General features: G+C 60.6%; 92 protein-coding genes and 1 pseudogene (1 of these 93 running past the window's edge). 52 read left to right on the forward strand and 41 right to left on the reverse strand.

Translation table 11 applies throughout. From position 1 onward, the window contains the following. Window positions 1–992: 992 nt before the first annotated feature. Genes NKH93_RS06785 through NKH93_RS06800 form a run of 4 tightly spaced genes read left to right on the forward strand, consistent with a single transcriptional unit; the run spans window position 993 to window position 7683 of the window. On the forward strand, window positions 993–2213 hold the full coding sequence (locus NKH93_RS06785) for a glycosyltransferase (protein ID WP_352472459.1): 1221 nt from the start codon (window positions 993–995) through the stop codon (window positions 2211–2213). Further along, the gene (locus NKH93_RS06790; RefSeq protein WP_352472460.1) at window positions 2210–3466 is read left to right on the forward strand and encodes an O-antigen ligase family protein; all 1257 of its coding nucleotides are present in this window, start codon (window positions 2210–2212) and stop codon (window positions 3464–3466) included. The genes NKH93_RS06785 and NKH93_RS06790 overlap by 4 nt, the downstream gene beginning before the upstream one ends. Before the next feature lie 4 nt (window positions 3467–3470). Next, window positions 3471–5465: an asparagine synthase (glutamine-hydrolyzing) gene (gene asnB, locus NKH93_RS06795; RefSeq protein ID WP_352472461.1), complete on the forward strand. Its 1995-nt coding sequence runs from the start codon at window positions 3471–3473 to the stop codon at window positions 5463–5465. Between the two features lies 1 nt (window position 5466). Beyond that, window positions 5467–7683 carry a GumC family protein gene (locus tag NKH93_RS06800; RefSeq protein WP_352472462.1) on the forward strand — a complete coding sequence of 739 codons (2217 nt, stop codon included), beginning with the start codon at window positions 5467–5469 and terminating at the stop codon, window positions 7681–7683. 295 nt (window positions 7684–7978) lie between these two features. On the opposite strand, the gene NKH93_RS06805 is transcribed toward NKH93_RS06800, so the two are convergent. The 5 genes from NKH93_RS06805 to NKH93_RS06825 all read right to left on the reverse strand — a co-directional run bounded on the left by NKH93_RS06805 (window position 7979) and on the right by NKH93_RS06825 (window position 13978). Further along, window positions 7979–9028 carry a class I SAM-dependent methyltransferase gene (locus NKH93_RS06805; protein ID WP_352472463.1) on the reverse strand — a complete coding sequence of 350 codons (1050 nt, stop codon included), beginning with the start codon at window positions 9026–9028 and terminating at the stop codon, window positions 7979–7981. Window positions 9029–9127: 99 nt separating this feature from the next. Beyond that, a complete protein-coding gene (locus tag NKH93_RS06810; protein ID WP_352472464.1) occupies window positions 9128–10177 on the reverse strand; it encodes a glycosyltransferase family 2 protein in 1050 nt (349 codons plus the stop codon). Beyond that, window positions 10174–11424: an oligosaccharide flippase family protein gene (locus NKH93_RS06815; RefSeq protein ID WP_352472465.1), complete on the reverse strand. Its 1251-nt coding sequence runs from the start codon at window positions 11422–11424 to the stop codon at window positions 10174–10176. Before NKH93_RS06815 ends, NKH93_RS06810 begins: the two co-directional genes overlap by 4 nt. Before the next feature lie 460 nt (window positions 11425–11884). Continuing rightward, window positions 11885–12988 carry an NAD-dependent epimerase gene (locus NKH93_RS06820; RefSeq protein ID WP_352683283.1) on the reverse strand — a complete coding sequence of 368 codons (1104 nt, stop codon included), beginning with the start codon at window positions 12986–12988 and terminating at the stop codon, window positions 11885–11887. 279 nt (window positions 12989–13267) lie between these two features. Further along, window positions 13268–13978 (reverse strand): helix-turn-helix transcriptional regulator, encoded by a 711-nt coding sequence (locus NKH93_RS06825; RefSeq protein ID WP_352472466.1) that lies wholly within the window; start codon window positions 13976–13978, stop codon window positions 13268–13270. Between the two features lie 286 nt (window positions 13979–14264). Between NKH93_RS06825 and NKH93_RS06830 the strand changes: the two genes are divergently transcribed. Beyond that, entirely contained in the window at window positions 14265–16004 is a 1740-nt protein-coding gene (locus NKH93_RS06830; RefSeq protein ID WP_352472467.1) for a PAS domain S-box protein, read from the forward strand. A 183-nt stretch (window positions 16005–16187) separates the two neighbouring features. Here NKH93_RS06830 and NKH93_RS06835 read toward each other — a convergent pair whose 3' ends face one another. Further along, window positions 16188–16865: a LuxR C-terminal-related transcriptional regulator gene (locus tag NKH93_RS06835; RefSeq protein ID WP_023675618.1), complete on the reverse strand. Its 678-nt coding sequence runs from the start codon at window positions 16863–16865 to the stop codon at window positions 16188–16190. Window positions 16866–17376: 511 nt separating this feature from the next. Between NKH93_RS06835 and NKH93_RS06840 the strand changes: the two genes are divergently transcribed. The 6 genes from NKH93_RS06840 (at window position 17377) to NKH93_RS06865 (ending at window position 23556) form a co-directional block, all read left to right on the forward strand. Beyond that, window positions 17377–18099: a nucleotidyltransferase family protein gene (locus NKH93_RS06840; protein WP_023675619.1), complete on the forward strand. Its 723-nt coding sequence runs from the start codon at window positions 17377–17379 to the stop codon at window positions 18097–18099. A 53-nt stretch (window positions 18100–18152) separates the two neighbouring features. After that, window positions 18153–19289: a DegT/DnrJ/EryC1/StrS family aminotransferase gene (locus tag NKH93_RS06845; protein ID WP_352472522.1), complete on the forward strand. Its 1137-nt coding sequence runs from the start codon at window positions 18153–18155 to the stop codon at window positions 19287–19289. Next, window positions 19286–19960 (forward strand): sugar transferase, encoded by a 675-nt coding sequence (locus tag NKH93_RS06850; RefSeq protein ID WP_352817195.1) that lies wholly within the window; start codon window positions 19286–19288, stop codon window positions 19958–19960. Before NKH93_RS06845 ends, NKH93_RS06850 begins: the two co-directional genes overlap by 4 nt. Before the next feature lie 74 nt (window positions 19961–20034). After that, window positions 20035–21039: an SDR family NAD(P)-dependent oxidoreductase gene (locus NKH93_RS06855; protein ID WP_352472469.1), complete on the forward strand. Its 1005-nt coding sequence runs from the start codon at window positions 20035–20037 to the stop codon at window positions 21037–21039. Further along, window positions 21036–22307 carry a hypothetical protein gene (locus NKH93_RS06860; RefSeq protein WP_352472470.1) on the forward strand — a complete coding sequence of 424 codons (1272 nt, stop codon included), beginning with the start codon at window positions 21036–21038 and terminating at the stop codon, window positions 22305–22307. Before NKH93_RS06855 ends, NKH93_RS06860 begins: the two co-directional genes overlap by 4 nt. Continuing rightward, a complete protein-coding gene (locus tag NKH93_RS06865; RefSeq protein WP_352541721.1) occupies window positions 22294–23556 on the forward strand; it encodes a polysaccharide biosynthesis/export family protein in 1263 nt (420 codons plus the stop codon). Before NKH93_RS06860 ends, NKH93_RS06865 begins: the two co-directional genes overlap by 14 nt. 58 nt (window positions 23557–23614) lie before the next feature. Here the strand turns inward: NKH93_RS06865 and NKH93_RS06870 are convergent, their stop codons facing one another. Further along, on the reverse strand, window positions 23615–24913 hold the full coding sequence (locus NKH93_RS06870) for an HlyD family type I secretion periplasmic adaptor subunit (protein WP_352472472.1): 1299 nt from the start codon (window positions 24911–24913) through the stop codon (window positions 23615–23617). A gap of 239 nt (window positions 24914–25152) precedes the next feature. Beyond that, entirely contained in the window at window positions 25153–26904 is a 1752-nt protein-coding gene (locus NKH93_RS06875) for a type I secretion system permease/ATPase (protein ID WP_352969830.1), read from the reverse strand. A gap of 399 nt (window positions 26905–27303) precedes the next feature. On the opposite strand from NKH93_RS06875, the gene NKH93_RS06880 reads away from it, so the two are divergent. After that, a complete protein-coding gene (locus NKH93_RS06880) occupies window positions 27304–27996 on the forward strand; it encodes a N5-glutamine methyltransferase family protein (RefSeq protein WP_352472474.1) in 693 nt (230 codons plus the stop codon). A gap of 99 nt (window positions 27997–28095) precedes the next feature. Here NKH93_RS06880 and NKH93_RS06885 read toward each other — a convergent pair whose 3' ends face one another. The 8 genes from NKH93_RS06885 to NKH93_RS06920 all read right to left on the reverse strand — a co-directional run bounded on the left by NKH93_RS06885 (window position 28096) and on the right by NKH93_RS06920 (window position 38502). Continuing rightward, window positions 28096–28362, reverse strand: a complete 267-nt coding sequence (locus NKH93_RS06885) for an acyl carrier protein (protein WP_023675628.1) — start codon at window positions 28360–28362, stop codon at window positions 28096–28098. 56 nt (window positions 28363–28418) lie between these two features. Beyond that, window positions 28419–29975: a class I adenylate-forming enzyme family protein gene (locus NKH93_RS06890; RefSeq protein ID WP_352835880.1), complete on the reverse strand. Its 1557-nt coding sequence runs from the start codon at window positions 29973–29975 to the stop codon at window positions 28419–28421. Then, on the reverse strand, window positions 29972–31993 hold the full coding sequence (asnB, locus tag NKH93_RS06895; protein WP_352835877.1) for an asparagine synthase (glutamine-hydrolyzing): 2022 nt from the start codon (window positions 31991–31993) through the stop codon (window positions 29972–29974). The genes NKH93_RS06890 and asnB (NKH93_RS06895) overlap by 4 nt, the downstream gene beginning before the upstream one ends. A gap of 3 nt (window positions 31994–31996) precedes the next feature. After that, the gene (gene nadE, locus NKH93_RS06900; RefSeq protein ID WP_352472523.1) at window positions 31997–32980 is read right to left on the reverse strand and encodes an NAD(+) synthase; all 984 of its coding nucleotides are present in this window, start codon (window positions 32978–32980) and stop codon (window positions 31997–31999) included. Further along, on the reverse strand, window positions 32977–35715 hold the full coding sequence (locus NKH93_RS06905; RefSeq protein ID WP_502896435.1) for an AMP-binding protein: 2739 nt from the start codon (window positions 35713–35715) through the stop codon (window positions 32977–32979). Before NKH93_RS06905 ends, nadE begins: the two co-directional genes overlap by 4 nt. Window positions 35716–35968: 253 nt before the next feature. Further along, on the reverse strand, window positions 35969–36217 hold the full coding sequence (locus tag NKH93_RS06910; protein ID WP_352472478.1) for a hypothetical protein: 249 nt from the start codon (window positions 36215–36217) through the stop codon (window positions 35969–35971). A gap of 486 nt (window positions 36218–36703) precedes the next feature. Beyond that, on the reverse strand, window positions 36704–37603 hold the full coding sequence (locus NKH93_RS06915) for a proline iminopeptidase-family hydrolase (protein WP_352472479.1): 900 nt from the start codon (window positions 37601–37603) through the stop codon (window positions 36704–36706). A 173-nt stretch (window positions 37604–37776) separates the two neighbouring features. Continuing rightward, complete coding sequence (locus tag NKH93_RS06920) at window positions 37777–38502, reverse strand: LuxR family transcriptional regulator (protein ID WP_245274646.1); 726 nt, start codon at window positions 38500–38502, stop codon at window positions 37777–37779. A 299-nt stretch (window positions 38503–38801) separates the two neighbouring features. On the opposite strand from NKH93_RS06920, the gene NKH93_RS06925 reads away from it, so the two are divergent. From NKH93_RS06925 to NKH93_RS06970, 10 genes are all read left to right on the forward strand, one after another. Beyond that, the gene (locus NKH93_RS06925) at window positions 38802–40475 is read left to right on the forward strand and encodes an ABC transporter substrate-binding protein (RefSeq protein WP_352921056.1); all 1674 of its coding nucleotides are present in this window, start codon (window positions 38802–38804) and stop codon (window positions 40473–40475) included. A 107-nt stretch (window positions 40476–40582) separates the two neighbouring features. Continuing rightward, window positions 40583–41611 carry an ABC transporter permease gene (locus NKH93_RS06930; protein WP_352921058.1) on the forward strand — a complete coding sequence of 343 codons (1029 nt, stop codon included), beginning with the start codon at window positions 40583–40585 and terminating at the stop codon, window positions 41609–41611. Beyond that, window positions 41611–42585 carry an ABC transporter permease gene (locus tag NKH93_RS06935; protein ID WP_352541714.1) on the forward strand — a complete coding sequence of 325 codons (975 nt, stop codon included), beginning with the start codon at window positions 41611–41613 and terminating at the stop codon, window positions 42583–42585. The genes NKH93_RS06930 and NKH93_RS06935 overlap by 1 nt, the downstream gene beginning before the upstream one ends. Then, a complete protein-coding gene (locus tag NKH93_RS06940; protein ID WP_352472482.1) occupies window positions 42575–43600 on the forward strand; it encodes an ABC transporter ATP-binding protein in 1026 nt (341 codons plus the stop codon). Before NKH93_RS06935 ends, NKH93_RS06940 begins: the two co-directional genes overlap by 11 nt. Then, complete coding sequence (locus NKH93_RS06945) at window positions 43597–44589, forward strand: ABC transporter ATP-binding protein (protein ID WP_352472483.1); 993 nt, start codon at window positions 43597–43599, stop codon at window positions 44587–44589. The genes NKH93_RS06940 and NKH93_RS06945 overlap by 4 nt, the downstream gene beginning before the upstream one ends. A 311-nt stretch (window positions 44590–44900) precedes the next feature. Next, window positions 44901–46109 carry an ABC transporter substrate-binding protein gene (locus NKH93_RS06950; protein ID WP_352921060.1) on the forward strand — a complete coding sequence of 403 codons (1209 nt, stop codon included), beginning with the start codon at window positions 44901–44903 and terminating at the stop codon, window positions 46107–46109. A gap of 11 nt (window positions 46110–46120) precedes the next feature. After that, the gene (locus tag NKH93_RS06955; RefSeq protein ID WP_352472485.1) at window positions 46121–46894 is read left to right on the forward strand and encodes an ABC transporter ATP-binding protein; all 774 of its coding nucleotides are present in this window, start codon (window positions 46121–46123) and stop codon (window positions 46892–46894) included. Continuing rightward, complete coding sequence (locus tag NKH93_RS06960; RefSeq protein WP_352472486.1) at window positions 46887–47597, forward strand: ABC transporter ATP-binding protein; 711 nt, start codon at window positions 46887–46889, stop codon at window positions 47595–47597. Before NKH93_RS06955 ends, NKH93_RS06960 begins: the two co-directional genes overlap by 8 nt. Window positions 47598–47604: 7 nt before the next feature. Further along, the gene (locus NKH93_RS06965) at window positions 47605–48492 is read left to right on the forward strand and encodes a branched-chain amino acid ABC transporter permease (RefSeq protein ID WP_352921062.1); all 888 of its coding nucleotides are present in this window, start codon (window positions 47605–47607) and stop codon (window positions 48490–48492) included. 1 nt (window position 48493) lies between these two features. Beyond that, window positions 48494–49471, forward strand: coding sequence for a branched-chain amino acid ABC transporter permease (locus tag NKH93_RS06970; RefSeq protein ID WP_352683173.1), 978 nt, complete (start codon window positions 48494–48496; stop codon window positions 49469–49471). Window positions 49472–49490: 19 nt separating this feature from the next. On the opposite strand, the gene NKH93_RS06975 is transcribed toward NKH93_RS06970, so the two are convergent. The 4 genes from NKH93_RS06975 to NKH93_RS06990 are packed head-to-tail and all read right to left on the reverse strand — an operon-like array spanning window position 49491 to window position 53520. Next, the gene (locus NKH93_RS06975; protein ID WP_352683176.1) at window positions 49491–50666 is read right to left on the reverse strand and encodes an ABC transporter ATP-binding protein; all 1176 of its coding nucleotides are present in this window, start codon (window positions 50664–50666) and stop codon (window positions 49491–49493) included. After that, window positions 50659–51801, reverse strand: coding sequence for an extracellular solute-binding protein (locus NKH93_RS06980; protein WP_352683178.1), 1143 nt, complete (start codon window positions 51799–51801; stop codon window positions 50659–50661). Before NKH93_RS06980 ends, NKH93_RS06975 begins: the two co-directional genes overlap by 8 nt. Before the next feature lie 22 nt (window positions 51802–51823). After that, a complete protein-coding gene (locus tag NKH93_RS06985) occupies window positions 51824–52645 on the reverse strand; it encodes an ABC transporter permease (protein WP_352821405.1) in 822 nt (273 codons plus the stop codon). After that, complete coding sequence (locus NKH93_RS06990) at window positions 52642–53520, reverse strand: ABC transporter permease (RefSeq protein WP_352851013.1); 879 nt, start codon at window positions 53518–53520, stop codon at window positions 52642–52644. Before NKH93_RS06990 ends, NKH93_RS06985 begins: the two co-directional genes overlap by 4 nt. 248 nt (window positions 53521–53768) lie before the next feature. Between NKH93_RS06990 and NKH93_RS06995 the strand changes: the two genes are divergently transcribed. The 7 genes from NKH93_RS06995 to NKH93_RS07025 all read left to right on the forward strand — a co-directional run bounded on the left by NKH93_RS06995 (window position 53769) and on the right by NKH93_RS07025 (window position 60729). Next, window positions 53769–54695: an ArsR/SmtB family transcription factor gene (locus NKH93_RS06995; RefSeq protein ID WP_352683182.1), complete on the forward strand. Its 927-nt coding sequence runs from the start codon at window positions 53769–53771 to the stop codon at window positions 54693–54695. A 4-nt stretch (window positions 54696–54699) separates the two neighbouring features. Further along, window positions 54700–54861: a hypothetical protein gene (locus NKH93_RS07000; protein WP_352541706.1), complete on the forward strand. Its 162-nt coding sequence runs from the start codon at window positions 54700–54702 to the stop codon at window positions 54859–54861. 18 nt (window positions 54862–54879) lie between these two features. After that, the gene (gene arfA / locus NKH93_RS07005; protein ID WP_352921066.1) at window positions 54880–56391 is read left to right on the forward strand and encodes an arabinosylfuranosidase ArfA; all 1512 of its coding nucleotides are present in this window, start codon (window positions 54880–54882) and stop codon (window positions 56389–56391) included. Window positions 56392–56440: 49 nt separating this feature from the next. Further along, window positions 56441–57532 carry an ABC transporter ATP-binding protein gene (locus tag NKH93_RS07010; RefSeq protein ID WP_352921068.1) on the forward strand — a complete coding sequence of 364 codons (1092 nt, stop codon included), beginning with the start codon at window positions 56441–56443 and terminating at the stop codon, window positions 57530–57532. A 19-nt stretch (window positions 57533–57551) separates the two neighbouring features. Further along, window positions 57552–58469, forward strand: a complete 918-nt coding sequence (locus tag NKH93_RS07015; protein ID WP_502896440.1) for a carbohydrate ABC transporter permease — start codon at window positions 57552–57554, stop codon at window positions 58467–58469. Next, window positions 58466–59314, forward strand: coding sequence for a carbohydrate ABC transporter permease (locus tag NKH93_RS07020; protein WP_352921072.1), 849 nt, complete (start codon window positions 58466–58468; stop codon window positions 59312–59314). The genes NKH93_RS07015 and NKH93_RS07020 overlap by 4 nt, the downstream gene beginning before the upstream one ends. A gap of 95 nt (window positions 59315–59409) precedes the next feature. Next, on the forward strand, window positions 59410–60729 hold the full coding sequence (locus NKH93_RS07025; RefSeq protein WP_352921074.1) for an ABC transporter substrate-binding protein: 1320 nt from the start codon (window positions 59410–59412) through the stop codon (window positions 60727–60729). Window positions 60730–61013: 284 nt separating this feature from the next. Here the strand turns inward: NKH93_RS07025 and minE are convergent, their stop codons facing one another. Genes minE through minC form a run of 3 tightly spaced genes read right to left on the reverse strand, consistent with a single transcriptional unit; the run spans window position 61014 to window position 62837 of the window. Further along, the gene (minE, locus tag NKH93_RS07030; protein ID WP_352683186.1) at window positions 61014–61286 is read right to left on the reverse strand and encodes a cell division topological specificity factor MinE; all 273 of its coding nucleotides are present in this window, start codon (window positions 61284–61286) and stop codon (window positions 61014–61016) included. Then, the gene (gene minD / locus NKH93_RS07035) at window positions 61283–62098 is read right to left on the reverse strand and encodes a septum site-determining protein MinD (RefSeq protein ID WP_023677152.1); all 816 of its coding nucleotides are present in this window, start codon (window positions 62096–62098) and stop codon (window positions 61283–61285) included. Before minD ends, minE begins: the two co-directional genes overlap by 4 nt. Window positions 62099–62117: 19 nt before the next feature. Then, complete coding sequence (minC, locus tag NKH93_RS07040) at window positions 62118–62837, reverse strand: septum site-determining protein MinC (RefSeq protein WP_352817232.1); 720 nt, start codon at window positions 62835–62837, stop codon at window positions 62118–62120. Between the two features lie 238 nt (window positions 62838–63075). Between minC and NKH93_RS07045 the strand changes: the two genes are divergently transcribed. After that, window positions 63076–63936 (forward strand): alpha/beta hydrolase, encoded by an 861-nt coding sequence (locus NKH93_RS07045; RefSeq protein ID WP_352851241.1) that lies wholly within the window; start codon window positions 63076–63078, stop codon window positions 63934–63936. 94 nt (window positions 63937–64030) lie between these two features. Here the strand turns inward: NKH93_RS07045 and NKH93_RS07050 are convergent, their stop codons facing one another. Together NKH93_RS07050 and NKH93_RS07055 are read right to left on the reverse strand one after the other, a co-directional pair. Continuing rightward, on the reverse strand, window positions 64031–65137 hold the full coding sequence (locus NKH93_RS07050) for a glycosyltransferase (protein WP_352921077.1): 1107 nt from the start codon (window positions 65135–65137) through the stop codon (window positions 64031–64033). Between the two features lie 8 nt (window positions 65138–65145). Beyond that, window positions 65146–66696, reverse strand: coding sequence for a GumC family protein (locus NKH93_RS07055; protein ID WP_352472503.1), 1551 nt, complete (start codon window positions 66694–66696; stop codon window positions 65146–65148). 167 nt (window positions 66697–66863) lie between these two features. Here NKH93_RS07055 and NKH93_RS07060 point away from each other — a divergent pair, with 167 nt between their 5' ends. Next, window positions 66864–68177 (forward strand): VpsF family polysaccharide biosynthesis protein, encoded by a 1314-nt coding sequence (locus NKH93_RS07060; RefSeq protein WP_352472504.1) that lies wholly within the window; start codon window positions 66864–66866, stop codon window positions 68175–68177. A gap of 18 nt (window positions 68178–68195) precedes the next feature. Here NKH93_RS07060 and NKH93_RS07065 read toward each other — a convergent pair whose 3' ends face one another. Continuing rightward, the gene (locus NKH93_RS07065; RefSeq protein ID WP_352821397.1) at window positions 68196–69638 is read right to left on the reverse strand and encodes a glucosamine inositolphosphorylceramide transferase family protein; all 1443 of its coding nucleotides are present in this window, start codon (window positions 69636–69638) and stop codon (window positions 68196–68198) included. 201 nt (window positions 69639–69839) lie between these two features. Between NKH93_RS07065 and wecB the strand changes: the two genes are divergently transcribed. From wecB to NKH93_RS07080, 3 genes are read left to right on the forward strand one after another with little or no spacing between them, the layout of a single operon-like run. Then, window positions 69840–70994, forward strand: coding sequence for a non-hydrolyzing UDP-N-acetylglucosamine 2-epimerase (gene wecB / locus NKH93_RS07070; protein ID WP_352472506.1), 1155 nt, complete (start codon window positions 69840–69842; stop codon window positions 70992–70994). After that, entirely contained in the window at window positions 70987–72318 is a 1332-nt protein-coding gene (gene wecC, locus NKH93_RS07075; protein WP_352921080.1) for a UDP-N-acetyl-D-mannosamine dehydrogenase, read from the forward strand. Before wecB ends, wecC begins: the two co-directional genes overlap by 8 nt. Then, window positions 72315–73118 carry a WecB/TagA/CpsF family glycosyltransferase gene (locus NKH93_RS07080; RefSeq protein ID WP_031211886.1) on the forward strand — a complete coding sequence of 268 codons (804 nt, stop codon included), beginning with the start codon at window positions 72315–72317 and terminating at the stop codon, window positions 73116–73118. The genes wecC and NKH93_RS07080 overlap by 4 nt, the downstream gene beginning before the upstream one ends. A 31-nt stretch (window positions 73119–73149) precedes the next feature. Here the strand turns inward: NKH93_RS07080 and NKH93_RS07085 are convergent, their stop codons facing one another. Next, window positions 73150–73998, reverse strand: a complete 849-nt coding sequence (locus NKH93_RS07085; protein WP_352541697.1) for an isocitrate lyase/PEP mutase family protein — start codon at window positions 73996–73998, stop codon at window positions 73150–73152. A 267-nt stretch (window positions 73999–74265) separates the two neighbouring features. Beyond that, window positions 74266–75705 carry a lipopolysaccharide biosynthesis protein gene (locus tag NKH93_RS07090; RefSeq protein WP_352541696.1) on the reverse strand — a complete coding sequence of 480 codons (1440 nt, stop codon included), beginning with the start codon at window positions 75703–75705 and terminating at the stop codon, window positions 74266–74268. A gap of 169 nt (window positions 75706–75874) precedes the next feature. On the opposite strand from NKH93_RS07090, the gene NKH93_RS07095 reads away from it, so the two are divergent. Continuing rightward, on the forward strand, window positions 75875–76993 hold the full coding sequence (locus tag NKH93_RS07095; protein ID WP_352969752.1) for a glycosyltransferase family 4 protein: 1119 nt from the start codon (window positions 75875–75877) through the stop codon (window positions 76991–76993). On the opposite strand, the gene asnB (NKH93_RS07100) is transcribed toward NKH93_RS07095, so the two are convergent. Beyond that, window positions 76967–78892, reverse strand: coding sequence for an asparagine synthase (glutamine-hydrolyzing) (gene asnB, locus NKH93_RS07100; RefSeq protein ID WP_352683199.1), 1926 nt, complete (start codon window positions 78890–78892; stop codon window positions 76967–76969). The genes NKH93_RS07095 and asnB (NKH93_RS07100) overlap by 27 nt on opposite strands. Before the next feature lie 167 nt (window positions 78893–79059). Continuing rightward, the gene (locus tag NKH93_RS07105; protein WP_352683201.1) at window positions 79060–80301 is read right to left on the reverse strand and encodes a glycoside hydrolase family 5 protein; all 1242 of its coding nucleotides are present in this window, start codon (window positions 80299–80301) and stop codon (window positions 79060–79062) included. A 116-nt stretch (window positions 80302–80417) separates the two neighbouring features. Between NKH93_RS07105 and NKH93_RS07110 the strand changes: the two genes are divergently transcribed. The 3 genes from NKH93_RS07110 to NKH93_RS07120 all read left to right on the forward strand — a co-directional run bounded on the left by NKH93_RS07110 (window position 80418) and on the right by NKH93_RS07120 (window position 84747). Next, the gene (locus tag NKH93_RS07110; RefSeq protein ID WP_352821392.1) at window positions 80418–82346 is read left to right on the forward strand and encodes a heparinase II/III family protein; all 1929 of its coding nucleotides are present in this window, start codon (window positions 80418–80420) and stop codon (window positions 82344–82346) included. Between the two features lie 239 nt (window positions 82347–82585). Continuing rightward, window positions 82586–83581 carry a sterol desaturase family protein gene (locus NKH93_RS07115; RefSeq protein ID WP_352821389.1) on the forward strand — a complete coding sequence of 332 codons (996 nt, stop codon included), beginning with the start codon at window positions 82586–82588 and terminating at the stop codon, window positions 83579–83581. Continuing rightward, a complete protein-coding gene (locus tag NKH93_RS07120; RefSeq protein ID WP_352472515.1) occupies window positions 83578–84747 on the forward strand; it encodes a GNAT family N-acetyltransferase in 1170 nt (389 codons plus the stop codon). Before NKH93_RS07115 ends, NKH93_RS07120 begins: the two co-directional genes overlap by 4 nt. A 145-nt stretch (window positions 84748–84892) precedes the next feature. On the opposite strand, the gene NKH93_RS07125 is transcribed toward NKH93_RS07120, so the two are convergent. The 6 genes from NKH93_RS07125 to NKH93_RS07150 all read right to left on the reverse strand — a co-directional run bounded on the left by NKH93_RS07125 (window position 84893) and on the right by NKH93_RS07150 (window position 90111). Next, the gene (locus NKH93_RS07125; RefSeq protein ID WP_352821385.1) at window positions 84893–85204 is read right to left on the reverse strand and encodes a UBP-type zinc finger domain-containing protein; all 312 of its coding nucleotides are present in this window, start codon (window positions 85202–85204) and stop codon (window positions 84893–84895) included. Continuing rightward, window positions 85201–86892: an FAD-dependent oxidoreductase gene (locus NKH93_RS07130; protein ID WP_352921086.1), complete on the reverse strand. Its 1692-nt coding sequence runs from the start codon at window positions 86890–86892 to the stop codon at window positions 85201–85203. The genes NKH93_RS07125 and NKH93_RS07130 overlap by 4 nt, the downstream gene beginning before the upstream one ends. Window positions 86893–87251: 359 nt before the next feature. Further along, window positions 87252–88178: an NADP-dependent oxidoreductase gene (locus tag NKH93_RS07135; RefSeq protein WP_352449638.1), complete on the reverse strand. Its 927-nt coding sequence runs from the start codon at window positions 88176–88178 to the stop codon at window positions 87252–87254. Window positions 88179–88291: 113 nt separating this feature from the next. Further along, window positions 88292–88729: a CBS domain-containing protein gene (locus tag NKH93_RS07140; RefSeq protein WP_352472517.1), complete on the reverse strand. Its 438-nt coding sequence runs from the start codon at window positions 88727–88729 to the stop codon at window positions 88292–88294. Beyond that, window positions 88726–88860 (reverse strand): hypothetical protein, encoded by a 135-nt coding sequence (locus NKH93_RS07145; RefSeq protein WP_352501351.1) that lies wholly within the window; start codon window positions 88858–88860, stop codon window positions 88726–88728. Before NKH93_RS07145 ends, NKH93_RS07140 begins: the two co-directional genes overlap by 4 nt. A gap of 375 nt (window positions 88861–89235) precedes the next feature. Further along, window positions 89236–90111: an AraC family ligand binding domain-containing protein gene (locus NKH93_RS07150; RefSeq protein WP_502896436.1), complete on the reverse strand. Its 876-nt coding sequence runs from the start codon at window positions 90109–90111 to the stop codon at window positions 89236–89238. A gap of 198 nt (window positions 90112–90309) precedes the next feature. On the opposite strand from NKH93_RS07150, the gene NKH93_RS07155 reads away from it, so the two are divergent. From NKH93_RS07155 to NKH93_RS07180, 6 genes are all read left to right on the forward strand, one after another. Next, window positions 90310–91776: an alpha-glucosidase/alpha-galactosidase gene (locus tag NKH93_RS07155; protein WP_352921088.1), complete on the forward strand. Its 1467-nt coding sequence runs from the start codon at window positions 90310–90312 to the stop codon at window positions 91774–91776. A gap of 120 nt (window positions 91777–91896) precedes the next feature. After that, on the forward strand, window positions 91897–93981 hold the full coding sequence (locus NKH93_RS07160; protein ID WP_352541688.1) for an ABC transporter substrate-binding protein: 2085 nt from the start codon (window positions 91897–91899) through the stop codon (window positions 93979–93981). Between the two features lie 112 nt (window positions 93982–94093). Then, on the forward strand, window positions 94094–95101 hold the full coding sequence (locus NKH93_RS07165) for an ABC transporter permease (protein ID WP_352452370.1): 1008 nt from the start codon (window positions 94094–94096) through the stop codon (window positions 95099–95101). A gap of 1 nt (window position 95102) precedes the next feature. Continuing rightward, window positions 95103–96236, forward strand: coding sequence for an ABC transporter permease (locus NKH93_RS07170; RefSeq protein WP_352467677.1), 1134 nt, complete (start codon window positions 95103–95105; stop codon window positions 96234–96236). 10 nt (window positions 96237–96246) lie between these two features. After that, entirely contained in the window at window positions 96247–97914 is a 1668-nt protein-coding gene (locus NKH93_RS07175) for an ABC transporter ATP-binding protein (protein ID WP_352541732.1), read from the forward strand. Between the two features lie 21 nt (window positions 97915–97935). Next, the gene (locus tag NKH93_RS07180; RefSeq protein WP_352921090.1) at window positions 97936–99306 is read left to right on the forward strand and encodes an alpha-glucosidase/alpha-galactosidase; all 1371 of its coding nucleotides are present in this window, start codon (window positions 97936–97938) and stop codon (window positions 99304–99306) included. 26 nt (window positions 99307–99332) lie between these two features. On the opposite strand, the gene NKH93_RS07185 is transcribed toward NKH93_RS07180, so the two are convergent. Then, on the reverse strand, window positions 99333–100535 hold the full coding sequence (locus NKH93_RS07185; protein ID WP_352921092.1) for an ROK family transcriptional regulator: 1203 nt from the start codon (window positions 100533–100535) through the stop codon (window positions 99333–99335). Between the two features lie 243 nt (window positions 100536–100778). On the opposite strand from NKH93_RS07185, the gene NKH93_RS07190 reads away from it, so the two are divergent. The 7 genes from NKH93_RS07190 (at window position 100779) to NKH93_RS07220 (ending at window position 109707) form a co-directional block, all read left to right on the forward strand. Next, complete coding sequence (locus tag NKH93_RS07190) at window positions 100779–102050, forward strand: ABC transporter substrate-binding protein (protein ID WP_352969756.1); 1272 nt, start codon at window positions 100779–100781, stop codon at window positions 102048–102050. A 71-nt stretch (window positions 102051–102121) separates the two neighbouring features. Further along, window positions 102122–103006: a carbohydrate ABC transporter permease gene (locus NKH93_RS07195; protein ID WP_023677182.1), complete on the forward strand. Its 885-nt coding sequence runs from the start codon at window positions 102122–102124 to the stop codon at window positions 103004–103006. Beyond that, window positions 103006–103857: a carbohydrate ABC transporter permease gene (locus NKH93_RS07200; RefSeq protein WP_352921098.1), complete on the forward strand. Its 852-nt coding sequence runs from the start codon at window positions 103006–103008 to the stop codon at window positions 103855–103857. The genes NKH93_RS07195 and NKH93_RS07200 overlap by 1 nt, the downstream gene beginning before the upstream one ends. A gap of 61 nt (window positions 103858–103918) precedes the next feature. After that, window positions 103919–105058: an ABC transporter ATP-binding protein gene (locus NKH93_RS07205; protein ID WP_352921100.1), complete on the forward strand. Its 1140-nt coding sequence runs from the start codon at window positions 103919–103921 to the stop codon at window positions 105056–105058. 18 nt (window positions 105059–105076) lie between these two features. Continuing rightward, window positions 105077–107218 (forward strand): beta-galactosidase, encoded by a 2142-nt coding sequence (locus NKH93_RS07210; RefSeq protein WP_352921102.1) that lies wholly within the window; start codon window positions 105077–105079, stop codon window positions 107216–107218. A gap of 223 nt (window positions 107219–107441) precedes the next feature. Next, the gene (locus tag NKH93_RS07215) at window positions 107442–108683 is read left to right on the forward strand and encodes an acyl-CoA dehydrogenase family protein (protein WP_352541731.1); all 1242 of its coding nucleotides are present in this window, start codon (window positions 107442–107444) and stop codon (window positions 108681–108683) included. 7 nt (window positions 108684–108690) lie between these two features. Continuing rightward, window positions 108691–109707: a phosphotransferase family protein gene (locus tag NKH93_RS07220; protein WP_352769551.1), complete on the forward strand. Its 1017-nt coding sequence runs from the start codon at window positions 108691–108693 to the stop codon at window positions 109705–109707. Window positions 109708–109750: 43 nt separating this feature from the next. On the opposite strand, the gene ftsZ is transcribed toward NKH93_RS07220, so the two are convergent. Together ftsZ and NKH93_RS07230 are read right to left on the reverse strand one after the other, a co-directional pair. After that, window positions 109751–110758 (reverse strand): cell division protein FtsZ, encoded by a 1008-nt coding sequence (gene ftsZ / locus NKH93_RS07225; RefSeq protein WP_023677189.1) that lies wholly within the window; start codon window positions 110756–110758, stop codon window positions 109751–109753. A 222-nt stretch (window positions 110759–110980) separates the two neighbouring features. After that, window positions 110981–112099, reverse strand: a complete 1119-nt coding sequence (locus NKH93_RS07230) for an NAD(P)/FAD-dependent oxidoreductase (protein WP_352817273.1) — start codon at window positions 112097–112099, stop codon at window positions 110981–110983. Window positions 112100–112265: 166 nt separating this feature from the next. Between NKH93_RS07230 and NKH93_RS07235 the strand changes: the two genes are divergently transcribed. Further along, window positions 112266–113642 carry an aspartate aminotransferase family protein gene (locus NKH93_RS07235; RefSeq protein WP_352823277.1) on the forward strand — a complete coding sequence of 459 codons (1377 nt, stop codon included), beginning with the start codon at window positions 112266–112268 and terminating at the stop codon, window positions 113640–113642. Between the two features lie 390 nt (window positions 113643–114032). Here the strand turns inward: NKH93_RS07235 and NKH93_RS07240 are convergent. Continuing rightward, window positions 114033–114302: pseudogene (locus NKH93_RS07240) on the reverse strand (transposase); the annotation flags it as partial. A 126-nt stretch (window positions 114303–114428) separates the two neighbouring features. Continuing rightward, window positions 114429–115343 carry the 3' portion of an IS110 family RNA-guided transposase gene (locus tag NKH93_RS07245; protein WP_352473779.1) on the reverse strand. Its footprint extends 123 nt past the window's final position, so 915 of the gene's 1038 nt are visible here — the last part of the coding sequence; its start codon lies beyond the right edge, outside the window — the gene reads right to left on this strand; it ends in the stop codon at window positions 114429–114431.

The following is a 115343-nucleotide window of genomic DNA, read 5'->3' on the forward strand; positions in this document are numbered from 1 at the left end:
GTTGCGATTTCGGTGGCAGAACCACCCGATGCATAGTGCAGAGTTGCCATCCATAATCCCTCATTTTGATTCGATAGCGCCCCGCGGATGTCTGCCTACTAGAGGGTGTATATTAGCGCCAAATCACATACCTGCAGGCTCTGATAGAATGGTTGATCGCCAATAGGAATGCTGCACGGAAGGAGTAACTTCCATGGACATAATAAATAAGTAACAAGAATATGATCCCATCAAAAGGGCCGTGTTTTATCCAGCCCATCTGGTTAGATTGAAAGACAGATAGTTAAATATCTAGAGCGTATCTTGCAGATCGCTGAAATAAACTTGTAAATTATGTTTCTATCTAACTGTTCACCCGCGCATTGAGAGATCAGACAGACGTTCACCTAAGAGCCAGACCCCTCCACAGTCTCAATCCCGCAACCAATTAGTTGTGGATAATTCGTAGGTGTCCGCGCGTTCGTCGCGTGAAATCGGTCGGCAGATCAGGTCGCCGGCGTCGGAACGGTCCGAATCGGCTTATCCGCTGGTCGCAAGGAGGCAGGTTGCGCCAGGAGTTGTGGCTGAGGGGTCGACTATCATGCCTGGTAGCACAAGCGGGACAAGCTGAGGCGCGAACCCGGACCGGGAGCTTAGGAATCCGACGCGCCCAGCGTAGAGCAGCCGTACAACGCACGACTGTCGGAAGCGCTTTCTTCGGTTGCCTTATCAGTTGCAAGTCCGGCTTGGCCGAACCCCTAGAGTTCGAGGCGCAATTCATCACCGTACCCGTTCCTATGCACCACCAGATGCCGTCGAGGCGGTTCGCGATACCCGTAAGGCCGTGATCCCCATGCAGTTTGCCTCATTCAAACAGACGAGGACAGTATGCAAGCCTCCTCCTACCGTATCCTTTCACGCGCACAGAAGTAACGAAGCAAAACCATGAAAGCAGATGCGAAAGGCAGTTACTTCACGCGACCGGAACACGGCGCACGGACGGGAGCTTCGGGATGAATCCGCATCTCGTTTGTGTGGGAGGCGAAGATCACGCCCTGAGAATTCCGTTCCTAATGTCGCTGCGCGAAAGCGGCTTCCGGGTCACGGCAGTTTCAACCGGCGATGAGGCTGCGTTTTTGCGGCATGGCATTCCGCATCGCCGCTACGGTTTCGACCGATTTGCCAGCGGCACTGGCGAGTGGACCGCTGTAAGAGCGATTCGGAAATTGCTTGCGGAACTTCGGCCTGACATCGTCCAAAGCTTCGATACCAAGCCTAACCTGCTGACACCCATTTCGGTGCGCGGAACGGTCCCGGTCGTGCGCACGATCAACGGCCTGGGCTGGACATTCTCATCGTTGGAACCGCGTGCTCTGGCCTTACGTCCAATTTTTTGCGGACTACAATGGCTTGCCTCCTTCTGGACGGCAGCGACGGTATTTCAGAATCGGGACGATGAGGCTTTCTTCAAGCGCTTTCGATTGATTGAACCTGGCAGCGGAAGAGTGATCCGCAGTTCTGGCATCGATGTCGATGCGTTCGCTATGGCGAGGCATCTTGCTCCGCCGGCGGCGAAAATGCGCCAGGAACTCGGGCTCCAGTCAGCAGAGATCGTAATTTTTGTGGGCCGGCTAACCCGCCAGAAGGGCATCCCGACGCTGCTCCAAGCAGTCCCCCGCGTCCTTTCTAAAAGGCCTAATGCGCGTTTCGTGCTTGTCGGCCCTTGGGAGTCCGAAGGTCCATTTGCATTCGACAAGTCGGAAATCGATAGACACGCTCCTCATATCATCGCGCTAGGCCCACGACGCGATGTTCCAGCCCTTCTTGGCATGGCCGACGTGTTCGCCTTCCCCACACAATATCGAGAAGGAATCCCGCGCGTCCTGCTCGAGGCAGGGCTGGCGGGATTGCCCATGGTCGCCTCAAAGATGCCCGGCTGCAATGAGGTGGTCGAGGATGGATGGAACGGCTACCTAGTCCAACCCTACGACGCCGATGGCCTTGCATCTCGAATAGTCGACATCCTGTCCGACCGCAGTCACGGAAAAATCATGGGCGGTCGTTCTGTCGAACTCGTCCGTGAGCAGTTCGCGCTGCCGCGGGTGGTCGCTCAGTATTGCGATCTGTACGAAAATATCCTTGGCGCCAAATCCCACGGTGGCCTCGCCCGACCGGCGTATCCGGTCTTAATTAGAGACGATGCTGTCAGCGGTAGATTGGATGTGCGCCGATGATCCGGGACGCGATCCTGGCCTGCGGGCTCGCAACGACCTATGCGGAGCAACTCGACATTCCCGGGTCGCCCTTGGGGATTGGCGAACTGTTCCTCGTGCTTTGGATCATGCTGTCGATCGCGCGCGTCCTTGCCGGCGGTCGCCTGGAGACCAGGCCGGCGCTGACACTCCTTGCAAGTTACTGGACGATCATGGCGCTGGCTCTGGGGGTCGGCACCGTTGTCGGCTATCTGACCACAGTTCTATACCTGACGGGCCTGATGCACGATACGATGGCCTACCTGCTGTTGGTCAGCGTCACCTGCCTTGCCGCTGCAGAACCCGACGCCGACCGCCATCTCCGTCGTACTGGCTGGTGGGTCGTGGGTATCGCGAATATGGCCCTTGCCATTCAGCTGGGACAGGGCTGGGGCTGGATCCCCCGAGCTGGCGTCGATCCCTGGTACTGGGACCGCTTTCGCGGCTGGTCGCACAATCCAAATCAGCTCGCGCTCTACTGCGCAATCTTTGGCCCGCTAGCCTTGCATCTTGCGACCACCACCAGCAATCGATGGGGCAGGTTTCTTGGGATCGCCAGCTTGTTCCTAACCTTCTATGTCGGGAGGCTGACAAAGAGCGATACCTATTTGTATACCAGTATCCTGACCTGCCTGACGTTCCTCGGGCTGCGGATCAGGACATGGCTCAAGACCGGTGGCAACAGGGGCAGCTTTTCACGGCAAGCCGTCCTCCTGTTGCTCGTCGGTATCCTTCCGTTGGCGATCGCGATAACCCCCTACGCCGTGACGGAGGCGAGCGTCCTCGAAAACTTCGCCAAGGGCCTGACCAAGGACAAGGGCGGCGAGGCCACTGCCGAAACCGCCGCACTCCGCGTGCATCTCTGGGACGAAGCAATAGAGAAGGGCGCGGAATCCGGGTCGTTGGGCCTTGGTCCAGGTCCGCATCTCGAGCGCCCATCAGTGTTCGAATCGCAATTTCTGGAACGACCCTTCGAGGCTCACAACACGATCCTCGACCTGTACACTCAAGGTGGACTTATTGCGGTTCTGGCGCTGGTCTGGATCGTCAGCGCCGCCATCGTGTCGGTATGGCGTGCGAAGCTCGACGCGCTGTTAGCGCTCGTGGTGTCAATCGCTATTTTCGGAATGCCGCACCTGATCATCCGTCACCCGATCGTGTGGTTTGCGCTGACCATCTGCCTTGTCGCCGGTGCTCCGAAAGCAGTTTCTGCAATCTCCAACAATCCGGGTTAATGGCATGTGTGGTATTGCCGGAATTCTTCTTGCCCCCGATTCAGCCGACACGAAGCCGCTCAAGGCAATAGAGCAAATGACGGCCGCGCTTCGTCACCGCGGACCGGATGGCGAGGCATTCTGGATACACAGCGAAGCCGGGCTTGCCTTCGGTCACAGGCGTTTGGCCATTGTTGATCTGTCGGAGGCGGGCTGCCAGCCAATGCATTCCGAAAGCGGCAGATACGTCATTACGTTTAACGGCGAAATATACAATTTCCGCGATCTGCGCTGCGAGCTGGAAAGTACAGGTAGTCATTTCAGGGGCACCAGCGATACCGAGGTCATGCTTGCCGCCATTGAGAATTGGGGCCTCGAAAAAGCACTCACACGCTTCGCCGGAATGTTCGCGCTAGGACTATGGGATCTGAAGACGAGGACGCTCCATCTCGCCCGCGACCGAATGGGCAAAAAGCCGCTTTATGTCGCCTCAACACGTGATGCGCTTGTTTTTGCCTCTGAGTTGAAGGCGATCACCCGTTTTCCAGGTTTTTGTCAGGAGCTCGATATCAATGCGGCCGCGGCGATGCTTTCGAACGGATGGGTACCGGATGACAGCTGCATCTGGCGAGGCGTGTTCAAATTACCGCCGGGTTCGGTCCTGTCGGTGACGGCCGCTGACTTCGCCGCGTCGCGAAGTGCCGCCTCGCTAGCGCATCGTATTCGATACTGGTGGTCGCTAGCCGAAACCGCCGCCAAAGGGCGGGCGGAGCAGGTCGTCGGCAGTGACGAAGAACTTACCACTGAACTGGATGGCCTGCTTCGACTTGCCGTTCGGGAGCGCATGATCGCTGACGTTCCGCTCGGGGCCTTCCTGTCGGGCGGAATAGACAGCTCGACGGTTGTAGCCCTGATGCAGGCTCAATCGGACAAGCCGGTGCGCACGTTCACGATCGCTTTCGGAGAGGGCGGGTTCGATGAGGCTCCCCACGCGGCGGAAGTCGCGCGGCATCTGGGCACCGACCATACCGAACTCCACCTTTCGGCTGCCGTAGCGCGCGAAGTCATTCCAGAATTGCCGCAGATCTGGGACGAGCCTTTCGCTGACGAATCGCAGATACCAACTCTGCTGGTGGCGCGGCTCGCCCGCCGGCACGTTACGGTGGCTCTGTCGGGTGACGGTGGCGACGAATGCTTCGCCGGCTACGCCCGCCACTTCATGGCTGCCCGCCTGCGACGACAGCATACTCTGCCGTCGGCACTGCGTCGGGCGCTCGCGGCAGGCACTGGGTTACTGGCCCGTGCAGCCCGTCACGATCTCGTCGGGAAGCTGCCGCTTTCGGAGGGTGCACGGCATGCGCTGCGGGGCGACCGGCTGGATCGCCTCGCTCAGCTACTCGCTGCAGCCGATGAGGACGAGTTGTTTCGGCGACTGACGAGATCGTCGACCGAGAACCTCAGCCTGCACCAGCCCCCCTCATCAATCCACGTCGAGCACCGGCTTGATGGGCTGCTGTCCCGTCTTTTGTATGACGATATGGACGGCTACCTGCCCGGCGATATATTGGTGAAGCTGGACCGCGCCAGCATGGCCAACAGCCTCGAGGGGCGGTGCCCGCTACTCGATCATCGGGTTGTCGAATTCGCCTGGCGCCTGCCGACGAATACCAAGGTTCGTAATGGCAAAGGTAAGTGGATCCTTCGTCAGCTGTTGCGCCGGTACGTTCCGCAGCGACTGATCGAGCGGCCAAAGCAAGGTTTCGATGTTCCTATAGCAGTCTGGCTGAGGGGCCCGCTGCTCAGTTGGGCAAACGATCTTGTCGCCGATATGCGCATCTCCGGAGACGGAATTTTCGACCTTGCGAAGGTGGATGCGTGCTGGCGCGGTCACGTCGATGGCAGGCACGACCATTCTCGCGAATTGTGGCCGGCTTTGATGTTCCAGGCCTGGCACAACGAGGCAAGGCGGCCATCGCCGCCAGCAACGGGTTCTCGCGTGCCCGAACTTACAGGAGATTAAGATGGAAGGGTCCATAGTTAGCCGCATCCACCTTCCGCACGTTACCGAAATGCACTTGCCTGCGCGCGAAATCACTCCGCGCATGAAACGGCCGTTACGTGAGCAGATGGACACGCAAACCCCGCTCCATCAGCTCCTCGTTACCCTCTCAAGAAAAAAGTGGTTCCTCCTGGCCATGGTCGTCGCAGGCGGTGTCTTGGCCGCGCTTGGAGGGCTTGCACGGCCTGCCCTATACGAGGCCACCACGCAGGTAATCGTCGACGCACCTAGTAGAGCAGCCCCTGCCGGCGGCTTGATCTCTGCTCAGGATCAGCTGGATTCCAGCATTGACGACCATATCACCATGCTCTCATCGCAAAGCCACCTGCGAAGCGTAGTGGCAGCGCTGCGCAAAACGGATGCTGCCAATGGTGCTAAACAGGCTGGTGCTCGAACCGGAAACCATCCTCCGAAGCCTGTTGGCGTCGAGCCGCTGAATTTGCGCTCGGTTCCAGCCGATTTGCTGGCCAAAATTTGGCCGCGAAGCACGCCGGCGGCGCCAGATGCGGCTGAACTCAAGGTGCTGCGTGAAGGTATGAGGATCGGCCAGGAGCTGCGATCGAGAGTTATCAGTGTCGGCTTCACCGATCACGATCCGGCGCGAGCCGCTCTGATCGCCAACACGTTCGTCGAAGTGTATATTGGCGATCTGGCAAGGAAAAGCCAAGCGTCGGACAGGCTGGAACTCGACTCGATAGTCTCCGGGCTGCCGACTATACAAAGCAGTCTGGCAGAAGCGACCGATCGTCTGGAGAGATATCGGTTGAGCCATGGCGCGGTCGATCAAGGTGCGGCGGACAATGCTGCCAAGGAGACAGCCGAACTCACTCAGCAAATTTCCTTGTCGAAAGCGGACCTCTCCGCAACGGAATCCCGACTCCAACACATTCAGGACTTGCGAAAGGGGGGCGCGCCCGTTGCCTCGGTAGCCGAAGCCATCGGATCACCCTTGCTGGCCGATCTCTTGGCAGGCCAGGCCAACGGCACGGCAGATGAGAATGTCACAAATGCGATCGATCGTGAGATCGAACAAGAAATCGCCCGCGTCGCTGCTGAGGCAAACATCTATCGCTCCCAGATTGCGGCGCTGCAAAAGCGTAAGGATGTCCTAGATGCGGTTGTGGCCGATACAGCCGGCCGGCTTTCCGGACTGCGTGCTCTCGAGCCGCAGGTCAGCATCCTGACGCAGCGCTACAACGACCTTTTGACCCGGCAACAGGACTTGATGCGGCGTATTGCAAGTCCATCCCCCGGAGTCAGGCTTCTCTCAGCGGCGTGGCCCCCTACCAATCCAACGACTCTTTCGCCAATTTTTCTTATTCCGCCTGGCATGGTCGTGTTTGGCCTGATTGGAGGGATTTTCATACTTGTCCGCCAACGCTTCGATCGCACTTTGCGCGGAGAGGCCGAAGCTGAAGCAGCGCTCAAGGTTCCGTGCCTCGGGCTAATACCCCAGGCTCCCACAACGCACGCGAAGCGACTGCAGCAGCTGGTTTCAGGCCAGCAGGGGTGCAGATACAGCCGCGCCGTGACGTCCCTGCTTGTCGCCGCGGCGCCCCAACAGGCAAGGGATTACTCGAACATAATCTTGATAACATCCTGCGGTGAGGATGATGGCAAGACCGAGCTCGCATGGAGCATGGCCTTGGCGGCCACCAGACTTGGAGGGCGAGTACTCTTCATTGATCTGGACCGCACGGACCACCGCCTTACGGGCGAGTTTGTGAAGGAATTCAGCGCACGTAAGCCGCACAATTTTTTCGGAGACTATGTGAGTGACCGTTGTGCACTGCACGATGCGATAGCAGGAATGTCGGCGATCGGGATCGACTTCATGGCGCTCGCACCGTCGGAGGATCTGCTGCCCTTGCTGTCCAGTGTCGACGGCTCCCCTTTCAAAGATGAACTGCACTCGATCTATCGGGTCGTCATCATAAATGGACCGCTGGGGCTTGAGGGACCAGAGGCCAGGCTCCTGACAGGCTGGGGTGACGTGGTTCTTTTCGCCGTTCGCTGGGCGAAAACGCGACGCAGCATCGCGCGAGGCGTTCTGGACCTGCTTGCGGGCGATGCACCAGCTTCGGTCCCCGTCGCAAGCGTTCTCACGAAGGTTAATCTCAGGAAGCACGCTGGTTACCGGTTCGGGGACAGCGCTGACCTCTTGCTGGAGAGGACATGACGAGCGCGGCTCTTGTTGTTGCGCACTTCCCGCTTGGTTGAAAATCACCGCGCTAGGCGCTGCGCCGATCGGCTGCTGGGCGCGGGCCATCCGGCAGTAGCTGGGGTTGTCGCGGAGAGATCCATCCGGAGCGTGGGTCCGAAGTGTCACAACGGAACCTACGGCCAGGAGCCGCCGGACGGGCATTCATGAATTCCGGACCCCATCTGAGGCAACGCGCCTGACGCCGTCCTTCGTCTGCTTGGCGTTCACCGCGCGCCTAGTGGTGTCGAAATCACCCTTCACGCGGACCCGCTCATCGCTGCTTGGCTTGGCGATGAATCCGTAGCGCAGGTGACGAGACTTTGTCGATCTTTGCCCAGAGTGCGCTCCCCCCCATCGTCGATGCATTCCTGACCGCGTATGCCCATGCCGGCAACCGCGATGGTGAAATCGCAAGGGCAGTCAAACCTTGCGCAATCCGTTGCGCTTTGCTTCGCGGCAGGGCGCGCACGAACTCACTCACGCTACCTGGTTTCTCTCCCTTTCGGAAAAAGCTGTGGACGATGTCTTGTTTCAGGAATTTGGCGAGATTGAACGGCTCCCGCTCGCACTTGCTCAATTGCAAGCCGTGCCGCTGACATATGGCATCGAAGGCTTCTTTCGTCCATCGGCCGATGTGGTTTGGTGGCATGTCTATGAGCGAGCCATGGGACTCCATGTAGTAAGTTCTGTTTTCATTTGGCACGGCGATAAAGGCAGATCCTTGCGCCTTCAGAAGATATTTCAATCGAGCAAAAACGTCGTCCACTTGGTCCATATGCTCGAAGACTTGAAACATGAAAATAAAGTCGAAGGACTCTTTCATAGAATCGAAGCTGTCCATCCGAAAATCGCCTGAATAGGTCTTAAAGCCTTTCGACGCCAGTACAGACCTCGCCGTTTCGTTGTAGTCGACCGCAGAGATGTCGGAAACATGGAAGAATTTATTCTTGATGCGATCGAGAAAATATCCGAACCCAGACCCCACTTCGAGGGCAGTTTTTCCGCCAGTCTTCAGGCCCGCGAGCTCTTCGATAGTCCTTGAATATTCCCATTTCATGGTCGGATAGGAAGGGTACGCCCAGGCTAAGTTATAAAATTCAACGCCGCCAGCGACGAAGGGATCTGCAAAACCGAATCCGCAATCTGCGCATTTGCGGATATCGCATGTGTTGCTGCCCCAGAGATCCGACAGGTGGCTTGTTAATTTTCGAGAGCGGTCGGGGTCCTGACGCGGATTGATGAAATGTCGAGAGGCCTCATCTGCTGTCACTTCGAACAATTTCGCGGTTGATACACTGGCACACGCCGGACAAATGGTCATCTCGCTTACCCCTAAAGGCCAGACCGAAGGAAAGCCGCCTTCGACGGTATATGATGCGCCCCAGCCCGCCCGCCGTCGCGCTCGACGATGCCGCCATGCTCAGAAGCTAAATCGTCTCAGGCTACGCAATCGACCCAGTCTCGGGCGGATCGCGAACACGTAAGTAAGAATGTGCTGGCTCGCTATTTTCATAACTGACGGGCGAAGAATTTGCATCGCATCTCGGATCGTCGCCCGCCAGGGTTGCTGGTGGAATCTGCTGGGAAGACGAGCAACCCGCAGCGCCCGTAACAGAGTCTCAGGGCAGGGAAGATGTTTACGATCCTCGATGAGGTTCCAGTTAAGCTCTTTGACGGCAAGCGTTACCTGATCGACCTCATCGAAACTCTTGGTTGTAGTGATGCTCGGGTGGTTCGTCGCGTCGTAGAAGATCAAGCCATCGTTTATCGCGACCATGTCTCCGTGGCAGGCCAGATCGACAAAGAACAGCTGGTCGACTCCAGCTGGGATTGAATTATGGGCGCGCATCAGGCAACCCGCGTGAATGACGTCGCGGTTGATCAAAAGCGTCGATGGGATGATCCCAAGGCTCCGCGTCGTGCGGACCAGATAGAGGTCCGTCAGGCATTGCTGGCTTGAGTAGACGGAAATTCGTTGCCGCCCCTGCGGTGGCAATCGGAATTTCATCCGATCGTCCTCAATTATATTGGCTGCACAGGTCATGAATGCAGCTGAGGGATGCTTGGTGGAAACCTCGGCAAAGGTCTTGAGTGCGCCCGGGGCGAGCCAGTCATCGTCATGGAGCAGCTTGATCCATTTTCCGGCGCAAGCGAGCATGGCATTGTTGGTATTCTCTACCTGACCGCGGCCCCGGCAGTTTTCGACAATTCGGATGCGAGGCTCGGTCCGCGCATACTCGGCCACGATTGCCCAGGTCGGTCCGTCCCGGCCCTCGTCGTCGCTGACGACCAACTCCCAACTGGAAAAATTCTGACTCAGAATGCTATCCATTGCCCGGCGGATCGTGTCCGGTCGGCGAAAGGTTGGGATTGCAACTGAAATGAAAGGGCGCAGTCGCGAAGCATCAGCGCGATGATGTTGGTCAACCACAGCGGTCGTTTGGAGCTGATCAAGCTGCGATTGTTTCATGGTGCTTTTCCCTCGAGATGATGACCTTGTTTTGGTATGGCAGCTCCCGCTGGTTTAATGGCATGGCTCAAAATATACAGAGAGGCCGCCGTTTTCAGTGCAAACCCGACGCCGCCGCCGGCCGCCATCAGATAAATGACCTTGAGTGGTTCCCAACCTGCCTCAGCACCGGCAAGAAGCGGACCAAACACCAGCGCCGTCCGCGCGCCGTCGACGAGAAGCCGTAGCTCCTGCCGGCGCAGGAGAGCTGGGACATCTTGAAGCGGCGTCGCCAACGCCTGCGCAGCCCCCATGAACGCCAGCGCGGTCATAATGTCTGCGGCGGGAACCCAGGGCGGGCCCAGCAGGGGGACGACAATATATGGCGCAGCCAGGCCAAGCGCCAATATTGGCAATGCAGTGAGGCAGGCTGAAAGCATCAAGAGGCCGCGTGCGGTGCCGAGCAGATGTCTGCGATCACTGTTTTTGTTCGCCTCGGAGACAAAAACATTGCTGAGCGGGGTGGCGATCAGCGTGACCGGCGCAGTCACCAGCCGCGCTGCCACTCCCAGGTAACCCGCAAAAGCGGCGCCAAACAGCGAACCAACAAGTATTGCGGGAAGATTGATAATGGCGAAACTCGCGAGAGCTGAGGGAATGTCAAATAACGGAAACTTGTATTCTCGCCTGGCGACGGCAAAGACGGTACGCCACGGCGCTCGGGCGACGCCGTGTAAGTCCTTCCAGCTCAGAATCCGAGAGCCGAGGAGTCCGATAAAAATGAATTGGCTCAGGATATGGGCATGTACCATCGACTCACCTCCGAAATGGGCGAGCCCAAAAATCAATTGCAGCAGGGCCATGGTCGCCGGCAAGATCAGCCGGCCGAGGGCGAAGTCTCGTAGCAGGCCTGCGCGCAGGCTCCAGCAGTTCATGGCTTCGACGAGACCTGCGCCCGCCATCCCAAGTGGAACGAGCCAGGCGAGGTGGCCGACCCGCGCTGGAGCGATGCTCGCCCACAGCAGTCCTGCCGCAAAGGCGAGGACACTCGTCACCGACACAGCCAGGAGAATGAGCTTAACAGTCACATACGCCCGCGCATTGTCCTTGACACCATAGAGAGAGGCCTCGAAACGCAGTGCTGCGATCGCGCCGAGGATGTTTACGATCGAAAGATAAATCGTGAAGATCCCGAAATCTGCCGGGGAATAGAGCCGGGCCAAAACGGGAATAGCGGCGACGAGAGTCAACTGACCGGCAATCGCCATGGCCGAAACGCCTCCTGCCGCGCGCAGAATACTGCCGATCGGGCTTGGAGGAACACGGGTGATTATTTTCTCGACCGTAGGAACCGTCCTGGATCTCAGAAAGTAGCTTTGGGACATGAGCTCGCGATTCCGAGGAGGCAAAATGCGGTTGACCGGAGCTTACGATGGGGCCTGAACGTCACCATCATCCATCTGAATGACATCGTTCGGCGGAGCGGCGATGTAGCGAATTCTTTGTGCTCCGGGCGGGGCACAACTGCAGCTCTGAAATTGAGACCGCTCGTTGGACTTGCCCGCGATGAACTGATTTCTGCGGGGATCGCGCGGGCATCGATGCTCGGGAATGTCGTCGTCACGTTATGCGGTACCAACTGGATCTTTTGACCAGACCAGCAGCCGCGACAAGGATGGCCGACGCGTGGATTCGTCGCTCCGACAAGGCGCGGATTACACGGTGGGCTTACACATGCATTAACGTTTGTTGCTGTGTGCTGGCTGCGATGTTCGTTCCATGAAAGTCCCGGTACCATTCGACAAAGCGTTGCACTCCGTCCTCGAGCGTTGTCGCCGGGGCGAAGCCGACAGCGTTACGAAGATCACTCACGTCGGCGCGAGTCTCCAGAACGTCGCCCGGTGGTAGAGGCACTTCCACGCGAATCGCCCGGCAGCCAAGGGCGGTCTCGATGAGCGAAATCAGCCGGTTAATCTCCTCCGGCCGGTCGTTGCCAATATTATAGACGCGGTACGGTGCAGAACTTGTGGCGGGATCTGCGGTAAGAAAATCCCAACCCGGGTCGGGTCGCGGCGGTGCAGCGAGTGCTCGAACCACCCCCTCAGCGACGTCGTCGATATAGGTGAAGTCTCGCCACACGCGGCCGGCATTGGCTACTTCGATTGGTTTCCCCTCGATAATCAAACGCGTGAACATGTAGACTGCCATGTCGGGCCTGCCCCAGGGGCCATAAACGGTGAAGAAGCGCAGTCCGGTCACGGGCAAGCAGAATAAATGACTGTATGAATGCGCCATGAATTCGTTTGAACGCTTGGTTGCGGCGTACAGACTGACAGGATGGTCTGCGCCGTGATGCTCAGAAAACGGTGTGGTTCGATTTGAGCCGTAGACGGAGCTCGACGAAGCGTAGACGAGATGACTAACGCCGAAATGCCGGCAGCCCTCAAGGACGTTGAGAAACGCCACTATGTTCGATTGCACATAGCAATGCGGGTCAGCAAGTGAATGACGCACGCCGGCCTGAGCCGCGAGATGGACAAAGTGTGAGGGGCGAAATTCTGAAAACAGCAACTGAACGCGGGCGGCATCCGCCAGATCAATTCGCATCGAAGTGAAGCCCGGCTCGGCACAGAGACGTGCAAACCGCGCTTCCTTGAGTCGTGGATCGTAGTAGGGGGTGAAATTGTCGACGCCGATGACTTCGACACCCAGACGCAAAAGCCGCAAGGCGACGTGAAAACCAATGAAGCCTGCAGCACCGGTGACGACGATCGGTCCTATCGGGGCGAGTTCCTTCACGGCGCGGTCTGACCGGGATCGGGCGGTTTCCATATTTTCCGCAGAAAGAACGGAACCACCGTTTAAATCATGATCCAATTTTTTGCCCCTTCGACGTCACTCGACAGTGTCGAATTGCCTATTCCGAGATCCCGGCCAATTGTGCCGGGATGTTATGTGCCGGGGCGTCGGCGTTCGGCACAGGTGAGCAGGCGCCGGCCATGCGCTGCGCAACGTGACCTGCCAAGCTGGTTGGAACGGCCTCCAGCACCGGTCGACCAAGCCCCGTCGCATGTGGATGCCGCCAACTAGACCCCAACAACTGCGCGGCCCTTACGGCAGGACCGAAATACGCCCAAGAAGGGCCACCAGTTCCGCCTGGCGTTTTGTTTCGGTCTTGGCGAACAGCGAGGCAAGCTGGGAACGGATCGTGGTGCGGCTGAGACGCCAGCTGCGAGCGATCTCCAAAGGTGCGTCGCCCTGGGCCAAGCGCAAGGCGAGGTGCGTTTCTGCGCTCGTCAAGCCAAACATTCTTTGCAGCGTCCGAGGATTTGGCCCCGACCTGTTGTCGCGATCCAGCAGCGCCACAATGCTCGTTCCGTCGGGAGCTATAACGCCGTTCTCGTTCAGTATCACCGGTCGGTCGCCCCTGCTGCGGATCACCACCCAAGACAATGAGCCCGGCAGGAATTGGCCCGGAACATTCGCGATCAGCCGCCTTAGGGCGGCCGTAAGTCCGCTCGCCGTGTCGGCCGCTTCGCCCTGGCGCTCAAGCGTGGTTTGGGCGGCTGCGTTCCACTCGACTACTTTTCTTTCGCGATTCAACACGAGATAGCCACAGCCAATGCGATCAAGCACGCCGGTTATGGATTCCAGACTGCGGCCTTTTGGTTCGCCGAACCTTGCGCCCAATGGATCCGATGCGCGATCGGGAAGGTGACCAGAAGAGGGCCGCGTATTCCGCGCTTCAAAATCATACTTGGTCCTCGTAACAATATACCGATTGTTCGAAGAAGCATCGACCTGTCTATCGATCAGATTCATTTTCTACCCCTAACCCAAAGTTTCACACGCCCGAAATAAGTATTCGGGATTCATGTAGTCTTCTATGTGTAGCTGGATTATAGTCTTCTATGCGCTGACGGATAATACGTTCATCATCACCTTGAAAACTTAATATGATCCGACAGTTCTAAGGCAGCTCTTAGGCCCCGCTGCGTCCGATAAAATGCGCGCTATGATAGCGGTATGGCAATCCGGCAGTGGTACTAAGCTGTACGTTTTTTGCTCTAGTCTCGACGGGCTAGTCAGAAGGTTGTAGTCTGTGTCCATGAGCTCGCAGTCGCGCAGGTCGAATTCGAACCCGTCGGGCAGATTGCTAACTCATATTGCGTCTGCATCGGTGTTAGCTGCCACACTGATATTTGAAATAAAATCGTCAGCCTATATTGGGCAAGGCGCAAGTTTTCTGGAATTTATTCCGGCTATTATTATTATCGCTTATCTCGAAGACCGCGTACCTGCGCTCGCTGCGACCATTCTGATGGTTGCTGTCGGGCTGTGGGCACGAGGACACGATCAGATTTCAAGTGGAGACTGGGCACGCGCAATCCTGCTTCTGGTTTCGGGTGGCGTGATTGCCATGACCTTCCATCGTCTGCGGCAGGACTTGCGTGAGTTGCTGGAAGTCGCGGAGGCCAGGCTCGCTGCCGTCGAGGCGACCGAAAGCCGCTATCGTTGGGCCTTCGAACGTGCTGCCATGGGATTCGCGAACACCAACAAGAAAGGTGAGTTGCTGCAGTCCAACAGACGCCTTTGTGAGATGACCGGGTACAGGGAGGAGGAGCTTGCCCAATTACAGCTTGATACGCTCGCCCATCCGAACGACCGGGATACCTTGGCGCAATTGCTGGCGAGGCTGGGCAATGACATTTCTTCGTTCGTTTCGGAGGTGCGTCTGTCACGAAAGGACGGTACGGCATTCTGGGCCAGGCTAACGCTTTCTTCGTCCGTGCCCGAGGGTGGCCTCTCGGAGAGCATCTTCGTGGTGGTCGACGATATTTCGGAACGACGCGCTGTTCACGAAGCGCTTCGGGCCCAGAAGGAATGGCTGGACCTCGCTCTGTCTGCTGGACGCTTGGCCACGTGGCGCATAGACCTTAAAGACGGGATAGTCACGGGCTCGGACACGTTCTGGGACATTCTCGGCCTGGCCCAGGCCAATAGCCGCAGTTTGGAGGAGCTGTCAGCTGTCGTTCATCCGGCGGACTGGCCGAAGCTGGCGGCATCGAGAAAGGCCGCACCATCGGTCACGAATTACGATGTCGAGATACGCGTCCGCCGACCGGACGGACATATCCGCTGGGTTGCGCTGCGCGGAAGGGAGGAAAGACATGATGATGGTGGACAGCGGCTTGGAGTGGCCGCCGACCTGAGCGAGAGACGACAAACCACGCTGCTGCGCGCCGCGGCAAAGAAGCGGGAGCGCATTATGCTCGAACAACGCCACAGGTTCGGCAACGTTTTCGCGGTGATCACTGCGCTCGTGAAAATGGTCGATGCTCCTGGAAACAATGTTGCCAAATACAAGGAAATGCTGATCGACCGGATACGCGCGCTTGAGGCAACCCATCTGCTTCTTTCACGCAACGGCAGCGTATCGGGGACGCTAAACGATCTCGTTGCTCAAGAATTGCAACCATATATGGGAACACGCGCCATATCGGTCGGCGGTCCTTCCGTGACGATGTCGGGAGGCGCCGCCGAGAGTTTTGCGATGATCGTTCACGAGCTTGCCACCAATTCCATGAAGTATGGAGCGCTTGGCGATCCAAAAGGCCGGATCGACGTAAGCTGGACGTTCGCACCTGAAGACACAGGCAGCGAGATCGGGTTCGAGTGGGTGGAATCGGGGCGGCGGCGGACCTCGAGCGTAGTCCGTCATGGCTTCGGTTCCATGATAATCGGAGTGGATGGAGCGCCGCTTGTCGGTCACTCTCCCAGGCTGGAAATATCGGACCAAGGGTTACGGTATTCGCTGCGGCTGTCACGCAAGGAAATCGGATTGTAGTGCAGTGCTCCAATCGGAAAGCAGATATCTAAAGGCGGGTCGCGCTGAGCGGCCTTTGAGATGCGCAGGGTTCCTTCCAAGAATGTCGTCGGCCCAAAGCTGCGCCGCGGCTTTGGGATATGCAGTAAAATGCATGAGGAGTCTTGCGACGCCGTTTGCACGTCCAAAAGGACGCGCGGCGCTCTAGCTGGCATGTCTCGAAAGCCAAGTCTTCAGCATAACGGCAGCCTCGGTCCGATTGCGTACCCCCAATTCACGCAGAACCGCAGCAGCGTGGATTTTCGTGGTCGCCTCCGCGATTTCCAGATCGCGCGCAATTTCCTTGTTTGAATAGCCTTCCGCCATCAGCTTGAGGACTTCCTTTTGCCTCGAAGTCAGCCTGCCAAGGTTGACGCCAGCGGTACGCCTCTGTGGGCCTTTGTCGTCGGAATGGGTATGCGCGTGGGTTGTTTGCGTCGCTCCCGGGCGTGACAGAAGTGCAGGAACATAGATGCGGCCGGAGAGGATTTCATTGACGGCCAAAACAACCTCTTCGTCCGTCTGCGATTTTACGATGTAGCCGTGAAGCCCGATCGACAGAGCTGTGAGTATTTCCGAGCGTGAATCGTTTCCGGAAACGATCGCAAATCGCGTGTCCGGATAGGCAGACAGGATCCCGCCGAGCACTTCTTGATTGAACAGGCCCGGCATATTCAGATCCAGGATCGCAAGATCCACGAACGACTGCTCCGCCAGCAAACTGAGCACCGCGTCGAAACAGGACGCTTCAAAGATCTCCACACCTGGAATGCCTGCGGTCAGTGCCAATCGCAAGCCGCGACGATACAAGCCGTGATCGTCGGCGATGACGATTCGATACATTGAACTACCCCAACGCCTATCTGAATGGATTGAACGGTAATGGCCTGAAAATCGTGGCCATCCACTCGTCGATTCATCCAGCCGACGCTGCGGCACCCCCAACACCGCAAACGCCAGATTTCTAATATAATCTTAAATGACGGGAAACGCTCCTCTTTTTTTGCCCCTTGTGAGCGAAACCCGCCGAACGTCGTCGAACATACGTTCTGACCTTTTGGACAGCTGACAGACCGGCCGGTCGTTCAGCAGTGCTATAGGCCTAAAGATATAGAACAGCAAAACGGCTGAATTGTTACCATTCGAATGCACGACGACATCCACCCTGACGGCCACATACCATCCAGATGCAATGTCCGGATCAGGGGACAGTGGAGTAATCTCACCGGTCTTCTACGGGAAATCTCACCGGTTCTTCTGAGGGGACAAGAACGCGTTTCCCGGGTGCTGACCAGGGCAGGATAGCCGGCCCGTGACGATGGCGTTCAGGCCGAATGAACAAGGGAGGACCAGGATGAAAGCGGTTATTCAATGTGGAGGAATGGGAACACGCCTCCGCCCCTTCACTTCGGTCTTGCCGAAGCCGCTCATGCCGATCGGCGCACGGCCGGTTCTCGAGATGCTTCTGAAATGGTTGCGACGCAACGGCATTCAGGAAGTTTATATTACAACCGGGTATCTCGGCCACTTGATCCGCACCGTGTGTGGAGATGGCTCGCAGTGGAACCTGAAAATTCGATATACGCAGGAGATGGAGCCGCTTGGCACCATCGGGCCACTGTCTTTGATCAGGGATGAACTGACGGAGCCATTCATCGTTCTCAATGGCGATGTCCTCACGGATCTAAGCCTCAGTCGATTTGTAGCAGCGCACCGTAAGCACACCGATCCAGTGACAATCGCAACAGCCTGTCGCCTGATCAAGATGGATTTCGGCGTCATCGACGAAGTCGACAATACCGTGCAGGTCTTTCGCGAGAAGCCGACGCTTTCGCATCTGGTCAGCATGGGAATTTACTGCATGAACCCGGATGTTCTGCAGTTTATCCCATCCGGCATACCCTTTGGGTTCGACGACCTGATGCTGCAGATGATGCAGAACGGCACAACCGTGCACGTGTACAAGCATGAGGGTCTCTGGCTCGATATCGGGCGCGTCGACGATTTTCAGAACGCACAGACCATTTCCTGGGAAGACCAGTCGGCCTCGATCGAGGTCACTGCGACGGCTGCATGATGATGATGAAGTCACGAGCCCGGTTCCCACAGTTATCAGTCTAGGAGGTTGTGATGCTCTTGGTCAGTGCCCCGATCTTGGGTGTGCCGGAGAAGACTGCTTTGACCAGGGTCATCGACAGCGGCTGGCTGACCATGGGGGAGCAGGTACGAGCCTTCGAACAAGCTTTTGCCGACGTTCATGATGCGGAGGATTGCGTCGCGGTCAGTTCTTGCACCGCAGCGCTTCATCTCATTTTGCACGCACTTGGCATCGGACCGGGCGACGAGGTGCTGGTGCCATCCTTGACGTTCGTGGCGACCGCAAATGCGGTCCTCTATGTCGGTGCGACGCCGGTTTTCGTCGACATCGAGTCAGCCGACGTGCCGCTGATGTCGATCGTGGAAGCCGAAGCGAAATGCACGGCCCGCACCAAGGCAATCATTCTCGTTCATTTCGCCGGCTACCTCGCCGATCGGGAACAATGGCAGAGGTTCGCCCGTGCCCGGGGGCTACACATCGTCGAGGACGCCGCGCATGCGCCGGGCTTGAAGGAGGTGGGGACATTTGGTGCCGCGGCCGCCTTCAGCTTCTACGGCAACAAGAACATGACCACGGCGGAAGGCGGGGCTGTGATCGCCAGGGATGCCGGTCTGCTCGAGACAATCCGCCAGGCGCGTGGACATGGGATGACCACCGGGACACGTCAAAGGCTGAACAGCCGCACCCCTCAGTATGATGTCACCATGCTCGGATTCAACTATCGCATGGATGAATTGCGGGCTGCGATCGGACTGGTCCAGCTGCAAAATCTGCAAGAGTGGAATGAGATCAGGCGTATCCTGGTCATGCTGTATCGTCGTCTCATAGCGAAGCATTGCCCAGCCGTGACCATCCCGTTCCACGAGCCGCGGACGTCGGCCTACCACATCATGCCTATCCTTTTGCCACGTTACGCCGACAGGCAAGACGTCATCGACGCACTGCGCGGGCAAGGGATACAAACCACTATCCACTACCCGCCGGTGCACCAGATGACGCTCTATCGTGAGCTCATTCCCGGTACTCACTTACCGCGCACTGAAGATTTCGCCCAGCGCGAACTGACTGTACCGCTGCATCCGCAGATCACCGCACCTTTGGTCGAAACGGTGGTGGTCGCTCTTGCCGCGGCGGTCAATAACTGCGCTCAGACAGGAACGGCCGCATGAATGCCCTGGACCTAGCCATTCACAGGCCTAACGGCTCGAGCGCCGCCCATGGGTCTGCGAGACGAGCAATCGATCTCGTCATTGCTGCAGCCGCGGCGATCGTCTTTGGCCCGCTGATGCTGCTGATTGCCGTGGCGCTGCTGCTGGAAGGCGGTCGGCCCATCTTCTTCACACAGACCCGCGTCGGGGCCGGTGCTCGCCCATTCCGCATGTACAAGTTTCGCAAGTTCAGCGTGCAATGTGATCCCGGTGGCTTGGCTCTGACCATGGCCGATGACAGCCGCATGACGCCGATAGGACGGTTCCTCGCGGTCACCAAGTTCGACGAACTGCCACAGCTTTGGAACGTCTTCAGAGGCGAGATGGCAATCATCGGGCCACGCCCGGAGAGCCTTGCCTTCGCCGATTGTTTTCGCGGGGGCTTCGAAGACATTTTACAATACAAGCCAGGCTTGCTGGGTCCAGCCCAGGTTCTCTTCCGGCATGAAGCCCGTTTCTATCCGCGATCGATGGACCCGCTACTGTTCTATCGCCAGGTTCTGTTTCCTGCCAAAGCCAGGCTCGACCTTTCCTATTATCCGCAGCGCACGATCGGCTCCGATGTTGTGTGGATGGTGCGCGGCTTGCTGGCGGTGCTTGGCGTGGTTTCGCCGTCGCCGATCGGAACTTGAGAGCAGGTGGAAAACCCGCGCTCTCGTGGATTTGCAAAGTCAGTGCCTCACGTCATAGGGGGAACGCTTGGGTCATGGCATACAAGGGCAGGAAAGTTCTGGTTACCGGTGCCGACGGATTCATCGGGTCGCATCTCACCGAAGCACTCGTCCGTAGCGGCGCGGACGTCACTGCGCTGGCTCTCTACAATTCCTTCGACAGCCACGGCTGGCTGGACGATTTGCCGGACACCATTCGAAGCCAGTTGAACCTCATCCGCGGCGATGTTCGTGACAGCGCCTTCCTTAACCGGATCGTGCGTGGCCAGGCGGTCGTGTTTCATCTCGCCGCACTGATAGCTATCCCATATTCGTACGCCGCGGCCCAGTCCTATGTAGAGACGAACATCCTGGGCACGGTCAACGTCCTCGAAGCGGCGCGCCAATGGGATACGGAGCGTGTGGTGCACACCTCGACAAGCGAGGTTTATGGCACCGCGCTGACAATGCCTATCAGCGAATCGCACCCGTTGCAGGGACAGTCACCATATTCGGCATCCAAGATCGGCGCGGACATGATGGCGGAGTCCTACGCCAGATCGTTCGACATCCCTGTGGTTATCATGCGGCCCTTCAATACGTACGGCCCGCGCCAGAGTGAGCGGGCCATAGTACCGACCATTATACGCCAGGCTCTCGACAAGAAATGCCCGGCGATCATGGTGGGAGACACAAGCCCGATCCGCGATCTTACTTTCGTGGAAGACACCGCGGCGGCGTTTTTGACCGCAGGTTCCGCCGAGCTCGAATTTGGCCATGCCTACAATGCCGGAAGCCAGCGCGCCGTGACGATCTCGGACATATTGGATCTGGTGATCGAGTTGAGTGGCTGCAAGAAACCAATCCACCGGGACGAGCGCCGCCTGCGGCCGCAGAATTCCGAGGTGCGTGCCTTGCTGGCCGATTCTTCGCTCCTCGAAAGCAAGACTGGATGGCGTGCCCAGACCAGCCTGCGCGAAGGCCTGGAGCGGACCATCGGATGGTGGCAAGGGCGCCTCAGCGAAGGCCGGGTGCGACACGAGATGGGCTACATGACATGAGCTTTCGCCCGGGAGGATTGGCTCTGTTGATTGCGGCTGCCTTGTCGTTGGATTTGACCGTGGCAGGCAGTCGGCAAAGCAGCGCGTCGAGACAATTTGTTGCGCCAGTGACGATGGACTTGCCCGATTATCTCCAACCCGCGACCGACCCAGCCTTCGGGACAATTTTCATGCGCATTACCAAGCCTGGGGCCCTTGGGAATGGAGTCGTATGCGAGAAAAAATTCTGCAGCCACCGTTATTCCAGCGCCCAGGCCTGGAATTCGGACCAGACTCTCCTCGTCATCACCAACGGCTGCAATGGCATGTGCTTTTTCGACGGGCAGACCTATGTCCCGCTCTTCCGTCGTGCTCGATCGGCTGAATGCGAATGGCATCCGCAAAATGCCGATCTGATGATCTGCGTTCAGGACCGGAAAATTTCGACCTGGGCGCCGCGGACCAATCGCGAAGACGTCCTGTTCGTTTCACCGAATTATCGTGATCTTCAGTTCGGGCCGTCCAAAGGCAATCCCAGCCGTGACGGCGATCGCATAGCAGTGCGCGCAATCCGTGGGGATGGCGCGATGGTTGTATTTGCCTATGATCTCAAGCAGCGCCGGAAATTTCCGGACATCGATCTTGCTCAGCTTGCCGGAACCGTCAGCGCCTGCTCGATCTCCCCGCTCGGTGCGAACATCCTGTGCTTTCAGAATGTGAACGAGGACACAGAGCAGCGGGCTATTTTCTCCGTCGACGGGACGTTGCGGCAGAGGTGGACTGACCATCATCGCCCCGGCCATGGCGATATGACGGTGGATAAAGATGGCAGCGAAGTTTTCGTGGGCATCAGCAAGTCCGACCCTGACAAATATCACGTCATCAAAAGGAGGCTGGCCGACGGAAAGGTCACCTCACTTATGAAGTTTGGCGAAGCCGAGCATGCATCCCTGCGGGCATTGGACAGGCGCGGTTGGGTGTTCGTAAGCTATGGCGGCAAGCCGGAAGAGATATCTGCCAATCCCGACTGGGCGCCATATGCGCGAGAGGTGATCGCGCTTCGCCTCGACGGCAGCGGGGAGGTTCGACGCGTCACGCAAACTCACAACGTCCCGTCCGATTACTGGAGCGAGACCCATGCCTCGCCATCCCCCGACGGCTCACAGGTAATCTGGTCGAGCAACTGGGGCGTGCCTGGCGGGCCGGTCTACGAATTCGTCACCCGTCTCGATTGGCCGGAAGAGCCGCGGTCGAACCAGAAGGAGATTGCCGCCAATGGTCCTCGTTGATCGAATGCTTCTTGTCGTGTTCGGTATGCTGGCTGCCATGAATACGGCTGCTGCAGCGGAACCGCGGGTCGCCTATCGACTTTCTGCCGGCGACACCGTCGAGATTGGAATTGCCTCCATCCCGGAGCGAACGCAACGTGCGGTGGTCCAGATGGACGGCACGATCGCGCTTCCCGAAGTCGGGATGGTTTCGGTGGGGGGCTTAACTCCGGCTGAACTGCAAACGCGCATGCAGACGATCTTGCCGACCAAGATATTCCACCAGCGTCTGCCTGATGGGCGGGAGCAAATGATCGTCATCAAGCCGACAGACGTGACCGCCGTGGTTGCGGAGTACAGGCCGATCTATGTGACCGGCGACGTGCTCACTCCCGGACAGCAGGCCTACCGCCCGCTGATGACCGTGCGGCAGGCGATTGCCGTGTCAGGCGGTTTCAGCCTTTTGCGGTCCCGGGCAAACCAGGTTGGCCCGGATCCGGTGGATCTGCGGCGCGATTACGAGTCGCTTTGGGGGGAATATACGAGAGATTATTTTCATAGCGCCCGCATCCGCGCCGAACTTCAGGACAAACCGACTTTCGACATGCAGCCACCACAAGGATCTCCCTTGCCGGCAAGTTTTGCGTCGGCGATCGCGCAGGCTGAAGCGGAAGGGCTGAAGCTCTCGTTGGACAACTTCCGGCAAGAGCAGGGCTTTCTCGAAAAAAGTGGCAAGGATGCTGCTGCACAAACCGAGACCCTGCTCAAGCGCGAGCAGGCCGAAGCGGATGGAGTGAAGGCGGACGAAGACGAGCTGGCGCGCGTAAGGAAAGCGTTTGAGTCCGGAAATCTAACCAATACCCGGCTTGCCGATGTCCGGCGCGCTTTGGTTCTTTCTTCCAGCCGGGCACTCGAAACGTCGGTTGAGCTTATGAGAGCACGACGTCAGCAGGACGATTTTACCAGACAGCACGAACGCAATGTCAACCAAAGAAGAATGGGTCTGCTGACTGAGTTGAAGGATACCAACGTGCGTCTTGCCGACGTTGGCGCAAGACTTCGCGCCGCCAGCCAGAAGTTGCAGCCCACGGGAGCGGCCGCTCTGCCGTTGCCGGTTGCCGGCGAAACGATCCAGGCCGAGGTCACGATCATTCGCAAGGTCGGCGAAGAATGGCGAAAACAGCTTGCCCAAGAAGACACCGAGGTCATGCCGGGAGACACGATCGAGGTCAGATTCAGCAGCGCTCTCGAAAATGCGGCGACCCGATAGATCGGCTGCGCCCCGATCCAATCGGCCGCCGCACTGTCGGTTGAGTGTGGCAACCGCTTTACTGCCTGAAAGCTCTGGAAAACTGGTCGGTGAGGGGCTTCATCAAGTAGGACCAGACACTGCGCTCGTCGGTTCTTATGTGGACTTCGGCGGGCATGCCCGGTTTGAGGATTTTCTCTCCTGTCAGGCACGTCGCTTCATTCTCGACGTCGATACGCGCCGAAAAAAAGGAAAGCTGGCGTTGCTGATCCTTGATCAGATCCGCTGAGACGCGCTTGACCGAGCCTTCGCAAGCAGGTGTGGTGCCGGCGTCGAACGCTGGAAAGCGGATCGACACCTGCTGTCCGGGATGAATCTCGTCGATACGCGACGGAGGAATGGAAGCGTCGACGACAAGGTTGTCGGAATCGGGCACAATCATCATGAGCACCTCTCCCGCGCCAATCACGCCTCCTACGGTATGGACCGAGGATTCTTGTACTGTGCCCGATTGCGGGGCACGAATGTCTGTCCTGCTGAGTTCGTCTTCGGCCACCACCTTGCGCTCACTGAGCTCGGTCTGCTTGGCTTCCGTTTCGCGAAGTTCGTTGGTCACGTCGCTCCGCATTTGTTCGTCGAGCTGAAGCACCTGCAGGTCCGTTTCACTGATGTGAGCTTGGACCTCTGCTATCGCTGCGACAAGGCGTCCCGATTCGCCGCGAGCCCGGGTCTTGTCCAGGCTGACATTGCTCAACCTCTCCTTGGACACCAACTTCTTTGCGTAGAGAGATTCGACATCCGCAAGGTTCTTGGTCAGCAGATCCAGAGACTCGTCCGTTGCAGACTGCTGCGATTTGAGGCCATCGATCTGACGTTCCAGCTGCTTCGCGCGGCTTTGTAATTGTGCCTTCTGGCCAGCCAGCGCCGCAGCACGGCTTTCAAACAAGGCACGCTCGCCACTGACAAGTGCCGCCACTTGCGGGTCGCCCATTTGAGCGCGAAGGTCGGGCGGGGTCTGCATTTCCGGCAGACCCTGGCGCTCGGCCTCCAGTCGGGCCAGACGAATGGTGGCGCGATTGAGGTCCTCGGTGACTATCTGCAGGTTTGCTCGGGTCAATGTGTTGTCCAGCCTGACCAACACATCGCCGGCCTTCACATGATCGCCGTCCTGAGCGAAGATTCCGCCGATGGTGCCGCCGGTTTGATGCTGGACTTTTTTAATGTTGCTTTCGACCACCACGGTTGCGGGCGCAATCACCGCGCCGGCAATCTTGGTCAATCCCAACCAGAGCCCTCCGCCAAAGATCAACAGCAAGCTGGTTGCCAGGCCCAAGAGCAGATTGGCCCGGATGCCATCCGGCTCTGGCTTCGTCTCCAACGAACGGCCTTCGCCACCGGCTGCGACGTATGACACGGCAACAGCAGAGCGATACCTCGCATATGCCCGGCTGCACCCTTGTGCGGCGGAACGACAATGTGCTGCTAGGCTCCGGACCAGAGTACCCCAGGGTAGATTGGCTCGAATCCCATCCGGTTGCGGCTTCTGCCCGGTCGGCGGGCCTTCGCCGCCAACCGCAGCATATGACGACATGGTCACGTTAGACACTAAGCAATACCTCACGCATGCCCGCTTGCACCGTGCTGCAGCGGAACGACAATGTTTGGCTTGTCCGGGCGCGGGAAGGGCCGGACCACATTTGCCAGAACGTCTTCGCGCGAGCCGAACGAATGGAGCATCCCGTTCGACAGGACGAGTACCTGATCGATGTTGACGAGAGCGGAGGGGCGATGCGCAACGACGATCACGATACCGCCGCGCCGACGCACTGCCAGGATTGCGCCGGCCAAAGCAGCATCACCGTCTGCATCCAGATTGGAATTTGGTTCGTCAAGAACGACGAGGAATGGATCGCCGTAAAGTGCCCTGGCAAGCCCGACGAGCTGCCTCTGCCCAGCCGAAAGGGTCGCGCCGCCTTCTCCGATGCGTGTTTGAAAACCCTGCGGAAGACGCATGATCATCTTGTCCACGCCCGCAGCCTTGGCAGCTGCCAGCACGCCTTTTGCGTCGCTTTTACCGCCGAACCTCGAAATGTTGTCGGCGATCGTCCCGTCGAACAGCTCAACGTCCTGCGGCAGGTAGCCAATATGAATGCCGAGCAGTTCTGAGTTCCACTGATCGAGCGAGGCGCCGTCCAATCTTACCGTGCCACGAAGCGGCTTCCATGCGCCGACCAAAGCGCGCACGAGCGTGGTCTTGCCGGAGCCGCTCGGGCCGACGACCGCCAACCCTGCGCCTCTCGCCAAGCGGAAGCTTACATTGAAGATGGTGGGCTTCTGCAGGCTTGGTGGCGCGACGGTCAATTCCTCGACCGCAAGCTCAGCCTTCGGGCCGGGCAGTTCCATTGGCTCTTGCTGGCTATCAAAAGCATCCAGGGCTGCCGCCAGCTCGGAATAGCTTTTGCGGGTTGCCAGAAACCCTCTCCAGTTTGCGATCGCCACATCGACCGGTGCCAGCGAGCGGCCCAGCAATATGGACGATGCAATGATCACGCCGGGCGAGGCCTCGCCGCCGATCACAAGGTAGGCACCAAGCCCCAGCACACATGATTGCAGGGCCATTCGGAGCGTCTTCGACAGTGAGCTTGCTGCGCCGACGACGTCGGAGAGCCGTTCCTGGTTCTTCAGATAAAGATGACTGACCTCGTTCCAGCGCCGGCTAAGCGGGGCGGAAAGGCCCATCGCCTGAACAACCTCTGCGTTGCGGCGGCCGGAGTCGGCCAGAAGCCGCTGCGCTACGAGTGTCTCAGATGCACGAGCCGCTGGTTTGCGGCCGATGATCTCGGCAACCACCGTCAAAAACACAACGGCACATGCGCCGAGCGTTGCCAGCACGCCAAGCGCGGGGTGCAGCAGATAGATGACCACCATATAAAATGGTATCCAGGGAGCGTCGAACAAGACTGTCGGCCCGAGCCCGGAAAGAAAGCCACGTAGCTGGTCCAGATCACGAAGCGGGTGTACCCGGTTCGCATCCGGCCCGGCGACGAGGGGCAGGGAAAGCGAGGCTGCGAACGCTTTTTGCTGCAGATTTCTATGCAGGCGGCTGCCGATGCGGACCAACAGGCGAAGCCTCACGAAATCGAGGAGCCCATAGGCCGCGTAAAGTCCCAGCATCCCGACTGTAAATCCGATAAGAGTCGGCACGCTCTGCGAAGGCAGCACGCGGTCATAGACCTGGAGCATGTAGACGGAGCCGGTCAAGGCGAGGATATTTATCAATGCCGAGAAAACGCCTACGCCGACGAGGCCGTGCACACAGCCGAACATTGCGGAGCGGAGATCGAGCGAGCGCCCTTTGGTCGACTTCATGATGTGCGCTCGTTGACGCGAAATTGCCGCGCAATCTCGTCGATTCTTTCGATGAGGGACAAACTTTAACCTTCCGGGAAGCAGCAGCCCCGCCCCGCTGCTGAACATTACGAATTGCTTACATACGTGCCTTCTTTGATTAAAATGTAGCAAAATCGTGACGCCAGGCTGAGAATTCGGCAACTGGCTCGCCAGGCTGGGGATAACCGGGTCAGGTAAGGAGATATTCCTAATCATGACACCCGGCAGAAGCTTATGATCATCTTTGTAGCATCAAGGCTTCAAAGCGTCTGGCGACGGATGGGTTTTGATTTTGTCGATCGAGAGTTAAACGGTTTTGAGATACACTTCATCGGTACGTCGGCCACCAACGCCGGCTAAATCGGGGAGGCGAGTGTCGTGAGCGAAGAGATCAATGTTGCCGATGCCTACGGCAGGGGGCGCAGCACCTTCATGGGATTGCAGTTGCTGGTCTCGCCCGGTGCGCTTGTTCCTCGGCCGGAAACGGAACTGCTCGGCAAGGCCGCTCTCGATGTCCTGAGCCAACTGAACCTGCCGGTGCCTCGCGTTGTCGACATGTGCTGTGGGGCGGGCAATCTGGCGTGCGCCATCGCGCACCACGCTCCCACCGCGCGCGTGTGGGCAAGCGATCTTACCGACGGATGCGTGGAGGTCGCGCGCCGCAACGTCACCCATCTTAAAATCGAGGACCGGGTAACGGTGCTTCAGGGCGACTTGTTCAGCGCCTTCTCAGGCTTGGAGCTCGACGGCACTATCGACGTGATCGTTTGCAACCCGCCCTACATTTCGGAAAAACGGCTCGAGGGCGACCGTTCGCATCTGGTCGAGCTCGAGCCGCGTGAAGCATTCGCAGCCGGCCCCTACGGCCTGAGCATCCACATGCGGGTGCTCAAGGAGGCGCCGCGCTATTTGCGGCGCGGAGGCATCCTGCTTTTCGAAGTGGGGCTTGGCCAGGACCGGCAGGTCATGAGTTTGCTCGAGCGTTCCAAGGCCTATGAGAGTATCCGGGCAGTCACCAACCAGGCCGGTGAGGTCAGGGTGGTTGTGGGACATACGAGGGCGCAGGCGTAAGCATCGCAGCCGCGGCAGGTAGACGCGCTGTCGCGGCTAGAAACGGCCGGGAAGCTGAAACAGAGTTGCGCGAGATTTCGGAAATCAGTTTCTCTTGCGTCAGTTTCTCTTGCGCATGACGTATTGCGCAATTCCCTCGATGGAATCGAGATTCTCCGGCAGCAGCTCGCTGTCTTCGACCGTGATGCCGAAGGTCTCCTCGATGAAGCCGATAACCTCGAGCACACCCGTCGAGTCCACGATGCCCTGGTCGAGGAGCGAGGTGTCGCTCTCCAGGCTCTCGGGATCGGCTATATAGAAATTCGAGGCCAGGAAAGCGCGAATTTGTTCGCTGCAGGTATCGGTTCTATCCTTGGTAGATAACATTTATTTCGCCTCCGGTACAAAAGATGAATGCTGATCAACTTCGCCCTGGTACCGACTCATGACAGGGCCGTTTTTTTGAGCTTACCCGTGTCGGTCATCGGCAGACTGGGTACGATGACGATGGACTTCGGAACCATGAAGTTTTCCAGCCGTCTCTGGCACTCTTTCTGCAACTGCTTTTCACCGATCATGCTTCCCTGCTCCATCACGACAAATGCCTTCACTGCTTGCCCGAGCAGTTCGTCCGGAACGCCGATGACCGCGGCTTCCCGTACGCCCGCAATGTTCATCAACACGTTTTCTACCTCCTTCGGCGCTATCTTCTCTCCGCGCGATTTTATGATCTCGTCGCCGCGACCGACGAAGTAGAGGTAGCCCTCGGCGTCCATCCGGCAGTAGTCGCCGGTGTATAGGACCTGCTCACCCGGCAGCGGGCCGGGCTTGAGCTTCCTGGCTGTCGCCTCCGGTTTGCCCCAATAGCCCTTCATCACCGTCGCTCCGCGGATGACGAGCTGACCAACGATGCCGGGGCCGACCCGCCTGTCATGCTCGTCGACAATCCACATTTCCGTATTGGGGATGGCGATCCCGACGCTCGACGGCTTTCGCTCCAGATCCTCCGGCGGCAGGTAGGTGCAGCGCTTGCATTCGGTAAGGCCGTACATCGAATAGATGCGGGCGCCAGAAAACAGCTCTTGCAGCAGGAGAATGTGCTTGAGCGGCAGGGCGGCCGCAGTGTTCGTGACGTAGCGAATACTCGAAAAATCCTGATCCCTGAGAGACCTGAGCTCCCCGAGTGCGGCGAAGATGGTCGGTACGCCGGGAAAACCCGTCACCCTTTCTTGCTTGATCAGCCCAAGGATCTGCGCCGGGAAGGCGAATGAGCGCTCAAGCACCAGCCGGGCGCCCGCGCCGAATGCCATGATCATCTGGTAAAGACCGTAGTCGAAGGCGAGCGGCAGGACATTGAGGATCACCTCGTCTTCGGCAAGCGCCAGGTATGAGGAAATCGAGGCGCACGCGGCGATCATGTTTCGATGCGTCAGCATCACGCCCTTGGGCTCGCCCGTCGAGCCGGACGTATAAATGATCGCAGCGAGATCGATGTCGATGCAGCGGCGCCAGGGCGGCGTGCTGCCGGCTGCCGCGACCGCAGCGTCCCAGCGCACAGCATGCGGCAATTCTTGCAGGTCGCTGTGTTCGATCGGCCCGGAGACGATCATGCGGCGCAACGATGGGCAATTCCGCGCCGGCTCCCTGAAAATCGAGTGCAGGTGTTTGTCGGTGATCAGTGCCGTCGGGCGGCAATCGTTGAGCAGATAATCAAGCTTGTCGCTTTTGGTGAGCGGATTGACGATGCACACCACGGCGTTGGCCTTTAGCACCGCCCAGAACGCAATGACGGCCTCGACAGTGTTGTCGGCGAAGACCACCACGCGATCGCCACGCGCAATTCCGGCATCGGTCAAATGGTGCGCTATGGCGTTCGAACGCATATCGAGATCGCCATAAGTGACGCGTTGATTGCCGCACACCAGGGCCACCTTCTCGCCGAGCCGGCTGGCAGAGTGGGTGAGATAGTCGTGCAGGAGCGGTACGGCGCCATGCATCATGCGAGCACCTCTTCGCGGTGTTCGCGGTCGATATCGATGCTGAGCTTGAGCGTGCGGGCCCCACTTGGACGGCTCGCGATAAATTGCCGATGGAGAAGCTGCGTCGACAGCACTCCGACCAGCGCCATATTGTCGGAGTTGGACAGGTCGCCGCCGCCGGCGCTGGCCTGGCACTTGCTCAAGAGCCGGGTAACCGACTTGGGATCGAAGACGTTCGCTTCGCGCAGCGCCGCCTCCGAAAGTGCTTCGCGAATGTAGGCCGGAGCGCCATCTGCGACAAAGCAAAGCGCGTTGGGAGCCCGGTAAGGCTGCTTCTTGCGGGTGACGATTTCCGACGGCACGATCGGTTGCGCTACGCGCTTCAGCACATGCTTTTCATCGAGCACGCGCAGCTTGTAGGCGGCCGGAAGCGAATTCGCGAGTCTCACGAGTTCATGATCGAGGAACGGGAAGCGCCCCTCGACGGAATGAGCCATCAGCATTCTGTCCCCTTGTGAGGAAAGCAGGTATCCCGACATCAGCGTCTGAATCTCGATATATTGGTCCTGCGCAAGAGAGCCCCATCGCGAAAACTCCGGCGGCAGGCGGGCAAGCAGCTCGGACACGGCGTTATGGCGCTCCGTTTGGGCGCGCATGTCTGCCGAAAACAGCCGCTTGATGGCGCTTGTGGTTCGCCAGCGCGTGCCATGCGCAAAACCAGGCGCGTCACAGGCGTGGATGTCGCGCCCGAAGAACTGGCGTGCCATCGCCTGCTGCTGTACCGGCGAGCGGCTGAGATAGGGATAGAGGCGCTCCAGCAGCCGCGAGCGTCGCGTCGAGGCGGGCTGGCGTCCCCAGAAGCGGCGGACCTTGCCTTCGCGGAACAAATCGTAGCCGGCGAACATTTCGTCGGCCCCTTCGCCGGTCAGCACGACCTTGATGCCATGCTGGCGCACCAGTCTCGAGAGCAGGAACAGCGGCGCCGGCGCGGTCCTGAGGATTGGCCGCTCGGTGTGGTAGATCACCTCAGGGAAGATGCCAGCGATATCGCTGCGCGAAACAACCACCTCATGATGGTCACTGCCGGCCACGCCGGCAACCAGGCGCTGGAAATGCGTCTCATCATACTCGGCGTCGGCAAAACGCAGCGAGAAAGTCTGGAAGCGCTCGCCCGCGAAGCGTCTCCCCAGCGTGGCGACCAGCGAGCTGTCGAGCCCGCCGGACAAATAGCAGCCGACCGGCACGTCGGCGCGTACTATCCTGAGCGCCGTCGCGGCGTCCAGGGCGCTGCGCACTTCCTCCACCGCGTCATCAAGCGAGCCGGTGAATTCATCATCGCCGGGTCCGTCAACCTCTGGATAGTCAGGCTTCCAAAAAGCCCGCTCCCGGACGACGCCGCTGTCATAAATGCGGATATGCCCCGGCGTGAGTTCGCTTACTCCTCCAAACACGCCTTGTGGCGGCGCGACAGTCCAGAGTGTGAAAGTCTGATCGATGCCGGCTGGATCGAAGGCGCGGGGTATATCCGCATCGGCCGCGAAAATGGCCTTCACCTCGCTGGCGAAGTAAAGCCGCCCGCCATGCTCGCAAAAGTGCAGCGGGCAAATGCCGAACCGATCCCGAGACAAGACGAGACGAGCTGCCACGGAGTCCCAGATGGCGACTGCCCACTGCCCATTCATTCGCTCGAAGGCGGCCTCGCCCCACGCATGATAGGCATGGACGATGACCTCGGTGTCGCTGCGTGTGCGGAAGCAATAACCGAGCGCAACCAGATCTTGTCGCAGCTCGACGTAATTGAAGATTTCGCCGTTGAAGACGATCCACATTGTGTCGCCCGCGCCGGCGAGTGGCTGCTGGCCGCTTGCGAGATCGATGACGGACAGGCGGGCATGCGCCAATCCCGCACGTCTGTCCCGGTAAAGGCCGCGTTCGTCCGGGCCGCGATGCGCCAGCGCCCCCGCCATGCGTATCAGCGCATCCCGGGAAGGGGGCGCCGCTGCGGCGCTCAGCGACACAATTCCGGCGATGCCGCACATCGCCTAGCCCTCGCCCATTGAAGAGGACACCAACGGCCGCGCGTGAAGATAACGTGCGGCGCGCCGCTTGCTGTCGATATCCTTGAAAACCTTCTGGACCTGCATCACCGTGAGGCTGGTTGCCTCAGCGACGTCTTCGTCGGCGATCCCATGGTTCAAGCCGTAGAGGCACAGATCCATCAGATAATAAGGAAGCGCGAAGTAGAACTCCTCCTGACTCTGCGCCATCGAGAAGGTGTCCGTGGTGGGCGGTCTGCGCCGGACCTCTTCGTCCACCCCAAGATATTCGGCCAATTGGTAGACCTGGGTCTTGTAGAGGTGGACGATTGGCATCAGGTCGGCAATTCCGTCGCCCTGCTTGACGAAGAAGCCCTGGTCGTACTCCAGGCGGTTCGGCGTGCCCGCTACCGCGTAGTTGAGGCGGTCGGCATGGTAGTATTCGGTCATCTTGCGCAGGCGCTGCTTGTAGTTGGTTGCAGCGACGATCTGCAGATAGGCTGCCGACGGCAGGCGCACTGTGTCGGTCCTGCCCTCGGGGTCCTGAACCGTGAGGCGCGTGATGTTGAGACCGTTGCTCTCGAGAACCGAGGCGAGCACCAGCTTGCATTTCCAGCCGTCCCCATATTCGGGAACGACGGTCTGGATTGCTTCGGTCTGCCGTCTATAGGCGCCGGTCGCTTCCAGGGCCGGCGTTATATCCTCCAGGATCGTTTCGATACCAAGGTGTGCGGCGACAATGCGGCCGAGCCTCAGTGAGTCGCCGGAGGAATGGCGCTCCGGCATGAATATCCCGAGGACCTTGCCTTTCCCAAAGGCGCGAACACACAACGCCGCAACGACGGAGCTGTCGATGCCGCCTGAGAGGCCGACAACCACGCCTCGACGTCGCAGCGTGCCAAGGACCTGCTGGCGCAAGATCTGGACGATGCGATCGACTTCCGCGCCAGCGTCGAGCACCAGGGCGTCTTTGCCGAATGATGAGATCAGGTCGATGGCTTGTACTCCAGTTTGCGAGACTCGATTGGCGAATAGGTTTTCGCCACCGCTTTCTCGATAAGGGGACGATTGGTGGTAAGGTGAGGCTCTACAACCAGATCGATGTGGCTGCCGACGATCGGAATCACGTCCAGATGGGCGAAGACGTTATCCCAGCCGATTGCCAGAGGCATTCCGGGTCGAGCACAGCGGAACAGGGTGCCTGTGATCGGCAGAGCCGGCTTTGGCTCGGCCACCCACTGGAAGAAGGCTTGCGCGCGCAAAACCTCTTGCAGTTCTAGTTTGGTTCTAAAGCTCGTCGCGTTGAACTGTCCTTGAGCGAAGCGGTCGAGAAACTGGACCAGTTGTGCCTCGCGCTTCATTGCCACGGCAACTTTCGCGAGGGCGCGGCAAGCCATCCGGTAAGCGGACACGCGGTTGGTTCGGATTCGATTGACTGTGCGCGTAAACGTCTCCCAGCGGGCGCTTCGCTCCCCGACGAGGCTGGTGTCGAGGATGCCGAGGAACTTTACGGTTCGCCCCGCTGCCAGCAGCCGCGCCGCAACTTCGAAGGCAACAGCGCCGCCGAGCGAATGGCCGAGAAGTCGTACATGGCCCGAGGGTTGGGCGCGGCGGATCTGGTCGACGGCGGCGTCGGCCATATCGGCGAGGCTGTCTTGTCCGCGCAGTATCATAGCCAGGGCCGGATACCTGATCGGGGCAACACGGGTCACCTTGCCCATCGCTGCTGCAAAGGCAGCAAGGCTCGGGCCATAGCCGACGGACCCGGGGAACAGAAAAAGAATGGGAGGGTCGTGCTTCTGGGCGCGCGCGCTTTGATCGCCTGCCTGGGCGGACACGACCGCCTTGATCATTTGCTCCAGGCTCATCCCGACGGTGAAGGCCTCAAGGCCGAGTTCCTGCCCGATGGCGCTTTCGATTTCCATGACGCAGTGCAGCAGCTTTAGCGAATCTCCTCCGGCGTCATCCCAGCGTCCTGCCGCTACGCGCGTATTGAGAATGCTGGTCCATGCCCGCTGGACGACCTGCTGCGCGGTCAGCTTGCCTTGCGGCTCGAGCGGACGCGCGGTCGCCGCTGTCTCTCTGGCTGAAAGATCCATCTCTGCAAGTGTCGTGATGTCGACTTTGCCGCTCGGCAGACGCGGAATCTCGGCGATCGTGTGCAACCGCAAGGGACGCAGCGGCGGCGGCAGATTGGTCCTGACAAGCTGGCGAAGCTCGTCCGAAAAGGTCGCTTCGGCCGAGCGCCGAGGAATAGCAAAGGCGACAAGCTCATTCGCGGCCGTGACGATTGCCACGGCATCCGCGACAGAGGGTGCACAACGCAGCACCCGTTCGAGTTCGGCTGGCTCGACGCGTCGACCGTTGATTTTTACCTGGCGCCCCTTGCGACCGACGATGTGCAGTAGGCCTTGATCATCAAGTCGAACGAGGTCACCTGTCGCGAAAATCCGAAGGCCTGGATCGTGCGGGTCTGATGTTGCCGGCACAACCGCCCCCTCCTCCCAATGGCCAAGCAGGACATACGGGCTCCTGGTCAGAAGCTCTCCGCTGCGGCCCGGTTGAACGCGGCGGCCCGCTTCGTCGACAATTGCGAAGGCGATTCCAGGCAGCAGCCAGCCAACTGGAACCGAATCTCCATGCTCTGGCCAGTCTCGCGGCAGGAACCATTGCGAGCCGGTGGTCTCGGTTGACGAATAACCGATCTGGATAAGGCACGTATCGGAGACGGCCTTGCGCAGCAGGGCGATGTCGGTCCAGGGCACCTTCTCGCCACCGATCCGGGCGACTCTGAGTGAATGGAACGCTTCTGCAGGTCCGTCTGCCATAAGCGCGCGAAGCAGTGCCGGCACCAGATAGGTGATTGTCACGTCTTCGGATCGCACCAGGCGTTGAACGGCGCGCAAGCCGACCGCTTCGACTTCGACCAGATGCAAGGTGGCGCCGGTGAGAAGAGCAGCAAGAATCTCCCGGCACCCGGCGATTGTGGCCGGTCCGGTCAATGGCAGGAAAACGTCATCCGAGTTGATGTGGCACGCATCGACATATTGCTGGACCCGGCACAGCAAGCTGCGCTGGCTGTTAACGATGCCTTTGGGCCGGCCCGTACTCCCTGACGTATAAAGCACGATGGCGGGCGCATCGACCGAGACGGAATAAGAACGAGGCACTTGCCCAGCCTGCGAGGCCGCACTGGTCGACACATCGATCCAATTGACCAGGTGAGGCAAACCATCGGGTCGGACATTGCCCTCGCCCAGGACAGCCGAGAGCCGCGCCCCGGCCACGATTTCAAGGATACGCGAGCTAGGATCTCGCGCGTTGAGTGGCACCGAAGGCCGCCCAGCCGTCATGCTTGCCAGCATGGCAATGGGATACCAGGCCGAGTTGGCCTGAAGAATCCCTATCGCCTGTCCGTCTGGGACGGCCGCCGCGATCTGGTGGGACAGCGTCTCGACTGACCGGAGGAGCTGGGAATAGGTCAGACGATTGGCGCCGTCGCTGATTGCAAGCTTGTCGGGGTACTGGCGGACGACATTTCTCAGGTGATCGAAGGCCGCAATGTTGGTAAAATCGACGCCCAATCTTTGAAATGGGCGCAGTACGGGACCACCCTGATCCAGTGCGTATTGTGGGACACTTGACCAATTATCCGAGGTCGTTGTCTGACAATCCACCGCTAGATCCTGATCCGCGACTTCTGATCCCAAATATGCCGAAGACATGAGTTGCCTACGCTAAGATTAGGGTCACTTATCGCCCCCCGCCCCAATCTTTTCATCGATCATTCTGATGATGCCCCGATCTTCGCTCAATGACGCTTGGTTAGTCACTTCGCCTGTTTCGCAAGCCGCCGGCAGAGCCAATCATGCCGGGCTCGCTGGCTGTTGTGGTGCGCATGACACGGACACATGCCAAGGCGGGCTCGAAGACCAAGGTGGGGTCGAAGATGGAATTGCCGCTATTCAGGCATATTGCCTATTCGGTGGTTCTTCCGGACGATACCGCCGATGTTTCGGTGTCGGAATAGCTGCCGGGGACGAAACAATAGGCATAGATCTGTCCCCGATTTTCGTCGGTCACGCGGATCCAATCCTTTTCCCACGTTCGGAAGGTAATACGCCCGCCCGTCATCATAGCTGCGGCTCTGAACGGACTCGGCGCGTTGACAACGCGCACCGAGATAACATCGTCGCCGTCCATACGCTCGACGAGATACGTCTGCATGAAAGCCTCCCCATGCCCCGCTAGATCACCCGCACTTTAACGCCGGCTAATGAATTCGGTTGCAACTGCTTGGCGAAACTTTGGGTCCGATACTTTCCGTACCCACCGGCAACTTGGTCCTCCGTATCCGTCAGGTTTTTCAGCGACGGGATGCCAGTTCAGGGGATGGCAGGCTGATTGCGGCCATGCCGGCGACATGCCAATCTGCGCCGCAACGTTAGGCCTTCGCCTCCGCGGGCAATGGAAAAGGCGCTCGAATGGGCTCCTTTATGCTGTCCGTGATCTGGCATTCTGCCCGTGATTTGGCCTCATCGGACGACCCTGCAGGCCTTTGCGAGACATCCACATAGCGTGGCGTCGCCATCACCGAGGCATAGCAATGTGCGTCGGCGGAGAAATGGGACGGTTCGAGGTTTTCTGAACCTGCCTCACGACGACTGCGTCGTGTCGACGATCCGTTGGAACAGATGGCCTGGTGCTGGAACGTCAATCGTATTTGGCCAGGAAGCGCCCGACGGCGCTGAGGCAGTCGTGCTTTTCCTCCACATGCGGCATGTGGCTGGAATTCGGGAAGACCAGGCCTTCAACGCACGGGATAAGATCCAGAAAGGGCTGGACGCAGGCCTCGGTCGCTTCGTCGTAGAAGCCGCGGAAAACCAGGGTCGGCGCCTCGATCCGATGCAGGCGGTCAACGATGGTCCAGTTCCGCATCGTGCCGATGACGTGGAACTCATTCGGACCGTTCATGGTGTGATAGACGGTCGGATCTTCCTCGATTGCCGCAAATGTCCGGGCGACCTCTGGCGGCATCGGAACGACGCGACAGACATGACGGTCGTAGAAAGCCTTCGTCGCCGCAACATATTCGGGCTGATCGGTGGTTCCCGCCGCTTCGTGCCGGTCGAGCGCACTTTGCACATCGGCTGGCAACTCGGCGCGCAATTGCCGGGCTCCTTCCACCCACAGCGCCATCGAGGCCAGCGAATTGGCCAGGATCAATGCCTTCAGCCCCTCAGGGCGGCGCACGGCGTGCTCGGCCGAGAGTATGCCGCCCCAGGACTGGCCGAGCAGGGCATAATGGCCGGCAATGCTGAGATGGGCGAGCAACGCATCGAGTTCGCCCAGGAAGAAATCGACGGTCCAGAAGTCGCCGCCCTTGTCCGGCAGATGGGTCGATTTGCCGTTGCCGATCTGATCGTAGTGGATGACGGCTCGCCCGGTTCCGGCAAGCTCCTTGAATGAGTCCACATAGTCGTGGGTGCAGCCCGGTCCACCATGAGCGACGACCAGGGGCACCTTGCCCGACCCGATGTCCCCGGTCACACGGTACCAGGTGCGATAGCCCTTGTAGTCGCTAAATCCTTCGGTGATCGCATGTGCCGTCACAGTCCAAGCTCCGCATCATGGCGCGGCAGGAGCCACTTTGGTGCACCCCTCCCAAGCCTTGTTTGCGGCCGACGGTACTAAGCGGCCCAGCGCATTTACAGCTAGCACTATTTATAGGTTCGCCGGTTATGGGTTCGCCCGAGGCAAGGCCGATCGCCCGCAGGTCGCGAGCCTCAATGCTCCGGTTCGAGCAGCCGGTAATGGGCGGCGAGCGCGATGGCATGGAAGCGGTTGCGCGCGCCAAGCTTTCGCGTCGCCGCGTTGAGGTGCAGCGTTGCGGTAGGCACCGCGCGGCCAATCTCACGCGCAACCTGCTTGGCCGTCAGTCCGGCAGCGGCCAGGCGCAGGCACTGACGTTCGCGCGACGTCAGATGGACATGTTGGCAGGTGCGGATTCCGGCGTCGAAACCGGCGTAGGCGGAGTCATGCAGCAGATGACCCAGATCTCCGATCTCGGCGATCAAGGGTCTGGCTTCGAGCTCGAACCCGGCCTCCGGATCGGCACGGATCGCAGTGAAGGTGGCGAGATCGCCGCCGGCAAGGCGAATGGGTACGGTGACGCCGCAGGTCATCCTGGTGTCAAGCAAATAGCTGACCACAGGATCGTGCTTGGACTGGAGCACGCGCTGCATGACGGTGCTCTGAACGCCGCTGTGCGACCAGAGAAACGGTCTCGATACGGTGAGCGCGGCCTCCTGCACCGGGTCAAGCTGATAATATCCGCCCTTGCACCAGAGATCCTGCATGTCGCGCGGCACGTTGCGCAGAGCCATCAACGAGGGCGTGATAAGCTCGCCCTTGTGACTGACCGGCACGGGCGTATAGTCGTAGATGAATGCGGTGAAACCGATAGGCTCCAGCACCTCCGTTGCCACCGCCATGGCAGCGTCGATGCTCATTCCGGTTTGGAACCGGCTCTCTAGATCGCCTGGAAGGCTTTGCATCGGGCAAGCTTACCCGCTGATGATTGCTTGTCAAATAGCCATGTCGGCCGGCTGCTCAACAAATAGGCGGGGATAAGCCTGTCCGACCCTATCTATCTTAATAGCTATCCCGTCCGGCTTCGCTCGCCGTAGTCTTTTGCGATTGGGCCAAGTAGCGGACACCGTTCGCAAACCCAGACTGTTTCAGCCGCGCAATGGTCGATCGACCGGGCTCAGCGCGGCAAAAGCCGAGACGCCTCCATGAGGGAACAAATATGCGACCCCAAAAAGCATTTGCAGCGTTGATGCCCTGCCTGGCTCTGCTCGGCGTGTCCATGATGTCGCCGGCAAACAGTGCCCTGGCCACCGAGGGCAAGCCAGGCGGCACACTCCGACTGCTGGCCAATGCCGCGGCAGGCACCGCCGATCCGCACATCAACTACACGCTGCAGTATTTCCAGATCAATTATGTCCTCTACGATGGCCTGGTGACCTACAAGAAGGCCGGGGACAAGACCGGTTTCGAAGTCGTCGCGGACCTGGCGGAAAGCCTCCCGCAGGTCGAGAACGGCGGCAAGACCTACGTCTTCAAGCTGCGCAAGGGCATCAAATTCGCGGATGGCTCGGATGTCACCACGAAGGACGTGGTGGCTTCGTTCCAACGCATCTTCAAGATCAGCGGGCCGACGGCCGGGACCTTCTACAAAGGCATCGTCGGCGCGGATGCGTGCTTGAAGACGCCTGCGACGTGTACCCTCGAAGGTGGCCTGTCAGTCGACGACGCCGCCGGAAACATTACCTTCAATCTGGTCCAGCCGGATGCCGAGTTCCTGCAGAAGCTGGCTGTTCCGCATGCGTCGATCCTGCCGGCGAGCGCGCCGCCGAAGGACGCCGGCACCGATCCGATCCCGGGCACCGGACCCTACATGATCGCCAGCTACGATCCCAACAAGCTGATGAAGATTGTGCGCAACCCTCATTTCAAGGAATGGAGCAAGGAAGCGCAGCCGGCCGGATATCCGGACGAGATCGACTACGAATTCGGCCTAACCGACGAGGCGGCGGTGACCGCTGTCGAGAACGGCCAGGCGGACTGGATGTTCGACCCGCCGCCGTCCGACCGTCTCGCTGAACTCGGCACCAAATATGCCAAGCAGGTCACGGTTCATCCGCTGACAGCGATGTGGTACGCGCCGATGAACACCAATCTGGCGCCGTTCAACGACATCCGCGTTCGCCAGGCAGTGAACTTCGCGATCGACCGCGCCGCGATCGTCAAGCTGTTCGGCGGCAGCAATCTGGCGCAGCCGGCCTGCCAGATCCTGCCACCGGGCTTCCCGTCATTTGCGGCCTATTGCCCGTTCACCGCCAATCCAGGCGAGAAGTGGTCAGCACCGGATATGGACAAGGCCAAGCAATTGGTCGCTGAATCGGGAACCGCAGGTCAGGAGGTGACGATCATCACCGAGGACACCACGGTTTCCAAAGCGATCGGCGTCTACCTGCAGGATGTGCTCAACCAGCTTGGCTACAAGACGTCGGTCAAGCCGATCTCGCAGAACATACAGTTCACCTACATCCAGAACACCAATAACAAGGTGCAGATTTCGATCTCGCAATGGTTCCAGGACTACCCGGCGCCATCGAATTTCCTGCAGGTCTTGTTCAGCTGTGCCTCGTTTACGCCGGGCTCCGACGCCTCGGTCAATATTTCGGGGTTCTGCGACAAGTCGATCGACGCATCGATGGATGAGGCAGAGGCAGCCACCATCGCCGATCCGGCCAAGGGCGCGACACTCTGGACCGCCATCGACAAGGCTGTGACGGACAAGGCTCCGGTCGCTGTCCTGTTCACGCCAAAGCGCGTCGATATGATCTCTTCCAGGCTGAAGAACTTCACCTTCAGCCCGCAATTCTACTGGATTGTCAGCCAGTCCTGGGTGGAATAGCCGACCGGAGCCAATGCAACGGAGTGCCGCTGGCTCTCCGTCGCATTTCCTTTTCCGGCGGATCAGCGCATCTTCCAGGCCGCGATTTTTCCCAGGCAATCCTGTTCATGGTCAATGTCATTGCGGATCAGCCTGCCATCCCGGTTCGCCGGGCCACCGATGGCCCGTGGCGCACCGCTTGGCGCAAGCTGAAAGGCGATCGTTCGGCAATATCTGCCTTCGCCGTGCTCGTCGTCATCGTGATCGCCTCGCTCGCGGCGCCGCTTTATGCGCGATACGTCTCCGGCACCGATCCATTTGTGACCAATCTCAATGGCGAGATCGTCGTCGATGGGGTGACCCAGCCGGTGCTGCAGCCCTCCACCGAAGGCCTTGGCCTCGGCATGACGCCGGTCGGGCCGACCTCGCGCATCGGACCCTATATGCTGGGTGCCGACAACCAGGGCCGTGACGTCGCGGCGCGGCTGCTTTACGGCGGACGGGATTCGCTGTTGATCTCGGGTGCTGCAGCCGTGCTGTGCCTTGTCCTCGCGACATTCCTTGGGGTCGTTTCCGGCTTCTTCGGCGGCATCGTCGACATCGGCCTGTCGCGCATTCTCGACGTGCTCTGGGCTTTTCCGATTTTCCTGTTGGCAATTTCATTGTCGATCGTGCTGATTGCGCAGAGTATCCAGATCGGTCCGTTCGAAATCCGCTCCGGCAGCCTGTGGCTACCGGTCTTCATCATCGGCATCGTCTATGTGCCCTATGTGGCGCGGCCGATCCGCGGCCATGTCCTGACCTTAATGCATGCCGAATTCGTCACCGCTGCGATCGGCCTTGGCGCATCGCCCTGGCGCATCCTTTTGCGCGACATCATGCCCAATGTGGTGACCCGCATCATCGTTTTCGTGCCGTTGATCCTGGCGCTCAACATGATGACGGAATCCTCGCTGTCGTTCCTGTCGATCGGCGTGCAGCCGCCGGATGCCAGCTGGGGCACGATCATCCAGGACGGCCAGGGCCTGCTCTATTCGCGGCCGGTCGTGGCACTGGCGCCGGGGCTAGCCATTGTGATCACGGTGCTGGCTCTAAACATTCTGGGCGACGGCGTGCGCGACGCGCTCGATCCGAAATCCTCGCCGAGGGGCGTCTAGTGGTTGCCGCGCTCGGCTTCCGGCTTGGCCAGATGGTGCTGGTTATGTTCGGTATCAGCGTCGTCGCTTTCCTGATCTTCTTTGCGACGCCTGGCGCTGATCCATCGGCGCGCATTGCTGGCCGCAATGCTTCGCAAGAGACGCTGATCCAGGTGCGCCACGATTTCGGTCTCGACCGGCCATTGCCGGTGCAATATGGGCTGATGATGAACCGGCTTTTCGTCAGCCGCGATCTCACCTCCTTCGTCAATCGCGGGCAGCGCGTCATTCCGACCGTGATAAGCGCCATTCCCGTGACGCTGTCGCTGGTCGGCGGCGCGGCAGTGCTGTGGGTGCTCGGCGGATTGATCGTCGGTGTGATCGCAGGCGCAACGCGCGGTACATTCATTGATCGCGCGCTGATGATCCTGAGCCTGGTAGGTGTGTCGATCCCGGTCTTCTGGCTGGGCGAGGTCGCCAACCTGCTGACGCAAAGCCGCTGGCACGACAACTGGCTGTTTTCCTGGGTTCCTCCGCTCGGCTACATCCCCCTGACCGAGAATCCCTGGGGCTGGTTCAAGGCGCTCGTCATTCCGTGGTTCACGCTGGCAACCCTTTATGTCGGCCTCTACGGCCGGGTGCTGCGGGCAAGCCTGATCGAAATGATGCAGGAGGATTTCATCCGCACCGCCCGGGCCAAGGGGATCGGCGAACGCCGGGTGCTGCTGCATCATGGCCTCAGGACCTCTTTGGTCGCATTCGTCACCATGTTCGGCCTCGATTTCGGTGCCTTGGTCGGCGGCGGCGCGCTGTTGACCGAAGTGGTCTTCGGATTGCAGGGTGTCGGAAAACTGACGTATGAGGCGCTGCAGACCCTCGATCTGCCGATGATCCTGGCCACGGTGATTTACGCCGCCTTCTTCGTGGTGATGGCAAACTTCGTCGTCGACGTCGTCTTCGTCATAATCGACCCGAGGGCGCGCAATGTCGGCTGATGCTCCCCTTCTGGTGGTCAAGGACCTCACTGTCTCCTTCCGCAGCGACGAAGGCCTGGTGCGGGCGGTGGGAGGTGTTTCGTTCTCCGTCGAGCAGCGCGAGATCGTCGGTGTGGTCGGCGAATCCGGTTCGGGCAAAAGCCAGACCTTGCTCGCCATTATGGGGTTGATCGACAGCCCCAACGCTATCGTCTCCGGTTCCATCCGTTTCATGGGACAGGAGCTGATCGGGCTCAAGCGGCGTGCGCTCGATGCCATCCGCGGCCGCCAAATCGCGATGATCTTCCAGGATCCGATGTCTGCGCTCACCCCGGTGCATACGATCGGCAACCAGATCGGCGAGCAGGTCCGCGCGCATGAAAAGGTGTCGGCGAAAGCGGCACGGGCGAGGGCCGTGCAATTGCTGGATGCCGTCGGCATCGCAAATCCGGATCGGGTCATCGACAGCTACCCGCACCAGCTTTCCGGCGGTATGCGCCAGCGCGCGGTGATTGCCATGGCGCTCTCGTGCAACCCGGCGCTGCTCGTCGCGGATGAACCGACTACAGCCCTCGATGTTACCGTGCAGGCGCAGATCCTCGAACTGATCGGACGATTGCGCGACCAGTTCGGTTCCGCTGTGATCCTGGTCACGCATGATCTTGGCGTCGTCGCCGAAGTCGCGGACCGGGTACTGGTTATGTATGGCGGACGCTTTGTCGAGGAGGGCGGCAAGAGCAGCGTGTTCCGGGCGCCGCTGCATCCCTACACATGGGGCTTGTTCGGCTCGATCCCGCCGATGGAGGGACCACGTCCAGCCCGGCTCGCTGCCATTCCGGGAATTCCGCCGTCGCTCTCCAACCTGCCGAAAGGCTGCGCCTTCAGCCCCCGCTGCGCCTTTCGCCACGACGCCTGTCTGGTTCAACTGCCGATCATGCAAGGCGAGAGCCATCGCGCCGCGTGCCTGTTGCCGGAGCCTACGCGCAGACAATTCGCTGCCCAGAGGCCTGGCGGCGTGGTGGAGATGCAACGATGAATGCCATGCCACGCGAACGTCCGCTGCTTCGTGCCGGCGACCTGTCGAAGCGCTATAGCGTCGGCCGCTCGATCTTCCCGGCGCAGCGCCGGACCGTGCATGCGGTTGATACGGTGTCGCTAGACATCTGGCCCGGGGAGACCCTCGGCATCGTCGGCGAGTCCGGTTGCGGCAAATCCACGCTTGGCCGGTGTCTGGTGCGTCTGACCGAAATCAGCTCGGGGTCGCTGGAATTCGAGGGCCGCGACATCAGCGACGCCTCCCAGCGCCAGCTTCGTCCGTTGCGGCGGCAGATGCAGATGGTCTTTCAGGATCCCAGCGCTTCGCTCAATCCGCGCCGGCGGGTCGGCGATCTGCTGGCCGATCCGTTCCGCATCCATGAACGCCTCTCGGCATCGGAAATGGCGGACCGCGTGGCCGAGCTCCTGCGCCGGGTCGACTTGTCGCCCCAGCACGCATCGCGCTACCCGCACGAATTCTCCGGCGGCCAGCGCCAGCGTATCGGCATCGCCCGCGCGCTGGCGCTGCGGCCACGGCTGATCGTGGCCGACGAGCCGGTCTCGGCGCTCGACGTGTCGATCCAGGCGCAGATCGTCAATCTGCTCGCCGACCTGCGCGAGGAGTTCAACTTGACCTATGTGTTCATCGCCCACGATCTTTCCGTGGTGCGTCAAATCTCGAGCCGTGTGGCGGTGATGTATCTGGGGTCAATCGTGGAGAGCGGGCCGACCGACGAGGTCTTTGCGGCGCCCAGACATCATTACACCGCGGCGCTGCGTTCCGCCGTGCCGATACCCAGCATCGACCGGGCGCGGCGCGGCCGGCTGGTGCTCAAGGGTGATCTGCCCAGCCCGATGAACCCACCCTCGGGGTGCCGGTTCCACACCCGTTGCCCAGCTGCCACCCCGATCTGCCGCAGCGAGCGCCCGCTTCTCCAAAGCATTGGCGAGGGCCGCCTGGTTGCTTGCCATCATCCAGCCGGCGGTTGACGAGGGAATTCTCGTTCAACGATATCCGGACCGTCAGCCGTAATCATTGCTTCGGCGAGAATAGAGGCCGATCTGGACGCCGCACGATCCGGCGCTATGTTGCGCTTCGGCGGCCGGGCATCGCGGATGCCTAATACTAAAGTAACTGTTCTCGCGTTGCCGAGCGATGCTACGATTTGAAGGACGGCGGCCGTACAGCGCTGCGTGATTTTGCGCCGGCGAGGACGGAATGTGGGAGGCCACTCTTCGTGCTGCAGCAGGCTGCCGCCGACATGTTGCTCGGTTGTCGACCATAAGGGAGGAAGTCACCAATGAAGATATCGTACCTGGTCTCGGCCGCGCTTCTTGCAGCGACCGCGATGCCTGCCGCAGCCGCCGAGATTTCCGACGGCAAGATCAAGATCGGCATTCTCAACGACCAGTCGGGCGTCTATGCCGATTTCGGCGGCAAGTGGTCGGTCGAGGCCGCCAAGATGGCGGTCGAGGATTTCGGCGGCAAGGTACAAGGCTCGCCGATCGAGATCGTCAGCGCCGACCACCAGAACAAGCCGGACATCGCCTCCAACATTGCGCGGCAGTGGTATGACACCGAACAGGTCGATTCCATCATGGAACTGACCACCTCCTCGGTGGCGCTCGCCGTCCAGGGAATTTCCAAGGAAAAGAAAAAAATTGACATCGTCACCGGCGCCGCGACCACCGAGCTAACCGGTAAACAGTGCTCGCCCTATGGCTTCCACTGGGCCTACGACACGCATTCGCAGGCAGTGGGGACTGGTGGCGCTCTCGTCCAGCAAGGCGGCGACAGCTGGTTCTTCGTCACAGTCGATTATGCATTCGGCTATTCGCTGAAGGAGCAGACCGCAAAGTTCGTCGAGAGCCATGGCGGCAAGGTGGTTGGCGAGGTGCGTTACCCGCTCGGCTCGACCGACTATTCATCCTTCCTGCTGCAGGCGCAATCGTCGGGCGCCAAGGTTATCGGCCTGGCGAATGCCGGCCTCGACACCTCCAACTCGATCAAGCAAGCGGCCGAATTCGGTATCGTGCAGGGTGGTCAGCGGCTTGCAGCACTTCTGTTCACGCTGGCCGAGGTGCATGGGCTCGGTCTCGAGGCGGCGCAAGGCGTGGTGCTGACCGAAGGTTTCTACTGGGATCGCGACGACAAGAGTCGCGAGTTCGCCCAGCGCTTCTTCAAGCGCACCAACCGCATGCCGAATATGATCCAGGCCGCCACCTATTCAGCGGTGACCCAGTATTTGAAGGCGATCGACAAAGCCGGCACCGATGGAACCGAGGCGGTCGCAAAGGAATTGCATGCGATGCCGGTGAACGATGTCTTTACGGCAAACGGCAAAGTGCGGGCCGACGGCAACATGGTTCATGACATGTATCTTTATCAGGTCAAGTCGCCGAGCGAGAGCACCAAGGAGTGGGACTATTACAAACCGCTCGCTACGATCCCCGGTAACGAGGCGTTTCTGAGCCCCAAGGAGAGCGGCTGTCCCATGGCAGGCGAGTGATTGGCGGACCGATGGCGCCGCCTGAACCGGATCGGCCGCGGGTGGTGCTTTCCGCCCGCGGCCTGCGGCGTGACTTCGCCGGCTTTGTTGCGGTCAGGAATGTCGATCTCGACCTCTACCACGGCAACATCCACGCGCTGATCGGACCCAACGGCGCCGGCAAGACCACCGTCTTCAACCTGCTCACCAAGTTCCTGCCGCCGACCAGCGGCAGGATCGAACTGCTCGGCCACGACATCACCCGCACCTCGCCGGCCAAGGTCGCGCGGATGGGCCTGGTGCGCTCGTTCCAGATCTCGGCGGTGTTTCCACATCTCAGCGTGCTCGACAATGTGCGTGTTGCGCTGCAGCGGCCGGGCGGGCTCAGCGTTCAGTTCTGGCGCTCGCTGTCTGCGCTCGATCGATTGACGCCGCGCGCCGAGGAGCTTTTGCGGTCGGTCGGCCTCGACGATGCCAAGAACAGGCCCGCCGCCGATCTCTCCTATGGCAGGAAACGCGTGCTCGAGATCGCCACGACGCTGGCGCTCGACCCGAAAGTGCTGCTGCTCGACGAGCCGATGGCCGGCATGGGGCACGAGGATGTGCGCACGGTTTCCGACATCATCCGCTCGGTCGCCAGGGAGCGTGCGGTGCTGATGGTCGAGCACAATCTGACTGTTGTAGCCGATCTTTGCGACTGGATAACCGTCATGCAGCGCGGCGAAATCCTTGCCGCCGGCGACTACTCCACGGTCAGCCGCGACGAGCGGGTGAGGATCGCCTATATGGGCACCGCCGATGAGTGACGCCGCGCCGCTTCTCGCAGTCCGCGGCCTCAACGCCTGGTATGGCGAGAGCCATGCGCTGCACGGCGTCGATCTTGAGGTCTTTCCAGGTGAAACTGTGACGTTGCTGGGCCGCAACGGCGTCGGCAAGACTACGACATTGCGCGCCATTATCGGGCTGATCCGCCAGCGGACCGGCCAGATTTTTTTCGACGGCAAGGATCTGATGCGCCTGCCATTGCACCGGACCGCGCATCAAGGCATCGGCCTGGTGCCGGAGGAACGCGGCATCTTTGCGACGCTGACCGTGGACGAGAATCTGGTTCTGCCGCCGATCGTCGCCGAGGGCGGCATGAGCGTGCAGGAAATATTCGATCTTTTCCCCAATCTGAAGGAGCGCCGCAACAGCCCGGGCACCAGGCTGTCGGGCGGCGAGCAGCAGATGCTGGCGATCGCGCGCATGCTCAGAACCGGCGTGAAAATGCTGCTTCTCGATGAGCCGACCGAGGGCCTGGCTCCGGTCATTGTGCAGCGCATCGGCGATCTGCTGGCGACGATGAAAAAGCGCGGCATGACGATCCTGCTGGTCGAGCAGAATTTCCGCTTTGCCAGCCGCGTCACCGACCGTTTCTACCTGATGGAGCACGGCAAGGTCGTGGCGGGCTTTCCGGTCGGCGAACTGCCGGATCGCATGACGCTGCTGCATGAAGTGCTGGGTGTATGATGGCGCCATGACGATGATCTTCGGGATACCCGTTCAGGCATTCCTCGGCCAATTGCTGGTCGGCCTCATCAACGGCTCGTTCTACGCAATGTTGAGCCTGGGCCTGGCTGTCATATTCGGCCTGTTGCGCGTCATCAATTTTGCCCACGGCGCGCTCTATATGCTCGGCGCCTTCGTCGGGTACCTGCTTCTCACCCGGTTCGGCATCGGCTACTGGCCGGCTCTGATCCTGTCGCCGCTGATCGTCGGCGGCTTCGGCGTCGTGGTCGAGCGCCTGGCGCTGTCGAGGCTTTACGGCATCGACCCGCTTTACGGGCTGCTTTTCACCTTTGGCCTCGCGCTCGTGCTCGAAGGGGTGTTCCGTTACTACTATGGCGTATCGGGAAGTCCTTATTCCGTGCCGCCGCTGCTCTCCGGGGGAACCAATCTCGGCTTCATGTTCCTGCCCAATTATCGCGGCTGGGTGGTGGTCGCCTCGATGATCGTCTGTTTCGGCACCTGGGCGCTGATCGAGAAGACCAGGCTGGGCTCCTATCTGCGCGCGGCGACGGAGAACCCCGGCCTGGTGCAGGCTTTCGGCGTCAACGTGCCGTTGCTGCTGACCCTCACCTACGGCCTCGGCGCCGCTCTTGCCGGACTTGCAGGGGTTCTCGCCGCGCCGATCTATCAGGTGAGCCCGCTGATGGGATCTGACCTCATCATCGTCGTCTTCGCCGTCGTCGTGGTCGGCGGCATGGGATCGATCCTCGGGGCGATCGTCACCGGTTACATGCTTGGCCTCGCCGAAGGCCTGACCAAGGTCTTCTATCCCGAAGCCTCCAATCTGGTGGTCTTCGTCATCATGGCAATCGTGCTTCTGGTCCGGCCAGCCGGCCTGTTCGGAAGGGATGCCTGAGATGGCCGAACTGACACTTCGCGAGACGCGTGCCAAGAATTCGGCACGGCTTGAATGGGCGCTGGTCGGGCTCGGCATCCTGGCGCTGCTGGTGGCGCCTTTCTTCGTCTATCCGATCTTCCTGATGAAGATGCTGTGCTTTGCGCTGTTTGCCTGCGCGTTCAACCTTCTGCTCGGCTACACCGGGCTGTTGTCCTTCGGCCATGCGACATTCTTCGGCGGGGCGGCCTATTTCACCGCATACGCGGTCAAGGTCTGGGGCTGGCCACCGGAAGCGGGCATCCTGCTCGGTGTCCTGGGTGCCGCGCTGCTCGGCCTTGTGATGGGCTTCTTTGCCATCCGCCGGCAAGGCATCTATTTCGCCATGATCACGCTGGCGCTGTCGCAGATGTTCTTCTTCTTCTGCGTGCAGGCGCCGTTCACCGGAGGTGAGGACGGCATCCAGGGCGTGCCGCGCGGCAGGCTGCTTGGAATGCTCGACCTGAACGTCTCGATGAACATCTATTATTTCGTGCTGGCGGTCTTCCTGATCGGCGTGTTCGCCATCTGGCGCATCATCAACTCGCCTTTCGGCATGATCCTGCGTTCCATCCGGGAAAACGAGAGCCGGGCCATTTCGCTTGGCTATTCCGTCGCCAACTACAAGCTGGCGGCTTTCGTCATGTCGGCAACATTGGCCGGGCTGGCCGGCGCGCTCAAGGCGATCGTTTTCCAGTTTGCCACACTCACCGACGTCACCTGGCAGATGTCCGGCGAGGTGATCCTGATGACGCTCCTCGGCGGCATCGGCACCATGGTCGGGCCGATCATCGGCGCCAGTCTGGTCGTCGGCCTGGAGAACACGCTCGCCACCTCGAATTTTCCAGTGACCATCGCCACGGGCCTGACCTTCATGGTCTGCGTGCTGGTTTTCCGGCGCGGTATTGTCGGTGAGATCTATGCGCGATTTCTCGGGCCAAAGGGTGACGCGAAAGACTGAACGGGTCAGCGCCGCCTCGCTAGGCGATGCGTACACCTTGCGCGTCGAGAAGTACGCAACCCAGCGGGTCGAAGCAGACATCGACCGTTTCGCCTTCGCGCAGCGGCTGTCCGTCGATCAACGTGTTGGCGCGCACCAGCGTGCCGGCGCCGATGTCGATCTCGTAGACCGCATTGCCGCCGAGATAGGAGGTCGAGACGATCCGTCCCGCCAGCCTGTTGGCAGCACCGGCGGTACCGACGGTAAGCTTCTGCGGGCGAACGACGACGGTGACCGCGCTGCCGGTCGCGAGCGCCTTCGGCGCGGCCGCCTTTACGACATGGCCGGTGGCCAGCGCGATCGTCGCCATCTTGCCGTCCATCACTGTCACGCTGCCGGGCAGCATGTTGGCCTTGCCCAGGAAATTGGCGACGAATGCGGTGGCCGGCTGGTCATAGACCTGCGCGGGGGAGCCGATCTGCTCGATCAGGCCGGCGTTCATCACGACGATGTGGTCGGACATCGACAAGGCTTCTTCCTGGTCGTGCGTCACGAAGATAGCGGTGATGCCCGTCTCCCTCTGGATTTTCTTGATCTCGACGCGCATGTCCTCGCGCATATTGGCGTCGAGCGCCGACAAGGGCTCGTCCAGCAGCAGCACTTCCGGCTCGAAGACGATGGCGCGGGCCAGTGCGATGCGTTGCTGCTGGCCGCCCGAGAGCTGCGACGGCAGCTTTGTCTCACTGCCGGGCAGCCGCACCATATCCAGCGCCTTCTTGACCCGGCGCACGATTTCCGGTTTCGGCACGTTCCGGTATTTCAGGCCGAATGCGACGTTGTCGAAGACGTTCTTGTGCGGAAAGAGCGCGTAGTTCTGGAACACCAGACCAATGTTGCGCTTATAGATCGGGATGTCGTCGACCCGCTTTCCGCCGATCGAGATCTGGCCACTGGAGAGGTCGACCAGGCCCGCGATCGAGCGCAGGATCGTCGTTTTGCCGCACCCGGACGGCCCCAGCAAGGTGACGAAACTACCTTTGCGGATTGCCAGTGAAAAATCGCGCACAGCGGCGAACTTGCCGTAGAAAATATCGATGTCGCGAAACTCGACCGCAGGCTTTCCTATCGGCTGCCGCTCGCTCTGGGCGAGCGGGTCGCCATCAGCCCCGGCCGAAGCCGGCCGGGGCTGCTGGTCGTGGCTGTTGTCGTCATGCACCTTTCGACACCCTGTCCCATTGCTTGGTCCAGGCGTCTTCGTTCTTCGCCCAGTAGAGCGGATCGGCGAAGGTCAGCGATTTCATCGATCCAGTCGGGTCGAAGGCCGGAAGCGCCGCGATCTTGTCGGTCAGCTTCACCTTGGTGGGGTCAAGCGATGGCGGATAGTTCTGGCCCTCGGCGACGGCGATCGAGGTGGCAGGATCCAGCATGAAGTTGATCAGTTCCTCGCATTCGGCCATCGGCGAACCCTTGAGCACCAGCATGTCCTCCATCCACGCGTATGAGCCGGCAGGGTCGAGATAGCCGATCGGCTGGCCCTGCTGCTGCAGGGCGGCGACACGTCCTGACCAGGCGTCGGTGACGACGATCTCGTTGCGCGACAGGAGGTCCATCAGTTCCGCGCCGGAACTCCAGAATTTCTTGGCCAGATCGCGGGTCTCGCGAACCTTGGCCCAGACGACGTCCATGTCCTGGATGTTGTTGGGGTCCTGTTTCGTCTGCAGCGCCGCATACCAGACGCGCGTCGTCATATCGGCGTAGCCGCCGATCTTGCCGGCATATTTCTTGTCGGTAAGCAGGTTGGCGCCCTTTTCCTTGGCTTCCTCCGGCGAGATGACCTTGTTGTTGTAGGCGATGCCGGTGGTGCCGTAATCATATGGCACTGCCGACAGCTTCGGCGTGATCTTGCGGAACGGCTCGATCATGGCGGTCAGGACATTCGCCATGTTCGGAATGTTTGCCTCGTTGATCTCCGAATTGAAACCGCCATTGACGTATTTGATGTAGTAGTTGACGCCGGAAGAATGGACGATCTGGAAGTCGCCTGGTTTCGACGTCTTGATCTTGGTGATGATCTCGTTCTCGTCGCCAAAGGTGCCCTGGACGACCTTGACCTTGGACTTGGCGGTATAAGGCTGGAACGCGTACTTATCGATCGCCTCCTGCACCACGCCGCCCCATCCGTCGAAGCGCACTTCCGAAACCGCGGCCAGCGCCCGTCCCATCCAGGGCATGGAAAGCCCGGTGGCGGCAGCAGCGGCGGCCGTCAGCGTCAGGAATGATCGCCGGCTGATGTCGCCATTGGCATAGCGTTCGTTGAGCCGTTCCAGTCGTTTGGTGGTTGTCAGTTTCATTTCCATTCTCCCATTTTCATTTTCACTTGCCTGCCTTGAACCAGGTGAGGCTTTGCAGGATGAGCCCGCCTGCCAAGGGAATGCCGACCGTCAAAAGGATCATGACGGTTCCGAGCGCGTTCACCTCAGGGCTGATCGAGATCTTCAGCATCGAAAGGATTTGCGTCGGCATGGTCTCGACGCCGGCCGGCCGCCAGAACAGGCTGGCCGAGGTGTTGTCGAACGAAATGGTGAAAGCGAGCAGAACACTGGCAAGCACTGCGGGAATGAGCAGCGGCAGCGTGATTTCGCGGAATGTCGACACGCGCGGCGCCCCGAGCGAAAGCGCCGCCTCCTCATAGGAACGTTTTATGCCGACCATGCGCGCCTGGACGATCAGCACCACGTAGGGGAGCGTGAGCATAATGTGGCCGAGCACCAGCAGCGTCATGCTGCGCGGCTGGTCGACGGCTTTGATCATGACCAGCAGGCCGACGCCGAGTATCGTTTCGGGGACCAGCGCGGGAAGAATGACAAGCGTGTTGATCGCCTGCTTGCCACGGAACTCGAAGCGCACCAGCGCCAATGCCGCCATGATGCCGAGCAGCGTCGTCACCGTTGCCGTCACCAGGGCAATCCACATCGATGTCCGGAAGGCGTCGAGAACCGGCTCGTTGGTGAGCAGCTTTTCGTACCATCGCAGGCTGAAGCCGGTGAGGGGAAAGCCGCCGAACATCGAGGCATTGAAGGAAAGCACGACCGTGGCGAGGATCGGCGCAAACATGAAGACGTAGACGCACACCGTGATCGCGCCGGTCAGCCGCCACACCCATCTGCCTTCGCGATCGGGATGGTCCGCTCTCATGCACTGAGGCCCTTCATGATCTGCGATAGGCCCATATAGCGGCTATAGGCGGCCGCGGCCGCGCCGAGCAGGACGAACAGGACGATGGAAAGCGTGGCGCCCATCGGCCAATTGAGCTGCCCCATGATGGTGTCGTAGATCAAGTTGCCGAACAGCGCATCGCGGCTGCCACCGAGCAGCTGCGGCGTCACATAGGAGCCGGCCGCCAGCACGAAGCAGAGCAGCAGCCCGGCGCCCAGCCCGGGCATCGATAGCGGCAGGGTCACTTCGCGAAACGCCTGCGCGCTGGTACAGCCCATCGAGCGGGCGGCGGCGATCAGCGTGCGGTCGATGCTTTCCAGGCTGACATAGACGTTCAGGATCATATAGGGCAGCAGAAAATGCAGCAGCCCCATGATGACGGCGCCCTCGGTGTAGAGCATCGGCAACGGCTCGTTGATAATCCCCAGCCTGATGAGCACGACGTTGATCAGCCCCTGTTCGCCGAGAATATGGATCCACGAGAATGTCCGGATGGTGAAGCTGATCCAGAACGGCACGATGAGCAGCAGCAACAACAGCCATTTGTGCCTGAAGGTCGTGGCCCAGATGAAATAGGCGGGAAAATAGCCAAGGATCGCGCAGATCACAGCGGTGATGGCGCCGACGCGAACGGTCTTCCAAAGAAAACCGTGATAGTAGCTGTCGGTGAGGAATTCCTTCCAGTTGTCGAAGGTCAGCACCGCCGACTCCACCCCCGCGGTGACGAAGGTGAAAAACGTGTAGACCGTCATCATCGCGATCGGCAGCAGCAGAAGCAGGGTAAGCAGTAAAAGCACAGGCGCGACGAGGACCCAGGCCAGTCGCTGATCGTATAATTTCCACCCTTTGGTCACGACCCGTCCAACCGCTTTATGTGCAAGCCGCCATCACCGGGCTCGGCTCCGGACTAGATTGGGCGATCGGCGTTCAGGTGTCCACTCTGCATATGGCTCCTGCACAAATTCTGTGCAGGGCCCCGCGCGACCCTCGCCCTGCCGGATTCAACAAATTGCCCGGCGTTCCGCCTGCACATTGATTAAATCAGGTATCCCGATATACAGGGTAATTTCGGATATGGATTTTACATGGGCCGGGCAATTTCATGAGTCGCAATTTTCTGGTGATTGAACCTGAGGAAGGCATTGCCGTGCTCAAGGGGCTTGCCTCCTCGGCGCGGATCTCGATGCTGAAACTGCTGCATGAGAAGGGGCCGATGAATGTCAACGAAATCGCCGCCGTGCTGTCGCTTCCGCAGTCGACCGTCTCGACCAACATCCAGGTGCTGGAGGATGCGGGGCTGATCCGCACCGAGAACCTGAAAGCGAAGAAAGGCAGTCAGAAAATCTGTTATCCGACGGCGGAAGAAGTGCTCGTCGTGTTCAAGAGCGAATATCGTGCGGTCAAGAACGACGCGATCGAAGTGTCGATGCCGATCGGGCTTTATACCGGCTTCGAGGTTACCGCGCCCTGCGGCCTTTGTTCGCCGGACGGCATCATCGGTCTACTCGATGTGCCGAACACTTTCCTCGATCCGGACCGCATGAAAGCCGGTCTGCTATGGTTCACGCGCGGTTTTGTCGAATACCAGTTCCCCAACAATGCCAAGCTCGCCAATGCCGAAATCACCGGACTCGAAGTTGCGATAGAACTGTCTTCGGAAGTGCCGGGCACCAGCGCCGATTGGCCCTCGGACATCACGCTGACGATCAATGGCGTCGATGTCGGCACCTGGACGTCGCCGGGGGATTTCGGCGACAAGCGCGGCGTCTTCACGCCCTCCTGGTGGAAGCTCAAGGGCTCGCAATACGGTAAGCTGAAGAACTGGCGAATTGCCAATGACGGCACCTATGTCGACGGCCTCAGGATGTCCGAAACCGGGCTCGCCGCACTCGATCTGAAGAGCCATCATTCAATCCGCGTCCGTATCGGCGTCAAGGACGACGCCAAGCGCCCCGGCGGGATCAATATTTTCGGCAAGGGCTTTGGAAATTACGATCAGGACATCCTGCTCAGGATCAAAACTGGTTGATATCATGAAACCGGGTTCTGAAGATAACGCAGCAATTTCAACTATCTGGCTTTCTGCTGTTCCAAAGCGTTCGTCTAATTGTCCTACATTTGGCTATTTTGGCTTGACGAAGGGCTGCCAATTCCTCTTTGATATCGGGCAAGATGATTTAAATCATCGTTTGTGATATCGATGGGAGGAATGCATGAAGGCAGCCGTTACGGCTCATCCGCACTATGTTGTCTCGGAAATCGATCCGAGGCTCTACGGATCCTTCATCGAGCATCTGGGGCGGGCAGTTTACACTGGCATCTATGAGCCCGGCCATCCGACAGCGGATGCCAACGGCATGCGTCAGGACGTCATCGATCTCGTCAGGGAACTCAATGTTCCGATCGTCCGCTACCCCGGCGGCAATTTCGTCTCGGCCTACAATTGGGAAGACGGCATTGGCCCCAAGGAACAGCGTCCAGTGCGCCTCGACCTCGCGTGGCACACGTCGGAAAGCAACGAAGTCGGCCTGCATGAATTTGCCGATTGGTGCACCTCCGCCAACACCGAGATGATGCTTGCCGTCAATCTCGGCTCGCGCGGCCTCGATGAAGCCCGCAACCTGCTGGAGTACGCCAACCATCCCGGCGGCAGCAAATGGAGCGACAAGCGCATCGCCAACGGCCGCAAGGAGCCGTTCGACGTCAAGCTCTGGTGCCTCGGCAATGAAATGGATGGCCCCTGGCAGATCGGCCACAAGACCGCGGACGAGTATGGCCGGCTGGCGCATGAGACGGCCAAGGCCATGCGTGCCTTCTCCAACTCACTTGAGCTGGTGGTCTGCGGCTCTTCGAATGCCAAGATGCCGACCTACCCTGAATGGGAAGCGACGGTTCTCGACCATACCTACAACGAGGTCGACTACATCTCGCTGCACATGTATTTCGACAACGAAGCCAACGACGCTCCGAACTATCTCGCCATGAGCGAAAAGCTCGACGACTACATTGTCTCGGTCGCCGGCGTCATCGAGTATATCAAGGCCAAGAAGCGCTCCAACAAGCAGGTCTACATCTCGTTCGACGAATGGAACGTCTGGTACCATTCCAAGGAGCAGGACAGGAAGATACTCGGCGGCAGCAACGGCTGGCCGTTCGCCCCGCCGTTGCTCGAAGACATCTATAATTTCGAGGATGTGCTGCAGGTCGGCCTGATCCTCAACACCTTCATCCGCCGTTCCGATGTCGTCAAGATCGCCTGCCTGGCACAACTGGTCAATGTCATCGCGCCGATCATGACCGTTCCGAATGGCCCGGCATGGCGGCAGACGATTTTTTATCCCTATCTGTTTGCTTCTAACTATGGTCGCGGCAATGCGCTGGATCTCAAGGTGGAAAGCCCGACCTACAAATCCAGCGTTGCGGGCGATGTCGCTTATGTCGATGTTGCCGGCGTGCACGACAGGCAAACCGGCCACGTCACCTTCTTCGCGGTCAACCGCCATTCGAGCGAGGCAATCGAAACAGTGGTCGACCTCACCGGCTTCGGCGCGGCGGAGATCGTCGATCACCAGGTGATGGCACACGCCGATCTGAAAGCCGTCAATTCGGCCGAAAACCCTGGCAATGTCGGCCCCAGGAAGGGCGAGGGCGCCTCGCTCGCCAGCGGCAAGCTGAGCCTGTCACTGCCGCCCTATTCCTACCAGGTCATACGCCTGAGGCTCTGAGTTCAGGCGGATCATCGAGAAAGCGCAAACGCTGAGGAGGAGCGTCGACGTGACGGCCGATATCGAGATCAGGAACGTGAGCAAGCAGTTCGGTGCCATGACGGTGCTGGATCATCTGTCGCTCTCCATAAGGGCACGCGAATTCATCGTGTTCCTGGGCCCGTCCGGCTGCGGAAAATCGACGCTTCTTCGAATGATTGCCGGGCTCGAAGCTGTCGATAGCGGCGAGATTGCCATCAACAACGAGCGCATCGATCATCTGCCACCGGGCAAGCGCGGCATTGCCATGGTGTTCCAGTCCTATGCGCTTTATCCGCACATGACGGTGCGCGACAACATGGCCTTCGGGCTTGCGAATATCGGCGTTCCAGGCAAGGTCATCGAGGCGCGCATCAACGAAGCCGCCCGCATCCTCGAAATGCCGCATCTGCTCGATCGCAAGCCGGGCCAGCTCTCCGGTGGTCAGCGCCAGCGCGTCGCCATCGGCCGTGCGATCGTCAAGGAGCCGAAGGCCTTTCTGTTCGACGAGCCGCTTTCCAATCTCGATGCGGCGTTGCGCACCCGCACCCGCATCGAGCTTGCCCAGCTTCACCAGCGGCTGCAATCGACGATGATCTTCGTCACCCATGACCAGGTCGAGGCAATGACGCTGGCCGACCGCATCGTCGTCATGAACAATCGCAAGATCGACCAGATCGGTACCCCGATGGAGATCTACGAACGCCCGGCGACCAAATTCGTCGCGGGTTTCGTCGGCGCGCCGGCGATGAACTTCGTCGATGCGACGCTTGACAGATCCGGCGAGAACGCCACGGCCAGGTTTGCGGACGGCGTCTCGGTGCAGACCAAGATCGCCTCCAGCCAACTGACCGATGGCAAGTACACTTTCGGCATCCGTTCTGAAGACGTGCGCATCGTTGCCGCCGGACAGGGCAATGCCGGCGGCGTGGTCGATGTGCTCGAGCGGCTCGGCGAACGCACCCTGATCTACGCGCGGCTGGGCGATGGCCAGCAGATCGTCGGCTCGGATGCCGGCAACAGCCGCGTCGCCGTCGGCGACAGAATCGGGCTCGCCTTTGACGGCCAGAAATCGCATCTGTTCAACGAGACCGGCCGCGCCTGGCATGCGAGGGAGGCCTGAGATGGCTGACCGGCTGGCGATGTCCCCGACCGCGACACTTGCTGTCGGCGTCAGAGCCCCTACCGCCGACATCTATGCGCCGCAATGGCGAAACGTCATTTTCGTTGCGCCATTCTTGTTCTTCTTCACCACGCTGCTGCTCTTCCCGCTGCTCTGGGGGATGTGGCTGAGTTTCCACAAGGCCGACACGTTCTCGTCCGGAAATTTTGTCGGTCTCGGCAATTACGCCAGGCTGTATCACGACAAGGTCTTCCTGCAATCGATCTGGAACACCTTCTATTTCGTGCTTCTGACGGTGCCGACGCTGGCGCTGATCGGCCTTTTCCTGGCGCTTTGCCTCAACCGCCGCACGCGCGTTGCCGCGGTTTTGCGGACGCTGTTCTTTTCCTCGTCGGTGCTATCGGTCACCATCGTCACGCTGATCTGGCGCATCGTCTTCATTCCGAATGTCGGGCTGTTGTCGACGATTTACGGATGGTTCGGCGCAACGGCTCCGGCCTTCATTTCCGATCCCAGCTTGGCGATGGTCGGCATCGCCATTGCCACCATCTGGTGGTGCATCGGCCTGCCGATGATGCTCTTTCTCTCAGCACTCCAGCAGATCCCGCAGGACATTTACGAGGCGGCAGCGCTGGACAATGCCAATCGCTGGCAAACGCTGCGGTCGATCACGCTGCCGTCGATCAAGCGGACCTTCATCCTGGTGATCATCATCCAGATCGTGCTGCAATTCCAGCTGTTCGGCCAGGCCTGGCTAATGACGCGCGGCGGTCCGAACAATCTGACCAAGCCGATCGTGCTCTATATCTACGATACCGCATTCCGTCGCTGGGATCTCGGCCTGGGCGCCGCCGCATCGGAAATCCTGTTCATCCTCATCCTGGTCGCGGCCATGGCCCAGTACCTGGTGACACGCAGCAGGGGAGACCAGGCATGAGCGCCCCAGCAGCTTCCATCAAGGGCCGGGCATTTGGCGACCATTTGTTATTGGCCCTGGTCATCCTGCTTTCGATCGTCATGATCGCGCCGGTTCTGTGGGTCGTCGGTCTATCACTCAAGGACAATACGGAGCTGATGGCCGATCCGAACTCGGTGTTTCACGCACCCTATACGCTGAAGAACTACATCAACACCGTCGGCACCTCGTCCGTGTTCATCTGGGTGCGCAACAGCATCATCGTCTCGGGCGGATTGACGCTCGGCACGTTGATCCTGTCGTCGCTCGCGGGCTACGGTTTTGCACGGCTGAATTTCCCCGGCCGAGACGCGCTGTTCGTGATCGTTCTGTTCGGTCTGGCGGTCCCGGAACAGGCCGTGCTTGTCGCCCGTCACCAGATCTTCAGCATGCTGAAGTTCCACAACACCTATCAAGGGCTCATTCTGCCGGGCCTTTCGGCTCCGTTCGGTGTCTTCCTGATGACCCAGTATTTCAAGGCCATCCCGAAGGAGCTGGACGAAGCCGCCATGCTCGATAACGCCAGCCGGCTCAGAATTTTCTGGAAGGTGCTTCTGCCGCTCACGCTGCCTGCGCAGGCGACGCTCGGCATCTTCACCTTTCTCGGCGCCTGGAATGACTACTTCTGGCCGCTGATTTCGGCGACGAGGAAGGACATGTTCACGCTGACGGTCGGCATGGCCTCGACCCAGACCAACTTCGCCCAGTCCGAAGGCATCGGCTTCCTGATGGCGCAGGCGGTGTTCGCCGGTGCACCGATCCTGATCGTCTACCTGTTCTTCCAGAAATACATCGTCACGGCAGTCTCCGGCGCTGCGGTGAGATAACGAAGATTGCCTGACGGCCGGGGGGAATGCGCAGCAATTGAAGCACGAAAGCCAATCCAGGGTGGAGCGGCGGAAACTCAGTAGGAGGAACTGATATGAAACTGAAGAAAATACTGTTTGCCGCAGTCTCTGCGGGCGCAATGATGCTCGCAAGTCCAAGCTTCGCGGCCACGGAGCTGAGCGTGCAGCGCTTTTTCGGCGCCTGCGATGCCGATTTCGGCACCAACACCGATGCCACCAAGGCCGTTGGCGAATGCGGCATCATCACCTCGCTAATCAACAAGTTCAACGCCGACAATCCCGATGTCCATGTCAACGTCACCACCGTGGAATGGCCCGGCTATGATCAGCTGACCGCGCAGTTCGCTTCAGGCGACGCTCCGGACATCGTCACGATCCATGAATCCGTACTGTCGGATTATCAGTCGAAGGGCCTGTTGATGCCGCTCGACGATCTCTTGAAGTCGGTCGGCGTGACACCCGACGCCTTCACCGACGCGGCACGCAATGGCGCCACCAAAGACGGCAAGGTCTATGGCCTGCCGATCGACAGCTGGACGATGCTCTATCACGTCAACATGGATCTTTTCAAACAAGCCGGCCTGGTCAATGCCGACGGCACGCCGATTTTTCCAAAGTCGGCCGAGGAACTGCTCGCCCAGGCCGAACAGTTCAAGCAGAAGACGGGCAAGCCTTATTTCGTCCAGAACCTGACCAATGAGACTGCACTCTACACACGCAACCTCTATACCTATCTTTTCCAGCAGGATTCCGATTTCTTCGCCGATCCGAAGCATGTGAAGTTGAATACGCCGGAAGCCAAGAAGGTCATCGAGATGTACAAGGCGATCTTCGAGAAGGGCTACACCACCAAGGATCTCGATTATGGCGGGTCGATCAACGCCTTCCTTGCCGGCGAGGGTGGCGTCCACCTTAACGGCACCTGGGTGGTCGGCGATTACAACGCGCAGTCCGAGACCAAGGGTACGGCGCTCAACAAGGGCGGCTATGCGGTCTATCCGTATCCGCAGCTGTTTGGCGGCGCCCACGCGCAGTATGCCGACGGCCACACCTGGGCCGTTTCGCAGAAAGACCGCACGCCCGAACAGATCGCGGCCATCGGTAAATTCCTGAAGTTCTTCGCCGACAACGACTTCGAATGGTCGCGCACCGGTCACCTGCCGGCCTATAAGGCCGTCATCACCTCGGACGCCTTCAAGGCCCTGCCGCATCGCAACACGATCTCTGCGGTCGCTGATCTCGGCAAGCCGCTGCCGTCCGCCGTACAGCGTCAGTTTGCGATCCAGGACATTATCGGCGAAGAGATGAGTGCAGCAATCAGTGGCCAGAAGGACATCGACACCGCCCTTGCCGACATGGAAAGCCGCGTCAACGAATTGCTCGCCAACATCTGACCACCGGTTTCGAAAGGCCCTCCCAAGGCACCCCGCGGCTGGAAACGGCCGCGGGTTTTTAGTGAGGCAGTGATTATTGTCCTCGAATTGCGCGACTTGCCGGTGGCGACCGGGTCAAACACGCCAACCACGGCGCCGCAACCTCGGCAGCAGCCGACGCAAGCCCTGACTGGAGGATTCCGCTAAGCATTTTGCAGCCAAGTGGAACCACTTGGCGTCGCACAAATGCGGCTGAAACAAACAGATAGAGCGGAATGCCCGATTCGATCCAAATGCATTCCGCTCTAGAACGCCGCGGCTATGGGCATTGCGACCTTGTTGGGGATCTGGATGTCGATCTCCAATCTCGACGTCGTTTCGCCGTGATCCATGCTCACCTGCAGGAAATCCTGGTCGACCTGAACATGCCGGGCGATCACCGCCATGATCTCCTCGCGCAACACCGAGACGAGATCGGGCTGGTTGCGGCTTCGACGCTCGTAAGCCAACAGCAGTTGCAAGCGCTCGCGCGCCACCGGCGCGCTGCCGCGGCGCTTGAAGATATCGAGCAGGTTCATGCTGCCCTCCTTCCCAACAGCCGGTCGAGGAGGCCCCTCCGCTCGAAAGGCAGAATGACCGGCAGGTCCTCGCCCTCGAGTCTTCTTGCCGCGTCGATATAGGCGCGTGCGGCGGGGTTAGTGTTTTCGCTGAGCGTAACCGGCGCGCCCACATTGGATGCGCGCAGCACGTCCTGGCTCTCGGGAATTATTCCCAGCAAGGGCGTCGACAGGATCTCGAGCACGTCATCGATGCTCAGCATCTCGCCGCGGGCAGCGCGCGCAGCATCGTAGCGCGTGACGAGGACGTGTTTGACAATCGATTCACCTTGCTCGGCTTTCATCGTTCTAGAGTCGAGCAGGCCGATGATGCGATCGGAATCTCGGACCGAGCTCACTTCCGGGTTGGTGACGATTACCGCCTCGTCGGCAAAGCGCATGGCAAGTTGCGCGCCCCGCTCTATGCCGGCCGGACTGTCGCAGAAGACGTAGTCGAAAACGGAGCGCAGCTTGTCGATGACGTCGGCGACGCCTTCCTCGGTGAGAGCATCCTTGTCGCGCGTTTGCGAGGCCGGCAGCAGGAACAGCGTTTCGAGCCGCTTGTCACGGATCAGCGCCTGCGAAAGCTTGGCGGTTCCCTGAATGACGTTGACGATATCGAAAACAACGCGCCGCTCGGCGCCCATGATCAGATCGAGGTTGCGCAGGCCGACGTCGAAATCGACGAGAGCCACCCGCTTGCCGGTTTTCGCGACCGCGGCGCCGAGAGCGGCCGTCGAGGTCGTCTTGCCGACACCCCCTTTGCCGGATGTGACAACCACTACCTTGCCCATATTTGTGCCTCCAATGTTGTTAGTTGAGCGGTGCGACGCAAAGTGCGCCGTCCTCGAGAAAGGCCTGTACCGGCCTTCCTCGCGAGGAGGCGTCCATCTCCTCGGCAGTGCGGTACCAGCCGTCCACCGCCAGAAGTTCGGCTTCGTTTTTCCGGCAAAAGATGCGAGCCGCGGAATTTCCCGTGGCGCCGGCGAACGCACGTCCACGCAGCGTGCCGTAGACGTGGATCGATCCTCCGGCGATGATCTCGGAACCGGAACTGACGGAGCCGACAATGACCACATCGCCATCGGGATGAAAGATCGACTGGCCGGAGCGGATCGGTGCCTTGATCATCAATGAGTTCGGCGCCTGCGGCTCTTCCGTCTTGGCCTCAGCTGCGGCCTTCGGGTCCGGCTGCACGTAAAGCGCGTCGGCGGTGGCCTCCTTGGCGCCAACGAGGAGCGGCGGCAGATCGGCATCGAGAGCTACATTGCCATCGGCCTCGATCGCGTAGATGCGAATCCCGCGCTCCGCGAGTTGTAAGACCAGATCCCGCATCTCGCCCACCTCGGGCTTGAGTATATTCAGATCGAGCACGACCGGGCGGCCGGCAAAGAAGCCGGGAGAGTTTTCGGTCCAGTGATCGAGGCTTTGCAGCCATTCCCCTAGCGGGGCCTCAGGGGTGAGGGTGAAGGCTACAAACGAGCGCGCTCGAAAGCGTATGGACTTGTTTTGAATGGGAGCGACGCAGGTCACAGAGGCGAGTCCTTACTGATTGGTTAAGGCTAGCCCGGCATGGTTAACGAAAAGTTAATGGCGGCTTTCCGAGGCGTTGGCGGAGGCATTCTTTTTGTCCCTGATCGTCCCGCCGGCGCCCTGCTTCCGGTGCACGACGAGGTCCTCCTCGCGGCTGCCTGGAGGCGCCTCCAGTTCACGAGGTCGGCCGACCGGTATATTGTTGCCGGAACGCCGGGCCTATTAAGGAGTTATCGATTTGACAAGCGTTGCCAGGGGACCTGTCGCGGATCGCGGTCGCGCTGCCTATGACCTTGGCGCGACCGCCATCTTTGCTTCCAAATCAGACCCGCGCTTTCACTATTGCCTGTATGTGCCTCCCGCGGTTGGGGAAGGGGCCAAAGTCGATCTGATGGTCGCTGTCCATGGCACCGGCCGCACCTCTTTTCTTGGATTCCGCGACGCGTTTTCCGAGTTCGGACGCTGGAACGGCTGCGCCGTTTTGTGTCCGCTGTTTCCAATCGGCGTTCTCGGGGATGATGCCCGCAGCGGGTACAAATATTTGCTCGAGGGCAACATACGCTACGATCAGGTGCTGCTCGCCATGGTTGAGGAGGTCAGCGCCAAATACAGTCAGGATTGGAGCCGCTTTGCCATGTTCGGATTTTCCGGCGGCGGACATTTCACGCATCGTTTTGCTATCCTGCATCCCGACAGGCTCTGGGCGGCCTCAATCGGCGCGCCAGGTTCGGTGACCTTGCTCGATCCGACGCATGACTGGTGGGTGGGCATTCGCGATCTGCCGGAGAAGTTCGGCATCACCTTCGATGCCGCAGCGCTGGCAAAAGTGCCTTTCCAGATGATCGTCGGCGGCGCTGACCTGGAGACTTGGGAAATCACTCATGTCCAAGGCAGCACCCATTGGATGCCAGGCGCCAACGATGCCGGGCGAACACGGCCGGAACGCCTCGTGGCATTGTGTCGATCGTTCGAGGAGGCGGGGGCGCGCGTGCGCTTCGATTTGCTGCCAGGCATATCTCATGAACGGGACGCGGTTCTCGATTCGGTCAAGGATTTCCTTGCCCAACAACTCAAGGAACGAGGAAACGTCTCACGATGAATTCGTTGCGCCCCAGCCCGTGAAGAGATTATCGCAATCAAAGCCCGACTACGTCGACCGCATCCAACGCCGATTTGCTGCCAGTGCGTAACGACTAGAGCAACGCTTCGTATTGATTGCCAATCTTGTCGACTGTGAAATCCACCGCCCTGTTTTTCAGCACGGCAGCAGGGGTGGGGTGGTCCAGCGTCTCGGCCATCGCCTTCGCCAGGGCCGCGGCGTCACCGACCGGCACCAAGGTGCCGAAGCGGCCGTCACCGAGTATTTCGCGCGGGCCGTGCGGAGCATCGGTGGAGATTACGGGGACACCGGCGGCCATGGCCTCGACCAAGACGTTGCCAAAGCCTTCGCTCGTGGATGTAAGGACGAACAGATCGGCTGCGGCATAGCAAGCCGCGGGATCGTTGACGTAGCCGGCAAAGAGTACGTCCTGGCCAATGCCGATCTGCTCGGCACAGGCGTGCAATTCGGCAGCCAGCGGACCTTCGCCGAAGATGACAAGCCGGGCAGGGCGGCCGGCGCGCAGGGCAGCGAAGGCCCGCAGCAAAGTCCGGTGGTCCTTGACCGGCACCAGGCGTCCCGCGGTGGCGATGACCGGGCCATCGCCCATCGCCGCCAACGCTGCCTGCCAGGCATAGGAATTCCTCTGCGGTGCTACAGCTGGCGGCAGCGGGTTATTGATGACGACAACCTTCGATTCGGGGAAGCCTCGGGCGATGATGTCACGGCCGACACCCGCCGAAACGGCGATGGCCTTGGTTGCGCGCGCTGCAACCAGCGCGGAAAGCCAGATCGCCAGCCTGGCGCCGAGGCCGCTGGCAGGCAGCGAGGCCGCGGCATGGAAGCTTGGAAAGAATTTTGCCCGGCTTCTGGCCAACATGAGTGACAGCGCCATCACCAGATTGGCGAATTCCGGGGCGCTATAGACCGCATCAGGATCAAGGCGGCGGAACAAATTTGCGCTTCGCACGATGCCTTTCAGCGTCGCCGACTTGGCGTAACCCTCGCCGCGCAAGGGAAGGCCGAAGTCGACCAGATGCACGGCAGCGGAACGCAGCGCGGCGTTAGGGCCTTCCGCGTTCCAGGTAAAAAGCGTGACCTCGTGGCCACGCGATGCCAGTTCATTTGCCATCAGGACGAAAACACGTTCGGCGCCGCCGCCCCTCAGGCTGGCGATGTGGAAAACGATGCGCTTCACCATGCCTTGCTTCAGGCTCGGCTGGCGGCAACGCCTGATCGGTTCGGCGGCCGGCGCATGTCGCGGATGATGCCCATGCCGATGGCCAGCAGCATCCCCAGGGCAAAGCCTGCGAACGCTCCGGCGCCTGCCACCAGGGCAGTGCGCGGGGGCCATGAGCGTGCGGGCGGGGGCACTGCGGTCGAAATCACCTGTACGTTTGTGGTGTCGATCTGCTCGCGCTCGCTGATTTGGCGCGCACGTGACAGGAAGCTCTCATAGACCGCTCTCTTCGACGCGGCATCGCGTTCAAGTTCACGCAGGGCGACTTCGGATTCGCTGTCGGTGAATACATTGCCCTTCAGATCGTTCATCCTGGCGTTGAGAGAAGCCAACGAGGCCCGGGCCTTGTCCAGGCTGGCCTTTGCCGTGCCGACGGTGCGGGAGAACTCGGCCCGGAGTTGCGAGTTGACGGTCTCGAGTTCCGTCCTGAGCCTGACAATCGTCGGGTGGCGCGGACCGAAGGTCATCGACTGTGAGTCGATCTGCTGCCGCAGGCTGTTTGACCTGTCGCGCAGCGCAGCGAGCGCTTCCGAAACCGTGGGGTCGGGATTGGCCCCGTTGATACCGGAGGCAACCAGGGCGTCGTAGCTTGCCTGCGCGGCGATGACACGCGATTGCGCATCGACGATTTCGCCATTGAGCTGCGTCAGCGTCTGCGAACTGACGAGCTGGCCATTGCTGGACGACAGGTTGTGGCTGCGCCTGTAGCTCTCGACCTTCTCTTCGGCTGCCTGCACGTCGCTCTTGAGTTGGCCAAGCCGGCTGTCAAGGGCAGCCGCGGCACGGCTGGCGCCGGCAGCTTCGGCCTTAGCCAGTTCTTCCTGGAAGTTTTTGACTATGGCCTGCGAGATCAGGATCGCCTTGGCGGTGGTTTCCGCAGATACCGAGAGGGTTGTGACAAACGAGGTCGGATCCGCGATGGCGTCTACCCGGTCCGCCAGGTTCTTCAAGGCGATGAGCCTCGGGTCGGGCTTCGCCACAGCGCCGGACGAGGATGTGCTCCGGTCCGGATCGAAAAACTCCGGATCGTGAGTCAGATTCAGTTCGTCCACCACACGGGAAAGCACGTTGCCCGAGGTCAGGATGCGCTGCTTGCTGCGCGTGCTGAGCAACTGGCTATCGACCTGGCCCGGTTGCGAGTAGAGGTCGTTTTCCACAACCTGCAAATTGGATGGGTTGATGAGGACCTCGGTCGTGACGGTGTAACGCTGCTTGCTCAGCAATGCATAGGCGCCGCCGACAATGCCGCCGACTACCGCCAGCATGAAGGCCAGGGCGAGGCCGGCCCGCAGCCAGACGAACAGACGCCGAAAATCGAGCTCAAGGAAATCGCCGATCTTGTCCAGGGTCACCGTTGCGACAGGCTCTGGAGGTTGCGGCGTCACCGGCGCGGAGCTTAGCCCCGCGACTGGGCCATGCTGTTGCAGCAATGCCCTGCGCCGTGCATTGGCGATACGCTCGAATGCACTGTTATTGGAAGCCGTCGCGGAGATAGGGGGTGTGCCGGAACCGGCAGACATGGTGACAACCCTTGTTAAATCATTACGCTTGGCCTGCTCTACAGAAACATCGTTAACATCTTATTTTCCAAGTTGGCCCATTTTACCGCTCTCGCTGTCCGTCCGGCGGACGTTGAAGGGGTCTCGTTGCCCGGAATGCTGTTTGAATACCTTCACCTGGATGGGCCATGAGCTATCCCGCTGCCGCATCGGAACGATTGTTGCCCAGTCGAGCGCGCCGTGAGAACGCGCTGTCGCTGCTGTTTTTCCTATGCGCCGCCTTCGCGCTCCTGCTTCGCTTTACGGTGTCGCCGCAGGTGATGAACATGGTCGTCGACTATACGGCCCAGGGGGGCTCGTTCTACGAGAAGCTGCATTTCGGCACCTATGCGATCTTCCTGGTCCTTGCCGTCGTTCTTTTCAGCCGACCGTTTCTGCTGCAGGGCGACGAAATTGGGATATTCAAAGCGTTGATTCGCTTTTCGGTGCTGATGTTCGCGCTGGTGCCCTATCTGTTCGTCACCGGCCGTGCGGGCTCCTCCGGGTTCATCATCGATTCTTATCTGGTGGCCGGCGCCGCAGGCCTGTTGATGCTGGCCTTGAACGCGGAAGTGCGGCGGGCGTTGGGCGACGTCGTGCTTGGAATGGTGATCCTCAGCGCTGTGCTCGGCACGATCGAAGCGGTGACTCAACATCGATTTATGCCTTACGGTCTCAACGAACTGCAGTTCAGGCCAATTGGCCTATCGGCGCACCCGCTGGCGCTAGGCGCGCTCTGCGCCACAGCCATCGGATTCGTGCCGCTGACGCGCTGGCGCATATGGGTGCGGGTGGCATCGATTCTCGTGTTGCTCGTCGGTTGTGCTGCGTCAGGCGCCCGCGCCGCCCTGATGCTCGCTGCGGGAGAAACCCTCATTCTGCTGCTGTTCGTGCCTTGGCCGCGCCTGACTCTCAAGCACCAGCGGCAGGCCAAGTCCGTCGTGCTGCTGTTCGCCCTGGTGAGCGGCGCAGTGCTGGTGGCCATACTATTTTCGGGCGGGCTGCTGAATCGATTCGGCAACACGATCTTTGACGAGAATTTCATGGCGCGGGTGACGATCTACCAGATATTCGGACTTGTTAGCTGGAAAGACATCCTGTTTGGCATGAACGTCGACGACCTCCTGGCGATCGTCAAAGAGAAGCTGCATCTGCCCTATATCGAGAGCGCTCCGGTGGTCATCACCATGCTCTTCGGCTTGCCGATAGCTGTGCTCTTCATAGTGCTGGTATTCTGGTTCATTTTTCGGCTGCTGCGCGCGGCGCCGCTGCCGGCATGGATCGGCACCATGACCTTCCTGCTTGCTGCGCTGTCGAACAACGCGCTCTCGTCAAAAGCGCCGGATATTACGACTATCGTGGTGTTGCTGCTTGCCTATAGAAACGTGCCGTATAGAAACCAGCCGAAGAGCACGTCTTCGACCGCTGTCGCATCCGAGCCGAAACTGGATCGGCTTGGATAAGCGCAGGCTCCAGACGCATCAGCCGGCGCTATCCACAACCTCGACATTGCCTGCGCGATTGAGCGTGTGGATGCCCGCCCGCGCCCATGCCGGTCCTGGGCCGATCGGGTGGGGCGGTGCAAACAGGACATCGAAGTCGTCAAGGCGATCCAACCGCATCAATCCCAGGCCGCCGCCATAGGCTCTAGACCCGTTTTGCACGGGCAGTAGCAAAGCGTCGCCCTGGCGGATGAAAGCGCCGCCCGGCCGAGTGGCCGAGTGATCGACGGCGACGGGATTGAGCGCGTGCGCAGCCCACGGCCCACGCAGCGCCGGGGCGGAATAGACGGCCATCGTGTCGGACGCGCTGCCGTAACCGAACCGCCCCGTCCCCAACAGCCAGAAACGGCCGTCGGATTCGAGCAGCGTGGCGTCGTTGAAATCCCTGTCCGTCATCAGCACCGTATCGCGTACCCAGCGATCCGGAAACTGCACGGCACGGTAGAGCACCAGTTCTCGCGCCGTAGCGCTTTCAGGGATCATGAAAATCTCGCCGGAGTGAGCGAACACCTGCGGATATGACAGATGATGCGCTTCCTCCAGCACCACTTTCGGTACGCCGAAAGTGCCGTCGGTGCCAAGTTCAGCGACGGAAATCACCCCGCGGCCGGTGGAGTAGGGAAACTCCTCGACAAACAGAAAATGACGGCCGTCGCGCTCGAGAACGAACGGATCGGCGTAGAAGCGCTGCCCGTCATCGGCAAGCACGGTGAAGGGCTTACCATCCAGCAGTCCGGTTTCGGCGACGCCTGGACCGTCGATCAGCCGATAAGCAACCTGCCAATAGAAGGGACGCCGACCACGTCGCAGTTTTTGCACGGCGCGGTCGACTAACCCCCTGCCGAAAAAGGGCAGATAGTGCCCGATAAATCCGCCTTTCTGCAGGGGCGGCGCCGGGCTCTCGGCAATCGGCGCAAGTTTGCCCGCGGAAAAGCGGGCGACACATTGGGCAATCAGGGAGATGGCGCCGGCGAGCAGGTCGTTGCTGGTTCGGGACAGCCACAACCGGTCGCTGATCATCGGCCGCGCCCTGGCGACGGCAACGCCGTCGAGGCGCGCGGTGAGTTCGGGCAGCCGCCCGCTCGCCAGCATCTCGGTCATGCCTGCGGCAAAGCTGCTTTGGCCGCAAAATTCGAGCGTCAGGACAGGCGTGCCGCGTCGTGCGGCGGTAGCCGTGAGATCGACTATAAGATCGACTGGGCCGGTGTCGCCGGACGGCAACGGCCGGGAACGGCTTGCCAGTGAGGGGCCGAAGCGCCGGCCCTCGAGCGCCAGCACATTATCCATCGTGCGCGCATTGGGTTCAGGCGTCGGCGCGCGGCAACTCGAAACCGCATGTCCAGCCGCACTCAACCGCGCCAGAAGCTCATTTTCCCAGCGCCGGGATGGGTCGGCGTGGCCGATGATTAAAATATTAGTCAATCCAATATATTCTTTTTCAAGACTACTGCCATAGACTACTTGTCAGCCCAACCTTTCACAAGAGTTAAACCGGGAGAACGCGGCCTTGGTTGTTAATCATATATTAAGAATTGAGATCACGAAGGCGCTTTCCGGCGCTATTATGACTCTTGCGGGCAATAGTCGGCATGTCCCGAAGGCTGCAGGCGACCAGGATCAGCGATGAACGTCCTTTCACGTCCAAAACTGCCATCCAGGCAGAAACTGCTGATCGTGTTCGGCACTAGGCCGGAGGCACTCAAATGCTTTCCAGTGGCGCGTGCCGCCCTCGCTCATCCAGGCTTCATCACCGAAATATGCATAACCGCCCAGCATCGTGAAATGGTCGACCAGGTTGTCGAGCTGACCGGCTTGCCTGTGCACCACGATCTCAACATCATGCAACCCGGCCAGTCGCTGTTCGATGTGACCTCGCGCGTGCTCCTGGGCATGGCCGAGGTGTTGGACAAGGCGAAGCCCGATATCGTCATGGTACAGGGCGACACCACCACGGCAATGGCCGCGGCTCTTGCTGCCTTCTACAAGCGTATCCCCGTCGCTCATGTCGAAGCAGGATTGCGCAGCCACAACATCAACTCGCCGTTTCCTGAAGAACTGAACCGCAAGATTGCCGGCGACATCGCCACCTGGCATTTTGCGCCGACCGTTCAAGCGCGCGACAATCTCATCGCCGAAGGAAAGGCCGAAAGCACCATCTTCGTGACCGGCAACACGGTGATCGACACGCTGTTGCATTTTTCAAGCGCGATCGATGCCGACAGGCTGATGAAGGCGAAGCTCGCTGCCAGCTTCCCCTTCCTCGACCCTTCCAAGAAGATGATCCTCGTTACCGGACATCGCCGCGAGAATTTTGACGGCGGCATCCAGCGCATCTGTACGGCGTTGAAGGGATTGGCGGCGCGCGGAGACGTGCAGATCGTCTACCCTGTCCATCCAAACCCCAATGTGCGCTCGGTGGTCAACGCAGAGCTGGAAGGCGTGCCGAACATCCATCTGGTCGAGCCGCAGGACTATCTGCCGTTCCTGTACCTGCAGAAGCAGAGCTATCTGGTGCTTACCGATAGCGGCGGCGTGCAGGAAGAAGCGCCTTCGCTCGGCAAGCCGGTGCTGGTGATGCGCGAAAATACCGAGCGACCCGAGGGGATCGTGGCCGGCACCGCCCGCCTTGTCGGCACCGATGTCGAGAAAATCCTGTTCAACGCCAATCGCCTGCTCGACGATCAGGCTGCCTATCGCGGCATGGCGGAACGACACAACCCATATGGCGATGGCCGGGCCAGTAACCGGATTGTTGAGGAACTGCTGCATCATGGCTGAAATCAAAACCGTTTCCGTAGTCGGCATGGGATATATCGGCCTGCCGACCTGCGCCATTTTTGCCAGCCGCGGGCTCAACGTCATTGGCGTCGATGTCAACGGAGCGGTGGTCGAGAAGGTCAATCGTGGCGAAATCCACATCGTCGAGCCGGACCTTGACGGTCTGATCCAGAAGGTCGTGGCGAACGGCAAGCTCATGGCCTACAGCACGCCGCAGCCGGCGGACGCCTATATCATCGCCGTGCCGACCCCGATGACCCACGATCATAAGCCGGACGTGACCTACGTGCTCGCGGCGGCACGAAGCATCGCCCCCGTGCTGAAGCGCGGAGACCTTGTGGTATTGGAATCGACATCGCCGGTTGGAACCACGCGTATCATGACCGGGCTGCTTGCCGAGTTGCGGCCTGATCTCAAATTTCCTGTCCAGCATGGCGAAGACGCCGATGTGCTGGTCGCCTATTCCCCCGAGCGTGTGCTGCCGGGAAAGGTGCTGACCGAGCTGATCAACAACGATCGCTCGATCGGCGGATTGTCCCGCAAATCGTCGGAGCGGACCGCGGCACTCTATTCGACCTTCGTCACCGGCGACCTGTTCATGACAACGGCCGAAAGTGCTGAGCTGGTGAAACTGACGGAGAACGCGTTCCGCGACGTCAACATCGCCTTTGCCAACGAGCTTGCCGCCGTGTGTCAGGATCTGTCGCTCAATGTATGGGAAGTGATCGATCTCGCCAATCGACACCCTCGCGTGAACATCCTCCAGCCGAGCCCGGGCGTTGGCGGTCACTGCATTGCGGTCGATCCATATTTTATCATCGACGCCGCACCCAACAGCACGCGGCTGATGGCTTCGGCACGCCGGATCAATTCCGAACGGCCCATGTCGGTGGTCAGGGATATCGAGGCCTTGCTTGACCCCTCCCGCAAACAGACGATCGCCTGTCTTGGCCTCAGCTTTAAAGCCAACATCGACGATTTGCGCGAGAGCCCGGCCGTCGAGGTGGTGAAACTTCTGTCCGATATCCCCAATGTGAAGATCATTGCGGCTGAACCCAACACAAATGCGCTGCCGCATGAGCTCGAGGGCAGGGGCATCGTGTTCACCGACGCACTTTCGGCCATCGACAAGTCCGATATCGTCGTCCTCCTGGTCGACCATCGGCAGTTCAATCTGGTCGACCCCGAAGCGCTCAAGGATAAGAAGCTCGTCGATACGAGGGGTCTGTGGACATGGCGCAAGGCACGCAAGCCCGACGCCCGCATCGAAGGCAAGAAACCAGAGGTCGCACAAGTGACACCTGCAAGGGAGCAGGCCGCATGAACGCGCACGCCCCGGCATGGGCGCAGCATTCCCTGTTGGCATCACGGCGCCGGGAGTTCCTTGGCGCACCGATCCATGCGCTGACCATGGCCGAGACACTGGCCATCGCCGACGAGGCGATGACCCTGGGGCGGCCGCTGCATCATGTGGTCGTGAACGTCGCCAAACTGGTGACCATGCGCCAGAATGCCGAGCTGCGCGAGGACGTGGCCGGGGCGGACGTGGTCAATGTCGATGGCATCGGCGTGCTTTGGGGTGCACGTCTGTGCGGCGTCGCGCTGCCCGAGCGGGTGGCGGGCGTCGACATCATGATCAATCTGCTGAGCCTCTGCGCGAAGCGTGGATTCAGGCCGTATCTGCTGGGGGCCGAACAGCACGTTCTCGACGCGGTTGTAGTGAGACTTGCCAAGGACCATCCGAGCCTCGTCATAGCGGGAATGCGCAACGGCTATTTCAAGCCGGAGGACGAGGCCGGGATCGTCGCGGCGATCAACGCCTCGGGCGCCGACTGCCTGCTGGTGGCCATGCCGACACCGCGCAAGGAACGCTTTCTCAAACGCTACCGCGATGAACTCGCCTCAAGTTTCGTGATGGGCGTGGGCGGCAGTTTCGACGTCTATGGGGGCAAGGTTGCCCGCGCGCCGAAGCTGATACAAGCGGCCGGCCTGGAGTGGCTGTTCCGCGTCGTCCAGGAGCCGCGACGCTTGTGGCGCCGCTACTACGATACCAACACTGCCTATGCGGGACTGCTGTGCCGGGAGTTCTGGGAGCGTCGCTGGCGCCGAAACGCCGGTTTATAGTTTCGCCTACGGGGCTCCAGCGGCGCGGCGCCTAATGTCCGGAACGCAGGCGTCGCCCCCTTTCGACCACAGGCTTAGGATCGCGAAGACTGTTCCAGGCCAGAGCGCTTTCCAACGCCGTATATTTCCCGGTTGCGATCTCCTGGCATATTTTCATTAGTGCTCCGCCAGCGGCGCGCGCAAGTGAGCCGCCCACGCTTATCCGCCGTACACCGGCCTCGGCAATCTGCTCGAATGTGAGACCGGAAACACCTTGGCCAAGGACATGATTCACTGGTGCACTGACAGAGCTGCAAATCTGCTCGAGAGACGCCAGGTCCGGGACGCCCGGCGCATACAGCACCTCAGCGCCAAGAGCTTCGAAGGCCTTCAGGCGGCGAATTGCCTCGTCGAGACCATATACGCCTTTACCCATCCCATCGGCGCGGGCGGTGAGTACGATGTCGTATTTTCGAGCAGCCGCAACCGCCGCCGCTACACGTGCCATCGCGGTATCAAAATCGCGTATTGGCTGGCCGGGATTTGGTTGTCGATCTTCGATCGAAAGTCCAGCCAATCCCGCTTCGGCGGCAAGCCGGACGGTTTCAGCCACGCCTTCTGGTGTGTCTTCATAACAATCTTCCAAATCGGCAGTGACCGGCACGGTCGTCGAGGCTGCGATCTCGGCGGCATATGCCAAGCTTTCGGCGCGGCCGACTTCCTTTGCTCCGTCCTTCTTCCCCTTCGAAAAGGCGTAGCCCGAAGAGGTGGTCGCCAGCGCCCTAAAACCCAGACCAGCCATCATCCGCGCGCCGGCTACGTCCCAAGGGTTTGGGATCACGAAGCAGCCGGATTTATGAAGAGCGCGAAATTGTTTAACCTTCTTGGATCGGGAAATCACATTGCCCCCTCAGACTTGGACAAGAAGCCGGGTTCGACTAAATGCCGATGATTGCAGCTTTTCAATCATCCGTTTCTCGCCCGACTGCGATCCCGCGGATTCGTTGGCATTTTTCCGCCGAGCGCGACGTGCGGACCATTATGGCGCCTCGCTCTCATGACCCGAACACCCGGAGACCGAATGTCGGATATGCAACGAGCCCGTCCCCGGCAAGGTACACCATGTGTTGTAAGCCTCAGAAATACCTGCTTACAGATCGCTTGGAAATTACGCGATCCGTAGCCGCGCTCGCAGCTGGGCGACGAATTGCGTCGCTGCCACGGGGTGGAACAACGAGGTCAGCCCGAAGAAAACCGCGGCGCCGGTGGTGCCGCCGGCGACAAGCGAGAAGATCGCCGGCAGGTCGCCGGCCACCATGCTGGCAAGCTTGGCGGCCACCCCCGTGCTGAGCGAGATGATTACCGAAACACCGATGTCGCGCCACGGCACCGGCACCGGTGTGAGCCGCTCGCTGATGATGATGCAGGTTATGGAGCCCACCACCGAGCCGCCCGCCAGCGCCAAAGCGGCGCCGATCTCCGCCATCGGGGGGATCAACAGCAGGGACAATGCGATTGTTGCCACCGAGCCGAAGAGATTGGCGATGATCAGCAGCCACGGCCGCTTGTGCGCGTGCACCACGACGCCATAGACGAAGCTGGTGAGGTTGGCGCACAGCACGCTGAAGGCAATGATCGGAAACAGCAGGCCGAAGCGGCCGTGATATTGCGAGGGCAGCATGAGCTCGGTGATATCGCTGCTGAGCGCGACCAGCATCGCTGCAATCGGCAGGCAAAGCCGCATCATCAAGGCCATTAACTGCGACAGCAACCGACCCGATGCCGCGGGCCCATCCTCGTCGAACCGGCTAACCACCTCGGGAAAGGCGCCCATGTTGATGGCGTTGGCGACCATATCGATCGGCTGGCGGGCCAGCGCATAGGCTGCGGCGAAGATCGCCACGGCGCTGGCATCGTAATAGAACTTGAGGAACAGACGCTCCGCGCTGTTGAGCCCGAAGCCAACCAGCGCCATGATGATCAGCGGCACACCGAGCGCAAAGAAGTCCCTGTGGGTGAAACGCGGCGGACCGGCAACGAGCCGTCGCGATGCCATGATGCCCGCCACGATGCCGGCAATCAAGGCGCCGAGGCTCGAGCCGAGCGACACCGTCAGAAAGCTATCCTGAAAGACAAGGATAGCGCCGATCGGTAACGCGAGTTGCAGCAGGGCACGCAGGGCTTCTAGCATCGAATAGACCGAATGGCGCTGCTGCATCTGCAGCACCGTCAACGCGAAGCGGCTGATGGACCCGGCGACCAGATAGCCGCAGACTGCGATCGCGAACTCGATCCAGCGTTCAGGCACGATCACCGCCGACGCGCCTACCGATATGACCAGCGCCAGTGCCGTGGTGGCAAGCAACACCTGCCCGGCCAGCATCAGGCTGCCGCGGCTGACTTCGCCCTTGCCGCCAAGCCTGAGCAAGGCGATGCGCAGCCAGTTGGTGACGGCAATGTCGGTCATTTCGCCGACGGTCACCACCAGGGTGAGCAGGCCATACTCGGTCTGGTCGATCAAACGCGTCACGACGACCAGCAGGAGCAGCGCCGAAATTCGCGTCAGCAGGATCGCCGGAGCATAAATGAGCGTGGAACGGAGCAGCAAGGGCGTGTCCCTGGAAAACTCACCTTCGACTAGCCGCCGACTGGCGGAAAATCCAGCCCGATGACGCCGAAGGGTGAACAGATTCAGTTTGAACTAAAAGATTTGCCGTAAAACTTATCGGGAACGTTTGCTTTGCAGTTACCCGGTCTGTGTTATTTAGAGTACCATCATGTTGCAGCGCCTCATATCCGATCGAAAAATACATGTCCTGGTCGCGACGCCCTCGGGCGTTTCGGGGCAGGGCGGCATCGACCGCATCATGGGCGCGCTGAAGCAGGAGTTCGAACGGCAAGAAATCGCCGACATCGATGTGTGCTTCCTTGCCAGTCGTGGCCCGGGGCATGTCGGACTTTCGATCTTCTATATGCTCGGTTTTTGCTTACGGATGCTTAAAGCGCGTCTGGCTGGACGCGCCGATGTCATTCATATCAACATCTCAGTTTCCGGCAGCACCTACCGCAAGATGGTGATCGCCGCCTGCGCACGGCTGCTGTCGATACCCTATGTCCTGCATTTGCACGGGGCGCAGTATCAGACATTCTGGAAAGCCGACCGCGGTTTCATTAGCCGCCGTATCAAAGCTCTGTTCGAGCATGCCGATCGGGTGATCGTTTTGGGCAGGCTTTGGCGCGATTTCGTCGCCAGCCGGGCGCCGGGCGCAGCCGGCAATATCGTGATCGTGCCCAATGCGACCGAAGTCCCGTCGCTGGCGCATGTCGGCGGCGGCGACCATGTGCATATCCTGTTCCTGGGCCGCATCGGCGACCGCAAGGGCGTACCGCAATTGCTCGAGGCACTGCACCGCATGAGCCCTGTCAAGAATTGGCGTGCCACGATTGCCGGCGATGGCGAAGTCGAGGCGGCACGGGGAAAATCGGCCGCGCTGGGGATTGCAGACCGGATCGCCTTTCCGGGTTGGGTGGGACCGGACGATGTCGCATCGCTGATTTCTTCGGCCGATATTCTGGTTCTTCCATCCTTCGCCGAAAATCTGCCGATGTCGGTGATCGAAGGCATGGCAGCCGGTTTGGCGGTGGTGGCGACCCCGGTTGGCGCCGTCGAAGACATAATCACCGACGGGCAATCCGGGCTGCTGGTGCCGCCAGGCGATGTTACAGCGTTGACCGAGGCGCTGAGCCGCCTCGTGGAGAACCCGGCACTGCGGGCAAGGCTTGGTGCCGGTGCCATGGCCGTGCATCGGGAACGGCTTGAGCTCGCCCCGTTTGTTGGCGCAATCTGCGATGTCTGGCGGTCGGCCGCGTCAAGCCGTCAACCGGTCAAGCGCTGAGGCCGACGATCGCGGCGGCGCGTCGAGCCTGAATTCGCGGTGGAATATCTCCAAATTCAACAGCGCCCATATCAGCTTTTCGTGGTCTGCAGCACGCGTTGTGTGTTCCGAGACGATTTGATCTAGCTGTTTCGGACTCAGATAGCTGCGAATGACGGAGTGAGGCGAGCAAAGATGGTCATGCACGTAGTTCCTCATCGATCCGCGAAACCATTCGGCGACCGGTACCTTGAACCCGACCTTGCGGCGGCTGAGAATTTCCTCCGGGAGGATATTGGCCATGCTGTCGCGCAGGATCTGCTTGCTGTGCAACCAACCCAGCCTGTAGCGATCGGGCAATTTGCTAACGAATGAAACCAGGTCTCGATCGAGGAACGGCATTCTTCCTTCGATTGAACCGGCCATCATCATGTGGTCGCCTCGTTCCAGGAGATTGTCAGGCAGCCACGATGTCTGATCGAAAAACAGCACGCGGCGAAGATGGGAAGCCGCAGCGCTTGACGAGAACGGAAAGTCGTTGCGCTCATAACGGCGATTTGCGGACGCGCCGATCAGGCAGGCGCTCTGCTGCGCCGAAACGGCTCCAAACCAGGAGACCATCCGGGCGGCAAAGTCCCTTTCGCCCGCGGTGCGGGCAAATGTATCGACCTTGGCCGACGCGCCCGGCATGGCGCGTGCCAAAGGGGAAAGGACGTTATCGTGCAGCGAGGCTGGAACAAGCGACTGGTAGATCCCGGCCAGTGATTCCGCGCGATGCTTGGGATAGCCGCCGAGAATCTCGTCGGCTCCTTCTCCGGTGAGCACCATCTTGACGTCTTGCGAGGCTCGCTCCGACATCAGGTAAATTGGAATATCGCTGCTTTGCGAAACAGGTGCCCCGCGTTGGCGAACCATCGTCGGCAGATGATCCATCAGATCGCCTGGCTGGATTACAAGTTCGCAATGATCGGTCTTGAAATGATCGGCAACGCGTCGGGCGAATGCAAATTCGCTATAGGCTGCGTTGTCGAACCCGACGGAAAACGTGCGAATGGGCGTGGCGCTGTGCCTGGCCATCAGCGCGACGATAGCCGAGGAGTCGAGCCCTCCGGAGAGAAAGGCCCCAAAAGGTGCATCGCTGCGCATCCTGATCTCGACGGAATGGTCGAGCAATTCCAGAAATCGCCGCTTGGCGGTTTTTCCGTCGATCCGCTCGGTAACGGCCGCCTGGTCCGGAGGCGTATAGTAGCGCGTTTCCTTGACTACCCCTTGCGACCAGACAGCATAGCTTCCGGGATTGAGTTTGCGGATCTGTTTGAAGAGCGTGCGCGGTCCCGGCACATAACGCCAGTTCAGATACTCGTGCACGGCATCCAGATCGAGTTCCTGAGCATCTTGCTGCGATGACAACAATGCGTTGATCTCCGAGGCAAATAGCAGCAATTTTTCGCTTTGCATGAGGTAAAGCGGCTTTTCCCCGAAGGGATCCCGGGCGAGGATCAATTCCTGCCTCTGAGCATCCCAGAGTGCAAAGGCGAACATGCCGCTCAGCCGGTCGAACATTGACAAGCGCCACTGATCGTAGGCTCGGAGCAGCACCTCGGTATCGGAGCGCGTTCGAAAATGATGGCCAAGGCCGATCAGTTCCTGGCGCAGCTCGATGTAGTTATATATCTCGCCGTTGAAAATTATTTTGAGACGACCGTCCTCAATCTGCATCGGCTGATTCGACTCGGGCGCTAGGTCAATGATCGCCAGACGGCGATGAACCAATGCCAATTGTTGCTCGCCGGTATTCAGGTCCAATATCTCGGTGCCTTCGGCATCGGGACCGCGATGCCGCAATGCGTTTGACATTTTGGCGGCCCGCTCTTGTGGATTTTTAGCCCTTCGCCCGATCCATCCGGCAATTCCACACATTGTTCCCCCCTAGGCGCGCGCATTCCCCACTCAGTACAACAAATGTGTTAAACACTTCGTGCCAATACAACCCAACCGGGAGAAAGCTGCCACGGGCCGTTCCTCGATCGAGTCTGGCCGTCAGGGGTTGCCACCGGTTGTTCGCTGGTGAGGGCGAGTGATGGCACCTATGGCAGGCCCAATGCCTGCAGCATCTCCGGGTCGGGAACTGGGGGACCATCGGGCGGGATGAGGCTCATCCCATAGGGATTGGAGAACTCCCAGGCAGACCATGGGATCGCGAAGCGTTCGGCCTCTTGGCGCACTGCCTTGAGATAGCGCGAACGGTCGGCCTCAAAGGCGCCCATGCGGCCGTCCGCGGACATGAGGATAGCGCCGAATTCGCCCATGAAGAGCCGCCGGCTGGGAATGCCATGGCCTTCAGCCCAGTCGACAGCCTGGCGAAAGCTCGCCTCCAGTTGGCTCTGGCCCCAGTTCTGCTCGAAATAGTTCGCGATTGCTTGGCGCGCGGTGGCCATGTTCATGACCTGCTCGACCCTGCTCAAGCCGGCAGCGTCCATCCGCGCTCTAAGGGTTTCGGTCACCACTTCGGGTGTACTGCTGTCGGCCGGCCAGGGAAGTCCCGAAGCAAAGCTGATCGTGTCATCGGGCCGCTGGTGGGTGAAGCTGTGCGGCTCATACATATGGAAGCTGTAATAGAGGTTTGGGTCATCAAAGCCGGGGCTGAGGTTGACCAATCCGGCAATGCTGCCGCCGCAGGCGCCGGTTGCAACGATGGTAAGTTCGCTGTTGACCGCTCGAATGTCGTGGACGGTCCCTGCCATGATCCGCTGCCAGTGATCGCTGCCGCTCGCATCGCAAGGGTAGTATGCGGGCTCGTTGTAAGGTTCGAGGGCGACTTTGTCGGTGCCTATCTTGACCAGCATGGCGGCGACCGCCACAACCATGTGACGATAGCGGGCAACGCCCTCGCTGTCGGCGCCGCCATAGATCATCTCCATGCTGTAGTCGGGAACCTGAGTGACGCCATGCAGGTCGAAAACCACCTTGAGGCCGGTCGACGTGATCCGCTCGACGGCGGCGGCAAGTATGTCCAGCGCCTGCTGCCGCTTGGCGTCCCCGCTGGCAAGCAGCGGGCCGGGATCGACGCTCAGCCGGACGAAGTCGAAGCCCATCGATCGGATGTGGGCAAACACCTCCCCGGCCGGCCAGTCGGTGAGCGGCCTGCTTTCCGCAAGCCACTCCTTTTCGCTGCGATAGGGCGGCCAAACGTAGGTTCCGTCTTTCGCCACCGGCGACCAGTTGAGCCACTGATGCACGCCAACGCCGCGCTTGAGAGGGATGGGCTCTGCCTCGGCCGCCACAAGCAAGGCGAGCACCCAGGCAACAAAATACACCGCTTTTCGCATCGCTCCCTCCGCATGCTCGCGGGAGATATTAACCGCAACGAACGGGAAAGAAGATTGCCGGCCCGCAGCTTTTCGACGGCATGGTATACAAGGACCGAAACGTTGACGGGGCGTGCATGAGAATCGGCTGGTACATCAACCGATTGCGCAGCATGGGACCGGCCGAGGTGTTGCACCGGCTGGGCGAGCAACGTCGAAGGATCGCGTCGCGCCGCCGCGATGATGGGTGGGAACGCTATCCATCGCCGCAGTTGCACCCAGTGCTGCCCGGATTTCGCCATGCTGCGCTGGCAGCGACCGACGCTCAACGGCAGGCCATAGCGGCGGCCGCGCAAGAGATGCTTCATGGCCGGTTTTCGGCACTCGGGCGGACATGGCCAAAGCGTGAGCCCGATCGTTTGTTTCCTGCTGAGCTTTGGCGTCTTGATCCGGTAACCGGCAGGCTTTGGCCTGGCGCCGAGGCTCATACTTTCGATATCGATTTTCGCGATGGCGGCGACCTTGGCGATATAAAATATGTCTGGGAGATCAACCGGCTGCAGCAATTGCCAGTACTGGCTGCACACCTGCTCCTCAGCGAGGACAATCGATCCAGGAGTGCCATTGAGGCGGCAATCGGCAGTTGGCATTCCGCCAATCCGCCGTACCGAGGCATTGGCTGGGCTTCCGGCATCGAAGTAGCGCTGCGAGCCATCAGCCTCATCGTCACCCTGGACCTTATCGGTGACCGGCTTGACCCGGCGACGCTGCGGAAAGCCGGTGAGATACTCGCGGCAAGCGCCTATTGGCTGCCGCGGTTTCCGTCGCGATATTCCTCCGCCAACAACCATCTCGTCGCAGAGTTGGCTGGCGAATATCTGGTTGGCCTGGCGCTCGGGGCCGAATCCGAAATTGCCCGCAGCGCCCTCTTAAATGAGACGCACAAGCAGATTCTTGCCGACGGCGCCGGTGCCGAGCAAACGCCGACCTATGCAGCCTTCAGCGCCGAACTCATCTTGCTGTGCGCCGCCGCGGCGCGCCAGGCGGGAACGCCGTTTCCCTCGGCCGTCGAAGCGCGTCTGGGCGCCTTCGCCAATTTCGTCGGCTGGCTGCCACAGAAAGCCGCCCGCTTCGGCGACGACGATGAGGGCCATGTGCTGAAGCTGGGCGACGAGCCGAACTATATCCGATCCGTCGCGGCCGCCATCCACGGCTTACTGGGGACGCCGGGCAACGCGCCGGAGCCTGACGATTTTCGTTCGCTTTTCTTTGGTGCGCCGTCAGGCCCGGCGCCCGCGGTGCATGGCTTGCAGACATTCACGCAAGGCGGGCTCTCCGTCTGGCGCGGAGCAATGAATGGCCGCAATGTCGAACTGACGTTCGACCATGGACCGCTCGGCTATCTCTCGATAGCGGCGCACGGCCATGCCGACGCGCTGTCGCTCACCCTGTGCATCGACGATGAGCCGGTGCTGGTCGATCCCGGCACTTGGCTCTACGGTTCGGGAGGCGCATGGCGCGACTGGTTCCGCTCCACACCGGCGCACAACACGCTGAACATCGAGGGCAAGAGTCAAAGCACCATCGCTGGAAATTTCAACTGGTCGCACAAGGCAGTCGCAGCGCTGGTGGAGAGCGAACCGGAACCGCACTGGAGGCTGAGCGCCCGGCATGACGGCTATAGAAGCCGCTTCGGCGTCGTGCATCAGCGCACTTTGGCGCGCCAGGCCGATGGCATCCTCATCACCGACCAACTGCTCGGCGGCAGGCGCCAGTCCGAGATCGTCTTCCAACTGGCCCCCGGCCTCCATGCCGACCGGCACGAAGATACGGTCGCGGTATTGCGCGGCGACGAGGTACTGTTGGCCATCCGCTTTCCTGATGCTGTGCTCGATATCGGCGCCGGCGGTGACATGCCGGGCCAAGGCGGTTGGGTTTCACTGCGTTTTGGCAGCAGGCAGCAAGCCGAACGCCTCGCCTGGCACGGTGAAGTGGGCGAAGCCGGGATCGATATCCATCTTGCCCCAATTCACCCGCCGCGACAGCAAAAACCGGTGCCAACGTAGAGTTGCCGCGTGAGTTCCAGCCGTATTCGACATTAATTACGTTTGGACATTTAGCGGTTTCGTTACCGTTGATCTGCTAGTCTCGCACCATCCAGCCTGCTTTGCCCGCTGCGCCCCGCAACAGCCACTGGTTGCAGGCGGCGTAGCGAGTTTGGCGGGAATTTTGTGCTTTGCTATTCGCCAGATCGCCTTCTTACGACCCCCAGACTGCCTTCTTACGACCAGGAGCCGCTGCATCAATGTTTTCCGAATTTGCCAGAGCGATTGTGGAAAAGCTTTCGAACGTCAATCTGACCACGCTCGGCCTGCTTCTCCTCACCGCACTGGGCAGCGCGGTGATCGCCTACTGGCGAACTGCCGAACATAAGTCCCTCAGGGACTTTTTCGACTTCGCCTTCCCACAGGAAGTCATCCTGCACCCGTCGGCGCGAGCCGACGCCATGTTCTGGATCACGAAACGGGCGATGATGCCTTTCCTGCTTATTCCTGCCGGCGTCACCTTCGTCGTCGCGGTGGGCTATGGCACACGCGAGGCAATTGGCTGGCTCCTTAACATCCACGCGCCGCTTCTCGGCGCCCCGGCGGGACCGGTGACGATCGTCATCTTCACCGCAACCATGCTGGTCGCCTATGATATTTCATACTACCTCTACCACGTCGCCCAGCACCGTTTCCCGTTCCTGTGGGAATTGCACAAGGTACATCATTCGGCCGAGGTGATGGTGGGGATCACCAAGGACCGGGTTCATCCGCTGGACGATCTGATGAACCGTATGTGGGATGGCGTCATCCCGGGCATCTGCTTCGGGATCTGGAGCCTGATCGCACTCGATCCGGTAGAGGTCGCTATCTTCGGCATCAACGTCTACGTCATCCGCAACATCCTGATGATGGACTTTGTTCGCCATACGCATCTCAAGATATCGTTCGGCCCGTTGAACAACATCATCCTGTGTCCGCACTGGCACCAGGTGCATCACAGCATCGACCCTCGTCATTATGACAAGAATTTCGGCCTGCTTTTTTCGTTCTGGGATCGTCTGTTCGGAACGCAATTTGTCCCGGAGCCCGATGAAGACCTGAAATTTGGCCTGGTCGATCGCGATGTGCGCGATTACCAGTCGCTCTTTGGGCTCTACATCCTGCCGCTCAAGAAGATGGCAAGGCATGTCATGCGACTGTTTCACAGACGGCCCAATGTGGTCGCGCAGCCACAGGACAGTTCTCCTTCATGAACACCGCTGTTTCCATCGACGTCCTAAGCGCGGAGCGCCTGGAAATCGTCCGTTCGGCGGATCGCCTGGCTGCGATCGAAGCCGCTTGGATGGAGCTTTGGCATCGTACCGACGGGCTGATCTTTCAAAGCCATGCCTGGATTTCGGCATGGTGGAGTACCGTACAACGCCGTGACCAGCGCGCGTTGCGGATCGGCCTGGTCTGGAAGGGCGAGAGACTCGTTGCTGTCGTTCCGCTGGCGATCGGCAGGCGCAGGGGGCTGCGGTTTCTCGAATGGGCGGCCGGCAGCTATACCGACTATGGGGATATTCTCGTTGCTCCGGAATGCTCGTTATCGGCGCTGCAGGAGCTATGGACCCAACTCTGCGATGCCGGCGGCTTCGACCTTGCCTTGATCAGTCGTCTCTCGCCGGATGCGGCGGCCCGCAAAATTTTCACGCCGGGAGCTTCCGGCGGCATCAGGCTTCGTCCGTTTCACCGAACGGAAGTCAGCTATCGCGTTGCCGGACAATGGGAAAGCGGAGCGGCATGGTTCGCGGGCCAGTCGAAAAAGACGCGCCAGAACTATCGGCGCGGCATCAAAGCGCTGGAAGAAACCGGAGAGGTGAGATTTCGCCTGCTTGCCCCCGACGAGCCGCTGCAACCGGTACTGGAGCGCCTCGCGGCCTTGAAGCGGAAATGGCTGACCGAGCGCATGCGTGAGTCAGACCTGTTCGAAGAGGGCGTCCCGGTACTCGCCGCGCTCGTCGGTGCGTTGGCGCGCGCCGGCGTGCTGCATATCTTCGTCCTCGAATGCAATGGCGTGATGGTCGCGGTGTCGATCAATTTCGTCCAGCACGACGTGATGATGGCCTTCGTGACGACGTTCGATCCGGATTTCGGCCGGGCGTCGCCGGGTGTGATCCTGTTGATGGATTACGTGCAGTGGTCGATAGATCACGGTTTGAGCATGGTCGATTTCCTCTGTGGCGCAGAGTCGTTCAAACACAAATTCTCAACGCAGGCGGTTACGCTGGAATCCGTCATCGGGACGCGCACGGCACAGGGCGCGCTGGCATTTCTTGCCGATCGTGTCCTCCAGACGGTCAGGCATATGCGCGAGCGGTCATCGGCACCACCAGAGGGACGCGATGCGCCCGCTCAAGCCGAAGCAGCCTTGGACTAAAGCGCGTCGCGTTCGATCGGCCTCATGCAACGCGCTTTAGATTCTTGTTTTATACATGTCGTTATCGCAAAACCGCTGCACACTTTTGCGCGACATGCTTTAGAACGGTTCATCGTTTCACGGAAACGGCCCGCTCGCAAAAAGCTCAAATGAAGCGCGGTATCGGACCGTTTTGCGGCGTGGTGCGGTCGCCGAGGTCGAGGAAGATTTCGTCGATGTAGCACCATCCCCAACCTTCCGGTGGATCGTAGCCTTCGATGACAGGATGGCCGGTTGCCCGAAAATGCTTGGTGGCATGACGGTTGGGCGAGTCGTCGCAGCAGCCGACATGGCCGCATGTGCGGCAGAGCCGCAGATGCACCCACTGCGAACCGCTCTTCAGGCATTCCTCGCAGCCGAGCGCGCTCGGTGTCACGTCGCGAATGTGCCCGGCGTGCCTGCATTCGTCTGCCATCATACGCTCCTGACCAGTTGTGGCGCCACGGCAAGACTGCCGTTTCGCGCGAGATATGCATGCAGCGCTGCAACCACCTGGGCGCCTTCGCCGACGGCAGCGGCGACGCGCTTGATCGAGCCGGAGCGGACATCGCCGATGGCGAACACCCCGCCGCGGTTCGTCTCCAGCGCACCACGTTCCTGGCCAATGTCAGGCCCGGTGCGAACGAAGCCCTTCGCGTCCAACGCCACGCCGCATTGCGCCAACCAGTCGGTGTTCGGATCGGCGCCGATGAACAGGAAGAGGTGGCGGATCGGACGTGCTGTCTCGGTGTCGCGGTTGCGCCAGCGCACTTTGCCAAGATTGCCGTCGTCGCCTTCCAGTGCCGCAATCTGCGTCTCAGCCAGCACTTCGATGTTCGGCTGTGCCCTGACGCGCTCCACCAGATAGCGCGACATGCTCGCATCGAGGCTGCTGCCGCGCGCCAGCAGCCATACCTTCTTCACATGCGCCGCCAGGTAGACGGCAGCCTGACCAGCCGAATTGCCGGCGCCGACCAGGGCTACCTCTTGCCCGGCACAAAGCTGCGCTTCGATCGGCGAAGCCCAGTAATGCACGGAGGTTCCCTCGAATTGCGCCAGGTTTGCCATGTCGAGGCGGCGATAGCGCGCTCCGCTGGCGATCACCACCGACCGTGCCCGCACGGTCTCCCCGCCGCCGACGGCGAGCGTATAGTGGGCACTGGACGTGTCACTTGCGCTGCCCAGCCACTTCGCCTCGTCCGGTATCACCATCTCGACGCCGAATTTCTGCGCCTGGTTGTAAGCGCGCGCCATCAGCGCCATTCCCGAAATGCCGGTCGGAAAACCGAGGTAGTTCTCGATGCGCGAGGAGGCACCCGCCTGTCCGCCGAAGGCACGGCAATCGAGCACGATCGTCGACAACCCTTCGGAAGCCGCATAGACGGCCGCCGCGAGGCCGGCCGGTCCGGCGCCGACAATGGCCACGTCGTACAGCCTGCCGGCGTCGATCGGCCTCACCAGGCCGATGCAGCGGGCAAGCTCGTTCTCTCCGGGATTGAGCAGCAGCTTGCCGTTCGGACAGAGCACGATCGGCAAATGGTGGATGTCGACATGGAAGCGTTCGATCAGGGTCCTGGCGCAGGGATCGGCAGCCGAATCGAGAATGCGATGCGGCTGACCGCTGCGAGCCAGAAAACCTTGCAGCCTCAAAACGTCGCCGCTGTCGACCGGTCCGACAATGATCGGGCCGGCTGTGCCGCTCTCGAGCAGGCCGACACGGCGCAGGATCAGCGCCCGCATGACGCGCTCGCCGAGGTTTGCTTCCTGCACCATCAGGTCCCTCAGTCTTTGCGAGGGGATGACGAGCGCCTCGACCGGCTCGACCGCCTCCACATCCACCAGTGAGGGTCGGGCTGAAAGCTGCGCCAACTCGCCGACGAAATTGCCAGCACCGTGCGTGACGATTGTTTCGCGCCGGCCGAAGCTGCCGCCCTGGATGATATCCACCTTGCCGGACAGGACCACGATCAGACCGGGCGCCAGCTCGCCGGCTTTGACGATCTGTTCGCCTGCAGCATAGGACACGGCTTCGCCGAAACGGCCCATGCGGTCCAGGTCCGCCTCAGCCAGCACTGGAAACATCTGATCGCGACGGGCAATGGAGATCGGATTGGCGGGTTGAGACATGGTTCGAACCTATCGCCGGTTTCCGACAGTTTGAAGCGGTTTTTGCGGCTTGCGGCCGGTAGGAACCTGGCCCGCCTGTCGGTAAACGCTATGTCCTTCGCTTCGCAGTTAACTGATCGCAGCCGTGCGACGGTGTCGTCGCGACGTGCCTCACGATCCGTTGCATCTCCTTGATTTGTTTGATTTGCGCATCCCGGCAAACCCGGCGCATGCTGCTTTAGCCGGCACCTGCCTAAGCCGGCCAGGCCCGGCGGGCCGTCCTGTGTCAAACTCTCGGCCGCCGGGCTTCTGGACAGCAGAAAACGGCCTGTGTCCGAGCACTCCGCAAACTGGCCCGCGGCCTGTTGTTCGGCGAGTGCTCAGGCAGCTACCTGAAGCACAATCTTGCCGCGCGTGTGCTGCTTCTCGAGCTGTTCCTCGGCCCTGGCGACTTCCTCAAGAGGATAGATTGCCTGCACGAATGGCCTGACCTTCCCGGCGTCGATGAGGCGGCTGATCTCGGCAAGCTGCGCCGCGTTCGGCTTGGTCAAATAGGAAACGCCGCGAGCCCGATGCAGGCGGGCCTTCTCCGCCGACGGTTCGGAAAGCGTTGAGACGAGCGTCCCGCCGGGCTTGAGCACGTCCCACGAGCGGTCCTGTGTTTCACCCGCTACCAGGTCGAAGACGAGGTCGACGTCCTCGACAAGCTCCTCGAAGCGCTGGTTCTTGTAATCGACCGCCTGGTCGGCGCCAAGCGCGCGGACGAAATCGAAATCCTGCGCGGACACAGTCGTCGCGACAAACGCGCCCGCGGCCTTTGCGAACTGCACCGCCAGATGACCGACGCCGCCGGCGCCGCCATGGATAAGGACCCGCTGCCCGGATTTGAGGCCGCCGTGATCGAAAAGGCCTTGCCACGCGGTAAGGCCCGCAAGTGGCACGGCGGCGGCTTCGGCGTGGCTTAAGCGTTGCGGCTTCGCCGCCGCCTCCGTTGCCTTCACGACGACATATTCGGCGTTGCCGCCGCGGTCGTTGCCGAGCATGGCATATAGCGGATCGCCCTTCTTCAGCGTATGGGCCCGCGTGCCGCACAGTTCCACCACGCCGGATACGTCGCGGCCGAGCGTGACGGGCAGATCCGCGCCCGAAGAGCCCTCGCGAACCTTGTAGTCGACGGGATTGACGCTTGCCGCGTAGACCTTGAGCGTGACCTCGTCGTCATGCGGCTGAGGCAACGGAACCGCGTCCAGCGAAAGAACCTCCGGTCCACCAAAATCGTGGATACGGACGGCCTTCATCGTAATCATGGCTTGCTCCTCGTCGGGTTGCAGTCCAGTTCGCTCTGAACAGTTTCGCCGGCAGGCCGGCGTCTATCCAGCCGGCGGTTCGGTCGTAGCAAAGGCCGGCCGGTGGTGCGCCGTCAGTGTATCGTTTGCGAATGCTCGCCGCCGGGTTGCGAGATGCCGCTCAGCGCTTCACCTGCTGTCGCCGTCTCGCTGTTGGTGGCGAGGTCGCCCAGCGAAACGATGCCGACCAGGCGCTTGTCGCGGTTCAGCACCGGCAAGCGGCGCACTTTCAGGTCAGCCATGTTACGCAGAACATCCTCTGCGTCTTCGTCTTCGAAGCAATACCTGACCTCGGTGCTCATCACTTCCCGTACCTTGGCGTCAGGTGTCTTGCCTTGGGCGACGCCGCGGATTGCGATGTCGCGATCGGTTACCATGCCGACAAGCCGATCGTTCTCGCCCACCGGCATTGCGCCGGCGTCGAGGCGACCCATCATTTCAGCCGCATCGCGCAGGGTTTGCTGCGGACTGGCGATCTCGACGTCCTTTGTCATGCAGTTGCCAACTTTCATTTTAACCTCCCTTGGTTGCAGGGCCCGCCGCCGGTTTCCAGGATGAAAGGGTGAATGAGCGCCAGCGCAAAACGTTCCATGGCAAGACCCGTTTCGAGCGCTTCGCCGAAATCACCCTTGCCATCCTCCACCCGACTGCCCTTCAGGCGGTCGGCCCGGGAAAGGTCGGTTCCGAAGGAATTTCGGAAGGCGTGCCGGGAGGAACTCCGATCGGCTCCTGGTCCGGCGTCGGAATTGGATCCGGCGAGGGCGGGGGTACGCCTGGAGGTTCTCCCGGCGGAGTCTCCGGCGGGGCAGGCGGCCGGGCCGGCTCCGGATTGGGATTGTCCGGCAGTGGATTCGGGTTGTTCGGATCGGGGTTGTTCATCGATCACTCCCTGACATCTGTGGCCTGATCTCCGCCAGAGCGGGGGTGCCGCAGCGGCGAGCAGGCTCTCTTGTCCTAAACCGAGGGGAAGCAAAAGCGTTCCCGCATCCGATGCCAAGCGCGGTGCCAATCTATCGGGCTATCGGGCGGTTCCCAGGCTGGCATACATCCCGTTGGTGCGGAACTGCGTCGGGTTGATGCCGTAGAGGCGGCGGAAGACCTTCGAAAAATAATTGGCATCCTCGAAGCCGCACATGATGGCGACTTCCTTGACCGGCAGGAAATCGGCCTTCGTCAGCAACTTCGCCGCGAGCTGCAGTCGCTGCTGCAGCACGAATTCGGCGGGCGGAAGTCCCTCGCTCTCGGCGAAGCAGCGCGAGAAATGCGCGCGGCTCAGGCCGCTGATCTCAGCGAGATCGGCAACGCGGAGCGGCCTGTCGAGATTGGCCCTGATGTGATCGATGACCGGCTGCATGGCGCTCTTGTCGTCGGTGACGGCATGCGAGCCGAAGACATCGTCGTAGAGCGCCATGGCTGCTTCATAGGCGACGGCCGAGGCGGCTCCCGGCGAGACCGCGCCCGTGATCAGGCGCACACTGCAATCAGCCAGATGATCGATCGTCGAGGGCTGCAGCCGCAGCACCGGACCGACGGCGGCAAGGATCGACCTGTGGATGCGCAGTGCCTCCTCGCCGTTCATCGATATCCAGAAGAACTCCCAGCGTTCGCCCTTGGCCAGCCAGTAACGGTGGTTGTGCGGCACGAGAACCAGCAAAGTGTCGCCCTTTTGCAGGCGGTAGTTCCGGTTCTCGTAGCGCAATCGGCCGGTGCCGCTGATCGTATGCTGGAGCACGGTAAACGGCGTCAGGCCGCGCTTGCGCCCATCCCAGTCGTAGACCTCGTTCTCGCGCACTTCATAGCCGGTGCTTGTCGGCATGGTGTGTAGGCGCTGGCGCCCGCGCGGCAGCGATACCGTCCTGCCCGCCGGCCCGATGTCGATCAAGTTCCGCAGCACAAAATTACCCCTAAAAGCATAATCCTTCTCTGGTCGCGTGCCGAATAAGGCGCATAATCCCTCGAGAAAAGCAAAAGAAACCGCGGTCAAAGAGCGGATGGGAGGAAGTGCTGGATTCCAGCCTGCATAGCGTCGCAGGCGGGCCAGCCTCTTTTCGCCGCCTTTGCCCTAGCGTTCGATCAGGTCGAGGTGAGGCTGATGAGTTTCAAGATCGCTATCATCGGTGCGGGAAGCGTCGGGTTCACCAAGAAGCTCTTCACCGACATTTTGTGCGTTCCTGAATTCAGGGATGTCGAATTCGCATTGACCGATCTCAGCGAGCGCAACCTCCAGATGATCAAGTCGATCCTCGACAGGGTCGTCGAATTCAACAGGCTGCCGACCAAGGTTACGGCAACGACAGACCGCCGTGCTGCCCTCGAGGGCGCACGCTACATCATCAGCTGCGTTCGCGTCGGCGGTCTCGAAGCCTATGCGGACGACATCCGCATTCCCTTGAAGTATGGCATCGACCAGTGCGTCGGCGACACGATCTGCGCCGGCGGCATCCTCTATGGCCAGCGCAACATTCCGGTAATCCTCGATTTCTGCAAGGATATCCTCGAAGTCGCCGAGCCTGGGGCGAAATTCCTGAACTACGCCAATCCGATGGCCATGAACACCTGGGCGGCGATCGAATATGGCAGGGTCGATACCGTCGGCCTCTGCCACGGCGTCCAGCATGGCGCCGACCAGATCGCCGAAGTGCTCGGCGCCAAGTCGCGCACCGATCTCGACTACGTCTGCTCCGGCATCAATCACCAGACCTGGTTCATCGACCTGCGTCTCAACGGCCGCAAGATCGGTAAGGACGAGCTGGTTGCCGCCTTCGAGGCGCATCCGGTCTATTCGCAGCAGGAAAAGCTGCGCATCGATGTCCTGAAGCGCTTCGGCGTCTATTCGACCGAAAGCAACGGCCATCTTTCCGAATACCTGCCCTGGTATCGCAAGCGGCCGGACGAAATCACCCGCTGGATCGACATGTCAGACTGGATCCACGGCGAGACCGGCGGCTACCTTCGCTATTCGACCGAAACGCGCAACTGGTTCGAAACAGAATTCCCGCAATTTCTGGAGTCCGCCGCGAGGCCGATCGACCCCGCCAAGCGCTCCAACGAGCACGCCAGCCACATTCTCGAGGCGCTGGAGACGAACCGCGTTTATCGCGGCCATTTCAACGTCAAGAACAACGGCATCATCACCAACCTGCCGCAGGATGCGATCATCGAGTCGCCCGGCTTCGTCGACCGCTTCGGCATCAACATGGCCGCCGGCATCGCGCTGCCGGAGGCCTGCGCCGCCACTTGCATTTCCTCGATCAACGTCCAGCGCATGTCGGTTCATGCGGCGATCTCCGGCGATATCGACCTGCTGAAGCTCGCGGTCCTGCACGATCCGCTGGTCGGCGCGGTTTCGACGCCGGAAGAGGTTTGGCAGATGGTGGACGAAATGGTCGTCGCCCAGGCCCGCTGGCTGCCTCAATATGCCGATGCGGTGCCGGCCGCGAGGGAGCGGCTTTCGAAATCCAGGGTCAAGACCCGCGAATGGGCCGGTGCGGCAAGGCGCGACGTCCGTTCGATCGAGGAATTGCGTGCGGAAAAAACGGCTCTCAAGCAGGCCGTCTGAATTTCGCCAGGACGGATCGCGCCGAGCTTTCGGGAGGATTTTTCCGCACCCGTCTGTACATTCGTTCGAGGAGAAATGGAGCGGCGTCAACGCGCTCCTGAACAACAGGGAGGAGAGACGATGAGGAATTTTCGAAACATTGGCATTCTCGCCGGGCTGGCGCTTAGCGTCTCGGCCTCGGCGCTGAACGCGTATGCATCCGAGCCGACCGTGCCGCCGGTGCCTGCGCAATTTCCCGCCGAGGGAAAGATCAAATACGTCGCGCGCGACTCCATCCTGGAGTTCAAGGCACTTCCGGAATACCACGAACCCGATTGGGTCACCGACAAATACGTCAAGGCAGGCAAGCTGCCGCCGGTCAAGGACCGGCTGCCGAAGGAGCCGCTGGTCTTCAAGACCGGCAATATGCCGGACGGCGTCGGTGTCTACGGTGATACGATGCGTCATGTCATCGGCGGCCGGCCGGAGGGCTGGAACTACGGCGCCGGCCAGACGCAAGGCTGGGGCGGTATCGACATCGGCCTTTCCGAATGCCTGACGCGCACCGCGCCGCTGTTCCAGGTCGAGGCCAAGGACACGGAGCCGCTGCCGAACCTCGCCAAGAGCTGGGACTGGTCGAAGGACGGCCACACGCTGACGATGCATCTGGTCGAAGGCGCCAAATGGTCGGACGGCGTTCCGTTCAACGCCGACGATGTGATGTTCTACTGGGACGACGAGGTGATCGACCCCAATGTGTCGCCGCTGAACGGCGCGACGCAGGAGACCTTCGGCGTCGGCACGACGTTGAAGAAAATCGACGACTACACCGTCGAGTGGACGTTCAAGGACGCCTTTCCGAAACAATACCTTTACGCCATGGCTTACGGCACCTTTTGTCCGGGACCGTCGCATATCCTCAAGCCGCAGCATCCGAAATATTCGAAGAACACCTACGAGCAGTTCAAGAACGCGTTCCCGCCGGAATATATGAACATGCCGGTGATGGGTGCCTGGGTGCCGGTGGCATACCGCCCCGACGACATCATCGTCATGCGTCGCAATCCGTACTATTGGAAGGTCGACGAGAAGGGCAACCAGCTGCCGTATCTCAATGAACTGCACTACAAATTGTCGACCTGGGCCGACCGCGACGTTCAGGCGGTATCGGGGGCGGGCGACTTCTCCAATCTGGAGCAGCCAGAGAACTTCGTCGCCTCGCTGAAGCGCGCGGCGCAAAAAGACGCACCGGCACGGCTTGCGTTCGGCGCGCGGCTGATCGGCTATAATCTGCGCATGAATTTCTCAGCCAATGGCTGGGGCAACCCCGACGAGCGCGGACAGGCGATACGCGAGCTGAACCGCAACGAGGACTTCCGCAAAGGCGTCACCATGGCGCTCAACCGCAAGGCGCTCGGCGACTCGCTGGTCAAGGGTCCGTTCACTGCCATCTATCCGGGCGGCTTATCCTCGGGCACGAGCTTCTACGACCGGAAGTCGACGGTCTACTACCCCTTCGATCTCGAAGGCGCTAAGGCGGAACTCGCCAAGGCAGGCCTGAAGGACACGGATGGCGACGGCTTCGTCAATTTTCCTGCAGGTACCGCCGGCGGCAAGAATGTCGAGATCGTGATGCTCGTCAACAACGACTACACCACCGACAAGAGCCTTGCCGAAGGTGTCGTCGCCCAGATGGAAAAGCTAGGGCTGCGGATCGTGCTGAACGGACTCAACGGCACCCAGCGCGATGCCTCGCAATACTCCGGCCGCTTCGACTGGCTGGTACGGCGCAACGATCAGGAGCTGACTTCCGTCGTCCAGAATACCGATCAGCTGGCCCCGGTCGGTCCACGAACCAGCTGGGACCATCGTGCGCCGGAAAACGGCGAGGTCGATATGATGCCTTTCGAGAAGGACCTCGTCGACATCGTCAACAAGTTTGTCTCGTCCGCGGACAATGACGAGCGCGCCAGCCTGATGAGAAAGTTCCAGAAGATCTCGACCGAGCACGTCTACAATGTCGGCCTGACGGAATATCCCGGCGCGCTGATCATCAACAAACGCTTCTCCAACATCCCGCAGGGCACGCCGATCTTCATGTTCAACTGGGCCGAGGATTCGATCGTCCGCGAGCGGGTCTTTGTCGCTGCCGACAAGCAGGCCAAGTACGAGCTGTTCCCCGAAGAGCTTCCCGGCAAGCCCGGAGACAAGGGCCCGATGAACTAGGTTTACCTCCCCTGACTGAGAACTCCGGCCGCGCCAGTTGGCGCGGCCGGACAAAGCAAACCTCCGTACGCTCAAAGAGAGCGACCGGCCAGACAAGGAAGCGGACCGACCGATGTTGCGATTCCTGCTCACGCGCATAGCGTCGGCGATCCCGGTCCTCGCCATTCTGAGCCTGGTCACCTTCGCCATCATCCAGGCGCCGCCGGGCGACTATGCCGACTACATCCGCTCGCAGTTGATCAATCAGGGCGGGGCCTCATTCGCCGAGGCCGACGCGCAGGCCAAGGCCTATCGGATAGAACACGGTCTCGATAAGCCGCTGCCCGTCCAGTATTTCAACTGGATCGGCGGCATCATCACCCGCGGCGATTTCGGCTACAGCCTCTATTACAACAAGCCGGTGGCCGATGTGGTGGGCGAGCGGCTGCCGCGCACGCTGCTGCTGGCGCTGGTGTGCCATCTGCTGGCCTCGGTCCTCGGTATCACCTTCGGCATATGGGCGGCGACCAGGCAGTACAGCTGGATCGACAGTACGCTGTCAGCGATTTCCTTCCTCGGCATGACGGTGCCGCGCTTCCTGATGGCGCTGATCATCGTCTATCTGCTGGTCTTCCAGTTCAACGTTTCCGAGATCGGCAGCTTCTTTTCGCCGCAATTTGGCGGGGCGCCGTGGTCCTGGGCGAAGTTCGTCGATCTCGTCCGGCATGTCTGGCCGGTTGTCGCCATCGCCACCTTCGGCGGGCTCGCCTACAACATGCGGGTGATGCGCGGCAATCTGCTCGACACGCTGAACGCGCAATATGTCGAAACCGCTCGCGCCAAGGGCCTTAGCGGCGGTGCGGTCGTGATGCGCCATGCGGTGCCCAATGCGCTGCATCCGCTGGTCATGTATCAGGGCGTGGTGCTGCCCTATATGCTGACCGGCGAGATCGAGACCGCGATCATCTTTGCCCTGCCGACCGTCGGCCCGGCGATCGTTGGCTCGATGGCGGTCGGCGACGTCTATGTCACGGCGACATTCATGATGGTGCTGTCGGCGACGCTGATCGTCGGCAACATCATCGCCGACATGCTGCTCGTCATGCTCGATCCGCGTGTGCGCCAATATGCAGGGTCCTGAGATGCTTGCTTTCGAGCCCTCGCTGCCGCCACTTGCCGAGGAACCGGCCAAGATCAAGCCGCGCGGCAATGAGAGTTACATCGCACTCGTCTGGCGCCGCCTGAAACGGTCCTGGACCGGCATGGCCGGGCTCATCCTGGTCGCGTTTCTGGTGCTGCTGGCGGTGTTTGCCGACTTCTTCGCACCGATGGATCCCAAGGTGACCGATGTCGGCTTCGCCCCGCCGCAGATGATGAGCTTCCATGACAAGGACGGCAACTTCGTCTTCCAGCCACGCGTCTATGCCCTGGCGGATTCGGAAGACCTCGACCCGGTCACCTTCCAACCCGTCGTCGGGCCGGACTACGACCATCCGCGGCTGCTCGGCTTCTTCGTCAAGGGAGCGGAGTACAGACTGCTCGGCCTGCTTCCCGCGAACCGGCACTTCTTCGGCTCGACCGACGGCCAGCCGGTGCACTTCCTTGGCACCGACAAATTCGGTCGCGATGTGCTGGCTCGTGCGATCTATGGTTCGCGCATCTCGTTGATGATCGCATTGACCGTGGTCTTCATCGTCACCGTGATCGGCACGACGGTCGGCATGGTGTCGGGCTATTTCGGCGGCACATTCGACGTCTGGGTCCAGCGCTTCGTCGAACTGGTGCTCGCGTTTCCGCAATTGCCGCTTTATCTGGCGCTGACCTCGCTGGTTCCGGTGACGGCGCCGACGAATGTCTTCCTGGCCTTCGTGATCGTTGTCATGTCGGCACTCGGCTGGGCGCAGATGTCGCGCGAAGTGCGCGGCAAGACCCTGGCACTGGCGCGGATTGATTACGTTCGTGCGGCGATGGCGGTCGGCGCCACAGATGGCCGCATCATCATGCAACACATTTTTCCAAACGTGATGAGCCACGTGATCGTTGCGGTCACGTTGGCAATCCCCAGCGTGGTTCTGCTCGAATCCTTCCTCGGTTTTCTCGGCTTCGCGGTGAAGCCGCCGCTGATCTCCTGGGGCCTGATGCTGCAAGACACCGCGACGTATTCGGTCATCGGCACCTATCCCTGGATCCTCTCACCGGTCGGCTTCGTGCTTGTCACCGTCTTCGCGTTCAACGCGCTTGGCGATGGACTGCGCGATGCGGTCGATCCTTATTGAGCATGAGATGATGCAACACGCGCTCGTCAAATCCTTCGCACCGCCTGTCCGGCTCGACCATGACGGCCGTTCGGAAAACCCGGTCATTGATGCCCGCAACATCGCCGTCGATTTCAAGGTCGAACACGGCATGATCGAAGCCGTCAAGGACATCTCCTTCCAGCTCTATCGCGGCGAGACGATCGCCATTGTCGGCGAGTCGGGATCGGGCAAGTCGGTGACGGCGCGCACCGTCATGGGACTGTTGTCGAAGCGCGCAGTCGTGTCGCCGAAATCGACTGTCGAATACAACGGGGCGAACATCCTGAAATTTTCCGAGCGTGCGCGGCGCAAACTGCGCGGCGACCGCATTTCGATGATCTTTCAGGAGCCGATGAGTTCGCTTAACCCGATCTACACGATCGGCAGCCAGATCGTCGAGGCGATACGGGTGCATCGCAAGATGAGCCGCAGGCAGGCCGAAGCAAGAGCGCTCGAGCTGCTGCAGCAGGTACAGATTCCTGAGCCCCAGGCGCGGCTGAAACAATACCCGCACCAGCTTTCCGGCGGCCAACGCCAGCGTGTGATGATCGCCATGGCGCTGGCCAACGATCCCGATGTGCTGATCGCCGATGAGCCGACGACGGCGCTCGACGTCACGGTTCAGGCGCAGATCCTCAATCTCATCCGAAACCTGCAGAAGAAACTGCGCATGGCGGTGATCCTGATCACGCACGACCTGACCGTGGTGCGGCAGTTCTCCGACTATGTCTACGTCATGCAGCATGGGGAGATGCGCGAGCACAATGTGACGGAGAAGCTGTTCGCCAATCCGCAGCATCCCTACACCTGTCACCTGCTTGCCTCCGAGCCGCGCGGCCAGGCCAATCCGTTGCCGGAAAGCGCCGACGTTATTCTTGAAGCTAGGAATGTGCGCGTCTCCTTCATGCTGCGGCATGGCACGTTCATGAGGCCGGACCTGCGCGAACTCGTTGCCGTCGACAGCCTCAGCCTGACCCTTCGGCGGCACGAGACGCTGGGTCTCGTTGGCGAATCCGGATCGGGCAAGACCACCTTCGGCGAGGCGTTGCTCAGGCTCAACACCACGGACAGCGGTGAGATCTATTTCGATGGCCAGCCGATCCATGGCTGTTCGCGGGCGCAGATGCGGCCGTTGCGGTCGCGCATGCAGGTCGTTTTCCAGGATCCGTTCTCGTCGCTCAACCCGCGCATGACGATCGGCCAGATCATCGAGGAAGGGCTGGTCGTCAACCGCATGGGCGCCACCAGGAACGATCGGATCGAGCGGGTGCGCGAGGCGCTGATCAGCGCCGGCATGCCCGGCGATATCCTGTCGCGCTTCCCGCACGAGTTTTCCGGCGGCCAGCGCCAGCGTATTGCGATTGCCCGCGCCGTCGCGCTCGAACCGGAATTCATCGTACTCGACGAGCCGACATCGGCGCTGGATCTCTCGGTCCAGGCGCAGATCATCGAATTGCTGCGCAAGCTGCAGCGCGAACGGGGCCTGAGCTACATCTTCATCTCGCACGACCTCAAGGTCGTGCGGGCGCTGTGCCACCGCGTCATCGTCATGCAGCACGGCAAGATCGTCGAAGAGGGGCCGGTCGACGAAGTCCTGTCCCATCCCAAGACCGCTTACACCGAACGGCTGGTCAAAGCCGCTTTCGAGGTAGCCTAATTGCTTATGCCGGAGGTTGTTGTGGCAAGAAATCCCAAGGTCGCTTTCATCGGAGCTGGCTCGACGGTGTTCATGAGGAACATCGTCGGCGACATATTGCAGCGTCCGGCTTTATCCGGCTCGACGATCGCGCTGATGGACATCAATCCGCAACGGCTCGAGGAAAGCGCAATCGTCGTCGGTAAGCTGATCTCGACGCTTGGCGTAAAGGCCAAAGCCGAAACCTATTCGGACCAGCGCAAGGCGCTGGCGGGCGCCGATTTCGTCGTCGTCGCCTTCCAGATCGGCGGCTACGAGCCCTGCACGGTAACTGATTTCGAAGTTCCGAAGAAATACGGGCTGCGCCAGACCATCGCCGATACGCTCGGTGTCGGCGGCATCATGCGAGGCTTGAGAACCGTGCCGCATCTCTGGAAGATCTGCGAGGACATGCTCGCGGTCTGCCCGCAGGCGATCATGCTGCAATATGTCAACCCGATGGCGATCAACACCTGGGCGATCGCGGAGAAATACCCTGACATCAAGCAGGTCGGCCTCTGCCATTCGGTGCAAGGCACGGCGATGGAACTGGCGCATGATCTCGACATTCCCTACGAGGAGATTCGCTACCGCTCGGCCGGCATCAATCACATGGCCTTCTACCTGAAGTTCGAGCATCGCCAGCCGGACGGCTCCTACCGCAATCTCTATCCGGATCTGCTGCGCGCCTACAGCGAAGGGCGGGCGCCGAAGCCTGGATGGAATCCGCGCTGCCCGAACAAGGTGCGCTACGAGATGCTGAAGCGCCTCGGTTACTTCGTCACCGAGAGCTCCGAACATTTCGCGGAATACACGCCCTATTTCATCAAGGACGGGCGCGAGGATCTGATCGAGAAATTCGGTATCCCGCTCGACGAATACCCGAAGCGCTGCATCGAGCAGATCGAACGCTGGAAGGGGCAAGCGGAAGCCTATCGCTCGGCTGACAAGATCGAAGTGGAGCAGTCGAAGGAATATGCGTCCTCGATCATGAACTCGGTCTGGACCGGCGAGCCGTCGGTGATCTACGGCAACGTCCGCAACAATGGCTGCATCACGTCATTGCCGTATAATTGCGCGGCCGAAGTGCCATGCCTCGTCGACGCCTACGGCATTCAACCCACGTTCATTGGCGACCTGCCGGTGCAGCTCACCGCGCTGATCCGCACCAATATCAACGTCCAGGAGCTGACGGTCCAGGCGCTGATGACCGAGAACCGCGAGCACGTCTATCACGCGGCGATGATGGACCCGCACACGGCGGCCGAGCTCGACCTCGACCAGATATGGTCGCTGGTCGATGACTTGCTGGTTGCGCATGGCGATTGGCTGCCGGCATGGGCGCGTGGAGCGCGCAGCGTTCGAGCGGCCTGAGGCGCAGGGCTGTCTATTTCACTCGCCTATGCCGACCATAGGGCCGGCTTTGAAAGCGGAGCGGCGTTGCCGGCAGATGTTTCGAAATCAAAGAGCTTCTGCGTTACGAGAGCAGCCGCTCCCCTTGCCCAGGAATTGTCCTCCCAGTCCAGCAGCATTGGTGGTGCCGCGCGAAAGGTATTTTTCCCAAGCGTCAGCCGCATTGGGCCAAACAGCGCATCGCCAAACGACACGGCTTCACCGCCGACGACAATGACCTCCGGGTCGGTGATGTTGACAAGATTGGCGAGATGCCGGCCGATGCCATGTCCGGCTTCTTCGAGAATGGCGACGGCTCGCGGTTCGCGGTCTGCCAAGGCTGCCATAAGGCTGACTTTGCTATCCGTTTCGTTGTGCCCGGTGGCTTCGCGCCAAGTGCGCAGGATCGCCGGCTCGGCGTAATAGGCCATCAAGCAGCCGCGTTTTCCGCACTCGCAAAGGCGGCCGTTCTCCTCATAAGAGCTGTGGCCGAACTTGCCGGCGGCACCGTTCGCGCCGCGATAGAGTTTGCCATCGAAGACGAGCGCGCAGCCGATTCCGACACCGATCGCCAGCACAGCCATATGGCGGTGCTGGCGTCCGAGGCCGAAGAGTTGCTGGGCAATGGCATAGGCATTGGTGTCGTCCTCAAGCCACACGGGGACGTCCACCAGTTCGGCCAGCATCGGGCCAAGGGGAACGTTGTCCCAGTTGTAGCGATTGCTGCGGATACACACAGCCTTCTGGTTGTCTATGACGCCAGGCATTGAAACGCCGATCCCGGCAAGCTTGGCAGCGGGCCGATCGACAATGGAAATCAGCTCCGGTACCGCCTTGGCCAAGGTCGCTATGATATGGTCGGGATCGCTGTCCGAGAGCTTGACGCGCAGAGAGCCCAGCGGATTGGTCGCAAGATCGGTGACCACGCATTCGACCGATCCGACCATCAGCTTGAAACCTATGGCAAGGCCGTTGGCATAGTTGATATCCACCGGGATAGGGCGGCGCCCAGCCGAGCCCACGACTGTCTTGCCTTCGATCAGCAGGCCATCCTCGATGAGGTCGGCCACGACGAAGGTGACCGCTGCCGGACTAAGGCCGGTAACTGACGCTATGTCGGCCCGGCTGCGCGCTCCTTCCTGCCGCAAGAGATTGAGGATCAGTCTGCGGTTCATCGCCCGAGTCGTGCTCGGGTCACCCTTGAGCTTCACGGATCTGCTTTCTTAATTTTGTAAATTAATTATTGCCTCTCGAGAAAACATATGCGTAAGTTTGCCCGACTGTTCAACACCCGAACCGGGGGTCAGCGAAATTAATCCGGTTAGCAATGTCACCGCGCTCTGAAGGAGCGGGCAAGTATATTGCCTTGCCCGGGAGGTGAGCCGAGCCGGTGAGAAGAACAACCGCGCCGGCCGGTGTGCCAGTAGAGAATTGACAACACGGGAGGAGTAACAATGACGTTCAAGTGGATTGAAAAGCCGTCGACGCGGCGCAATTTCCTGAAGGGAGCTGGGGGCATTTCCGCTGGAGCCCTCGCGGGCTTCCCGATGCCGGCACTCAGTCAGTCGAGCGAAGTCACCATCATTTCAGACGAAAACAATGCCGATGCCCTGCGGATCTTGCGGCGCATCGCGGCCGACTTCGAGAAGCAGTCCGGCACCAAGGTTGTGATCAACAATATGGATCACGAGGCTCACAAGACCGCGATCCGCAACTACCTTGTCGCCGGCGCGCCGGATGTCTGCTTCTGGTTCTCCGGAAACCGCATGCGCGCCTTCGTCACCCGCGGCCTGTTCGACGACATTTCGGATCTGTTCGAGAAGGAAAAGTACAAGGACGTGCTGGGTGCCACGACCGGTGCCGTCACTGTCGACGGCAAGCAGTATGGCCTGCCGACTGGCGGCACGATGTGGGGCATGTTCTATCGCAAGGACGTCTTTGCCGAGCACGGACTGACGGTGCCGGCGACCTGGGACGAATTCCTTGCTTACGGCCAGAAGTCCAAGGCTGCCGGCCTTATTCCCGTCAGCATCGGCACCAAGGAACTCTGGCCGGCGGCCGGATGGTTCGACCAGATGAACCTGCGGATCAACGGTCTCGACAAGCACTTTGCCTTGATGAAAGGCAAGATGGCTTACACCGACCCGGCGCTGACGCCTGTTTTCGACCACTGGGAAGAGCTGATCAAGCAGGGTTTCTTCACACCGGATCAGACGTCGTTCGGCTGGCAGGAGGCCGGCGCCTTCCTCGCCCAGAAGAAGGCCGGCATGATGAACCTCGGCGCCTTCGTGAAAGCTACTTTCCCTGAGCAGGATCTCGAGCAGCTGACATTCGCGCCTTTCCCGAAGATTGACGGCGCCCTCGAACGCTACGAAGAATTCTCGGTCAATTCGGTCCACATCCCGGCCAACGCCAAGAACAAGGCGGGTGCCCGCGAGTTCCTCGCCTTCTTCTACCGGCCGGAAAATTTCGGCCCTTATCTGGAACCCGGCGGCAACGTTCCGCCGCGCAACGACCTTCCGGCCAGCAAGGACCCGCTGGTCAACGCGGCTGTGGAAAGCCTGAAGACGGTGGCCGGCACGTCGCAATATTACGACCGTGACACCGATCCCGACATGGCCCAGGCGGGTTTGGTCGGCTTCCAGGAATTCATGGCCAAGCCGGAGCGCCGGGACGCCATTCTTCAGCGTCTCGAGGGAACCCGTCGCCGGATCTTCAAGATCTAGCGCCTCCCAGCGGAGGGGAGCGGGGTTCGTGCTCTGCTCCCCGATGCTTTCCGTGAATGAGGTCCCCCAAAATGACGAAGCTTTGGCGCCGCCATCGCTGGTGGCTGACACCGACACTTCTGATCCTGCCAGCCGCTGTGCTGTTTTCCGTCGTCATTCTGGCCTCTGCGGTCGAGAGCCTATGGATCAGCCTGCACGAATGGGACGGCTTCAGCCCGATGGTCTGGATCGGCCTCGGCAACTACCGCGAACTGTTCGCCGACCCGCAGTTCTATGTTTCGCTGAAGAACAATCTGATCTGGTTGGTGATGTTCATGCTGGCGCCGCCGCTCGGCCTCGCCATCGCGCTGCTCGTCAACCAGAAAATCCGCGGCATGCGCCTGCTCAAATCGCTGTTCTTCATTCCGCTGGTGCTGGCTTCGGTTGCCGTCGGCGTTGTCTTCACCTGGGTCTATACGCCGGAATTCGGACTTCTCGCCCTGATCTTCCGCACCTTCGGCGCGACCGCCCCGGCAGTGCTGTCGGATGAAAACTTCGTCACCTTCGCCGTCGTGATCGCAGCGTTGTGGCCGCAGATCGCCTTCTGCATGGTGCTCTATCTCGCCGGCCTCAACAATCTCAGCGAGGACCTGATCGGCGCCGGGCGGGTCGACGGCGCCAGGGGCTGGAACATGCTGCGCCACATCGTGTTGCCGCAGCTGACGCAGGTCACCTTTATCGCCATCGCCGTCACCGTCGTCGGCGCACTGCGTTCCTTCGACATGGTCTCGGTGATGACCAGCGGCGGCCCCTTCGGTTCGTCCGAGGTGCTTGCCTATCAGATGTTCGAGCAGTCCATATTTTCCTACCGCTTCGGCTATGGCGCGGCCATTGCCTCGGTGCTGTTCGTGATCATGGCGGTCTTCATCGCCTGGTACCTGACGCGGATGATCCGCGCCGATGAAAGAGGCGGCTGATGTTTCCCCGCCCGATCCCCGAGACTGCTATTTCGCAGCGTGGCCTCTATGTCGTGCTGGTGGTCGGCATCCTGATTGTCTGGCTGGCGCCGCTCTTTGCCATCATCCTTACCTCGTTCCGCTCTATGCAGGATGTAATGGGCGGCAATCTGTGGGGCTGGCCGACCCAATTCGGCCTGGTCGACAACTACACGGCGGTCTTCACCCAGACGCCGATGGCCCGCTACTTCCTCAACAGCCTGACGATCACCATCCCCTCGGTGATGGGCGTTCTCATCTTGAGCACGCTCGCTGGGTTCGTGCTCGCCCGTTACCGGTTTCGCGGCAATATGCTCGTCTTCGCCCTGTTCGTCGGCGGAAACTTCCTGCCGCACCAGATCATGATGATCCCGGTGCGCGATCTCATGGTGCGGCTCAATCTCTACGACACGATGGCGGCCCTGATCATCTTCCACATCGCCTTCCAGACCGGGTTTGCGACACTGTTCATGCGCAACTTCATCGCCGCCTTGCCGGGAGAACTGTTTCAGGCCGCCAGGGCCGAGGGCGCGACGCCGTTTCAGACATTGGTACATGTCGTGGTCCCATTGGTGCGGCCGGCTCTCGCGGCGCTGGCCATCCTGCTCTTCACCTTTATCTGGAACGATTATTTCTGGGCGGTCGTGCTCACCATCAGCGATACCGTCAAACCGGTAACCGCCGGCCTAGCCAACCTGCGCGGCGAATGGGTCTCGGCCTGGAACCTGATCTCGGCTGGCACCATCGTCGTGGCTTTGCCGCCGGTTGCCATGTTCTTCCTAATGCAGAAGCACTTCATCACCGGCCTCACCATGGGAGCGGTCAAGGGATGAGCGATCATGGCTTCAAGGCGTCGCCCACCCGATCCGAAACTGATTTCGCAAGCAGGGCTCCATGACCAGTCTTGAACTCCGGCAGATACAAAAGAATTATGGCAGCTACCACGCGCTGCGCGGCATCGATCTCAGCGTCGAACAGGGCGAGTTCATTGTCACCGTCGGGCCGTCCGGCTGTGGCAAGTCAACGCTGTTGAAGATCATCGCCGGGCTTGAAACCGTCTCGACCGGTAAGATTCTCATCAACGGCCGTGATGTCACCACCACCGAGCCGGGTGAGCGCGGCATTGCCATGGTCTTCCAGTCCTATGCGCTTTACCCGCATATGACCGTCGCCGAGAACATGGGTTTCGGCCTGCGCATGGCGCATCGCCCCAAGGCCGAGATCGATGCCGCCGTGCTGCGAGCCGCCAAGATCCTTCGCATTACCGACCAGCTCGACAAGCGGCCGAAACAGCTTTCCGGCGGCCAGCGTCAGCGTGTGGCGATCGGCCGTGCGATAACCCGCTCGCCCGACGTGTTCCTGTTCGACGAACCATTGTCCAACCTCGACGCAGCGCTGCGCACGCAGATGCGCGTCGAGCTTTCCGATCTGCACGCCAGGCTCGGCGCCACCATGGTCTATGTCACGCACGACCAGACCGAGGCGATGACAATGGCGAGCCGTATCGTCGTGCTCAATCGCGGCTCGGTCGAGCAGGTGGGCGCTCCGCTCGAACTCTACCGCAATCCGGCCAATCTCTTCGTCGCGGGCTTCCTCGGCGCACCCCGGATGAATTTTTTCGAAGTGACGGTCGCCGCTGTCTCCGGCGGCGTCGCCACGCTGTCGACCGCCGGTCTTTCTCCTTTGACTGTCGAACTGACGGAAGCGGCATCCGTACAGGTCGGCGATAGGGTGACGATGGGGATCCGGCCGGAGAGCATCAGCTTGGCCGCGGAAGAGACGGTGAGTTTTGCCGCACGGGTACGGCTGGTCGAGCATCTCGGCCGCGAGACCATCCTCTATGCCGACGCCGGCCCGCTGCAATGCGTCAGTTCCGAAAGCGGCAGCGGCAACGTCACCGTCCAGATCGGCCATGCGAGTGCCGTCGCTGCCGATGCGACCGTCGGCTTCAAGGTCGAGCCGCGTGACGTCTATCTCTTTTCCTCTGTCGATGAGCGGACAATCAGTGCCCGCAAATCCACCATCACCGACTGACCTGCAGGAGTATCCTTCGTGAACAAGACTTCAAACGGCCGCGCCCTGTCGGTCTGGCGCACGATCCAGACCGACCGCTTTCTGGTCGGCGCGCCGCATTACCCCGAGCATGTGGACGAGAGTTACTGGGACAATGACGCCAGGCGCATGGCCGAGGCCGGCTTCAACGTCGCCCGCCTCGGCGAATTCGCCTGGCACATTTTCGAACCGCGTGAAGGCACCTTCGATTTCGACCTGTTCGACCGGGCAATCGAGGGCCTCGCGCGTCACGGCGTCAACACGATCCTGTGCACGCCGACCGCCACCCCGCCGCGCTGGCTGACGGCAAAACATCCGGAAATCCTGCGGCTTGATGGAAATGGCCGGTCGATGGGCCACGGCTCGCGCCAGTATGCCGACACCAGCAGCCCGGTGTTTCGCGACTACAGCCGCAAGATTACCAGGGCGATGGCGGACCACTACCGCGACAACGCAAATGTCATCGGCTGGCAGACCGACAATGAACTCAACACCAGCATGCCGGAATCCTATTCGCCGTCGGCATTGAAGGAATTCCAGGCTTACCTCCAGGAAACCTACAAGACGATAGACAGGCTGAACTTCGCCTGGGGTGGCGATTTCTGGGCGACGGCTTACGGCGATTTCAGCGAAATTGTCTTCCCGCTGGATTTTTCCCCGTCCTTTCCCGGTCCCGGTCACCTCCAGGACTACCACCGTTTTCTCGCCTTTTCGACAGCACGGTTCCAGCACGACCAGGTCGAGATCCTGAGAAAAGCGAATGCCAGTTGGTTCATTTTCCACAATCTCGGCGGATTGCGTGACATCGACTTTCGCGGCCAATTCTCCACCGATCTCGACTTCGTCGGCTACGACATCTATCCGTTCCTCTATGACGAGTTCTTTCGCCTCGGCAACCACGCCAAGATCCAGGCGCTGCATCTCGACATCTGCAGGGGATTTTCCGGCAACTACATAGTGCCGGAACAACAGTCGGGCTTTGGCGCCCAGCCGGGCTTCTGCACGCTGACGCCGGAGCCGGGCGAAATGCGACGCATGGCGATGTCGTCGGTTGCGCGTGGCGCCGATGGTATCATGTTCTTCCGCTGGCGCCCCGCGCATTTCGGTGCGGAGATATACTGGATGGGCATCATCGACCACGATGATGTCGCTCGCCGCCGCTATGACGAAGCCAGGCAGTTCGCCACCGAGGTGACGGCGCTTAAAGACAAGATCCTGGGCACCCATGTGCGGATGGATGTCGGCATCGCCGGCTCGGACTTCGACAATCAGGAAGCCCACAAGACCTTCCCCATCGGCCTGCCAAGTCCGCAGGATGATGCAACCTTGCTGCATCAGTATTGCTATGACCGCGGCATCGCCTGCGGCTTCATCCACCCGGAAGACGATCTATCGAAGCTCAAGGTCTTCTACGTGCCGCATTGGGTGATCTGGAAGGACAGCTGGACCGAGCGGCTGCAAGTCTTTGCCGAAAATGGCGGTACCGTCATCATCGGCGCGCGCACGGGAACCCGCGACGAAAACAACCACGTCATCCGCGAGACAGCGCCGGGCCGGTCGCTGTCGAAGCTGACCGGCGTTCGCGTCGAGGATTTCGGGCGGCTGGCGGCACCTGGGGCCAATGGCCTGTTCAATACCATGTCGCGCTCCGGCGGGCTCGTCATTCCTCCCGACAGACCGGCCGAATCCAGCCGCCGTATCCGTCGTTTCACCGTCGGAAACCACGAGTTCGATGCCGGTTATTTCTATGAGAACCTCGCAGTCGAACCGGAAGTCGAAATTGTAGGGGTTTGGTCGAACCGCTACGCGGCGGGAACGCCTGCAATTACCTCCCGCGCCGTCGGCAAGGGCCGTGTGCTCTATGTCGGCACTTATCTAACGCCGGAGCTGACAGCTCAACTCGCTACGCGCACTTTCGTGGATGCGAATGTGGAGCCTCTGGTTCCGGATCTGCCGGACGGCGTCGAGGTCACGATGCGCGAGAATGACGAACGCCGGCTGTTGTTCGTGCAAAACGTCAAAGACACGCCCGTTACGGTAACCGGCGTTCCCTTCGGCAGCAACCTGCTCGATAGCGAAGGACCTGTCTCCGGAGTGTTGACGCTGGACGGCTATGGCTGCGCTGTCCTCGAATTGATCTGAGCATTGTCGCGGACGTCAGCGATACGAAACCTGAGTACTCTTTGATCCTGGAATTCGACCGCCATCGGCAGCACGCCGGCATCGATCCATATCGAACCGGCGCTTTGACGTGCGCAAGGAACGGCCGGCGAACTGCTGTTGCTCCCATTCAACGACGGCAGTTACACTACCGGCGCGACCATCGGAGCCGATGGCGGCATCTCGTTTCATCCTTGTGAGCGCCATGAATTTCGACATTTCCGTCCGAACCGAGGCCTTCCGCAGCCGGATCGCCGATTTCGTCGAGCGCGAAATCCTGCCGCTCGAGGCTGACAAGGCTTGCTATGACGGCCATGGCAATATTGCGCTGCCGCTGCTTGAAACGCTGCGCGGCAAGGCGAAAGCAGCCGGCCTGTGGTGCCTGCAGCTCAAACCCGAGACCGGCGGGGCCGGCCTTTCCAAGGTGGATATGGCCGTCTGCTATGAAGAGATGAACCGCTCGATCTTCGGTCCGGTCGTGTTCAATTCCGCGGCCCCCGACGATGGCAATATGATGATGCTGGAAGGGTTGGGAACGCCTGAGCAGAAGCAAAGATGGCTGAAACCGATCGTCGAGGGCAAGGTGCGCTCGGCCTTCGCAATGACGGAACCGCACCCGGGCGGCGGCTCCGACCCGTCGATGATCATGACCAGAGCCGAACGGCGTGGCGACAGATATGTCGTCACAGGCCGCAAATGGTTCATCACCGGCGCGCAAGAGGCGAGCCACTTCATTCTCATTGCGCGCACTTCGGACGATCCGCGTCACGGCCTTTCGGCCTTGCTGTTCCACAAGGACCAGCCGGGCTGGCGGATCGTGCGGCGCATCGAAATCATGGGACCGGAAGAACATGGCGGCCATTGCGAGCTGGAGTTCGACGGCCTGGAAGTCCCGGTCGAGGACGTGCTTGCCGGCGAAGGCAGCGGCCTCCGGGTTACCCAGGTCCGGCTCGGTCCGGCGCGGCTCACCCATTGCATGCGCTGGCTCGGTCTTGCCAAGCGCTGCATCGAGATCGCGCGCGCCTATGCCGCCGAGCGTAGCGGTTTCGGGCAGCTTTTGGCCGACCGTGAGAGTATCCAGCTGATGCTCGGCGACCTTGCTATGCGCATCGAGATCGGGCGGCTGCTGGTGATGAAGGCGGCCTGGGAGCTCGATCGCGGTGGCTTTGCCCGCAAGGAGGTCTCCATGGCCAAGATCCAGGTCGCCAACGTGCTGCATGACGCCGCCGACGTGGCGATCCAGATCAACGGCGCCCGCGGCTATTCGAAAGACACTGTACTCGAATGGATTTACCGCTACGCCCGCCAGGCTCGCCTGGTCGACGGCGCCGACGAGGTCCACAAGATGGTGCTCAACCGCTTTCTCAACGAGGAAGGTGCGGGCTTCTGGCGCTGGCATGTCGAAGCCGGCAGACAAGACGAAACAGGTCGCGGCGGGAACCGCTGAGCCGGCAATGAGGATGGATTTCGATCCAGTACGCCTGGAGGATTTTCTGAGAGCGCATTTTGGCGATGGCCAAATGTCGCTTGAGCGGATCGTCGGCGGCCAATCCAACCCGACCTATTTCGTCGACTATGGCGGCCGCCGCATGGTTCTGCGCAAGAAACCTCCGGGACCGATCCTGCGCGGCGCTCATGCGGTCGATCGCGAGTACCGGGTGATCGAGGCGCTAGCATCGACAAAGGTGCCGGTGCCGCGGCCGGTGCTCTATCACGACGGCGACGAGCCGCTCGGCACGCCGTTCTATCTGATGCAGCGGCTCGACGGCCGGGTGTTCCACGATGGCGCGTTGCCGGGACTGACGCCAGACGAGCGGCGCGGCATCTATTTCGGCATGGCCGAGGCGCTGGCAAAGCTGCACGCCGTCCGGCCGGAAGAGGTTGGGCTCGGCGACTATGGCCGTCCCGGGAACTATTTTGAGCGACAGATCGCGCGCTGGACCAGACAGTTGCGGGAATCGCCGAGCGAGCGCATTGCCGCGCTCGAAGCCGTCGCCGAATGGCTGCCGCGACATCTTCCGCCAGATGATGGCCACGTTTCGATCGCGCATGGCGATTTCCGTCTCGGCAATCTCATCTTCCATCCCGAGCGGCCCGAGGTGATCGGCATACTCGACTGGGAGTTATCGACCCTCGGCCATCCGCTTGCCGATCTCGGCTTCTGCTCGATGCCCTGGCATTCCTCATCGGACGAATATGGCGGCATCCTCGGCCTTGATCAGGCAGCCCTCGGTATTCCGACACAGCGCGAATTCCTCGATCATTACTTCGCCTACGCCGTGCCGACGGCGCCGCTGCAGCGGTTCCATCTGGTGTTTGCCATGTTCCGCTTTGCCGTGATCTTCGTCGGCATCGCCGACCGCGTGCTGGCCGGCAGCGCGGTTGCGGCCGATGCGGCGGATGTGGCACCGCTGGCCGGCTGTTTTGCTGTACGCGCCGTGGAAGTCATCGACGGCGCGCGGCCCTGGTGACGCGAGGCTGGCAGTCGGCTGAGCGAGTTGCAGCGATACGCGTTCAGTTCATGCGAACTTCCGGTTCGGCAAGCAGTGGGATCTCCAGGCCACGCCGCAAGCCGGTCGCCACGACCGACACCCTGAATTTTCCGGCGAGTGCCTTGTCGAAGATGGCGCCGACGATGATGTCGGCATCGTTGTCGACCTCCTCGCGGATGCGGGTAGCGGCTTCGTCGACCTCGAACAGCGTCATGTCCATGCCGCCCGATATCGAGACAAGGACGCCCTTGGCGCCCATCATCGAGGCTTCGTCGAGCAGCGGGTTGGCGATTGCCGCTTCCGCTGCCTTCTTGGCGCGGCCTTCTCCGGCGGCTTCGCCGGTTCCCATCATGGCGCGGCCCATGTCGCGCATCACCGACTTCACATCGGCGAAGTCGAGATTGATCAGGCCTTCTTTGACGATCAGATCGGTGATGCAGCCGACACCCGCATAGAGGACCCGGTCGGCCATGGCAAAGGCGTCGGCGAACGTGGTTCTGGCGTCGGCGATCCTGAACAGATTCTGGTTGGGAATGACGATGACGGTATCGGCGCTTTCGCGCAGGCGCTCGATGCCCTCATCGGCAGCGTACATGCGGCGCCTGCCTTCGAAGACGAATGGCTTGGTGACGACGGCAACGGTCAGTATTCCGGCTGCCCGCGCTGCCTGTGCTATAACAGGCGCGGCACCAGTGCCGGTTCCGCCTCCCATGCCGGCGGTCACGAAGCACATGTGCGTTCCAGCAAGGTGATCCATGATCTCGTCGATGGATTCCACGGCCGCGGCACGGCCGACCTCGGGCAGGGACCCGGCGCCGAGACCTTCGGTGATATGAGCGCCCAACTGGATCAGCCTCGTTGCCTTCGACATGGCAAGGGCCTGGGCATCGGTGTTGGCGACGATGAATTCCGCGCCCTGCAGGCCTTCGGCGATCATGTTGTTGACGGCGTTGCCGCCGCCGCCGCCGACCCCGACGACGGTGATCTTGGGCCTCATCTCCGAGATTACCGGCCTCGTCGCGGTGTTCATTGCCGTTCTCCCTGGATACGCCGAGTGGTCGCTGGAAGCTTGTCCCGGGCGCACTGCGAAAACTCTGAACCGGGCAGTGCGAATCAGGACAGCCCCAGAATGCAGGGAATCAGAGCGCGGAGCGGGCTGCAAGTGCGCGATGTGCCTCATAGGCGACTTGCGTCTGAAAGTTCACGCAATGCGCCTTGATACAGTGCAGATCGCGGCGCGGGGCGCCGCACGCTACAACTTCGGCGCGAGGCACTGCGCGACGTGGTCGGCAATCGTCAGGCAGGAGGTCAGGCCGGGGCTTTCGATGCCGAACAGGTTGACCAGGCTATCCACGCCGTGCACCGCCACGTCCTGGACGACGAAGTCGGCATTGGCCTCACCGGGACCGGACAGTTTTGGCCGGATGCCGCTGTAAGCGGGTTGCAGGCTGCCATCGGCCAGGTCCGGCCAGTATTTGCGGATCTCGCTGTAGAAGCGCTCGCCACGAGCCGGGTCGACGCGGTAGTCGAGTTGATCGGTCCATTCGACGTCCGGCCCGAAGCGGGCGACGCCATCAAGGTCGAGTGTCAGATGAACACCGAGCCCGCCGGGTTCGGGCACCGGATAGACCAATCGCGAGAACGGCGCCCGTCCGGCCACCGAAAAATAATTGCCCTTGGCATAATGGAGCTTTGGCACGAATTGCTGATTGAGCCCTTCAAGCGAACCGGCAAGTGCTGCGGCGCCAAGCCCGGCGGCATTGACGAAACGCGGAGTGGCGATCTCGAAGCGCTCGCCGCCGGCAGCGTCCACCGTCTCGAGCACGACGCGGCCTGCTTCGATGCGGCCGGAGGCGATGCGCGTGTTGAGACTAAGTGCCGCCCCGTGCTCCTCGGCGTCGCCCAACAGGGCGAGCATCAGGGCATGGCTGTCGATGATGCCGGTGGCGGGCGACAGCAGCGCCGCCGTGCACTTAAGGCTGGGCTCCAGCGTATGCGCCTCGGCTTCGCTCAAGCGCAACAGGTCGCCGGCGCCGCAAGCGCGTGCATTGGCCCGGATTGAGGCGAGCACCGGCTCCTGTTCGGCACTTGTGGCAACGATGAGCTTGCCGCAGCGCGCGTGTGGGACCGCCCGCTCCTCGCAATAGCGATAGAGTCTTTCCCGGCCGGCCACGCAGAACTGGGCTTTCAGCGATCCAACCGGATAGTGGAGGCCGGCATGGATGACCTCGGAATTGCGCGAGCTTGTCCCGGTGCCGATAGCGTTCTCGGCTTCCAGGACCAGCGTATCGATGCCGCGCTGCGCCATCTCTCGCGTGATCGCCAGGCCAACAACGCCGGCGCCAGCGACAATGCAGTCGACATGGTCCACGGTTAGGTCAAGCCGAAGTTCTGCATGCGTCCATCCATCCGCTGGCCCTGCCGAAAGCGCTTGACACTATACCGTTCGAGAAAGATGCATCAAACGGCATAACGCACGGGGACCTGCCGAGCCGGACCGGCGGCAGGATTGTTCCGCGTCAGCATCAGGAGCCGTCATGGACGCACGACCGAATTCACCCGAAGCCCGCGACATAAGCTTTCACATGCATGGCTATACGAATGCGCGCAAGCATCAGGAGTCGGGGCCGCTCGTCATCGAGAAGGGCGACGGCATCTATGTCGAGGACCTTGCCGGCAACCGCTATATCGAGGCGATGGCGGGGCTCTGGAGCGTCGCGGTCGGCTTTTCGGAGAAGCGGCTGGTCGATGCGGCAGTACGGCAAATGTCGAAGCTGCCTTACTATCACGATTTCGGCTCCAAATCGCATTCGCCGCTGATCGATCTCGCCGAGAGACTGGTGCAGATGGCGCCGGTGCCGATGAGCAAGGCGTATTTCACCAATTCCGGCTCCGAGGCCAACGATACGGCCATGAAGATGATCTGGTACCGGTCGAATGCGCTCGGCCAGCCGGCGCGCAAGAAGATCGTCAGCCGCAAGAAGGGCTATCACGGCGTCACCATCGCCTCGGCAAGCCTGACCGGACTGCCCAACAACCACACTTCCTTTGACCTGCCGATTGCCAATGTGCTGCATACCTCGACGCCGCACCATTGGCGCGAGGCGCTGCCGGGTGAAAGCGAGGAGCTGTTTTCGACGCGGCTTGCCGACGAACTGGAAAAGCTGATCCTCGCCGAAGGACCGGAAACCATCGCCGCCTTTTTCGGCGAACCGATCATGGGCGCCGGCGGCGTCATCGTACCGCCGGCGGGCTACTGGGAGAAGATACAGGCGGTCCTGTCGAGATACGACATCCTGCTCATCGCCGACGAGGTGATCTGCGGCTTTGGCCGAACTGGTGAGATGTTCGGCTCGCAGACCTTCGGCATCAGGCCCGACATCATGGTGTTATCGAAACAGATCTCTTCGTCCTACCTGCCGATCTCAGCCCTGCTGATCAATGACAAGGTATTCGAGCCGATCGCCGACGAAAGCAACCGTATCGGCACCTTCGGCCACGGTTTCACCGGCGGCGGCCATCCTGTTGCGGCAGCGGTCGCGCTCGAGAACCTGAAGCTGATCGAGGAGCGCGACCTTGTCGGCAATGCGCGTGCGGTCGGCGCGCATATGCTGAAGCGGCTGCGCACGCTCGCTTCGCACCCGCTTGTCGGCGAGGTGCGCGGCATCGGCCTGATTTCGGCGGTCGAACTGGTCGGCGACAAGGCGAACAAGGCGCCGTGGGGGAAGACCAGTGAACTGGGCGGGCTCGTCAACGGCTTCATGCAGCAGAACGGCGTCATCTCGCGCAATATGGGCGATGCGCTGGCTTTCTGCCCGCCGCTGATCATCACCGAGCCGCAGGTCGACCAGGTGATCGACGCGTTTGAACGGTCGCTCGAGGCTGCCGCCAAGCAGGTCCGATCGCAGAGCTGAATAGGCAAAGTCGATTTTGAAACCTGAAAACAAAAACGCCTCGGCGACGGCTGGCAGAAGGTTACCTCCACACCGATAGTGTTGAAAAAGTCCGGGTTGCAGCAGTCCTGAAGCACTTCTCTATTCGGCATGTTGAGGTCAAGCGCTTTCGAGCTTGCGGCTTCTCCGGCGTTTGACGTCTTTCGCGGGGCCTCGCTTCTCTACGGGATCGGCTTTAGCCCTCCCAGCATGGGATCAGGAGAATGAAGCGGCACAATCTGATTCGCGGCCTGATCGGCTGCAGTGAGCGACCGGTCCGAGTGCTTCAACGAACTCGCCTCATCCATCGTCCCGCGAAGGACGTGCTTCCGCCGGTGGCGGAACTTGTCTCTCTCCTTACGGCCTTCCCGGTCAGATAGCGGCTGGCGAGGCCTCCCGCGTCCAGCGGAATTCGGTGCCGTCCACCCACATGCGGTGCATGATGACCGCCAGCCGGCGGGCGAGTGCCACGATCGCTTTTCGCAGACCGCACCGCTTGGCGACATTCATCGCCCACGCCTTCAGCCATGACCACTTCTTGACGCGCGTTAGCATCACTTGGGCGGCTTCGTAGAGCAAGGTGCGCATCATCCCGTCGCCGCACAGCGAGACGCGACCCACGCGGTGACTTTCACCTGATTCGCGGCCTGATCGGCTGCAGTGAGCGACCGGTCCGAGTGCTTCAACGAACTCGCCTCATCCATCGTCCCGCGAAGGACGTGCTTCCGCCGGTGGCGGAACTTGTCTCTCTCCTTACGGCCTTCCCGGTCAGATAGCGGCTGGCGAGGCCTCCCGCGTCCAGCGGAATTCGGTGCCGTCCACCCACATGCGGTGCATGATGACCGCCAGCCGGCGGGCGAGTGCCACGATCGCTTTTCGCAGACCGCACCGCTTGGCGACATTCATCGCCCACGCCTTCAGCCATGACCACTTCTTGACGCGCGTTAGCATCACTTGGGCGGCTTCGTAGAGCAAGGTGCGCATCATCCCGTCGCCGCACAGCGAGACGCGACCCACGCGGTGACTTTCACCTGATTGGTTGAGCACCGGCGTCAGTCCCAGGATGAACCCCACCGTTTTGGAGTTTCTGAATCGCTGTGGAATGTCGATCGTCGCGGTATAAGCCAGCGCCACCACAGGACCGACGCCGGAGATCGTCATCAAGCGCCGACAGACCTCATCGTCCCGCACGATTCTCAGAAGTCTGCGATGTAGAACTGTAAACTGTTCTCGCAGCTTGCAGCGCGCCTCCAGCAGCGGCGTGACAATTTCGGCCAGTTCACAGCGTCCTTCGACGAGCTCGCGAATCCGATCCTCAAACTTGACGGTCCCGACGACGCCAACCTTGAGCCCAAAATTGCGCAACAGGCCGCGCAGGTCGTTCTCGATGGCGAGGGCCTTTTCCTGCAGCAGCTTGCGCGCCGTCAGCAGCGCGCGGCGCTTCTGGCTCGTCAGCGTCTTGACATGCACCGGGCGGAACAGGTTGACGCGCATCATCTGTGCGATGCCGCGCGCATCATTGCGATCCGTCTTGTTCGGCCGCGCCTTGAGGAATGCCTTGGTGTGTCGGGTCTCGATGCAGATTGCCGGCAAACCGGCCTTGGCCAGGCCTTCGAACAGCCATTGCGACAACGGTCCGGCCTCGAGCCCGATCCGCTCGATGCGCAAGGCGGGACCTTTCAG

Source organism: Mesorhizobium sp. M0954 (assembly GCF_040319155.1).
GTDB lineage: Bacteria > Pseudomonadota > Alphaproteobacteria > Rhizobiales > Rhizobiaceae > Mesorhizobium.

Excerpts from the sequence above, each read along its gene's own strand:
- NKH93_RS07015 (WP_502896440.1), top strand. The coding sequence starts at position 57,552 with ATGTCCCCGACCGCGACACTTGCTGTCGGCGTCAGAGCCCCTACCGCC.
- NKH93_RS07140 (WP_352472517.1), bottom strand. The coding sequence starts at position 88,729 with ATGAAAGTTGGCAACTGCATGACAAAGGACGTCGAGATCGCCAGTCCG.
- NKH93_RS06830 (WP_352472467.1), top strand. The coding sequence starts at position 14,265 with ATGAGCTCGCAGTCGCGCAGGTCGAATTCGAACCCGTCGGGCAGATTG.
- NKH93_RS07105 (WP_352683201.1), bottom strand. The coding sequence starts at position 80,301 with ATGCGAAAAGCGGTGTATTTTGTTGCCTGGGTGCTCGCCTTGCTTGTG.
- NKH93_RS07175 (WP_352541732.1), top strand. The coding sequence starts at position 96,247 with ATGCAACACGCGCTCGTCAAATCCTTCGCACCGCCTGTCCGGCTCGAC.
- NKH93_RS06940 (WP_352472482.1), top strand. The coding sequence starts at position 42,575 with ATGTCGGCTGATGCTCCCCTTCTGGTGGTCAAGGACCTCACTGTCTCC.
- NKH93_RS07095 (WP_352969752.1), top strand. The coding sequence starts at position 75,875 with ATGTTGCAGCGCCTCATATCCGATCGAAAAATACATGTCCTGGTCGCG.
- NKH93_RS06890 (WP_352835880.1), bottom strand. The coding sequence starts at position 29,975 with ATGATGCATGGCGCCGTACCGCTCCTGCACGACTATCTCACCCACTCT.
- NKH93_RS07170 (WP_352467677.1), top strand. The coding sequence starts at position 95,103 with ATGCTTGCTTTCGAGCCCTCGCTGCCGCCACTTGCCGAGGAACCGGCC.
- NKH93_RS06960 (WP_352472486.1), top strand. The coding sequence starts at position 46,887 with ATGAGTGACGCCGCGCCGCTTCTCGCAGTCCGCGGCCTCAACGCCTGG.
- NKH93_RS07110 (WP_352821392.1), top strand. The coding sequence starts at position 80,418 with ATGAGAATCGGCTGGTACATCAACCGATTGCGCAGCATGGGACCGGCC.
- NKH93_RS06835 (WP_023675618.1), bottom strand. The coding sequence starts at position 16,865 with ATGTATCGAATCGTCATCGCCGACGATCACGGCTTGTATCGTCGCGGC.
- NKH93_RS06885 (WP_023675628.1), bottom strand. The coding sequence starts at position 28,362 with ATGTTATCTACCAAGGATAGAACCGATACCTGCAGCGAACAAATTCGC.
- NKH93_RS06945 (WP_352472483.1), top strand. The coding sequence starts at position 43,597 with ATGAATGCCATGCCACGCGAACGTCCGCTGCTTCGTGCCGGCGACCTG.
- NKH93_RS07135 (WP_352449638.1), bottom strand. The coding sequence starts at position 88,178 with ATGATTACGATGAAGGCCGTCCGTATCCACGATTTTGGTGGACCGGAG.
- NKH93_RS06995 (WP_352683182.1), top strand. The coding sequence starts at position 53,769 with ATGAGTCGCAATTTTCTGGTGATTGAACCTGAGGAAGGCATTGCCGTG.
- NKH93_RS06980 (WP_352683178.1), bottom strand. The coding sequence starts at position 51,801 with ATGAAACTGACAACCACCAAACGACTGGAACGGCTCAACGAACGCTAT.
- NKH93_RS06810 (WP_352472464.1), bottom strand. The coding sequence starts at position 10,177 with ATGAAACAATCGCAGCTTGATCAGCTCCAAACGACCGCTGTGGTTGAC.
- minD (WP_023677152.1), bottom strand. The coding sequence starts at position 62,098 with ATGGGCAAGGTAGTGGTTGTCACATCCGGCAAAGGGGGTGTCGGCAAG.
- asnB (WP_352472461.1), top strand. The coding sequence starts at position 3,471 with ATGTGTGGTATTGCCGGAATTCTTCTTGCCCCCGATTCAGCCGACACG.
- NKH93_RS06825 (WP_352472466.1), bottom strand. The coding sequence starts at position 13,978 with ATGAATCTGATCGATAGACAGGTCGATGCTTCTTCGAACAATCGGTAT.
- asnB (WP_352835877.1), bottom strand. The coding sequence starts at position 31,993 with ATGTGCGGCATCGCCGGAATTGTGTCGCTGAGCGCCGCAGCGGCGCCC.
- NKH93_RS07155 (WP_352921088.1), top strand. The coding sequence starts at position 90,310 with ATGAGTTTCAAGATCGCTATCATCGGTGCGGGAAGCGTCGGGTTCACC.
- NKH93_RS06860 (WP_352472470.1), top strand. The coding sequence starts at position 21,036 with ATGAGCTTTCGCCCGGGAGGATTGGCTCTGTTGATTGCGGCTGCCTTG.
- NKH93_RS06855 (WP_352472469.1), top strand. The coding sequence starts at position 20,035 with ATGGCATACAAGGGCAGGAAAGTTCTGGTTACCGGTGCCGACGGATTC.
- NKH93_RS06805 (WP_352472463.1), bottom strand. The coding sequence starts at position 9,028 with ATGACCATTTGTCCGGCGTGTGCCAGTGTATCAACCGCGAAATTGTTC.
- arfA (WP_352921066.1), top strand. The coding sequence starts at position 54,880 with ATGAAGGCAGCCGTTACGGCTCATCCGCACTATGTTGTCTCGGAAATC.
- NKH93_RS07125 (WP_352821385.1), bottom strand. The coding sequence starts at position 85,204 with ATGATGGCAGACGAATGCAGGCACGCCGGGCACATTCGCGACGTGACA.
- NKH93_RS07115 (WP_352821389.1), top strand. The coding sequence starts at position 82,586 with ATGTTTTCCGAATTTGCCAGAGCGATTGTGGAAAAGCTTTCGAACGTC.
- NKH93_RS06965 (WP_352921062.1), top strand. The coding sequence starts at position 47,605 with ATGACGATGATCTTCGGGATACCCGTTCAGGCATTCCTCGGCCAATTG.
- NKH93_RS07025 (WP_352921074.1), top strand. The coding sequence starts at position 59,410 with ATGAAACTGAAGAAAATACTGTTTGCCGCAGTCTCTGCGGGCGCAATG.
- NKH93_RS06790 (WP_352472460.1), top strand. The coding sequence starts at position 2,210 with ATGATCCGGGACGCGATCCTGGCCTGCGGGCTCGCAACGACCTATGCG.
- NKH93_RS07220 (WP_352769551.1), top strand. The coding sequence starts at position 108,691 with ATGAGGATGGATTTCGATCCAGTACGCCTGGAGGATTTTCTGAGAGCG.
- NKH93_RS06920 (WP_245274646.1), bottom strand. The coding sequence starts at position 38,502 with ATGAGCATCGACGCTGCCATGGCGGTGGCAACGGAGGTGCTGGAGCCT.
- NKH93_RS07165 (WP_352452370.1), top strand. The coding sequence starts at position 94,094 with ATGTTGCGATTCCTGCTCACGCGCATAGCGTCGGCGATCCCGGTCCTC.
- NKH93_RS06970 (WP_352683173.1), top strand. The coding sequence starts at position 48,494 with ATGGCCGAACTGACACTTCGCGAGACGCGTGCCAAGAATTCGGCACGG.
- NKH93_RS06850 (WP_352817195.1), top strand. The coding sequence starts at position 19,286 with ATGAATGCCCTGGACCTAGCCATTCACAGGCCTAACGGCTCGAGCGCC.
- NKH93_RS07205 (WP_352921100.1), top strand. The coding sequence starts at position 103,919 with ATGACCAGTCTTGAACTCCGGCAGATACAAAAGAATTATGGCAGCTAC.
- NKH93_RS06820 (WP_352683283.1), bottom strand. The coding sequence starts at position 12,988 with ATGGAAACCGCCCGATCCCGGTCAGACCGCGCCGTGAAGGAACTCGCC.
- NKH93_RS07055 (WP_352472503.1), bottom strand. The coding sequence starts at position 66,696 with ATGTCTGCCGGTTCCGGCACACCCCCTATCTCCGCGACGGCTTCCAAT.
- NKH93_RS07130 (WP_352921086.1), bottom strand. The coding sequence starts at position 86,892 with ATGTCTCAACCCGCCAATCCGATCTCCATTGCCCGTCGCGATCAGATG.
- minE (WP_352683186.1), bottom strand. The coding sequence starts at position 61,286 with ATGAACCTGCTCGATATCTTCAAGCGCCGCGGCAGCGCGCCGGTGGCG.
- NKH93_RS06865 (WP_352541721.1), top strand. The coding sequence starts at position 22,294 with ATGGTCCTCGTTGATCGAATGCTTCTTGTCGTGTTCGGTATGCTGGCT.
- asnB (WP_352683199.1), bottom strand. The coding sequence starts at position 78,892 with ATGTGTGGAATTGCCGGATGGATCGGGCGAAGGGCTAAAAATCCACAA.
- NKH93_RS06985 (WP_352821405.1), bottom strand. The coding sequence starts at position 52,645 with ATGAGAGCGGACCATCCCGATCGCGAAGGCAGATGGGTGTGGCGGCTG.
- NKH93_RS07190 (WP_352969756.1), top strand. The coding sequence starts at position 100,779 with ATGACGTTCAAGTGGATTGAAAAGCCGTCGACGCGGCGCAATTTCCTG.
- NKH93_RS06950 (WP_352921060.1), top strand. The coding sequence starts at position 44,901 with ATGAAGATATCGTACCTGGTCTCGGCCGCGCTTCTTGCAGCGACCGCG.
- NKH93_RS06875 (WP_352969830.1), bottom strand. The coding sequence starts at position 26,904 with ATGAAGTCGACCAAAGGGCGCTCGCTCGATCTCCGCTCCGCAATGTTC.
- wecC (WP_352921080.1), top strand. The coding sequence starts at position 70,987 with ATGGCTGAAATCAAAACCGTTTCCGTAGTCGGCATGGGATATATCGGC.
- NKH93_RS06955 (WP_352472485.1), top strand. The coding sequence starts at position 46,121 with ATGGCGCCGCCTGAACCGGATCGGCCGCGGGTGGTGCTTTCCGCCCGC.
- NKH93_RS06785 (WP_352472459.1), top strand. The coding sequence starts at position 993 with ATGAATCCGCATCTCGTTTGTGTGGGAGGCGAAGATCACGCCCTGAGA.
- NKH93_RS06930 (WP_352921058.1), top strand. The coding sequence starts at position 40,583 with ATGGTCAATGTCATTGCGGATCAGCCTGCCATCCCGGTTCGCCGGGCC.
- NKH93_RS07000 (WP_352541706.1), top strand. The coding sequence starts at position 54,700 with ATGAAACCGGGTTCTGAAGATAACGCAGCAATTTCAACTATCTGGCTT.
- NKH93_RS06925 (WP_352921056.1), top strand. The coding sequence starts at position 38,802 with ATGCGACCCCAAAAAGCATTTGCAGCGTTGATGCCCTGCCTGGCTCTG.
- NKH93_RS07050 (WP_352921077.1), bottom strand. The coding sequence starts at position 65,137 with ATGGTGAAGCGCATCGTTTTCCACATCGCCAGCCTGAGGGGCGGCGGC.
- NKH93_RS07200 (WP_352921098.1), top strand. The coding sequence starts at position 103,006 with ATGTTTCCCCGCCCGATCCCCGAGACTGCTATTTCGCAGCGTGGCCTC.
- NKH93_RS07080 (WP_031211886.1), top strand. The coding sequence starts at position 72,315 with ATGAACGCGCACGCCCCGGCATGGGCGCAGCATTCCCTGTTGGCATCA.
- NKH93_RS07020 (WP_352921072.1), top strand. The coding sequence starts at position 58,466 with ATGAGCGCCCCAGCAGCTTCCATCAAGGGCCGGGCATTTGGCGACCAT.
- ftsZ (WP_023677189.1), bottom strand. The coding sequence starts at position 110,758 with ATGAACACCGCGACGAGGCCGGTAATCTCGGAGATGAGGCCCAAGATC.
- NKH93_RS07195 (WP_023677182.1), top strand. The coding sequence starts at position 102,122 with ATGACGAAGCTTTGGCGCCGCCATCGCTGGTGGCTGACACCGACACTT.
- NKH93_RS06905 (WP_502896435.1), bottom strand. The coding sequence starts at position 35,715 with ATGTCTTCGGCATATTTGGGATCAGAAGTCGCGGATCAGGATCTAGCG.
- NKH93_RS06815 (WP_352472465.1), bottom strand. The coding sequence starts at position 11,424 with ATGGCGATTGCCGGTCAGTTGACTCTCGTCGCCGCTATTCCCGTTTTG.
- wecB (WP_352472506.1), top strand. The coding sequence starts at position 69,840 with ATGAACGTCCTTTCACGTCCAAAACTGCCATCCAGGCAGAAACTGCTG.
- NKH93_RS07160 (WP_352541688.1), top strand. The coding sequence starts at position 91,897 with ATGAGGAATTTTCGAAACATTGGCATTCTCGCCGGGCTGGCGCTTAGC.
- NKH93_RS06845 (WP_352472522.1), top strand. The coding sequence starts at position 18,153 with ATGCTCTTGGTCAGTGCCCCGATCTTGGGTGTGCCGGAGAAGACTGCT.
- NKH93_RS06840 (WP_023675619.1), top strand. The coding sequence starts at position 17,377 with ATGAAAGCGGTTATTCAATGTGGAGGAATGGGAACACGCCTCCGCCCC.
- NKH93_RS06910 (WP_352472478.1), bottom strand. The coding sequence starts at position 36,217 with ATGCAGACGTATCTCGTCGAGCGTATGGACGGCGACGATGTTATCTCG.
- NKH93_RS07120 (WP_352472515.1), top strand. The coding sequence starts at position 83,578 with ATGAACACCGCTGTTTCCATCGACGTCCTAAGCGCGGAGCGCCTGGAA.
- NKH93_RS07215 (WP_352541731.1), top strand. The coding sequence starts at position 107,442 with ATGAATTTCGACATTTCCGTCCGAACCGAGGCCTTCCGCAGCCGGATC.
- NKH93_RS07235 (WP_352823277.1), top strand. The coding sequence starts at position 112,266 with ATGGACGCACGACCGAATTCACCCGAAGCCCGCGACATAAGCTTTCAC.
- NKH93_RS07060 (WP_352472504.1), top strand. The coding sequence starts at position 66,864 with ATGAGCTATCCCGCTGCCGCATCGGAACGATTGTTGCCCAGTCGAGCG.
- NKH93_RS06800 (WP_352472462.1), top strand. The coding sequence starts at position 5,467 with ATGGAAGGGTCCATAGTTAGCCGCATCCACCTTCCGCACGTTACCGAA.